This is a genomic window from Planctobacterium sp. R6, assembly GCF_055755215.1.
This window is the reverse complement of sequence record NZ_JBVTQY010000006.1, coordinates 1-115343: the sequence shown is the minus strand read 5'-3', so window position 1 is coordinate 115343 and position 115343 is coordinate 1. Positions and strand designations below refer to the sequence as shown.

The 115343-nt window shown below is 46.7% G+C and carries 92 protein-coding genes, 5 tRNA genes and 3 pseudogenes (1 of these 100 running past the window's edge); 38 read left to right on the top strand and 62 right to left on the bottom strand.

Features of this window, described 5'->3' with window-relative positions; all coding sequences use genetic code 11:
- Both AC0J20_RS06220 and AC0J20_RS06215 read left to right on the top strand, forming a co-directional pair.
- Positions 1–37, top strand: the 3' end of a protein-coding gene (locus AC0J20_RS06220) for an antibiotic biosynthesis monooxygenase family protein (protein ID WP_229530740.1). It extends 260 nt beyond the left edge of the window; 37 of the gene's 297 nt are visible here — the last part of the coding sequence; its start codon lies beyond the left edge, outside the window; it ends in the stop codon at positions 35–37.
- A 170-nt stretch (positions 38–207) separates the two neighbouring features.
- Positions 208–1305: a diguanylate cyclase domain-containing protein gene (locus AC0J20_RS06215; protein WP_473021027.1), complete on the top strand. Its 1098-nt coding sequence runs from the start codon at positions 208–210 to the stop codon at positions 1303–1305.
- A 54-nt stretch (positions 1306–1359) separates the two neighbouring features.
- Here AC0J20_RS06215 and AC0J20_RS06210 read toward each other — a convergent pair whose 3' ends face one another.
- The 9 genes from AC0J20_RS06210 to AC0J20_RS06170 form a co-directional block, all read right to left on the bottom strand.
- Complete coding sequence (locus AC0J20_RS06210; protein WP_473021026.1) at positions 1360–3540, bottom strand: xanthine dehydrogenase family protein molybdopterin-binding subunit; 2181 nt, start codon at positions 3538–3540, stop codon at positions 1360–1362.
- Positions 3540–4007 carry a (2Fe-2S)-binding protein gene (locus tag AC0J20_RS06205; protein ID WP_473021025.1) on the bottom strand — a complete coding sequence of 156 codons (468 nt, stop codon included), beginning with the start codon at positions 4005–4007 and terminating at the stop codon, positions 3540–3542. Before AC0J20_RS06205 ends, AC0J20_RS06210 begins: the two co-directional genes overlap by 1 nt.
- Positions 4008–4416: 409 nt before the next feature.
- Complete coding sequence (locus AC0J20_RS06200; protein ID WP_473021024.1) at positions 4417–5376, bottom strand: alpha-E domain-containing protein; 960 nt, start codon at positions 5374–5376, stop codon at positions 4417–4419.
- A gap of 3 nt (positions 5377–5379) precedes the next feature.
- Entirely contained in the window at positions 5380–6825 is a 1446-nt protein-coding gene (locus AC0J20_RS06195) for a circularly permuted type 2 ATP-grasp protein (RefSeq protein WP_229530735.1), read from the bottom strand.
- A gap of 87 nt (positions 6826–6912) precedes the next feature.
- A complete protein-coding gene (locus tag AC0J20_RS06190) occupies positions 6913–7788 on the bottom strand; it encodes a transglutaminase family protein (protein WP_473021023.1) in 876 nt (291 codons plus the stop codon).
- Positions 7785–10340, bottom strand: a complete 2556-nt coding sequence (locus tag AC0J20_RS06185) for a circularly permuted type 2 ATP-grasp protein (RefSeq protein ID WP_229530733.1) — start codon at positions 10338–10340, stop codon at positions 7785–7787. Before AC0J20_RS06185 ends, AC0J20_RS06190 begins: the two co-directional genes overlap by 4 nt.
- A gap of 29 nt (positions 10341–10369) precedes the next feature.
- Positions 10370–13708 (bottom strand): transglutaminase family protein, encoded by a 3339-nt coding sequence (locus tag AC0J20_RS06180; protein WP_473021022.1) that lies wholly within the window; start codon positions 13706–13708, stop codon positions 10370–10372.
- Between the two features lie 206 nt (positions 13709–13914).
- Positions 13915–16431: an ABC transporter permease gene (locus AC0J20_RS06175; RefSeq protein ID WP_473021021.1), complete on the bottom strand. Its 2517-nt coding sequence runs from the start codon at positions 16429–16431 to the stop codon at positions 13915–13917.
- 13 nt (positions 16432–16444) lie between these two features.
- The gene (locus AC0J20_RS06170) at positions 16445–17158 is read right to left on the bottom strand and encodes an ABC transporter ATP-binding protein (protein ID WP_473021065.1); all 714 of its coding nucleotides are present in this window, start codon (positions 17156–17158) and stop codon (positions 16445–16447) included.
- An 82-nt stretch (positions 17159–17240) separates the two neighbouring features.
- Here AC0J20_RS06170 and AC0J20_RS06165 point away from each other — a divergent pair, with 82 nt between their 5' ends.
- Positions 17241–17798, top strand: coding sequence for an arylesterase (locus AC0J20_RS06165; protein ID WP_229530730.1), 558 nt, complete (start codon positions 17241–17243; stop codon positions 17796–17798).
- 108 nt (positions 17799–17906) lie between these two features.
- The gene (locus AC0J20_RS06160) at positions 17907–18158 is read left to right on the top strand and encodes a hypothetical protein (protein WP_229530729.1); all 252 of its coding nucleotides are present in this window, start codon (positions 17907–17909) and stop codon (positions 18156–18158) included.
- A gap of 62 nt (positions 18159–18220) precedes the next feature.
- Here the strand turns inward: AC0J20_RS06160 and AC0J20_RS06155 are convergent, their stop codons facing one another.
- The 4 genes from AC0J20_RS06155 to AC0J20_RS06140 form a co-directional block, all read right to left on the bottom strand.
- Positions 18221–19510, bottom strand: a complete 1290-nt coding sequence (locus tag AC0J20_RS06155) for an amidohydrolase family protein (protein WP_473021020.1) — start codon at positions 19508–19510, stop codon at positions 18221–18223.
- Positions 19510–20949, bottom strand: coding sequence for an amidohydrolase (locus AC0J20_RS06150; protein WP_229530727.1), 1440 nt, complete (start codon positions 20947–20949; stop codon positions 19510–19512). Before AC0J20_RS06150 ends, AC0J20_RS06155 begins: the two co-directional genes overlap by 1 nt.
- Positions 20950–21157: 208 nt before the next feature.
- The gene (locus AC0J20_RS06145) at positions 21158–22123 is read right to left on the bottom strand and encodes a tRNA-dihydrouridine synthase (protein WP_473021064.1); all 966 of its coding nucleotides are present in this window, start codon (positions 22121–22123) and stop codon (positions 21158–21160) included.
- Between the two features lie 97 nt (positions 22124–22220).
- Positions 22221–22412 (bottom strand): DUF1289 domain-containing protein, encoded by a 192-nt coding sequence (locus tag AC0J20_RS06140; RefSeq protein WP_473021019.1) that lies wholly within the window; start codon positions 22410–22412, stop codon positions 22221–22223.
- 88 nt (positions 22413–22500) lie between these two features.
- Here AC0J20_RS06140 and AC0J20_RS06135 point away from each other — a divergent pair, with 88 nt between their 5' ends.
- The gene (locus tag AC0J20_RS06135) at positions 22501–22839 is read left to right on the top strand and encodes a hypothetical protein (RefSeq protein WP_229530725.1); all 339 of its coding nucleotides are present in this window, start codon (positions 22501–22503) and stop codon (positions 22837–22839) included.
- Positions 22840–22988: 149 nt separating this feature from the next.
- Here the strand turns inward: AC0J20_RS06135 and arfB are convergent, their stop codons facing one another.
- The 11 genes and pseudogenes from arfB to gltX all read right to left on the bottom strand — a co-directional run bounded on the left by arfB (position 22989) and on the right by gltX (position 29594).
- On the bottom strand, positions 22989–23426 hold the full coding sequence (gene arfB, locus AC0J20_RS06130) for an alternative ribosome rescue aminoacyl-tRNA hydrolase ArfB (protein WP_229530724.1): 438 nt from the start codon (positions 23424–23426) through the stop codon (positions 22989–22991).
- Between the two features lie 2 nt (positions 23427–23428).
- Positions 23429–24190: a hypothetical protein gene (locus tag AC0J20_RS06125; protein WP_473021018.1), complete on the bottom strand. Its 762-nt coding sequence runs from the start codon at positions 24188–24190 to the stop codon at positions 23429–23431.
- 147 nt (positions 24191–24337) lie between these two features.
- Entirely contained in the window at positions 24338–25189 is an 852-nt protein-coding gene (locus AC0J20_RS06120) for a pirin family protein (protein ID WP_473021017.1), read from the bottom strand.
- A gap of 132 nt (positions 25190–25321) precedes the next feature.
- A pseudogene (locus AC0J20_RS06115) lies at positions 25322–25597 on the bottom strand (pirin family protein); the annotation flags it as partial.
- Positions 25598–26003: 406 nt separating this feature from the next.
- Positions 26004–26495: a LabA-like NYN domain-containing protein gene (locus AC0J20_RS06110; RefSeq protein ID WP_229530721.1), complete on the bottom strand. Its 492-nt coding sequence runs from the start codon at positions 26493–26495 to the stop codon at positions 26004–26006.
- Positions 26496–26499: 4 nt separating this feature from the next.
- Positions 26500–26760: a DUF5062 family protein gene (locus AC0J20_RS06105; RefSeq protein ID WP_229530720.1), complete on the bottom strand. Its 261-nt coding sequence runs from the start codon at positions 26758–26760 to the stop codon at positions 26500–26502.
- Positions 26761–26884: 124 nt separating this feature from the next.
- Complete coding sequence (locus AC0J20_RS06100; RefSeq protein ID WP_473021016.1) at positions 26885–27301, bottom strand: hypothetical protein; 417 nt, start codon at positions 27299–27301, stop codon at positions 26885–26887.
- Between the two features lie 357 nt (positions 27302–27658).
- Positions 27659–27734: transfer RNA gene (locus tag AC0J20_RS06095), tRNA-Glu, on the bottom strand.
- A 141-nt stretch (positions 27735–27875) separates the two neighbouring features.
- Positions 27876–27951, bottom strand: a tRNA-Glu gene (locus AC0J20_RS06090).
- A gap of 33 nt (positions 27952–27984) precedes the next feature.
- Positions 27985–28060 (bottom strand) — tRNA-Ala (locus tag AC0J20_RS06085).
- A gap of 124 nt (positions 28061–28184) precedes the next feature.
- Positions 28185–29594 (bottom strand): glutamate--tRNA ligase, encoded by a 1410-nt coding sequence (gene gltX / locus AC0J20_RS06080; RefSeq protein ID WP_473021015.1) that lies wholly within the window; start codon positions 29592–29594, stop codon positions 28185–28187.
- Between the two features lie 168 nt (positions 29595–29762).
- On the opposite strand from gltX, the gene AC0J20_RS06075 reads away from it, so the two are divergent.
- The 5 genes from AC0J20_RS06075 to AC0J20_RS06055 all read left to right on the top strand — a co-directional run bounded on the left by AC0J20_RS06075 (position 29763) and on the right by AC0J20_RS06055 (position 32155).
- On the top strand, positions 29763–30602 hold the full coding sequence (locus AC0J20_RS06075) for an AraC family ligand binding domain-containing protein (RefSeq protein WP_473021014.1): 840 nt from the start codon (positions 29763–29765) through the stop codon (positions 30600–30602).
- 98 nt (positions 30603–30700) lie between these two features.
- Positions 30701–31462 carry an AzlC family ABC transporter permease gene (locus AC0J20_RS06070; protein ID WP_473021013.1) on the top strand — a complete coding sequence of 254 codons (762 nt, stop codon included), beginning with the start codon at positions 30701–30703 and terminating at the stop codon, positions 31460–31462.
- On the top strand, positions 31459–31776 hold the full coding sequence (locus AC0J20_RS06065; RefSeq protein ID WP_473021012.1) for an AzlD domain-containing protein: 318 nt from the start codon (positions 31459–31461) through the stop codon (positions 31774–31776). The genes AC0J20_RS06070 and AC0J20_RS06065 overlap by 4 nt, the downstream gene beginning before the upstream one ends.
- Positions 31777–31950: 174 nt before the next feature.
- A tRNA-Val gene (locus AC0J20_RS06060) sits at positions 31951–32026 on the top strand.
- A 53-nt stretch (positions 32027–32079) separates the two neighbouring features.
- A tRNA-Val gene (locus AC0J20_RS06055) sits at positions 32080–32155 on the top strand.
- Positions 32156–32179: 24 nt separating this feature from the next.
- Here AC0J20_RS06055 and AC0J20_RS06050 read toward each other — a convergent pair.
- Complete coding sequence (locus AC0J20_RS06050) at positions 32180–32866, bottom strand: hypothetical protein (protein ID WP_473021011.1); 687 nt, start codon at positions 32864–32866, stop codon at positions 32180–32182.
- A gap of 429 nt (positions 32867–33295) precedes the next feature.
- On the opposite strand from AC0J20_RS06050, the gene AC0J20_RS06045 reads away from it, so the two are divergent.
- Complete coding sequence (locus tag AC0J20_RS06045) at positions 33296–35479, top strand: TonB-dependent siderophore receptor (protein WP_473021010.1); 2184 nt, start codon at positions 33296–33298, stop codon at positions 35477–35479.
- Positions 35480–35532: 53 nt separating this feature from the next.
- On the opposite strand, the gene AC0J20_RS06040 is transcribed toward AC0J20_RS06045, so the two are convergent.
- From AC0J20_RS06040 to sdhC, 6 genes are all read right to left on the bottom strand, one after another.
- Positions 35533–36825 (bottom strand): PepSY-associated TM helix domain-containing protein, encoded by a 1293-nt coding sequence (locus tag AC0J20_RS06040; RefSeq protein WP_473021009.1) that lies wholly within the window; start codon positions 36823–36825, stop codon positions 35533–35535.
- A 417-nt stretch (positions 36826–37242) separates the two neighbouring features.
- Positions 37243–38388, bottom strand: a complete 1146-nt coding sequence (locus AC0J20_RS06035; protein ID WP_473021008.1) for an imelysin family protein — start codon at positions 38386–38388, stop codon at positions 37243–37245.
- Positions 38389–38394: 6 nt separating this feature from the next.
- Positions 38395–40032 carry a di-heme oxidoreductase family protein gene (locus tag AC0J20_RS06030; RefSeq protein ID WP_473021007.1) on the bottom strand — a complete coding sequence of 546 codons (1638 nt, stop codon included), beginning with the start codon at positions 40030–40032 and terminating at the stop codon, positions 38395–38397.
- Positions 40033–40051: 19 nt separating this feature from the next.
- Complete coding sequence (locus AC0J20_RS06025; RefSeq protein ID WP_473021006.1) at positions 40052–41416, bottom strand: imelysin family protein; 1365 nt, start codon at positions 41414–41416, stop codon at positions 40052–40054.
- A gap of 206 nt (positions 41417–41622) precedes the next feature.
- Entirely contained in the window at positions 41623–41964 is a 342-nt protein-coding gene (gene sdhD / locus AC0J20_RS06020; protein WP_473021005.1) for a succinate dehydrogenase, hydrophobic membrane anchor protein, read from the bottom strand.
- Entirely contained in the window at positions 41961–42350 is a 390-nt protein-coding gene (gene sdhC, locus AC0J20_RS06015) for a succinate dehydrogenase, cytochrome b556 subunit (RefSeq protein WP_473021004.1), read from the bottom strand. The genes sdhD and sdhC overlap by 4 nt, the downstream gene beginning before the upstream one ends.
- A gap of 141 nt (positions 42351–42491) precedes the next feature.
- Between sdhC and AC0J20_RS06010 the strand changes: the two genes are divergently transcribed.
- From AC0J20_RS06010 to AC0J20_RS05995, 4 genes are all read left to right on the top strand, one after another.
- The gene (locus tag AC0J20_RS06010; protein WP_229530699.1) at positions 42492–42800 is read left to right on the top strand and encodes a hypothetical protein; all 309 of its coding nucleotides are present in this window, start codon (positions 42492–42494) and stop codon (positions 42798–42800) included.
- A gap of 117 nt (positions 42801–42917) precedes the next feature.
- On the top strand, positions 42918–43289 hold the full coding sequence (locus tag AC0J20_RS06005) for a hypothetical protein (protein ID WP_229530698.1): 372 nt from the start codon (positions 42918–42920) through the stop codon (positions 43287–43289).
- Positions 43279–43539: a hypothetical protein gene (locus tag AC0J20_RS06000; protein ID WP_473021003.1), complete on the top strand. Its 261-nt coding sequence runs from the start codon at positions 43279–43281 to the stop codon at positions 43537–43539. Before AC0J20_RS06005 ends, AC0J20_RS06000 begins: the two co-directional genes overlap by 11 nt.
- Complete coding sequence (locus AC0J20_RS05995; protein WP_473021002.1) at positions 43536–45149, top strand: PepSY-associated TM helix domain-containing protein; 1614 nt, start codon at positions 43536–43538, stop codon at positions 45147–45149. The genes AC0J20_RS06000 and AC0J20_RS05995 overlap by 4 nt, the downstream gene beginning before the upstream one ends.
- Positions 45150–45362: 213 nt before the next feature.
- Here AC0J20_RS05995 and AC0J20_RS05990 read toward each other — a convergent pair whose 3' ends face one another.
- Positions 45363–46484 carry a putative manganese transporter gene (locus AC0J20_RS05990; protein ID WP_473021001.1) on the bottom strand — a complete coding sequence of 374 codons (1122 nt, stop codon included), beginning with the start codon at positions 46482–46484 and terminating at the stop codon, positions 45363–45365.
- Positions 46485–46920: 436 nt separating this feature from the next.
- Between AC0J20_RS05990 and AC0J20_RS05985 the strand changes: the two genes are divergently transcribed.
- Entirely contained in the window at positions 46921–51744 is a 4824-nt protein-coding gene (locus AC0J20_RS05985) for an FG-GAP-like repeat-containing protein (RefSeq protein WP_473021000.1), read from the top strand.
- Positions 51745–51831: 87 nt separating this feature from the next.
- Here AC0J20_RS05985 and AC0J20_RS05980 read toward each other — a convergent pair whose 3' ends face one another.
- Together AC0J20_RS05980 and AC0J20_RS05975 are read right to left on the bottom strand one after the other, a co-directional pair.
- Positions 51832–52866 (bottom strand): methionine synthase, encoded by a 1035-nt coding sequence (locus tag AC0J20_RS05980; RefSeq protein ID WP_473020999.1) that lies wholly within the window; start codon positions 52864–52866, stop codon positions 51832–51834.
- A gap of 28 nt (positions 52867–52894) precedes the next feature.
- Positions 52895–53872 carry a DUF1852 domain-containing protein gene (locus tag AC0J20_RS05975; RefSeq protein WP_473020998.1) on the bottom strand — a complete coding sequence of 326 codons (978 nt, stop codon included), beginning with the start codon at positions 53870–53872 and terminating at the stop codon, positions 52895–52897.
- A gap of 220 nt (positions 53873–54092) precedes the next feature.
- On the opposite strand from AC0J20_RS05975, the gene AC0J20_RS05970 reads away from it, so the two are divergent.
- The 7 genes from AC0J20_RS05970 (at position 54093) to AC0J20_RS05940 (ending at position 60427) form a co-directional block, all read left to right on the top strand.
- Positions 54093–55301, top strand: a complete 1209-nt coding sequence (locus AC0J20_RS05970; protein ID WP_473020997.1) for an acyltransferase family protein — start codon at positions 54093–54095, stop codon at positions 55299–55301.
- 40 nt (positions 55302–55341) lie between these two features.
- Positions 55342–56187: a DUF4392 domain-containing protein gene (locus tag AC0J20_RS05965; RefSeq protein ID WP_473020996.1), complete on the top strand. Its 846-nt coding sequence runs from the start codon at positions 55342–55344 to the stop codon at positions 56185–56187.
- Between the two features lie 115 nt (positions 56188–56302).
- On the top strand, positions 56303–57106 hold the full coding sequence (locus AC0J20_RS05960; RefSeq protein ID WP_473020995.1) for a putative hydro-lyase: 804 nt from the start codon (positions 56303–56305) through the stop codon (positions 57104–57106).
- Complete coding sequence (locus AC0J20_RS05955) at positions 57106–57837, top strand: 5-oxoprolinase subunit PxpA (RefSeq protein ID WP_473021063.1); 732 nt, start codon at positions 57106–57108, stop codon at positions 57835–57837. Before AC0J20_RS05960 ends, AC0J20_RS05955 begins: the two co-directional genes overlap by 1 nt.
- The gene (locus AC0J20_RS05950) at positions 57834–58547 is read left to right on the top strand and encodes a 5-oxoprolinase subunit B family protein (RefSeq protein WP_473020994.1); all 714 of its coding nucleotides are present in this window, start codon (positions 57834–57836) and stop codon (positions 58545–58547) included. Before AC0J20_RS05955 ends, AC0J20_RS05950 begins: the two co-directional genes overlap by 4 nt.
- Positions 58537–59493, top strand: a complete 957-nt coding sequence (locus AC0J20_RS05945) for a 5-oxoprolinase subunit C family protein (RefSeq protein WP_473020993.1) — start codon at positions 58537–58539, stop codon at positions 59491–59493. Before AC0J20_RS05950 ends, AC0J20_RS05945 begins: the two co-directional genes overlap by 11 nt.
- 76 nt (positions 59494–59569) lie before the next feature.
- Complete coding sequence (locus tag AC0J20_RS05940; protein ID WP_473020992.1) at positions 59570–60427, top strand: D-amino acid aminotransferase; 858 nt, start codon at positions 59570–59572, stop codon at positions 60425–60427.
- 86 nt (positions 60428–60513) lie between these two features.
- On the opposite strand, the gene argH is transcribed toward AC0J20_RS05940, so the two are convergent.
- The 7 genes from argH to AC0J20_RS05905 form a co-directional block, all read right to left on the bottom strand.
- On the bottom strand, positions 60514–61887 hold the full coding sequence (gene argH / locus AC0J20_RS05935; protein WP_473020991.1) for an argininosuccinate lyase: 1374 nt from the start codon (positions 61885–61887) through the stop codon (positions 60514–60516).
- 14 nt (positions 61888–61901) lie between these two features.
- Positions 61902–63119: an argininosuccinate synthase gene (locus tag AC0J20_RS05930; RefSeq protein WP_473020990.1), complete on the bottom strand. Its 1218-nt coding sequence runs from the start codon at positions 63117–63119 to the stop codon at positions 61902–61904.
- A 213-nt stretch (positions 63120–63332) separates the two neighbouring features.
- A complete protein-coding gene (locus AC0J20_RS05925) occupies positions 63333–64832 on the bottom strand; it encodes a M14 family zinc carboxypeptidase (protein WP_473020989.1) in 1500 nt (499 codons plus the stop codon).
- 103 nt (positions 64833–64935) lie between these two features.
- Positions 64936–66465, bottom strand: a complete 1530-nt coding sequence (nhaC, locus tag AC0J20_RS05920) for a Na+/H+ antiporter NhaC (RefSeq protein ID WP_473020988.1) — start codon at positions 66463–66465, stop codon at positions 64936–64938.
- Positions 66465–67646 (bottom strand): beta-aspartyl-peptidase, encoded by a 1182-nt coding sequence (gene iadA, locus AC0J20_RS05915; protein ID WP_473020987.1) that lies wholly within the window; start codon positions 67644–67646, stop codon positions 66465–66467. Before iadA ends, nhaC begins: the two co-directional genes overlap by 1 nt.
- A 10-nt stretch (positions 67647–67656) precedes the next feature.
- A complete protein-coding gene (locus AC0J20_RS05910; RefSeq protein WP_473020986.1) occupies positions 67657–68157 on the bottom strand; it encodes an Lrp/AsnC family transcriptional regulator in 501 nt (166 codons plus the stop codon).
- Positions 68158–68186: 29 nt separating this feature from the next.
- The gene (locus AC0J20_RS05905) at positions 68187–69161 is read right to left on the bottom strand and encodes an arginine deiminase-related protein (RefSeq protein ID WP_473020985.1); all 975 of its coding nucleotides are present in this window, start codon (positions 69159–69161) and stop codon (positions 68187–68189) included.
- Between the two features lie 392 nt (positions 69162–69553).
- On the opposite strand from AC0J20_RS05905, the gene AC0J20_RS05900 reads away from it, so the two are divergent.
- Entirely contained in the window at positions 69554–72406 is a 2853-nt protein-coding gene (locus AC0J20_RS05900; protein WP_473020984.1) for a TonB-dependent receptor, read from the top strand.
- Positions 72407–72629: 223 nt separating this feature from the next.
- Entirely contained in the window at positions 72630–73964 is a 1335-nt protein-coding gene (locus AC0J20_RS05895) for a cyanophycinase (RefSeq protein ID WP_473020983.1), read from the top strand.
- A 101-nt stretch (positions 73965–74065) separates the two neighbouring features.
- On the opposite strand, the gene AC0J20_RS05890 is transcribed toward AC0J20_RS05895, so the two are convergent.
- Complete coding sequence (locus AC0J20_RS05890) at positions 74066–74572, bottom strand: WbuC family cupin fold metalloprotein (protein ID WP_473020982.1); 507 nt, start codon at positions 74570–74572, stop codon at positions 74066–74068.
- 69 nt (positions 74573–74641) lie between these two features.
- Between AC0J20_RS05890 and AC0J20_RS05885 the strand changes: the two genes are divergently transcribed.
- A complete protein-coding gene (locus AC0J20_RS05885; RefSeq protein ID WP_473020981.1) occupies positions 74642–75739 on the top strand; it encodes a bile acid:sodium symporter family protein in 1098 nt (365 codons plus the stop codon).
- Between the two features lies 1 nt (position 75740).
- Here AC0J20_RS05885 and def read toward each other — a convergent pair whose 3' ends face one another.
- From def to metA, 4 genes are all read right to left on the bottom strand, one after another.
- The gene (def, locus tag AC0J20_RS05880; RefSeq protein ID WP_229530681.1) at positions 75741–76286 is read right to left on the bottom strand and encodes a peptide deformylase; all 546 of its coding nucleotides are present in this window, start codon (positions 76284–76286) and stop codon (positions 75741–75743) included.
- An 11-nt stretch (positions 76287–76297) separates the two neighbouring features.
- Complete coding sequence (gene metH, locus AC0J20_RS05875; protein WP_473020980.1) at positions 76298–78919, bottom strand: methionine synthase; 2622 nt, start codon at positions 78917–78919, stop codon at positions 76298–76300.
- A gap of 26 nt (positions 78920–78945) precedes the next feature.
- Positions 78946–79998 (bottom strand): homocysteine S-methyltransferase family protein, encoded by a 1053-nt coding sequence (locus AC0J20_RS05870; protein ID WP_473020979.1) that lies wholly within the window; start codon positions 79996–79998, stop codon positions 78946–78948.
- An 81-nt stretch (positions 79999–80079) separates the two neighbouring features.
- On the bottom strand, positions 80080–81009 hold the full coding sequence (gene metA / locus AC0J20_RS05865) for a homoserine O-succinyltransferase MetA (RefSeq protein WP_473020978.1): 930 nt from the start codon (positions 81007–81009) through the stop codon (positions 80080–80082).
- Between the two features lie 197 nt (positions 81010–81206).
- On the opposite strand from metA, the gene AC0J20_RS05860 reads away from it, so the two are divergent.
- Together AC0J20_RS05860 and AC0J20_RS05855 are read left to right on the top strand one after the other, a co-directional pair.
- Positions 81207–82172, top strand: a complete 966-nt coding sequence (locus AC0J20_RS05860; protein ID WP_473020977.1) for a GlxA family transcriptional regulator — start codon at positions 81207–81209, stop codon at positions 82170–82172.
- Between the two features lie 81 nt (positions 82173–82253).
- Positions 82254–83087, top strand: coding sequence for an MOSC domain-containing protein (locus AC0J20_RS05855; protein ID WP_473020976.1), 834 nt, complete (start codon positions 82254–82256; stop codon positions 83085–83087).
- Here the strand turns inward: AC0J20_RS05855 and AC0J20_RS05850 are convergent.
- A complete protein-coding gene (locus tag AC0J20_RS05850) occupies positions 83074–84087 on the bottom strand; it encodes a sulfotransferase (protein WP_473020975.1) in 1014 nt (337 codons plus the stop codon). The genes AC0J20_RS05855 and AC0J20_RS05850 overlap by 14 nt on opposite strands.
- Positions 84088–84220: 133 nt before the next feature.
- Between AC0J20_RS05850 and AC0J20_RS05845 the strand changes: the two genes are divergently transcribed.
- Complete coding sequence (locus AC0J20_RS05845; RefSeq protein WP_473020974.1) at positions 84221–84583, top strand: hypothetical protein; 363 nt, start codon at positions 84221–84223, stop codon at positions 84581–84583.
- Positions 84584–84630: 47 nt separating this feature from the next.
- Here AC0J20_RS05845 and AC0J20_RS05840 read toward each other — a convergent pair whose 3' ends face one another.
- Together AC0J20_RS05840 and AC0J20_RS05835 are read right to left on the bottom strand one after the other, a co-directional pair.
- Positions 84631–85941: a M20/M25/M40 family metallo-hydrolase gene (locus AC0J20_RS05840; RefSeq protein WP_473020973.1), complete on the bottom strand. Its 1311-nt coding sequence runs from the start codon at positions 85939–85941 to the stop codon at positions 84631–84633.
- A 78-nt stretch (positions 85942–86019) separates the two neighbouring features.
- Positions 86020–86865 (bottom strand): M23 family metallopeptidase, encoded by an 846-nt coding sequence (locus AC0J20_RS05835; protein ID WP_473020972.1) that lies wholly within the window; start codon positions 86863–86865, stop codon positions 86020–86022.
- 413 nt (positions 86866–87278) lie between these two features.
- Between AC0J20_RS05835 and AC0J20_RS05830 the strand changes: the two genes are divergently transcribed.
- From AC0J20_RS05830 to AC0J20_RS05820, 3 genes are all read left to right on the top strand, one after another.
- A complete protein-coding gene (locus AC0J20_RS05830) occupies positions 87279–88007 on the top strand; it encodes a hypothetical protein (protein WP_473020971.1) in 729 nt (242 codons plus the stop codon).
- 138 nt (positions 88008–88145) lie between these two features.
- Complete coding sequence (locus tag AC0J20_RS05825) at positions 88146–88640, top strand: Csu type fimbrial protein (RefSeq protein ID WP_473020970.1); 495 nt, start codon at positions 88146–88148, stop codon at positions 88638–88640.
- 238 nt (positions 88641–88878) lie between these two features.
- Positions 88879–89844, top strand: coding sequence for a hypothetical protein (locus AC0J20_RS05820; protein ID WP_473020969.1), 966 nt, complete (start codon positions 88879–88881; stop codon positions 89842–89844).
- Here the strand turns inward: AC0J20_RS05820 and AC0J20_RS05815 are convergent.
- The 5 genes from AC0J20_RS05815 to AC0J20_RS05795 all read right to left on the bottom strand — a co-directional run bounded on the left by AC0J20_RS05815 (position 89786) and on the right by AC0J20_RS05795 (position 93380).
- Positions 89786–89980: a helix-turn-helix transcriptional regulator gene (locus AC0J20_RS05815; protein ID WP_473020968.1), complete on the bottom strand. Its 195-nt coding sequence runs from the start codon at positions 89978–89980 to the stop codon at positions 89786–89788. The genes AC0J20_RS05820 and AC0J20_RS05815 overlap by 59 nt on opposite strands.
- Positions 89977–90399 carry a hypothetical protein gene (locus tag AC0J20_RS05810; RefSeq protein WP_473020967.1) on the bottom strand — a complete coding sequence of 141 codons (423 nt, stop codon included), beginning with the start codon at positions 90397–90399 and terminating at the stop codon, positions 89977–89979. Before AC0J20_RS05810 ends, AC0J20_RS05815 begins: the two co-directional genes overlap by 4 nt.
- Before the next feature lie 190 nt (positions 90400–90589).
- Positions 90590–90859 carry a hypothetical protein gene (locus AC0J20_RS05805; protein WP_229530666.1) on the bottom strand — a complete coding sequence of 90 codons (270 nt, stop codon included), beginning with the start codon at positions 90857–90859 and terminating at the stop codon, positions 90590–90592.
- A 282-nt stretch (positions 90860–91141) separates the two neighbouring features.
- On the bottom strand, positions 91142–92641 hold the full coding sequence (locus tag AC0J20_RS05800; protein WP_229530665.1) for a wax ester/triacylglycerol synthase domain-containing protein: 1500 nt from the start codon (positions 92639–92641) through the stop codon (positions 91142–91144).
- Positions 92642–92750: 109 nt separating this feature from the next.
- On the bottom strand, positions 92751–93380 hold the full coding sequence (locus AC0J20_RS05795; RefSeq protein WP_229530664.1) for a TetR/AcrR family transcriptional regulator: 630 nt from the start codon (positions 93378–93380) through the stop codon (positions 92751–92753).
- A gap of 203 nt (positions 93381–93583) precedes the next feature.
- Between AC0J20_RS05795 and AC0J20_RS05790 the strand changes: the two genes are divergently transcribed.
- Positions 93584–94351 carry a ParA family protein gene (locus AC0J20_RS05790; protein ID WP_473020966.1) on the top strand — a complete coding sequence of 256 codons (768 nt, stop codon included), beginning with the start codon at positions 93584–93586 and terminating at the stop codon, positions 94349–94351.
- A 198-nt stretch (positions 94352–94549) separates the two neighbouring features.
- Positions 94550–96598 (top strand): S9 family peptidase, encoded by a 2049-nt coding sequence (locus tag AC0J20_RS05785; RefSeq protein WP_473020965.1) that lies wholly within the window; start codon positions 94550–94552, stop codon positions 96596–96598.
- A gap of 72 nt (positions 96599–96670) precedes the next feature.
- Here the strand turns inward: AC0J20_RS05785 and AC0J20_RS05780 are convergent, their stop codons facing one another.
- The 6 genes and pseudogenes from AC0J20_RS05780 to AC0J20_RS05755 all read right to left on the bottom strand — a co-directional run bounded on the left by AC0J20_RS05780 (position 96671) and on the right by AC0J20_RS05755 (position 106282).
- Positions 96671–97798 (bottom strand): alpha/beta hydrolase-fold protein, encoded by a 1128-nt coding sequence (locus AC0J20_RS05780; protein ID WP_473020964.1) that lies wholly within the window; start codon positions 97796–97798, stop codon positions 96671–96673.
- 95 nt (positions 97799–97893) lie between these two features.
- Complete coding sequence (locus tag AC0J20_RS05775) at positions 97894–101280, bottom strand: FG-GAP repeat domain-containing protein (protein WP_473020963.1); 3387 nt, start codon at positions 101278–101280, stop codon at positions 97894–97896.
- A gap of 196 nt (positions 101281–101476) precedes the next feature.
- Positions 101477–103015, bottom strand: coding sequence for a methyl-accepting chemotaxis protein (locus AC0J20_RS05770; protein ID WP_473020962.1), 1539 nt, complete (start codon positions 103013–103015; stop codon positions 101477–101479).
- A gap of 122 nt (positions 103016–103137) precedes the next feature.
- A pseudogene (locus AC0J20_RS05765) lies at positions 103138–103288 on the bottom strand (DUF2256 domain-containing protein).
- 3 nt (positions 103289–103291) lie between these two features.
- The gene (locus AC0J20_RS05760) at positions 103292–104854 is read right to left on the bottom strand and encodes a cryptochrome/photolyase family protein (RefSeq protein ID WP_473020961.1); all 1563 of its coding nucleotides are present in this window, start codon (positions 104852–104854) and stop codon (positions 103292–103294) included.
- Positions 104855–104857: 3 nt separating this feature from the next.
- Positions 104858–106282: a cryptochrome/photolyase family protein gene (locus AC0J20_RS05755; RefSeq protein WP_473020960.1), complete on the bottom strand. Its 1425-nt coding sequence runs from the start codon at positions 106280–106282 to the stop codon at positions 104858–104860.
- Positions 106283–106469: 187 nt separating this feature from the next.
- On the opposite strand from AC0J20_RS05755, the pseudogene AC0J20_RS05750 reads away from it, so the two are divergent.
- A pseudogene (locus tag AC0J20_RS05750) lies at positions 106470–106601 on the top strand (hypothetical protein); the annotation flags it as partial.
- Between the two features lie 101 nt (positions 106602–106702).
- Here the strand turns inward: AC0J20_RS05750 and AC0J20_RS05745 are convergent.
- Complete coding sequence (locus tag AC0J20_RS05745) at positions 106703–107911, bottom strand: DUF445 domain-containing protein (RefSeq protein WP_473021062.1); 1209 nt, start codon at positions 107909–107911, stop codon at positions 106703–106705.
- Positions 107912–108180: 269 nt separating this feature from the next.
- Between AC0J20_RS05745 and AC0J20_RS05740 the strand changes: the two genes are divergently transcribed.
- Complete coding sequence (locus AC0J20_RS05740; protein WP_473020959.1) at positions 108181–109659, top strand: DUF3336 domain-containing protein; 1479 nt, start codon at positions 108181–108183, stop codon at positions 109657–109659.
- A gap of 23 nt (positions 109660–109682) precedes the next feature.
- On the opposite strand, the gene AC0J20_RS05735 is transcribed toward AC0J20_RS05740, so the two are convergent.
- The gene (locus AC0J20_RS05735; RefSeq protein WP_473020958.1) at positions 109683–110636 is read right to left on the bottom strand and encodes a LysR family transcriptional regulator; all 954 of its coding nucleotides are present in this window, start codon (positions 110634–110636) and stop codon (positions 109683–109685) included.
- Positions 110637–110762: 126 nt separating this feature from the next.
- Between AC0J20_RS05735 and AC0J20_RS05730 the strand changes: the two genes are divergently transcribed.
- Both AC0J20_RS05730 and AC0J20_RS05725 read left to right on the top strand, forming a co-directional pair.
- Positions 110763–112001 carry an efflux RND transporter periplasmic adaptor subunit gene (locus AC0J20_RS05730; RefSeq protein ID WP_473020957.1) on the top strand — a complete coding sequence of 413 codons (1239 nt, stop codon included), beginning with the start codon at positions 110763–110765 and terminating at the stop codon, positions 111999–112001.
- Position 112002: 1 nt separating this feature from the next.
- Positions 112003–115173, top strand: a complete 3171-nt coding sequence (locus tag AC0J20_RS05725; protein ID WP_229530648.1) for an efflux RND transporter permease subunit — start codon at positions 112003–112005, stop codon at positions 115171–115173.
- Positions 115174–115343: the final 170 nt, after the last annotated feature.

Here is a 115343-nt window from a genome sequence, read left to right as displayed (position 1 = left end):
TGAAATCAAGCGCCGGTATCAATTTGGTGACGCTTAACTCGTGTAATTGTTCAATTATCAGCCAAACGACTTGATTATCGGCGCTTTTTTATTACTCACACTGCACATTTTCACCACAATTAATTACACTTTGTTACATCTATGTAAATCTGGCCTCCCTTTTTGAAGCGCACCGACTTTTTGTTTAGAAGTAGCAAACATCACAATTTGCCCAAAGATGTTGAGTGGCAGCTTACTCAGGATTTTTTCCGCAAGGCCAGTACCAATACGCGTCCTTTAATGCTGGGCGCCATATTGTTTGCTTTAGCCGCCTATTTTCAACAGGCAACACCCTCTGGCATCTTGATTTGGTTAGCGGTGCAATTTCTATTGGGTATCGTGTTACACCTGCTGACGCGTCAATATCGTTCTCCTAAAATCAACAATCAGCAACTGCTTCGCTTCATCTTTGCTCGAATTATTATCGGTGTTTTAATTGCCGCCATGTTTGGCTGCTCATTGTTTTTGTTACCCGAGGAAGGCATGAGCAGTGGCGCTCCCATTTTAATTTTCATGTTAATGATGATCGCCATCATTACAGTGTTTCGTTATGCCATGCTGCCCATGTTTTCAAATGTATTTTTGATCAGCCTGGTATCGCCACAACTACTCTTTTTTGTACTCTACCCAAGCAGTTTACACCTGACCTTTTTGGTTTTAGTACCAACCAGCATTATTTTAGTGGTACATCTGGGCAACGTGCTCTCCCAGGCAAATCGCGAAACCATTTCCCTGAATGCCAAACTCAAACACGAAATTGAGGAACATGTAAAAACCAAAAAATCGCTGGAAGTCATTGCAATGCAAGACCCGTTGACTCACTTGGGAAATCGCCGGCAATTTGACAATGCATTGCAGGCGGAACTTCAGAGATTTAAACGCTACGAACGTAGTTTCAGCATTTTTTATGTGGATTTAGATAACTTTAAACCGGTTAATGATATGTATGGTCACGATGTGGGTGACCTATTGTTAACCGACCTGGCGCAACGCCTGAAAACCTCAATGCGGGTAACAGATACGGTGGCACGTATTGGAGGTGATGAATTCGCCATCATTGCGCCGGGTATCGCCGAACAAACTGACATAGACAACATGATCAAAAAACTGGAAAGCGCGATCACCGAACCATTTCAACTGGATACTGTTCACCTGGAAATCAACGCCAGTATTGGCTGGGCAAATTGCCCTCAAGATGGCTTAGATAAAGAAGCATTATTAAAGGTAGCTGACATCAGAATGTACAAGGTAAAAAACAATCGGTGACAGTGAGCATGACTGAGCATCACACACGCTGCCACCGATAGCCCGGATTGATTCTCAGACCAGTCTGTTTCCTATTGGCAGTTTGGTCACCGCTTTACCTGTCACACTGCGAATCGCATTGGCTACTGCCGGTCCAATTGGCGGCGTTCCTGGTTCACCCACTCCCGTAGGAGCAACATCAGATGGCATAATAAACACCTTGATATCCGGCATTTGATTAATGCGCAGCGGCGTATAGTCATAAAAATTGTTTTGTACTACTTTTCCACCATCCAGGGTAATTGCCTCACCCAGAATAGCGCTGAGCCCGTAGCCTATACCGCCTTCCATCTGTGCAACGATCACATCTGGCGTTACTGCTACACCACAATCCACTGCACACCACACCTTTTCGACCTGATACGACTTATCGTCATTCACTTTTACCTGCGCCACCTGAGCAACAAAGCTGGCAAAAGATTCGTGAACAGCAACCCCTAACCCCGTTCCCGCGGGAAGTGCGCTGCCCCAGTTGGACTCCGCCAGAACCTTATTTAACACCGCCAAATGCCTTGGATGCTCCTTGAGCAATTGCTGACGCAATGTCGCCGGATCCTGTCCTGCTGCATGTGCCACTTCATCGAAGAACACTTCAGTGGCATAGGCATTGTGACTGTGCCCTACTGAACGCCACCACAACACCGGCACGCCCGCTTTGGCTTCGTGCCCGTCAAATTTAAAATTGGGGATCTGGTAGGGTAAATTTGCCCCACCCTCGGCGATTGCAAAATCTAAGGGCCCGGTAATAAGCCCCTCAAACGGGGTACCCCGTAATATGGATTGCGACACAATCCGATGATGCCAACCACTTATCCCGTTTTGTTGGTCGATGGCAGCGCGAAACTTGTGGAAAGCCATAGGGCGATAACGGCCAGCTTTGATGTCATCTTCGCGTGACCACTGCATGCAGATTGGTGCAGCGCCATTGATGGCCTTGGCAATAACTACCGCGTCCATGACAAAATCAGAATCAGGAACCGCACGACGACCGAAACTGCCTCCGGCAAACTGGGTGTGTACAAAGACTTTTTCAACCGGTAGCCCTGTTACCTGCGATGCCACATATTGATCAATACCTGGGATCTGCGAACCGGTGTAAATGTGACAGGCGTCTTTTTGCAAATCCACCACACAGTTCATGGGTTCCATGGTGGCGTGAGACAGATAGGGAAATTCAAATTCCAGCTCTACTGTTTGCGCTGCCTCAGCAATCGCCTTTGCAAAATCTCCGTCATTCCTGGCAACCGCACCGTCAGTTTCGGCCAATGCTTTAAAATCAGACCACAATTGAGTAGAACTGCGGGTCTCCGCCTGACTGTCATCCCATTCAATCGTCAAAGCCTGCTTGCCCTGTCTTGCTGCCCAGTGGTTTTTCGCGATAACCGCGACACCCCGAGGTGTGGTGATCACTGACTCAACCCCCGCTACAGCCCTGGCTTTGTCACTGTTAACACTTTTAAGCGTTGCACCAAATTTGTCAGGACGTGCAATAGCGGCTACCAACATACCCGGCAAACGCACATCAATAGTATAGTTGGCCTTGCCCGTACTTTTCTCTTTGCTGTCAATGCGGGGCACCGACTTGCCTACCAGCGTAAATTCTTCCGGTGTCTTAAGTGTTGGTTTTTCCGGTGGCGCAATTAACGCAGCGGCTTCAGCCATATCACCGTAGGTGGCCTTCCTGCCAGCCGCCGTTAGCTGACCATTTTCAGCTACCACTTCAGACTCTGCTACAGCCCATTGTTTTGCTGCAGCAGCGATTAACATTGCCTTCGCAGCAGCGCCCGCCTGTCGTAGTTGCATCCATGAATTTGCAATAGAGGTTGAACCGCCTGTGCCCTGATAGGGTCCCCAAAACAAATTGTTATAACGCTGAGCGTCGGCCGGAGCGAACTCCCAACGCATTTGTGCCCAGTCCGCGTTCATTTCCTCGGCGACAATTGCCGTTAATCCCGTTGTAACGCCCTGGCCTTTATCGAGATGCTTAATTACAACGGTAATACTGTTGTCTTTCGCAATCTTGATAAAATGCCCCATTGCAGATGATTGCTGAGCTTCTGCGCTCGCCGCGTGACTAAAAGACAACCCAATACTAAATCCAACCCCTGAAATAGCAGAGACTTTAAGAAATTGGCGTCTGGATAATTCCGGTGTCGCAACAACACTGTTGTCATTTTGTGCTTGTGCCATTTTCATTATGAAACCTCCTTCGCCAGGGTATCTGAAGCTTCGTGGATAGCAGCCCGGATACGGTGATAAGTTGCACAGCGACAAATATTGCCTTGCATCGCCATATCAATATCTTGGTCATTGGGCTGTTTATTGTTTTCCAACAGCGCGGTCGCTGACATGACCTGGCCTGATTGGCAATAGCCACACTGCACTACGTCCAGTTTTTGCCATGCCTGCTGAATAGCTACAGCCGCTTCGGAGTTTAATCCCTCGATTGTGGTCACACTGGCACCGTTCGCCGCAGCCATTGGCGTTGAGCAAGACCGCACTGGCTGTCCATTGAGATGCATCGTACAAGCGCCGCACATACCTACACCACAACCAAACTTACTGCCGGTCAGGTTTAATTCATCTCGGACATACCACAACAGTGGCATATTGGGATCACCCTCATAGGTGACCTTGTCACCATTTAATTCAAATGAAATCATGATAGCTCCGGAGCACAAGGCTCAGTGTTTTAACAATGAAGTAGCAAGGAGTTTTAAAAAGTATTGCAAAGGTGAGTTTTTTAGCAAGTATTGCCCCCCTTAAAACGCTGTAAATTCCACCGTTTTGTAGGATTGTGCATCAGGCAGATTTAAAAAGGCATGCGCAGCAAAGGTCGGTTATGGTCAACAGACGGCGTCCACCATCAATACCCGCTTTACCCCGGCAAATTAACTGGCTTCTCAAAGACGGTTGCCCTCTGCACGACAATGTTTAAGCAAAGTGTCAACACACTGTAATTAGTGTTTACTTTAAACAGCAATGCGCTTTGCACACTTTTACGGCTAAATCTTCGGAAAAACACACCGGGCCAGCCATACCACAGGGCTTAACCCGGATTAATCGTGTCATTTAGGATTGAGACTGAGATTGCTGTGTAGCGATCATGCCGGATAAAAAGTAGTGTTCATTAACAGCATTGTGCACTTTGCTCAGCTCCAGTTGAATGTCATCAATAACGTCATGTAAAGCTTGCTGCCTTAAATTCTGCACTTCCTGTTCTGCGACACGTCGTTTTACCTTCATCAATTGCCTGAGCGGCATATCATTGCGGGGTAAATCCGCCAGTCGCTCACCAATGTCATTGATGCAAAACAGAATAGAGCGTGGGAACGTCTCGCTTTGCATCAGGAAACTCAGCACCTGTGCCCGCTTTACTTTCACGTTCATGTTTTGCCGGTACATCTGATAGGCATCCATCGACTTTAGTACACTCATCCACTGAATATTCTGAAAGGGTTCACTTTCTTCTTCATTCACCAGGTTCGCTGAGCGAACATCCACGATACGACTGGTCATTTCTGCCCGTTCCAAATCGCAGCCCATTCGGAAAAACAAATAGCTTTCATCGTGATTCAGAGAGCCTTCTATCAAGCCATAAAAAGACTGTATACGGAAAATCACTTCCTCGAGATAAGCGAAACGGCGTTTTTTGTTGACCCCTTCAGCGACATTTTCTTTGCCAAAATGGTACAGTGAATTCAGGCGCTCCCAGGCTTCTCTGGGCAATATATCTCTGACGGTGCGGGCATTTTCTCTGGCCGCCCACAGACAATAATTTAAGCTAACCTGACTGCTTTCATTGCGCTCCAGTAAAAACTTCATCACGGTGCGCTCATTAAAGTTACTGTGCACAGCACAATAGGCGTCGCGCTCACCAACGATATCGATCAGCGGCTCCCAACCTAAACTAACCCCTTTGGGCAAGTCCAGTAACAGGTTGTTGTTGACGTTAATCAGACGCGCCATATTCTCAGCACGCTCCACATAGCGCGCCATCCAGTAAATGGTTTCTACAACTCTTGCTAACATGGCTTACTCCTCCTCCACAATCCAGGTATCTTTACTTCCACCGCCTTGCGAGGAATTCACTATCAATGAACCTTTGCGCATTGCTACGCGGGTCAGGCCACCCATGGTCACTTTGACGTCATCACTGGAGAGAATAAAGGGTCGCATATCCACATGTCGCGGTTCCGCATTGGTACCCACTAATGAAGGCACCGTGGATAAATTCAGCGTGGGCTGTGCAATGTAATTGCGTGGATCGGCCTTAATCAAGGCCGCAAATTTATCCTGGTCTTTTTTGGTAGACATAGGTCCAATTAACATGCCATATCCACCGGACTCATTGGCCGGTTTCACCACCAGTTTGTCGAGGTTTTCCAGCACATATTTTTGCTCTGACTCATTCATACAACGATAGGTTGGCACGTTGGGGATGGCCGCTTCTTCACCCAGATAATACTTGATGATTTCCGGCACCCAGGCATACACCACTTTATCATCGGCCACACCGGCTCCGGGCGCATTGGCTAATGCCACATTGCCCTTTTTCCAGGCGCGCATAATTCCCGGCACCCCCAGCATGGAGTCAGGATTAAAAGCTTCGGGATCTAAAAACAAGTCGTCAATGCGACGATAAATGACATCCACCCGCTGCAATCCTTCAACGGTGCGCATATAAACGCAATCGTCATCATTAACCACCAGATCGCGACCTTCCACCAGTTCGCAGCCCATTTGTTGCGCCAGGTAGGCATGTTCAAAATAGGCCGAGTTATAAATGCCCGGCGTAAGTACCACTACTTCAGGATAATCCAACGGACGCGGTGAGATGGCCGCCAGCATATCAAACAGCTGTGAAGGGTAATCGTCCACCGGTAGGATAGACATTTGCTCAAACATATCCGGAAACACGCGCTTCATGACTTCGCGGTTTTCCAGCAGATAGGATACCCCTGAAGGCACACGCAAGTTATCTTCCAGCACGTACATGGTGCCGTCACTGTCTCGCACTAAATCAGAACCACAAATATGCGCCCAGATATTCAGCGGTGGCCGGATACCTACACACTGCTTGCGAAAATTCACAGATTTCGCCAGCAGTTCCGCCGGAAACACCTTGTCTTTGATGATTTTTTGCTCGTGATATATGTCATCAATAAACATATTCAGAGCTTTAACCCGCTGCTTGAGGCCGTATTCGATGTTTTGCCATTCTTTTTTGGGCATCACCCGCGGGATCACATCAAATGGCCAGGCGCGATCAATAGAGCCACCTTCGTGATAGACCGTAAAGGTGATACCCATTTCTTTGATGGCCAGATCCGTTGAATTTACCACCAGCGCCAACTCTTCGTCCGTTAATGACTCGAAATACTTAGTCACCTGTTTCGCACACTTTCGGGGCTTCCCCGCAGACTTCATGAGTTCATCATAGAAGTTCTGGGTGTCGTACTTATCCCAATTAATCGCCATCAAACCACCTATTTCATTAATGTTTTTCTGTCAGGTACAATTTAAGTATTGCAGTAATCTCTCGCTTTGCCCAAATAATCATCCCGGCTAAACCCTTGCCACATCTACGGATACCGTCAGGACATTGCTACCACCGCCAAATAGCACGCCTTTGAGCGGTGTAACGTCGAAATAATCCCGTCCCATCGCCAGGCGAATATGTTGACTTCCCGGTACAATGTCATTGGTGGGATCAAACTCCATCCAGCCACTTCCTGGTAAATACACCGCAAACCAGGCGTGAGAGGCATCGGCGCCTTCCAGCTTTTCCTGACCTTCGGGCGGCAAAGTTTCAATGTAGCCGCTGACATAACGCGCCGCTAAACCGATGCTGCGCAAGCAACCAATGGCCAGATGAGCAAAGTCCTGGCAAACCCCGCGTTTGTGCTCTATCACCGTTTGCAGCGGTGTACTCAGGGTTGTAAACGCCGGATCATACTGAAATTCAGTGAATATACGGTGCATCAAGTGTCGGGTGGCATCTAATAAGGGGCGATTGGGCTTAAAGCTCAATAAGGCATATTCTTTCAGCGAAGGCAGTAACTCAATAAACTTGGAAGCATAGGTAAACTCTTTGGCAAACAACATATCTGCCGTGAGTCCCCGGGCAATTTCATCCCTTACCTGCTCCCAGGCTGCATCAAAGCTAAACAATAAACTCTGCGGCTTTTCCAACACCAAAACTTCGCTGGTAACACTGACTTCCAGTACTTTGTGTTGCTCCGGAATATCAAAACGGGTCACCAGATTTCCGTAGTAATCTTTGTGCTCCCCCAGATAACTGGGGGCGGGTGATATCGTAAAACTACAGGATTGCCGGGTCTGATGTTCGTTGGTTAATGGTGTCAGGCGAGCCAAATTCTGGCACAAACTCACCGGTTCGGCGTATTCGTAGCGGGTAATGTGTTTGATGCGAAACTTCACGATTGCACCTGCCCTTGTAATAATTGTGCTGCGCCTTCAGTATGCGAGAAATAAATCTGACTGATGGCCTCAGCCAAATCATTGAGATCCGAACTAACATCATCCAGCAGTGCCTGCAGATTATTGCGCTCCCCCTTTTTGTTCGCTATCACCAGGTCGCTGAGTTCACAAAGTTGTATTCTGGTCAGTGCTGACAGGATCATTTTCTCGTGCCTTTCCAGACGAGAATCATTCTGCTCATTGGGCATTTCTGCCACCAGTTGTTTTAACCGTTTTAACTGATAGCACAGGGATCTGGGGTAATCGGCATTGAGCAATAACAACTCCACGACGGTTTCCATTCTTTGCTCTACCCGATAACGCCGGCGATGGGTAGCTAAACTTTCCTGCGAGTACAGCAAACTGTCCAGCACCAGCGACTCCATTTCGTTATCGACGGCGTTGCTCAACAGAATTTCCGATAAATTGATAATCTGATGTGCCCGCTCCAGACGCCGCCCCGCTTCCAGCATCAGCCAACCGCCATCGCGAGATAAACTCTCTGCCGCATGACCTAAAAAGGCACTCACCGAATCCAGCAATTCGTTGAGTAATTCCTGCATATCGCTGACACTGCGGGTAGGTTTACTGTATTTTATGCGTCGCGCCGCCTGATTAATCTCATCAATGATGCGCCAGGTATCACCAGACCAGTAATCTCTGACATTAAAGGCGCTGTTGAGAAAGAAGCCGAACGTGGCAGTCAATCCGCCGTTAAGGTCAGTACCAAACACAAATTGTCGCATCATCCACCAGTAAGCGCTGCGGCCTTTCTCCGCCATATCTTCCAGAGCATCTGCAATTTGCGGGTGATGTGGTAACAATCCGGTTATTAACTTCTCAATATGGGCCAGCGCATCTTCTTCGCGGTTAGGGGAATACTCGGTTAAACGCGACAATATCGCTCTGACCAACCGAACCTGACTTTCAGAGCGTTCGATGTTGCGACCGACCCAAAATAAGCTTTCAGCGGTGCGGCTGGTGATCTGTTCATGACCCCGGTAAGCCGCCTGCTCTCCCACCAACTGCCACAAACTACTGTAGTTTTCTTCGTTTTCTCCCAGTACCCAGGTGTCCTTTAGCAGGCCGGTAAAGGGGTTTTCCTGTTGCTGATAATACACCAGCCGGGTCAATGCGCCGGGCAACACCCGATAGCTGCCCTGTTCAGTCAGAGCAAAACTGCGAATTTTGATGGGCTTGGCCTGAAACTTAGCATTGTTCCAGGCCGGCGCTCTGGAAAACTCCAAAAATTGCTGCCCGACATATTTTGCCGGTTGCTGCGTTATTTTGTGGCGCAATTGTTCCAGCTTAGTGTCATCCATACTGGCGGGATATTGATTTTTGGCATGATAATCCGCTCGTTTTATCACCATGTTTTGCAGGTTATCTAAAACAAAGTGGCGGCGATTTTTATCACCACACCAAAAGGTATCAATCTGAGGTAACAACAGGGGTTCATCAAACAGGTGTTCGCAAACCGCTGGCAGATAAGACATTAGGCCCGGGCTTTCCAAAATACCGGCACCAATCGGATTAATTACGATGACATTACCTTGCCTGACAGCGTGCAGTAAGCCGGGCACGCCACAAACCGCATCTTCTTTTAATTCCAGTGAGTCACAGGCCTGATCATCCACCCAACGCAGAATCACATCCACCTGTTCCAGCCCATCCAGGGTTTTCAGCCAGACCTTGCCTTCGCGGACTGTTAAGTCCGCCCCCAACACCAGGTTGTAACCCAGATAGGCCGCCAGATAAGCGTGTTCAAAGTAGGTTTCATCTGAAGCACCAGCTGACAGCATAACAATATTGGGAGTGCGATTGTGCGGTACCATTGCAGTAAAAGTACCATGCCAGGCCTTAAAGAAGCCGGACAGTCGCGCAATCTCGGCACTACTGAATTCGCTACTCATGACCCGCGACATGGCCACACGATTTTCTAAACAGTAACCTACGCCGGTAGGCATCTGGGTTTTATCGCGGATCACCACCAGTTGCCCATCAGGGTTACGGGTAATATCCGCAGAATAAAACATCAGGGGGGTTTCGATATGATTGTAAAGCCCGTGTGCAGGACGAATGTACTGTTCAGAATTAAGCACCACTTCTGCCGGGATAATGCCCGATGTCAACAGTTCACGACGGCCGTAGAGATCTTTAAACACCGCATTGAGTACTTTCGCCCGTTGCTGCATTCCCGCGTTGAGTTGCTGCCAGGAGTGTTGATCCAGCACATAAGGAATAGCATCCAGCTCCCAGGCACGGCGAGATTTATCCTCTTTGCCAAAGCTGTAAGTAACACCAATTTCCTGCAACTGTCGGTGGATCAACTGCTGCCTGGCCCGGAAATCTGACTCCGGCAACTTCTCTAATTGCTGAACCAGATTTTGCCAGTGTGCTCTTGGCTGATTCGTCTCGGCATCCCAAAATTCATCATAACCTTTGGTATCGGCATGATAATCTTCCATGTGCCGGGATAACAAAGATTCCTCCGGGCGGGATTTACTGGTCATATCGCTTTCTCTTTATTCTGTTCCCGCCTTTATTTACCAGAGTTTTGCCCTATTGGTCTACGTAAATCCAGGGTAAATGGATATTCATCATTGGGGCTCTCTGCAACCGGTGCCTGCGCAGGTCGATTTTTATGATTTGCCGTAAACTGACCTTTCGAGTGCGTTGTTCCGCGCCAGTTTTGGCTGATCTGCGCCTGCGTTTGTGTATGACCTTCATCATCAAAACGCGCAATACGTCGCCCCTCGGCTTCAAAACTGTTCACCGGGAAGGCTTCAAAATTGCGCCCGCCAGGGTGCACAACATGATAGGTACAGCCACCTACAGAACAATTGTTCCAGGTATCGTAAATATCAAAAACCAACGGCGAATGTACGCCAATGGTGGGATGCAAAGCGGAAGGCGGCTGCCATGCCCGATAGCGCACGCCAGCCACATACTCGCCATGAGTGGGACAACGATGCAAGGGTAATCGGCGACCGTTGCAGGAAATTATATAGCGGTCAGACGTTAAGCCTTTGACATGTACCTGCAAGCGTTCCAGCGACGAATCCACAAAGCGGGACGTACCACCACTGCCCATTTCCTCACCCAGCACATGCCAGGGTTCAATCGCGGTACGCAGCTCCAGTGCAATATCATTGATGTTGACTTTGCCAATCACCGGAAATCGAAACTCGTGGAAGGCGTTCAGCCATTCTGCTTCAAACTGATAACCGTTTTGTTGCAAGGTGGCACAGACTTCCTGCATGTCACGGGCGACAAAATAGGGCAACAGGAATCGGTCGTGCAGCTCGGTACCCCAACGCACCAGTTTGTGGTGATAAGGATTTTGCCAGAAGTTCACCAGCAGGGTTCGAAGTAACAGGTTTTGAACCAGACTCATCTGATAATGCGGCGGCATTTCAAAACCGCGGAACTCTAATATTCCGAGACGTCCGGTTGCCGAATCAGGCGAATACATCTTATCAATACAGAACTCCGAGCGATGAGTGTTGCCGGAAATATCCACCAACAGATGTCTAAGCAATCTGTCCACCAACCAGGGTTGTTGCGTTTCGCCGTCCGGTAACTGAGAAAATGCAATTTCCAGTTCGTACAGATATTCATCCCGCCCTTCATCGACCCTTGGGGCCTGACTGGTGGGTCCGATAAACAAACCGGAAAACAAGTAGGACAATCCAGGGTGGTGTTGCCAGAAAGTCAGTAAACTGCGCAGCACACCTGGCTTGCGCAAAAACGGACTATCCAGCGGCGAACTGGCCCCCATGGTGACATGATTGCCGCCACCGGTACCGGTGTGACGACCATCCAGCATAAACTTTTCTGTACCCAGACGGCTTTCCCGCGCCAGTTGATATAAGGTCTCGGTGTTGGAAACCAGTTCATGCCACGAGTTTGCCGGGTGAATATTGACTTCAATGACTCCGGGGTCCGGCGTAACTGCAAACTTTTTCAGTCGCAAATCCGCCGGCGGTGAATAGCCTTCAAAGATAACCGGGACTTTTAACGACGCGGCCACCACTTCGATATGTTGTACTAACAAAAGATAGTGTTCTAAATACACCATTGGCGGCATAAAGACATATAAACGTCCGTCTCTGACCTCCACACACAGTGCCGTTTTTGCAAAACGCTCCGTAGCGGCTTTGTCCCGCAGATTAAAATGGCCAATTAGATCAGCTGGCAATTCGTCATAGGGTTGAAAATAACTATGGGGTTGGTACTCATCGCCCTGATTAACCGGTTGCCAGGGAATAGAGTTCAATGGCAAGCGCAATCCAAGCGGAGAATCACCGGGCACCAGCGTCAGACGCTGAGTGCGAAAAGTCCACTGGCAGCTATGCCAGCGATGATTGGCATAATCCCAGCCCATAGGTAAGACATAGCCACTGGGGGAATCAGGGTCACCGTTTAATACCGCCCGCAATTTGGCGCGCTCCGAGTATTCCTTAAGCTTGATTTTGTTCAAATCAACATTGTCGGGTAATTGTCCTTCCTGCCAGATGAGATACAACGCATCTTCATAAGCTGGCAATAAGTTTTTGGTGGCAATGCCCAGCTCCTGACTCAGCGCTTCGGCAAACTGTTTAGCGGCATCCGCCGACAGCTTTGTATCGCTAATAGGATCACCTGCCAGGCGATCATTTTTCCATACCGGATGACCATCTTCACGCCAGTAACTGGCGTATTGCCAGCGCGGCAGCGGCTCGCCGGGATACCATTTTCCCTGACCAAAATGCCGCAATGCCCCTGGTGAAAAGGTATGCTGCATCTTTTTAAACAATTCACAGGCCAGTTTGCGCTTCACCGGACTATCCGCTGTGGTATTCCACTCCGGCCCTTCCATATCGTCAATGGATACAAAGGTAGGTTCACCCCCCATGGTCAGGCGAATATCCTGGGTTTGCAGCTCTTCATCCACCTGCTCTCCCAGCGCCTGAATTGCCTGCCATTGAGATTCTGAATAGGGCTTAGTCACCCGCGGAGCTTCGTGGATGCGGGTGACGCTGTTACTGAACTCAAATTCTACTTCACACTTATCAGTCGCGCCGGTAATAGGGGCAGCACTGGCTGGCTCAGGACTCGCCGATAATGGAATATGACCTTCTCCGGCAAACAACCCTGAGGTAGCGTCCAGACCTATCCAACCCGCTCCCGGCACAAAGACTTCAGCCCAGGCATGCAAATCGGTAAAGTCTTGTTCGGGTCCACTGGGGCCATCCAGGCTCTTCTGGTCGGGTGCCAGTTGCACCAGATAACCTGACACAAAACGCGCGGCCAGCCCCAGATGTCTGAGCAACTGCACCAGTAACCAGGCGAAATCCCGACAAGATCCGGACCCTTTTTCTAAGGTTTCCTCACAGGTCTGAACCCCAGGCTCCATGCGCACCAGATAGTCCAGATGCTGATACACTTCCTGATTTAAACCCACCAGAAAATCCACGGTGGCTTTTTTGCTCAGGTCCAGAGTATCTATCCATTTCTTGAACAGCGGCCCGTTCTCCGTCACCTTAAGATAGGGAGAAAGTTCCTGTTGCAACTCTGCAGTGTAATCAAAAGGGGCTTTTTCTGCGTATTCTTCGATAAAGAAATCAAACGGATTGATCACCGTCATTTTGGCGATGACTTCTACTGTCACATCCAGATACTTGCTGCGCTCAGGAAACACCACTCTGGCCTGATAGTTACCAAACGGGTCCTGTTGCCAGTTGATAAAATGTTCTTCAGGATTAACTTTCAGCGAATAAGCCTGGATTGGCGTGCGACAATGCGGCGCCGGTTTTAATCTGAAGGTATGAGGTGCAATATTCACCAACCTGTCAAAGTTATAGCGGGTATGGTGCCTGATAGCTACAGTTATAGTCATGGATGCCTGGGTAAAATGGGTTGCAGTAGTTCTAGTGTATACCCTGACAAATTAACTACCAGTAAAGTCACACATTGTGCCTATAATTTTTTTGCAACGTACTGAAATTCAAGGACTATGTAGCTAAGTACATGAGGATAATGTGACATTCAGATACAAAAAAGCGGGGCTCGCCCCGCTTAATCAATGCAATTTACTTGTGCCACCTAAACCATATTGCGCAACAGCTGGCTGGTATTCAGTGACAACAGACGCCAGCAACTGATGGCACCCAGGATACCAACCACTGCAGCCCCCACCACCGGTGCAATAACCCAGTACTCGAAGTGTAAACTGCCTGGCATCTGGAATACCTGTGACTGTAATAAATACAGCGTGAGTTCATTGGCTAATGCGGCCATTATCCCAGCCACAACACCAATAATCACAAACTCGAACACCACACTGGCTCTGATCAACCAACCTTTAGCTCCCAGAGTTCTGAGTATGGCCAGTTCCTGCTGACGTTCATCCATACTGGCCTGAACCTGTGCAATTAATACCAGCGCTCCGGCGATCAGTACCAACACCAGAATAAATTCCACCGCCATCGACACCTGATCCACGATCTCCCGCAACTGGTTAATTCGCGCATCAACATCGAATAGGGTTACCGTAGAAAACGGTGCCATCAACCGGGCAATCTCATCTTTTCGTTCAGTGTCCAGATTAAAACTGGTGATATAGGTGGGTAAAAAGCCTTGCATAACCTCGGGTTGCAGTACAAAGAAGAAATTTGGCTGCATAGTTTGCCAGTTGACCTCCCTCAGACTGGTGATGGTGACGTCTACCACCTCACTACCAATATTGAAGGTTACAACGTCGCCCAGTTTAAGTGCTAATCGCTCTGCAGTTTTGGACTCTACCGACATGCCGTAGGGTTCGCCTTCCTGGTAATCTGAAAACCACTGCCCGGCAACAATCTTGTTTTCTCGTTGCAGACGGTAACTCCAGGTTAAATTGGCTTCTCGGCCAAAGGCATCACGGCGGTTGGACTGAACTTCGGTCTCTTCATCTTCTTTGGTGATTTCGGTATTCACCCGCTCCCCGTTAACCGCAACAAAACGGGCACGAACCACAGGGTAAAACTCTTCGACCTGTACCCCACTTTCAGCAAAGTGCTGCTCCATTTGAGGTTTCTGAGTTTCAGTAATATTCGCCATGAAATAATTGGGAGTGCCTTGAGGCAGTTGATCGCGCCATTGCTGGATCATGTCGTTGCGCATCACCAGCACCACCAGTAACAACATTATGGTCACCGCAAAACTGATCAGTTGCACACTGTTGTCCATAGAACGGCGCTGAATTCTGGCCCAGGCAAGTTGCCATGCCCCCATCCGCCCTTTTCCTAAGCGGCGTCCCAGCCAGATAAGACCATAGGTAACTGCCAGTAAGGCCAGTACCAAAACAATCCCGGAACTAAATAATATGGCTGAGATTTTAAGATTTTTGCTGTAGGTCCACATCAACAGGAAAATAGCACCACCGGCCGCCAGAAACTGAATGATTCGCGAGCTCATCTTGGCTCCGAGGTCTTTGCGCAGCACCCGAAGCGGTGGAACCGAAAACAGTTTTAACAGTGGATACAGGGAAAACAAAATTGCACAGATCACGCCGGTAAAAACGGCAATGAGTACCGGTCCCCAGTACCAAGATTGCAGTGAAACAGCAACCCGTTCCTGTATTGCCGACGCCACAGCAGCCTGAATGCCATAACCCAGTGCGCCACCAATTGCTATCCCCAAAATGGTGATAAAGATAATCTGCAACAAAAATACGCGTTGCACCATCTTGCGACTGGCTCCCAGGGTTTTCATAATTGCAACCGGATCATAATGACGTTGCGAATAGCGCTGCGCCGCTACGGCAATAGCCACCGATGCCAACACAATTGCCAGTAAACTGGCCAGCAGGAAATACTGTTCCGCTCTGCGTACAGAATTCCCCACCCAGGAGTCGTCATCCTCTACAGACATGATAAAGTGAACATCGCTGTCCATCTGAGGGCGCAACCAGTCGGTATACTCTTCAAGGTCTGCGTGTTCCCCTGTCAGGAATAAATAATGCCCGGCTCTGCTTCCCGGGCCAACAATGCCTGTTCCGGGTAAATCATCTTTGCGGATCAACACCTTGGGATTGGAGTTAAATATAGAAAAACCGGCATCGGGCACTTCGGACAAAACTCTTGTAATCACAAAGGGCTTGTCCCCCACTTCAATGGTATCTCCGACAGACAACCCAAGAGTCTGAAACATTTGAGATTCCACCCAGGTTTCCCCCGGCATCGGTATAGCGTCGATTGCCACACCGATGCCAAATGGCGTATCAGTAACCTTTATATCGCCCTTAAGCGGGTAATTCTCATTTACCGCCCTGATGTCCGCCAACATCATGGTATCGTTGGCAAACACCATTGAGCGCATATAAGTACTTTGTGCCGTATTGAAACCCGCTTCTTGTGCCTTTAACAGCCATTCTTCCGGCAACGGATTGCGACCACCTATCAATCGATCCGATGCCATAAACTGTGAGGTACGTTCTGTAAGAGCAGACTGCAGGCGTTCGCTGAATAGCGACAGTGATAGCACCGCCGCCACCGACAGCACAATGGCTGCCAAAATTATGGTGAGCTCACCACGTCGCATTTCGTGGCGAAACAATCGCCAGGCTAAATTAAACCACATCAGTCGGCTCCCTTCAGATTGCTTTTAACTGCGGTTCATCACCTTTTGCCTGAGGCGAATCCGATTGTTTTTCGGTTAGTTCTCCGGCATGCATCAACAGTTGTCTTTCACATTTATCCGCCAGCTCTGTATCGTGAGTGACTAATACCAACGTCGTGTGCGCTGACTCATTAAGTTCGAACAAAAGTTTTTCCACCTTCTCGCCATTTGCCGCATCCAGATTACCGGTGGGTTCATCGGCGAATAAAATTTTCGGCTGGGTAATAAAAGCACGGGCAATGGCCACACGCTGTTGCTCACCACCAGACAACTGATTGGGGAAATGGCTTGCACGATGGCTAAGACCGACCTTTTCCAACAATTCGTTGGCCAGGGCTTCAGGATTGTCCAGCCCGGCGATTTCTGCCGGCAACATGACATTTTCCAAAGCAGTCAGACTTTGCACTAACATAAACGACTGAAAGATAAAGCCCACTTTTTCACCCCGCAATCGGGCCCGCTGTTCTTCATCCATGGTGTGCAGTGCTGCACCATCCAGATGAATTTTACCTGAGCTGACTTCGTCCAGCCCGGCTAATAAACCCAGCAATGTGGACTTACCGGAACCCGATGCCCCCACGATTGCGATCGTTTCTCCCGCCTTGACATCAAAGCTAATTGGTTGAAGGATCTGCAAAGGTCCTTCAGAAGTTGTCACTTTTTTGGTGATACTGTCGGTAGAAATCATATATTCAGGAGCTGTATTCATCGTGCTATTTCGTCTCAAATTTCTTCTTTTGCTTATACCGTTATGGGTCTTTTCAGATCACTTGCAAGCCCGCGAGGTCAAGTTATTGGTATTAGGGGATAGCTTAAGCGCAGCCTATAACCTAAAACAAGAGGACGGCTGGGTTGCATTGTTACAAAAAAGCTGGACAGATAAAAACATCGAAATCGTTAATGCTGCTATCAGCGGCGAGACCTCAGACGGTGGTTTGCAACGGCTCAACCGGCTGTTGACACAACACCAACCCAGTCACCTTTACCTTGAGTTAGGGGCCAACGATGGGCTACGCGGCTACCCCATTAACAAAATGAAACAAAATTTAGCGAAAATAATTACTACCGCTCAGGAGCAGGACATTAAGGTTATTTTGCAGGAAATGCGTATTCCGACCAATTATGGCCCTCGCTATACCCGCATGTTCACTGAAAGCTACAGCGAACTGTCAGATGAATTTGAACTGCCACTAATCAGCTTTTTTCTGGAAGACATTGCCCTAAAGCCGGAATTGATGCAACGGGACGGACTGCACCCCAACAAGGATGCACAGCCCCAGCTGGCCGACTGGATGGCACAACGCCTGGGGCCTTTGCTGTTTCAATAATACAGAGCCAACTTACTGTATCGGCAAGCAAGTTACATTTTTTACGGGAAATTGTTCTTTTTTTAAGCTAAACTCGTAAGAGTAGGTAAAACGAAACGAGGTATTATTATGGGTGCAATTTCAGGTGGTTCGCCTGCAACCTTTCAGGCCAGTATTCAGCAAACTGAACTACAAAACCAGGCAGAAGTCGAGCAACGCCGCGAAGCGCAGGAAACATTGCGTGCAGAGCGTCAGGAGCAATCCCAGGAAAGTAATGAAGCTCAGGAGGCCAGTTCACGCTCTGCTGAGCAGGCTCAAAACGAAGCCCGGCAGGCAAACCCCAATCAGCGAGTGGGCGGTAATGTAGACGTCAGTGTCTGACCGCTAAGAATCACAAAAAAGGCGCTTCAATCATTGAAGCGCCTTTTTTAATTGCCATGTGTTTAAGGTTTTATATAGCGATAAGCCTTGTCGGATTGCATTTGCAGATAGCGGTCACGCAGTTTGGACTGTCTTGAAGTCATGGGGATTTGCTCACCATCAATCACAACCGTTTCCGCATAACTCATCACTTCCAGTGGATCGCCAGACCACACCACCACATCAGCACTCTTGCCTTTTTCCAGGCTACCGTGGCTGTCAGCAACGCCCAACACTTCTGCCGCAACAGAAGTAATAGACGCCAGGCCTTTTTCCCAGGGTAAGCCATTGGCCACAGCATTACCGGCATGTTGCATTACCAATCGCGCGTTGTGGGTGTCCATGCCAATGGCCACTTTGACCCCAGCCGCATCCAGCCTCGCGGCGTTACTCAGGGTAGCGCCCAATTCATCAAAATCGTAAGGCAGGTTGGATTCAGGTCTGAGAATAACTGCAATGTCATGGGCTGCTAACTCGTCTGCGACTCGCCACGCTTCCGTTGCGTGCACCAGCACAATTTTCAGGTCCTCAAATTTTTGCTTGATGTGGATAATATGACGAATATCCATTGTGCGGTTAACTGTAATCAGCAATGGCATATCACCTTTCATGACCGGCACCAGCGCATTGACTTCAGTTTTAGTCAGATCGCCATCCCAGTCGTCCTTCTTGCGCAGCGTTTTGCCTTTTAAACTGGCTGCTTCCTGCAACACCGACATGAGTTTTGGCCAGGCCACCGCTCGTGAGCCGGAACTACTGTCTATTTTCCCACCGGTCATATCCAGTAGCATAACCGCATTGCCTTTAACAATAGGATTAACCTTATCGCCAAGGCTGATAAATGCCCCCTGCCCCTGAAAAAAGGTATCGGTATCGGCCATGACACTGGCAGCGCTGGTGATACCTTCAATACGGGCAATATTTATCAGGCTGGAGTCGGGATTAACCGCATATTTAGTCTCTATCTGGGTACCCAGATACCCTGAATCCTCCAGTTTTGCGGAATAATCTGCGATGCCAGCGGAGTATTCCACGTCCACCAGTCCCAGTGACGTATAGGCACCAATAATACCCGGTGTTACCCATTTGCCCGCGGCATCAATGGTTTTATAACCCGAAGGCACTGAGCCGCCAGATTTTACGGATTTAATTACCTCATCTTCTATAAGAATGGTGGCATTTTCCACTTTGCCCTGTCCGGTCATGGTGAACGCCGTGCCCCCCACGATAGCAATATTTTCGGCAATTGACTGAGCAGAAAAAATGACAGCCGAAGCGGCAATGGCCAGCGCGGTTTTGTTGAAATGTTTCATTATAGTTCTCCCTCGCCTGGTTGATCTAACTCGAAGTCTGTAACCGGCCACAGAGCATCATTGCCTTTTTCGTAAACCTTTACCCCGTCAATAAATACCTGCTCAGCTTGCGTATAGGTGGAAAACGGGTCGCCACTCCACAACACTAAATCAGCATCTTTACCGGGTTCAACAGAACCAGTCTGATCAAATACGCCCAACGAACGAGCCGGATTGGCGGATAACCATTCCCAGGCCTGCGCTTTAGTAAATTCGATGCCCGCTTTTTTACCATTGGCCAGCGCTTTTGCGGCTTCCTGATTGAGTCGCTGAATCCCCAAATCGGAATCAGAGTGCACAATGGCACAGCCACCGGCGTTAGCTACCAAAGGAATATTTTCCAGAATGCCGTCATAGGCTTCCATTTTAAAGCCCCACCAGTCGGCCCACATGGAGGCACAAACATTGTTCTCAGCCAGTTTGTCAGCAATTTTGTACCCTTCGACTGCGTGGTGGAAGCTGGTAATTTGATAATCGAACTCTTTCATTACATCCATCATCACCGCCATCTCATCGGCGCGATAACAATGCATATGCACCAGAATTTCCCCTTCCAGCACGCCCATCAGGGTTTCCAGTTTTAAGTCGCGAGTGGGTGCGGCAGGATTCTTGCCTTCGGCATATTCTTTTTTGTATTTGTCCCATTTTTGTTTGTATTCTGTCGCGGCTATCCACTCCTTGCGATATCCGGCCACATTACCCATGCGAGTCATGGGACCACCTTTGCCGCCATAAACCCGTTTTGGATTTTCACCACAGGCCATCTTCATGCCATAAGGGGCATCGGGGAACTTCATATCCTGCACGGTGCGGTCGGGTACATTTTTGAGGGTTACTGCACGTCCCCCTACCAAATTTGCGGAACCTGGCAGTATCTGCAAAGTGGTGACTCCCCCCGCCAGAGCGGCAGAAAATCCTGGGTCCTGCGGCCACACTGAATGTTCTGACCAGACTTCAGCGGTAACCGGCGTTGTCATTTCGTTACCATCGGCATGACTATCTACATCTGGTGTAGGATAAACCCCCAGGTGGCTGTGGTTATCGATAATCCCGGGCGTTAACCATTTTCCGGTGCCATCAATCACGGTCGCCTCAACCGCGCTGATGTTGCTGCCCACTTGTTTGATGTCACCGTTTTCAATCAGTACAGAGGCATTATCTAAACGCCCGCCTATACCATCCAGCAAGGTGACATTGGTGATTAGCACAGTGCCACTGTCTGCCGGTTGATAGGTGCTGGGAAATGGATTGGGGTTAACTTCTACGTAAGGGTCTTGTTGCTCGGTTTTCTCTTCATGGTCATCAGCAATAGCGTTACTTGCTAAACCCACAGACAGTGCAAGCACAGAGAGATGTCTCAGCCCGCCCTTAACGAGCCGGTTATTGTTGGGTATTTTCATCGGTTGCTCTACGTTTATTTTCAGATTAAACCTCAGTGAGTACACCGTCACAGCAGCGTTACCATTAACCCGCAACGGCCTTGTAACAGCGGTTTACTGAGATACTCCATTTATAATTTTTACGACTAATGACTTTCTCTTACGAGCGCATTTAACTCATTAGCAGAACCTAAAGATATAACGGATAAACGAATTTTGACAAATCAGATCACAAATTTATGGGCAAATCGGATCTGTCTGGGATGGCATGATTAGCGGTAAAATCAGATTGCGCTTTGAGTAGAGCCACGATGTCTTTTGCCGTTTGCAGGCGGCGCACCACTTCAAATAATACGCGGGCTTCAGGAAACTGTATCTGCAGATAGCGCAACCATTGTTTGACGCGATTGGGATAATATTTACCCTTAGCACCATACAGTTCATAGCCACTGTATTGGATGAGTAATTGCAGCATGGCCTGCCAATGCATTTCAGGTTGGCCTTGCCTGATACTCAGAGCCAGACCTGGATGGGCCAAAGCGCCGCGACCCAGCATGAGATCCTGACAACCTGATTGCTGTGCACAACGTTTCGCATCTGCCGCGGTCCAGATCTCGCCATTCGCCACAACCGGAATATCAATCTTTTCTTTGATGCGGGCAATCCAGTCCCAATAGGCCGGCGGATTGTAACCTTCCCGTTTGGTGCGGGCATGGATCACTAACATATCCGCTCCGCCTTCCTGCAGGGCCAGCGCATTGTCGACAGCTAAAGACTTGTCATCAAAGCCCAGACGCATTTTTGCGCTGACGATCTGATGCGCCGGCACGGCCTGGCGCACCGCCTTTAATATCTGATATAAGGACTCAGTATCTTTCAGTAAAACCGCTCCGCCGCGGTGTTTATTGACGGTTTTAGCGGGACAACCGAAATTCAAATCGACACCGTGGGATCCCAGCTCTACGGCACGGCAGGCATTGGCCGCCAAGGCTTCGGGATTTTGTCCTAACAACTGCACCCGCACAGGTGTGCCGGCGGGTGTTAAACCTCCATTGTGCAGTTCCGGACAAAGTCGGGTAAAGACTTTGGCGGGTAGCAAAGCATCCACGACTCTGACAAATTCAGTGACACAAATATCATAGCCACCGATTCGGGTTAACATGTCGCGCATTAAATGATCCACAACGCCTTCCATCGGAGCGAGATAGATTTTACCAACATGAGATTCAGAATTCAGAGACAATGAGTTTGATACCTGGGAGGAATATTAAAAGTGCAGCATGATACCAGTTTCATCCCGGGTCGCTACCCTTTTCCTGTCGTCGCTGGCAACAGTTAGACAGTATTTCACGCTTTCTTTGTGGTGTTGCTGCAGACCATTCCATTATCTCCTGAATAGAGCGTTTACAACCGACACAGATGTCCTGCAAATCCAGACAACACTGTCTGTTACATGGGCTTTCTATGTCCTTTGGTTTACTCATAGTTTGGTCTGTTATTCTCTGCTGTGACAGGTTTCTTTCAACATATGGACTATATTTTTATGACACTAAGTACAAACACCAAGCCCACATGGAAAACCTGAGTAGCACAGTAACCAGCAATCAATTGGATGATCAAGCCTTTATCGAACTGGTAAAGGAGTGTATTGGTTCCACCGCCATTTTGCCTATTATGACACTGTTACACGAAGGTAAAAACACCCGGGAAAAACTCGATAGTGCCCTGTCTCATTTGCCAGCGGCGACATTACATGAATGCCTGGATAAAATGATAAAATTTGCCATTGTGCAACCACTCAACAAAAGCAGTGTTAGTGCGGGGCCTGCGTGGTTTCTGACACCAGTTGGCCAGGAGTTCAGATTAATATTGCAAGATATTGAACGTCTCAAACTGAAGTATCGCGAATAGGCCGGTTGTTACGACTTGTTACCCGCTGGCTTAGCTTGCTGAATCAACTGCACCGGCTCCAGACCATCAGTATTTGTTATTCACACGCCTGGAACCAGTGTTCCTGAAGCTGCGCTGAGAGGGAAAATATTTAATGCAGCGGGTATTTATCAGTAGTCCGTGACCTTTTTTCTCAGGATTTTGTTTTTACCCACTTGTTTTTTGGCATCCACCCGCCTTTTTTGTGAGGCTTTCGTGGGTTTAGTGGCTTTCCTGGTTTTGGGAATATGATTTGCCTTTTGGATCAGTTCCACCAGGCGTTCGATGGCATCCGCTTTGTTTTTTTCCTGGGTTCTGAATTGCTGCGCTTTAATCACCAGTACACCATCAGATGTGAGGCGGCTGTCGCTGCGTTGCAGTAAATTATCTTTGATACGTTGTGGTAAGGATGAGGCTAAAATATCAAACCTCAGATGGATAGCACTGGATACTTTGTTAACGTTTTGACCACCGCTACCCTGCGCGCGAATCGCGCTAATTTCTATCTCATCTAACACCAGATAAACGGTGTTGGATATTTTTATACTGTTGGTCGTATCTGTAATCAAAATCAGTAACCGTGCTCGCTTATCAGGTCGTGCATGATAGCCTGGAATTCGCCACTTTGCTTAAGTTGTGCAATTCCCTTATCCAGAAGAGATTTAACTTTTGCCCCTTGCGGACTGTTGCGCACCATAAAGCGAATGTCATAAAAGGCCCAGGTATTTAAGCGGTGATCCACGAAATCAAGCTCTCTGATAACCTGTTTCACTTTGTGCTCTTCAAACAAGTAGCCGGACAACTCTCCTCTTTGTACCTTGGCAATACTTTCCTTCATGCTGTGGCTTCCCACAAACCGATTGCTGAAAAAAGCCACGTGCGAAATGTCAGTTTCTATGCTGTGTTGCGCGTAGTTTGTAGGGGTTATTTCGATTTCTTCACGAGAAACAATCACAAATCTGGCTCTGTAAATGTTCTCATCGGTGTACGCTAGATCACTGAGCTTAACCCCCATTTGCATCATATAATCAGTTGCGCCCAGTGCATCCTGAGGATCATAGAGAATCGGCAATTGCGCATCGACATGATCCCGGGCCAATTCCACAATTGAGCGGGCAAATGGCATTTTGATAATTTCGAAGCGAATGTCAGGCAATTGTTCATCGAGAGCCTGTAGTAGATTAATATGCAACTCTTCTTTTGGATGTTTGTCTACATCCGGCAATTCGGCAACAGATATGCGCAAAACCTCTTCTGCAGACACCATCAATGAGCCAGAAGTGAACCAGATGACAATGCAGAGCTTAGTGAAGATTTTAAGACAATTTTGCATGAATGAGTTTAGCTTCTCCGCAGAATTCGGTAAGTAACTTAGCCACCTGATAATCAGCGATTTTCCTTTGCTCAGATAATAGCAAGCCTGACATTAAACGCCAGTTTAAGAAGCAACAAAACCAGGGTAAATTTGCCCTAACCTCGATCAGGGCAAAGGAATATACTCCACATCATCACCTGGAATTGTGGGAAACTTGCCTTCCTTCCAACGTTGTTCAGCCTGTTTAATCTTATCTTCTGAATAAGCCAAAAAATTCCAACGTAAAATAGGTTGTTTTGGCAGCTTTTTGCCCCCCAACAGAAAATAACGACTGTTAATCAGGGTTTCAATGGACTCTTCATTTTCTAACATGACAAATTGACCGGCTTCAAATGCTTCGTCGCCAATTTTGACTGTACCTGAAATGACGTAACAGGCGGTCTCTGACTCAGCACAAGGGCGTTCTACAACGGCGCCGACTTCGGTTATGGCATCCAGATAAAACATCGGAGAATAGGTTTTTACCGGCGAAGTATAGTTATAGGCTTCGCCTGCAATTAAACGCATCAATATATTTTCACGGTGAATATAGGGCAATGCAGAGCGATTGATATGTAAAAAGCTTGGCTCCATTTCTGTTTTATCTTCCGGTAAGGCTACCCAGCACTGTAATCCATTAAGTACGTGATCTTTACCCCGCGTTTCGATGGTTTCACGCTCGGAGTGTACTATGCCCTTCCCCGCCGTCATCCAGTTAACATCACCGGGATGAATCTCCTGAATGCTCCCCAGACTATCCCGGTGCAACATACTGCCCTCCATCAGATAACTGATGGTCGCCAGCCCGATATGAGGATGTGGCCGCACGTTAATGCCTTGTCCTGCTGGGAATTCTGCGGGCCCCATGTGATCCACAAACACAAATGGCCCCACCGAACGCTGATTAATATTGGGGATAATACGAGAAACCGAAAAGCCACCAAGGTCTTTACGGGCAGAATTAATGACAAATGCCATGGCTACTCTGATAGTCGTTTGGTTTGTTATAAAACCTAGCAGTATTTAGCTGATTTGCCAGCGATCAGTATTTCTTCTTCTGAATGAGCAATGTTTGATCAATTTCAATGTGGCTGTCTGCTGCCTGAATCACTGTAATCCATTAAGTACGTGATCTTTACCCCGCGTTTCGATGGTTTCACGCTCAGAGTGCACTATACCCTTCCCCGCCGTCATCCAGTTAACATCACCGGGATGAATTTCCTGAATGCTACCCAGACTATCCCGGTGCAACATACTGCCCTCCATCAGATAACTGATGGTCGCCAGCCCGATATGAGGATGTGGCCGCACATTAATGCCTTGTCCTGCTGGGAATTCTGCGGGCCCCATGTGATCCACAAACACAAATGGCCCCACCGAACGCTGAAGATACCCAAACTACCCCAAGATGCTCGATTTCAGCGTGAGAGAAAAAGCGTTTAAACAAGCAAAAATGACACAGGCATGGTTGTTCTCACGTCAAGGCATTTTAGCGCAGAATAAACGCTTTTTAGCCACGCCCTTCGGGAGCTTCACAGCACTTCCATTACTGCGTTGTATGTGTTTGAAAGGTGACCTACATTCCTTTACACATACGCCTTGTACTGAAAGTGCTGTGAGAGCTCTGAAACGGCATCTTGGGGTAGCTTGGGTATACTATATAGGGATAATACGAGAAACCGAAAAGCCACCAAGGTCTTTACGGGCAGAATTAATGACAAATGCCATGGCTACTCTGATAGTCGTTTGGTTTGTTATAAAACCTAGCAGTATTTAGCTGATTTGCCAGCGATCAGTATTTCTTCTTCTGAATGAGCAATGTTTGATCAATTTCAATGTGGCTGTCTGCTGCCTGAATCAGATTATTTGCGGTGAGTTTTGCAACGGAAATGACCGTGACCGGCACCTGATAGTCATCCTGCAGTTTGCGAACCAGTAATTCAAAATCACCATCGCCGGTAAGCAAAAAAACTCTGTCGCAGGAACGCGCATGTTCCATCACATCAATGGTCATACCCACATCCCAGTCGCCTTTTGCCGAACCGTCAGCCCGGGTGATAAAGGGTTTCAGTTTAACCATAAAACCGATACCGCGAAGGATATTGTGAAATTGTTTTTGTTTGTCCTGATGGCTGGCTATCGCATAGGCATTGGCGATGACCACTTGCTTATCTGTCGTGATCAGCCGCCATAACTCGTTGTAATCAAAATGCTGATGAAAGGTTTGTCTGGTGGTGTAATAGATGTTTTGCACATCGACAAATATGCCAATTTTTTCTGACATTTAATCAACCTAATAAGGGGTGATCTTTAGGTAACTGGTTAGCAATCCACATTACTAACCGGTGCTTCATGTTGACCCCATTTTCTTTGTCTTCCGACAGCGGAATGATCAACTTATCATTAACCAGCAGTCGATATATCGCTTCAATTTTGGCATCTGCTGATGTGGTGTTGGTGAAGGTGTTATAGCCTCTTTTTTTGGCATAGGTTTCACCAACGGCCACGGCTTTTTTTAGTAATTCTTTTTCGTTTTTGACTTTTTTCATAATGCTCAGCGCGCTTTTTTATTCACACTAAAATAATCCATCACATATTGCCAGTAAAATGACTCGCCATACACCTTCCAAAAGCAGACCTTGATAGCTAATCAGATACACCAAGAACTGCAGATCACTGAACGCGGGTGACTGAGGATTCGAATAACGTGGTCTGTAACTTTGGCTCCAGCAGAATCAACTTGTTTCTGGCTGTATTAAATTCGGGTAAAAAACGCTGAAACCGCTGCATCATGTCCCTTTCAGCGTCACTATCTACTCGCTGCGTTTTCGCCAGCCACCTTGTATAGAAGCCATCAAAGTCGGTTTGCTCAACTTCCTGCAGCTCTTCAGAGACACTCCAGACTTCTTTAACACCTTCGATATTAATATTCAGCGCCAACGACAGCCCGGACTGCAACAGGCTGATTAAGGTGCTTAACTCAACTAAAGAGGACAAGGTCAATGTCACCTGAATGTCTGAACGGGCCCGGGCGTCGTTCAGGGTCATCAGATCTGCGTCGCTGGCAGCAATAAATGAATAGTGATTCAAGATGTTGTTCTCTGTGCTGTTGAACTTGCCTGCACTATAACAACTAGCAGCATCGGGCTAAACCCTGAAGTGAACATTCGGAAGTAAAACGTTCGACGACATGAGTGAGTCCTGCACAAAGCACAAAGCAAAAAGCAAAAAAAAGCCCGGTTGCAAGCAGGAATATAGACTAATTTAAACTGAGAAAAACTGAGGCATCGGCGCAAGGGATTACGGAATACGTCCTGTATTCCGTCGCTTCGCGGCCGCGCTGAAGCGCGTTCCAGATTGCTCCCGGCAATCTGGTCGAACCCTTTGGGTTCTAATCCCAAACAGTGCAAGAAAAAGCCCGACCATAAATGGTCGGGCTTTCTTGTTTGGCGTCCCCTAGGGGATTCGAACCCCTGTTACCGCCGTGAAAGGGCGGTGTCCTAGGCCTCTAGACGAAGGGGACAGTAAACTGCCACAAATCTTATTACCAGTAATTGCCTAGGTACATACTGGTAAGCCAGTTTGAATGGATAGCGCCATTTTGAAAGTGGATGATGAGCGGCCTAGTGCTCTTCACTTTCAATGTCCGCACTTACAAAGTAAGTGGCGTCCCCTAGGGGATTCGAACCCCTGTTACCGCCGTGAAAGGGCGGTGTCCTAGGCCTCTAGACGAAGGGGACACTTAGGACAATTTTCAGTTCTCAAGGAGAACTTGGTGGAGCCAGGCGGGATCGAACCGCCGACCTCTTGCATGCCATGCAAGCGCTCTCCCAGCTGAGCTATGGCCCCATTTGTAACCTTCACTTTAAGTAAGGATTACGGTCATTCCTTTGTGCTGGTCTGTCATTCCGTGACAGCGGGGCGCATAATAGAGACGTGACGTTTTTATGTCAAACCTTTTTTTAAGGTTTTTTTAGTTATTTTCTCTGTCTGCTATAAATTTCAGCGCTTTGTCGATTCGTTGCGCAATTTGCTGTTTATTTAACAGGTTTAATGTCACATCCAATGATGGCGAATTGCCAGACCCGGTTACTGCAACACGCAAAGGCATACCCACTTTACCCATACCTACGCCCAATTCTTCAGCAGTATTATTGATTGCCGCCTGAATGTTATCCGGTTGCCAGTCTTCAACTGCTGCTAATTTAGTCGCGACCAACTCCAGAGCATCTTTTGCCACCGGACGTAAATGCTTTTTCGCAGCGCCCGCATCAAACTCGTCATATTCCTGGTAAAAGTACTGACTGATTTGCGCCAGCTCTTTCAGGGTTTTCACTCTCTCTGCCTGGATAGCGATAATGGCTTCCAGTGCCGGACCATTTTCAGTATTAACACCCAGTTGCTCAAAGTGCCATTTTAAATGTTCTGCCACCTCTGAAGCTGGCAAGGTTTTCATGTAATGTTGATTTAACCAGATCAACTTATCGGTATTAAAAGCAGAAGCCGAAGATGAGATCGCATCAAGGTTAAACAATTCGATCATTTCTTCTTTGCTGAAAATTTCCTGATCGCCATGAGACCAGCCCAGACGCACCAGATAATTCAATAATGCCTGTGGCAAATAACCATCATCGCGATATTGCATAACGCTGACAGCACCGTGACGCTTTGACAGCTTTTTACCATCGTCACCCAAAATCATGGAAACATGTGCATATTCAGGTACCGGAGCCCCCAGCGCTTGCAGGATATTAATTTGACGAGGCGTATTGTTAATGTGATCTTCACCACGCACTACGTGAGTAATACCCATATCCCAGTCATCAACCACCACACAAAAATTATAAGTGGGCGTACCGTCACTACGCTGAATAATCAAATCATCCAATTCACTATTCGCGATTTCTATTTTACCGCGAATGTGATCATTGATAACCACCTTGCCTTCCAGCGGGTTTTTGAAACGAATAGCATAAGGCTGCCCTTCCGGGTGATCAGTGCGCTCTCGCCAGGTGCCTGGATAACGGGGTTTTTCGCCTTTGGCCATTTGCTCTTCGCGAATCTTATCCAGTTCCGCAGCTGGCATAAAACACTTGTAGGCTTTACCTTCATCCAACAACTGTTGAATTAACTCTTTGTAGCGATCAAAACGCTTAGTTTGATAGTAAGGGCCGTCGTCCCAATCTAAACCAAGCCACTGCATTCCTTCTAAGATGGCATCTATCGCTTCCTGAGTGGAACGTTCGATATCGGTATCTTCGATTCTTAATACAAATTTTCCGCCTTTATTTTTGGTGTATAACCAGGAATATAATGCGGTTCTGGCACCACCAACGTGCAAATAACCGGTGGGACTGGGCGCAAAACGCGTCGCTACTGTCATGTTTATCCTAATGAAGAGTTTAAAAAAGTGCGCGCATTTTAACAGTGAATACGATCAAAAAGAATGGTATCCGGCCTCTCACTTCAGCAAAAATAGTCAATTTTGTACTATTCAGTCAGCCATTTTTCATGCACTCTGACTACCTGAAAAATCACAGAGCGCTAATTCGTGAGCCAGGCCCTGACTAAAGAGCAAGCTGAATACCGGTTTATTCCCGAACTGGACAACCTGCCCCTGCTCAACGCGCAATTTAAAAAGCAGTGTTTTTCCAGGCACGCTCACGAAGGTTATTGCATAGGCGTAATTGAGCAAGGTGCACAGCGCTTCTATCGCAGTGGTGGCAACCACATTGCCAGCGAAAACTGCATTATTCTGGTAAACGCCGACCAGATACACGATGGGCAAACCGCCACCGAACAAGGCTGGCGCTACCGGGCTATTTATCCGCTGGAAAGCATGTTCAATGAAGTCTTGTCGCAATTTGCCAACCAGACAGGTTCACCACTATTCAAAGATCCGGTTGTTTCTGACAGAGATTTAGCCCGGCAATTCAGAACGTTTTTCAGTCTGGCCAATTCTGAGACCAACAGCCTTGAAATCCAGTCTATTTATTATCAGGTGATGAGCCAGTTGGTATTGAGGCATGCCTCTGGCATTGTCTCACCGTTGAAAACCCAGAAAGATAAAAAGGCAGCCCGACAAATCTGTGATTACATCATGGCGAATTTGCACAATTCCATCACTACCGAAGAATTGTCGCAATTAACCGGTTTAAACCCTTTTTATTTAATTCGTGTTTTCCAAAAGACCATGGGTTTACCGCCACATGCCTGGCAAAATCAAAAGCGCCTGTTAAAAGCCACTGAATTATTAAAATCCGGTTTAAGTGCCACAGAATCAGGTATTGCTGTTGGGTTTAATGACCAAAGTCACTTTAATCGACATTTTGTTCGCATGTGGGGCACCACACCTGGCCGTTTTCAGAAAGCCTGGATGGCACAAAATTAAATAATCTATTTCAGGTCAATTATGTACAAGCGCAACGTTATCCAACATTTTATTATCTGAAACAGAAATTCATCGCTGATTGCAGGAGTCTATAATCAATGAGCGAACAATTAATAAATGCAGACAATAGCCCTTTACCCTCCCCCACACCGGGTCAGACGTTTGCACAAGGCGCGTTAATCAGTTTACCTTTGATTATAGCGGCAATCCCGTTTGCAATCGTTTATGGCGCATTGGGCGAAGCACTGCAATTGAGTTTTTGGATAGTTATTGCCCTTTCCATGTTCGTTTTCGCCGGGGCCTCACAATTTATCGCCCTTAACCTGATGGCCATCGGCGCGCAATTTCCCATAATCGTATTTACTGTGTTTTTGGTAAACCTGCGACATACCCTGTACGCCATGACATTGACCCCGTTTTTAAAAACACAGAGCGTCTGGCAAAAAGTGGCCATGGCCTTTTCGCTGACAGATGAAACCTTTGCGGTGGTGGTAAATCGCGCAACTCAAAGTAAACAACATCTGGGTTGGTTTTACGCTGGCTCCGCACTGTTGATGTATATTAACTGGATATTCTGGAGCGCAATGGGGTTTGCCGTGGGTGCCCAGTTCCCTCAATTGCAACATTTTGGCCTGGATGTGGCTATGGTTGTGGCCTTTACCGGCATTGTGGTGGCGTCATTAAAAACCAGCAGTCACTGGTATTGTATGATTGCAGCGGCTATTGCAGCAGTACTGACTTATCACTGGCCCTATCAGCTGGGATTATTGTTCTCCGCCTTTTTCGCCATCGCTGTAGGTGTGTTTTCAGAGCGCTTCAGCAAAAAAACAGATAGTCAGTTGCAAGAGGAACAGGTATGAATGAAATTCTTTTGATTGCAGCCATGGCCATAGTTACCTTTATTCCCAGGTACCTGCCCTTTGCATTGTCTGAGCGATTGCGTTTTCCAAAGCTGATTCAGGATGCTCTGCAATATGTACCTGTTGCAGTACTGACCGTCATCATAGTGCAATCCAGTTTCTTTCAGCAACGGGAGCTGCAACTGTCAGGAAGTAATCCTTATTTGTGGGCTGTGTTAAGTGCTTTTATTATCGCCCGGTTACAAAATAACATGTTGATCACTATTTTGACGGGCATGGCAGTGTTTGTTTTAGCCCGGTGGTGGCTGATGTAAATCAGCCATATTGTGCAAATTACAGGCACAGTGTTTTTAAAATGAACATTCAATTACAACAACGTAGAATTAATAGCCAGTTAACTAACTTTTTTTAGATTAGGTGTTGACAGTTTTCGGCGCATCCCTATAATGGCGCTCCACTTACCGGAGACGGTAAGCGAAGCAAGAAACGGGCGCTTAGCTCAGTTGGGAGAGCATCGCCCTTACAAGGCGAGGGTCACTGGTTCAAGTCCAGTAGCGCCCACCACTTTAACCTCTAAAGTGATTTCGTTTCAGGCTTCAACAATCCACATTTTATGTGGGCGCTTAGCTCAGTTGGGAGAGCATCGCCCTTACAAGGCGAGGGTCACTGGTTCAAGTCCAGTAGCGCCCACCAAATTTCTTAATTTGGTTATTATTTTTAATTCAATCTAACCGACTTTCCTTTGGATTTTAAATACTCTGTTAGTTTTTGATTTACTTCCGGTAATAGCGCTTTGTGTTTGATATTAAGCGAATGATGAATGGTGTCGCAGTACAACTCTTTAATCGCATAAACTGAATTAATCTCCTGCAAATAATCTCCAGCGACAGAAAATACGATTGCATCCACCAGGTTCTCATCTAATAAACGGAGCAACTGATCATTTTCACTAACCTGCATTATATCAGCCTCTGCATGTTGGAAATCATAATAAGGTGACGTCAGCATAGTTGATGCCAGCACCGCCTCATCGTTGTTAAACAGAGATTCATTGCATTGCGCTTGATCGTTACAAACAAGATAATCACACGCCCTTATCCAGGGCTGGGAAAGCACCATGATATTTGGGAAATCCAGTAGATAACGCTTATAACGTGCGACATCTCCGTCGGCTAATCCTACCTCTACTTCCTTTAATGAGCCTGCCCCTTCGGCTTTTACAAACTCGACCTGATAGCCCAATTCGCGATAAATTTTCCTGAGTACCGGAATGTGGTAATTTTCTGTTTCCTTGTGCTGGCGGTAAACCAGTACGATTGATTTGTCATTAGCCAGACTTATTCCCGGTTTAATAACCAGCAAACATCCCAGAATAAGACTCACCCATGTTAAACGGATTTTCATAATGGCTCCGATGCCAACCATCTCGCAGTAAAAGCAGCTATAAAATCGATTGAGCTATCACTTTTTGTGCAGTACACATTAAATTAAAGATTCAGGTTAGTAATTATGCAAGTACTTCAGACATCTTTATTAAATTGATTTGAATCCACCCTTATTTAGTTGAAAGTGTAATCATCATTTTTATCAGTTTACATAGAATCTAATCAGACCAGTAGATTGTGAAGCAAATACAACTTTTAGTCATATTTAAAAAATCGATGTCTTGCTTATACCTCATCTTTATATAAAAACAGTATAAACAATTTGCCACCATGAATGATAATCCTTATCATTCGCGACATTCTTATTCTTTATACACTCAAGCACACGCTATCAATTTGGAATTTTTCAAAAATGTTATCATCCAACTCACGTAATTCAGTACTCCCAATGCGACAATCACTGATCGCAGTGGGTATTTTAGGCGCACTACATATGCCGCTTCAGACATTGGCGCAACAAGTTGAATCTGACGTAACAACGCAGGCGGCTGAACAACAAGAACAAAAGTCACTGGAGAGAATTCAAGTCACCAGCCGGGCACTTAATCTGTATCGCAACGGCGAATCCGATTCCGGGAAGTTGAGTGTCGACCCACTCAATTCTACCCAAATGATCACGTCCATCAACGAAAACTTGATCAAAGACCAGGGAGCACGTGATGCCAAAGATCTCTATCGCAATATCGCCGGTGTCAGCTTATTCAGTTATGCCGGCGTAACGGCACGCGGTTTTCGTCAGGAAGAAATCTACTTTGATGGCTTGCGTGGAGATCCCTATGTCGGATTCAACGTTCCGCAACTGTTTAATGTCGAGCAGGTAGACTTTTTAAAAGGTCCGGCCGGTATGCTATATGGTGCAGGTGATCCGGGCGGTATATTCAACTATGTCACTAAAAAGCCCAAAACTGAAACACAGGCAAATGCCCGCCTGATCTTAGGCACTGACAAGCGTTTCGGTGGTTCGGTAGAAGCAACCGGAGAAACCTTTAACAACCAAAGTGGTCGCGTTGGCTTATTTTACGAAGAACAGGATGGATTTCGCGATAATACCGCCAGCGAAGTGACCATTGTCGACCTGGGCTATCGCTTTGAATTTGAAAATGCCCTACTCACCACCCAGTACACCCATTATGCACAGGATCTGGATGGCAACAGATTACGTGGTGTGCCCACCAATGATGAGGGTGAGTTCTACACCGATGTGAGCTGGAATCATAACGAAGCCAGCGACTTTTTAAACCTTCGCTCAGATGTTTTTCAGGTAAGCCTTGAAGGTGCTATCACCCGTAATCTTAGCTATGACGCGAAAGTACGGTTTATCGATAATGAACAAGATCAACAATATCACGAACCCAGAGTGTTGATTGACCTCGACATGGATGAGATCCCCGATTTAGTTCTTCGGGAATTTAGAGATCAAATCCGCGAAGAGCAATCTACGTCCGTGGGTATTAACTTTGAGTATCAGTCAACGGCATTCGGTGCACAACAACGTACCGCGTTTGGTATTGAGCATTTTGATGGCGATTTTGACGGCTACTTTGGTACCTATCGCCCTTACAGCGGTAATGATGATATCGCCGCGATAGTGGCCAGATACCTTTCGGGAACATCGCTGGCAACGGATATTGTTCCACTGAGACTCAATGATCCGGATTACGGATTAACTGACTCAGACAGTTATTTACCGAGTTACCGAGATTCGTCTTCCACGCAAAAACGCCAGGGCGCCTATCTACTCAATGAACTGGCGTGGCAACAATTCACCCTGGTAGCAGGCATCAGAACCGACAAGTTTGAAGATAGCTCAGCAGGCAGTGACTTTGATGATACAGAACAAACCTTCCGCCTGGGAGCAATATACAAACCATCAGAAAATGTCTCAATCTATACGCAGTGGGCAGACTCCTACCAACCGCAAAGCATCGGTAACCAGGCAACAGAAGTGGGCGGCTCTTTTGATCCGGTCACCGGAGAGATTATTGAATTAGGTATAAATGCCGAACTGTTTAATGAATCCACCCTGTTCCGCGCTGCAATTTACCAGATTAAACGTCAGAATATTCTGCAAAATACCGGTACAGATCCGGAGAATGATGGTCGTGACAACCTGGCTGCGTTGGGCGAAGTCACCAGTGACGGTCTGGAAATAGAAGTGTTGTCTGACTTAACCGAAAACTGGGTACTGAGTTTGGCCTATGCATACAATGACGCGGTTATCACAAAAGATAATGGCAGTGGTGGCTTTAGCAACAATGTCGGCGACCAATTTGCTAATGCCCCTCGCAATACCTTAGGTTTCTGGACCCGTTACCAGTTACCGGAATACAACCTGGCGTTGGCCTTTGGCGGTGACTATGTAGATGAGCGTCTTAGCCTGTCTGGCCAAACAGTTAAGTCCTATTTTATTGCTGATGCTTCAATCATTTACGAAGTTGACAACTACAGTGTGTTGCTGCGCATAGACAATCTGTTTGACAAAGAATACGCTGAATCCGGATTCCTGGACAGAACCGGTCATTTCCCCGGCGAAACCCGCAGTGCCTTTGTCGAGGTTAACTACAACTTCTAAGGCTATAAACCAGCCTATTTTAAAAACGCTCCAGATACGGAGCGTTTTTTTATTCAGGACAGGTCAAACAACCCTGAAAACATATAAAAAGTAAGTGCCAAACATACAGCAATAAACAACACAGAAAGCCACTTTCCCCAACTCATTGTAGTTGTTGCCGCTCGCCAGATAATCGCGTTGCTTCCCGCCTCCTCACGCTGAATCGATTGCCGCAATAGCCGGTCATTTTTAGCAATTCTGACTCCGTATATAAAGGTGCCGCTAATGGCAAGTACACATAAAACGATACCGAAGACAAAGTAAATAAGTTTAGAAGTCAGGCCTGCGAAAGTCCCAAAATGCAGAGGATCTGCAGCCTCTGAAATGCGAACATGCAGGCTCATGTCCTGCCCCCGCAGAATTTGCAACGTTTCTCCGCTGACCGGATCAAAACTCATCGCGTTAACACGTGGGCGCACCAATAGCGCTTCTGCTTGTCCCTGAAAAGTGACCGTCTGACCGGCTTTTTGTGGCAACAAGATTCGCTCTATTTTTAGCTCGGGATATTCCACGGCCACCTGATGTAACAATGCTTCAAAGCGCTCAGGTGAAGGCAATACCGCCTCGCTGACAGCCTGTTGAGTAACCGCTTTAGCCCGTTGTGGATACTGTGCGTTAGCTCCCCATCTTTCTGCCAGATACCATACTCCCGTTACTGAAATAATCAGCACAAACCACATACTCCAGACACCGGTAAGACGGTGCATATCAGCCCAAAATAGCTGCCTGTTACGGGTTCTGGGCAGACGACTAAAGCCTTTCCACCAACCTTTATATACAACAAAGCTGGTAAGCAACGACAGCAACATAAAAACCCCTAAAATCCCGACAACCGTTATACCAATGACGGTGGGAAGCATCAGGTGACGGTGGGACATTCTGAAAAATCGTTGCCAATTATACCAACGTCCATCCCCCTGATAGGCCCCGCTGTCAGGATGAAAATAATGCCGATGCAAGCCTTGTGGATATTGGTAGATGGCTTCTGTTGCAAACCAGGGATCGATGGGAGCGTTGATGTACATTAAACGCCCTTGCTCAGAATGTGCATACGCGGCGCGGTAAACCGAATCAAAGCGCAACCGATTGACCGAGTCAGGCGACACGCGCATCGCCTTGTTGGTGGCCCAATCTAACTCGTGAGATAGCACGGCGAGTGTGCCGGTAACTAAAATAAAAGACATCAAAATTGCCAGTTTAAAACCAACAAAACTGTGTATACGAAACCATAGGGCTCTGTTCATAGCAGACTGGATATCCGAATTGGTATTGTGCACATTGACTCCCAACACAAACTCCTGCTGCATAGCAGTTTGGTATCCTGTTGTTTGGTGGTTTTCAACTAAGAAGGCGTGTGTATCAGCAACCGTAGCAGGGGTTGCCACTCACCACACGTAAGAATAATGATTACACTTCTCATTTACAAGTATTAAACTTGTGCCCGCAAATTTCCAGTGCCCCCATAATCGTTAATGCCTGTTTAACCTACTTCTACCCTTTCCCGGGCCAGCAATTACCAGGGTATTAATAAACCAACTGAGCTTCCAGATGTTTTAAATAGTTATTTACAGCTTCTTCAATTTTCTGCTTGCAAAAGGGCTTCACAATAAAGCTGTTGGCTCCGGATTTAATTTCTACCTGACAATTTTATAACCCTCAATACCTTTAAACTTTGCACCGCTTAGGGGACACAAATGAACGGGAATGGCTCCCAAACGCGGTGACTAGTCACCGTCAAGTGCATTAAATCCGATAGTAAGTTGCAGACTTTTGGTCATATCTTCAGCCAGCAGTTGTTGCAAATTACTAATCTCTTCTTTGACCTTGAGTAGTTGCGCTCTTTCAGCGTCGTCGTCTAATAATTCCGTAAAAGATACAGGTAAGGACGCTGTAGCAGATGCAACAGAAAGCCATTGTTGCTTAATCTGCTGAGCTAATGCGGTTTTTCCGGCATTCTCCAGAATAGCAACAAGATTGTGTGCTTCGTTTTCATTGATCAATGCCTCGGAGGCTGCCAGATTTACCCGTAAATTTTGCATGCTGTGGTCAGCGAACGGTGACTCCGCCAGCTGCGGTATGCCCGGAGCACTTATGCCAAGTGGATAGGTCATTTTATTGTCTTTAAGCAGGATAAAATGTTCAAACCAGTTTGACAGCAGCTCTTCCATCGCATCTTTAGTACCGGAATACGGCTCTTGTCCTTGCATAAAAGCCGCAGCAAATCCATTTGGCTTTTGCCACTCTGCCACTACCTCTGTTGCCATTTGATTCAGGTTACTCACAATCGCCTGGACTACTTCACAGTACTTATCTGCCGGATTGGCCGAGTACACTGCGGGCTCAAATAACAACACTTCCAAAGCCGGAAGCCCCTGTGCACCGACATTCTGGTTAGCCAGCGAGTCAAGTACCGGGGTTTTGCTTAACAACAACTTTTCAACGCCTCGTTTAACTGCCTGGTTACCGTCCGGCCAATACTGGATTCGACTGTGACGACTCTCTGCCGCAACCGGCCCCATTTTAAACCAATTTACAGATTGCCAATGGTTCATGGCGGCTCGCCAATGGCCCTGCAACTGGGCCAATTCCTGAGTATTTAACGCCATATCGGCACAGCCCGATTGCACACTTGCAAGGGTATTGCTCAGCTCAGAATGGAAGTCTTGATAGCCGGGTAATAACTGTTTTTGTGCAACAAATTCCAGGAACTTGCTGTACGCCTGTTCATAATCTGGTGCACTTGCCTTTCCGTTTGCATTAGAGGCCTCAGTGTGTTGCTCAGCATGCTGATTTTCAGCTACCTTTTCTGCGTTACTGCAGGCAAAAACCAGATGCAGACTGATAGAACATACAATTAATTTCTTTAGCATAAGAGCCTACAAATTGTTGAGGAATGCCAGCACTTGCTGACGTTCTGTTTTAGAAAGTGATTTAAAGGCGGACAGCGAACCCGTCGCTTCACCACCATGCCAAAGGATCGCTTCTTCGATACTTCTGGCCCGCCCATCATGTAAAAAAGTCGCAGCGGGGTTAACCGTTTGCACCAGGCCAATCCCCCACAGTGGAGGCGTTTTCCACTCAGTACCACCAGCGTCACCTTGTTTCAAACCATCAGCAAGACCGTTACAGCGTTGCACGTAATAACAATCTGCACCGGCTTCACAACGCTCGCCGCTCTGCAACTCACGGGAAACAGCACAGCTGCCACCCATATCGTGTAACAACAGATCGGTGTAGGGATAAATCGTCTGCCCGGACAATACTTCAATAGGCTCAGCGGCGGCGCTTAACCCCAGTGGACCGGGAAACCCCAAAACACTGCCTTTGGCCAGTCCGGTGGTGTGCATCGGCGTATGACAATTTGCACAGCCAATCTCCTGAAAGTGCGTTCGCCCTGCCACAACAGAGCTGTCCCAGCGTTGAGTTTCCCTGTCGAAGCCCCGGTTTGCCGGTACCGCCAGGGTGCGATTATAAAACTCAACGAAAGCCAGCACGGTATCAGACAAATCAGGGGTTGGCGCAACATGGTTTTCTTGCTGTGCAATTTCAAGGCAGGAGGCTTGTTTCGGGGTGCATGGCTCTTCGGGGAAAACACGACTCGTTAAGCCACTGTCTCCTCTGAAAGCCGCAGCAACCTGCTGCAATACACTGGGGTTTTGTGCCTTATACGCAAATTTACCGATTTTGCGTTCACCATCAATAGCATCAACTACCCAGGACACCTTACCTGAAATACCATCACCATTAGTATCGTCAGGATCGGCAAGCGCAATAATATCCTGCTGGGGTATTGCGTCCAGTAATCCAGAACCAAAGATTTGCGGTGCCACCCGAACTGAAAATTGCACACCCTGAACAAAATCACCGAAAGACATCTCTTTAAATTTGTAAACGGGTTTACGCAATTCCCACGGCTCGCCATCGAGGTACTGACCAGCAATCGTTTCGTAAAAAACCAGCGTGTAGGCTTCACCCACAAGTTCATCAGCGAGGGAGCCATGATATTTAGGCATACCCGGAGTAAAGCCCGACTCAGCAAAACTGGCCACTGAAAAGGTCTGTATTTGATCGCCATAGACAGGATCCGGCGCACCAGATTCATCACCAATTTTCACCAGCATACTGGTAAAAGGCTGTTCATTATTGACAGGGACAACACCCCGACCATCGTTTAAATGGCAGCCCTGACAGGTATTGTTGTTTAGTATTGGCCCTACACCCTGCAATGGCGTGCGGAACAAATGATCACCGGAAGTGAATGCGCCATCCAGTTTAAAGTTATTGGCGACAGACGGGGGACGATGACTGAATGCATCTCTTGTGGACGCAAAAACCGTCGCCGCACCACCAGACATATACTCGTGCTTGTGCGGCGTTGTATTGTTTAGCTCAGCCTCATCCGGCTTTGGTGTATCAGTTTGTGTTGCCGGACTACAGCCGATAACCAGGGCGCAGATTGAAAATAACACCAGGCGAATTGCCTTCTCCCTAAGATTCGTGCTTTTCAGCCACATGCAACTCGCCCTTTTTTATTTATTGACTTAAATCTTCTTCGGTATCCTGACGTAACTCGCCCGTGGATAAGCTCAGTGCCTGAATCGCCTGCTCAATAATATCAGTCTGTGCCACTAATCCGGCTATAACTGCTTTGATATCAGGCTGATTAACACCTTCCTGGATCAACACATCAAAAGGAATACCTGCTTTCGCTTTTTCATCAACGACGGCAGCTGCCTGCATCGTTTTACTCAAGGCATCGGTTAATGACGTTGCAAGGTCATTTTTCTCGACTGCATTGAGTAAGTCCGCGAAGGAGGGCCCAGTGACTTGCTCTCCGGAAATGCGAGTATATTGATTTAAATAGCTATTCTGAACCCCTAAAGCATTTAAATATATGTCGCGATGGGTATTGTCACTAAAACAGGAATGTTCATCTTCCTGAGAATCGGTGGATAACGCAATGTTAATGCGCTCCCCAGCTAATTCACCAAAACTCAAACGTCCCATCGACTCCAGGATTTTAGAGAGCGAGCTATTCGTATTCGCTGTAAATGTCTGATAATGGCTACCCGTTTCCGGATGCCAGGCGTCAACTACCAGCGTTAAATCATCAATGAGTAATTGGGTTGCAGCTAAAAGGTAATCGCCTCTTCGCTGACAGACAACTTCAGACACGTTAACCTCACCGGAAGTACACTCACCGGCTTTAACCAAATAGTCACTGACCGGGCGTTGGCCTGGAGTATTGTCCCGGATGGCAGCGGCACTGCCATCTGCATTAAGATCCTGCCCCCACAATAAAAACTCAATGGCGTGATATCCGGTAGTAACATTGCGTTCATCTTCGCCGTGCTCAAAATACTGGCTGATGACCTCCTTATTAATCTCCGGATAGGCATCCACATTTGCAATTAAACTACCTTGCAGTTGTGTTGCTGGATTTTCAGGTCCGGCACTACCATCAATTTCTACGGCGACATAGTCGATAATGGCTTCACCCAGTGGCCAGGCGTTTAGCCTGCCTTCAGGTCCGTCGCCTTCCTCACCGTATGTGCCGTCGGAAGCTAACACGTCAATCGGCCCATTGCGGAAACGATACACTTCAGATTGCCCATAAGGCTCTCTGGATGCTAACCAGGCGGCCTTTGCTGCCTGCAAATTTGCTTCATCTGGTTGGGCGATAAACGCTTCAACTTTTTCCAGCAGAGCATTAGCACTTATCAACGCGTCTTCATACACAGCAAACGCGATATCGGCGTTTGTTTTGACGATTTGTTGTTGCAGTTGCGCAATTTCATTGCTGCCGGATTGTGCCGTGATATCGGATTCCACCGGCGCCTGAGAACAGGAAACAAGTAGCAATGAAACAGACAGGCCTAATAAATTTTGGTTCTTCAATTTGGGACTCCGTTCTGAATGTCGAATTAGTTGAAAATATTGAGAAATACCCGGGTACAAAACCCTGTCAGGTAGGAATATCATTTAAACATCATAGACTTAGCATATCTGATAATATCAATGTATTCAGAGCCTGCGATAACTGAAATACTGATCACAGGCTCCAGGTACAGAACTCTATTCCGGATACACAGGCATTAACGGGTTTACCTTGCCCACAGAATGCACAACCCTGCCACCAGAAAAATTAATGTCACTATGGTGTAAAAGCTATGAAAAATAACTGAAAAGCCTGGCACAGGTACCTTTTGGGTATAATCGGTGCCTATTTGCCACCCCGCTAAAATAGCATTGAGCATGACAATCACCAGCGTAGCCGTCGAGTACAGTTTGAACCAGGTGGCCGAGTGTAAGGCCACCCAGGCGTCCCAGGTCACTTCTCCCATGGAGAGTACATTAACGATGTAAAAAATCGCATAACAAAAGATCAGAACATTGCTGACTCGTTGGAAGATCCACTCGTTTACGCCATTACGTTTAAAGTTCACGCTATTACCCCCCAAACCCACAAGCCAGACAGAACACTCAAGACTAATCCTGCGGCAATAGCAACCTGCGAAATAATGCGGCCACCCGTTAACGACTCACAATAACCAAATTCCTGGATGATGTGTTTAAGACCCGCCACAACATAATAGCCAAGCGCGGTCAAAAAGCCCCAGGTGAGAAACTGTACGATGAAGTGATTGCTCAGCATGTCTTTAACCTGAGTCAGACCATCAGAGGAGCTCAATGAAAGGTGTAAACCCGCCAGGAAAAAAGCAAATGCGAACCACACAATGACCGCACTGATCCGATGTAAGATCGATGCCAGTCCCATGACCGGTAATTGAATGGTGGTAAGGTCCATGTTTTTTGGACGATTTTTTTTCATTTAACGTTCTCCCGACGTTGCAAAACTGATGAAAAATCTTCGTTGCGCCTGGCGCTAGTGTACCCCTTAACAATAGTTGATGACAAGCTCAATAATAATGATTACCATTTACAAAATAGTGTTGATTGACAGGTGCTTGTAATGAACAATCTATTTGCACGGAGTTGCCCTTGCTGTGGGAAAAGTATCAGTTTTTCTGAACGTTTGATCATACTCAATCGCGAAGTACTGGCCTGTAAATTTTGCGCCCGATGTTTAAAACCAAACTTCAAAATTATGCTGTTTAATATGTTTTGGTTCAGCATGAGTGTCTCCTGGTTCATTAAATCCCACACCAGTTTAGGGTATGTCTGGGCGCTATGTGCCGCTGTTTTCGCGGCCACAGTAGTGCTCCCCGCATTAGATTTACTGTTTTCGCTGGAAGAAGAAACTTTTGACGAACTGAACTGATTTTTACAGCCCCGAAAAAGTAAAAGCGAAGCATTACTATTTAGATCTGGAACTCCAGGGGCATACACTTATATACTGACCGCCTGATTTGAACCAATTCGAACAAGGAACGTGCTTTTGTTCAGCTCCATCCCAATATTGGCAGATGCCAGCCTTTTCCCAATCTTAAAAATTATTGCTTTTCAGTTGGGTATGATTGCCGCGCTTGGGGCTTATTTAAGCTCAAAACAACAGGTATTGTTGCCAAAAGCCATTTCGAAATCGCTGGCGTGGGGCCAGTTCAGTGTTAATTTTCTCTTATCGGCGCTGTTGTTATGCACTCAGTATCATCCATTGGCGGCAGCAATCGTCACTCTGGTCATTGTCATGCTAAGTTGGGTAGTACTTGCGATATGCGCACCTTATGCCCCTGACTGGCGAGTGATTGTCCCCGCTTACAGTGCGGTATTGCTGGCTACAGCATTAATGGGAGGTGCTCATGTGGGCTAAAACCATCGTCGGCATTATCCTTAGCCTCGTATTGAGCATGAGCCTGTTCTTAAATATTGCATACCTGGTGCCTCTACCCAGAGATGTGTATCTGTTCATCGGATTTGTAGGTGGTTTTTTGTTGTGGGGTGGCCTGTTTACTGTGTTTTATTGTTATTCATCAATTAAGCGCCCCCTGCTCTATTGCCTGATAACACTGGCCATTTCGGCCACTATTAATGGATTGTTCTACACAGGAGTTTGGGCATGAAGGCAGAAACCCTCAGAAACGCGGTTAACGCACACGGCTGGATCGGCCTGATTATATCAATTCCACTGTTCATCGTTTTTTGGGCCGGAGCAATCACACTCTTTCATGGCGAACTGCAACGCTGGGCGGTATTACCTCAAATGCCCGTTAATCACTATGCCGGCGAATTAGACCTGAATAGTGTGGTGGAGGAGCATTTTAGTCAGTATAACGCCGTAACCAGTCGTCGCTCTATTCTGAGGTTACCTTCTGATCACTCGCCTTACTTAGACTTGAGCTTTTCGGTCCCTGACGACGCCGTGATACAACAGCGTTCAGATTCCTCATCTGTTGAACAAGCAACAACCGAAGACAGTAGCGATAAAGCAACACCATTGCCCACTAAATTTAAGTCTCTGGTGATTGATCCTAATAGCGGTGAATTATTAGCAGATGAAAGGCAATTTGAACTGGCTGATTTTCTGTATGCTTTACACTACAACCTTAGCCTCCCACAAGGATTGTATATTGTTGGCTTCATTACCCTGTTTTTTCTGGTGTTAATCTTTACAGGCATTATTGTTCAACTTAAAAACCTGATTAAACATTTCTTTTTGTATCGCAAACACAAATCAACTCGCTATCAAATGCGGGATCTGCACAATGTCGTTGGAGTCATTACACTTCCTTATGGCCTGATGTTTGCTCTGACAGGTTTAATGTTAAACCTGAGTATTATCATGCAGATACCGACCGTACTGATACTGTATGGTGGTGATTTTAATGCTGTAGTAAAAGATGCCGGGTTTACCACTGTTACCAGTGAACCCGCGAACATTCCCCATGACATGCCTGATCTGAACCAGCTAATGCAGCGGGTCAAAACCGAATATCAGGTAGACGTCAATGATTTCAATTTTTATAACTACGGCGATGAAAATGCGGTGATCCGTTTGCGCGGTGAAATTAACGGGACATTTGCTGAACGCTTTGAAATTTATTACCAGGTTAAAACCGATGACTTCCCTGAAGCGCTAAATCCACCAGCCGGCAATGTTTTCGAAGACGGTACCCGGCTCCTATACAACATGCACTTTGCTAATTTTGCCGGTATGGATGTACGCTTCATTTACTTTTTACTGGCTATGGGCGTCTGCATGATGATTGTCGCCGGTAATGTCTTGTGGATCGCAAAACGCGTAAAACAGGGTAATCATCCCAAGGTCATAGCCACTATGCGCGGCCTCACCATCGGCGGCTGTACCGGTGTCATCGTAGCAACAGCCGTCGCACTACTACTAGAGCGTACGCTGGTCGCAGACCTTGCTGACAGAGGCACTGTGGTAGAAGCCAGCTTCGGCATTGTAATACTGCTTACCATGTTATTGGCGGCCTTTTTCAAAAACCTGTTACCCTTTTTAAGTTGCGCAGCATTGCTAACCGGAGTGACCCTCGCGCTGACTGTGATATACGAATGGTTGGTATTGGGTGAAATTATTCTAAATCTGCACCAACAGGGATTCAAAGATGTTTCGGGTATGAGCGTTGCATTGGCTATTTGTGCTGCCGGGTTTATCTGGTTAGGTATCAGGTTGAGAAAACAACAGCACACAACAGTGGCTGCGGATTAACGCTCTGTCAAAAAAGTGCAAAAGGAGCCATGTAAAAGGAGTCTGGTTCGCTGAAACGGTTCCCTGACAGGAGCTCTGTTTAAAGCCAACCTGCACCGGCAGATGTGGGCTAACACAAGAGCGGATTTGAGGTGGAATCTGCAATCACAGTGACATCAACCGCTTGCCTTGAAAAATGGCATAGTTGGCCTCGCCAATCTCTTGTGTTTCCGCTCATTCAAAAAGGATGAGAAATCCATAACCCACGACTAAAGCGGGTATTGCAGAGTACAGTGTCGCAATTAACGCCGCTTTCGGTGCCAGTGCAATAGCAGGAAACAAGGCATCGCCGTCATTACTAATAGCATTGGCTAACTGCGCAGAGAAGGGTATCGCCTGTTGCAAGTAAAGACCGGTCACAAGGATCTGCGGACCGCATCCGGGTAACAACCCCACCAGCACCGCCATTAAAACCACAGAAGGGCCTAAACTTTGAAATAAGGCGACCGGGTCAATATCAAACCAAAATACCGTCAGTTCAAACATCAAAAACGCCGCAACAACCCAACTGGTCACAAACTGCGTATCCTGCGCCACTTTTACCATCCAGTGCTGCGGCGCTTCAGCGCGGTCTTCACTGGTAACCGTTTCATAAGTGTCACCAATGGATGATAAAGACCACAATAAAACGGCGACAAACCCTAAAATTGCGCCCAGCTTTTCTACACTATTATCCGGTAATCCAAAAATAAGATTGGCGTCCAACTGAAACGCCGCAATAGCGCCCAATGCCAGCGCGGGCAACAACAAAACACGCCAAAACTGCAAGGACGCATTGGCAACAACCTTCTGTACAGGCGAATCTGTTTTACTTACGCAGGTTTTAATTTCTGCCTGACTCATTGCTGGTCGCATGAAATTTGGCGCATGAATCAAATTCACTAACCACCCGCTGACAATACCGGTCACTAATATGCTGCAAATGAGCAATAAACCATCCAATGGTTGTTGTGCTAACAATAAAAATGCAGCATCTCCCATGGTGGCAGTTAATACAGCCACTACTGCACCGAAGCTAATCTTACCTTGTGTGTACTGGGTAATCACAATGATGGCACCGCCACAACCGGGCAACGCGACAAGCAAAGCACATACACTTAATTCGAGAAAAGGATGTTTTTGCATCCATTGGGCTATGCGGTCCTGTCCGACTGAATGCAAAACGCCGTAATAAAGCGCCAGCGTGGCAGCAACAAATGCAGATACCTGAATAAAGGCATCAGCCAGCACGCCGGCAGTAACTTCACGTGTTGAAGGTTGAACAATCAGCAAAAGTATAAATCCAGGTAACAGCATACGGCGATACCTGAGCCGATAATGACGTGTTGCAGCCCTAAAATTTGAATATACGATCTCGAATGGGAACATGGGTTCTTGCCAAACAACCTAAACGATAATCATTATTATTTGCAAATAAGAAGAATTCAACATTTTTATTTATCTAACTTAACTGTTCGCCATATTTACTGTGCAATAAATAACAAAGCAATCTGTGAAAGGAGTACGTGCTTTTAGCGGTTTCGTACGAACTGAATAAGAACATACCTGAATAAATGTCAGTCAATCAGACGAGGCGGAGTCGCAATCTGTTTAAATAACGCAAGACAACCGGAGACAATTATTTACCATATTAAACAACAAGTTAGATAAATTTTGAATATTTTAAATTCACAATTGAGTCTATTAAATTCCACTGATAAGATGACTTTCGCACTTTTCATGGAGTAGTTAAATGAAAATCGGAGTTGTACTTTTCGCTGTTGTTCTGGCGCTCTTCACTTCCTGTAATTCACTGGCCCACAATCAACCATTTCAGATCCCGGATCTAAAGGCATTTGAGCATCGCCCTGAAATTGTTGTCACGGCTCTGGACAGTTTTATTGCAGTGCAACGCTATGACGATGGTCGGGGTGAAGTGGTATTTTATCGCTCAGTTAAATCCGGACAAACCGTTAAAGTCCATCGCAACCTGAAACAGGAACTGGACTTTCAGATTAACTTCAAAGGTCAAAATCGATTTTTTAGCTTAAGTGCAGATGGTGCTTTATCAGAAAAACACCTGCATACCGAACAGGATAACTTTAATGACCATGTCCTTTCTCCCGGTCACAACAAACCACTGAAACTCCCCCTGAAGCAAAAGTCTGTTGCCGGTTTGAAACAGACCCGGTCGGATATTATTGAAGACAATGTGGTATACACCAGTTTTGTGGTCACTCCTCAGTCTTTAAGTCAGGTACTGATCACGGCGCTGTCTAAAGACATGACTATTGAAGACGTATTCGCGCAGTTGATTGATTACAGCAATTTGATTCTGGTAAATTCTGAAGTTTACGATTTTCGCTTTGCCTTGGGAGATATCATTACTGTCTCTGATGAAAGTGAAATCAGCAATCTGGTCGCCCTTTCCAATAATCCTACCTACCCAATCAACAAAGCCATTTTGGAAGGAAAAGCAGAACGAATCGTTTATTTGTATCAGCCTGATATGCAGCCGGGCATTGGTGGTTTTGCGCAACTGTGGCCTTTCACCGACGATGATTACAACCAGGGTGGTCTGACATCAGAGGCGAGTCGACACGTGTTTCTTTCCGACATCCACGTTGATATTGATGACATGGTGCTTACCCATGAAATTGGTCACTCAATGGGCCTGCAGCACGAAAGAGCTAACTTGCTGGTAAGTCACGATTATGCCATTCCCTACGGGTTCAGCACGACTATCGACAACAAAAATGTCGGTTCTGTGATGCAATCAGGAGGCGTTTCTTTTGACAAATTCAGTAATCCGAATTTATCAATCAATGAGCAGGTCATCGGGGTTGCTGAAACCGAACTCAATGCAGCGGATGCCAGTGAATTCCTGAGAAAAACCTGGCCACTGTCTACCCGTTCAGCACCGTTGAGTGATTTAATCTTCAACCAGGATGGTAATGGCCTGACAGTAAGTTGGTTAAACAACGGGGATTACTCTCAAAAACAGTTACTGGAGTTAAACAGTGAGTATTGTTCAGACTTTTTTGTTCGCAATTTAGACGACACCCATAGTGTAGATACAAATCAAAGCAATCTGGCACTGGCTGACAATCCCACTCAAAAATGTCTGGTATTGATAGGCTATTATGAAAATAACGGTATATCACTACCCGATATAATTGCCTTACGTCAGACATCGGAATTTGAGTCCAGCATTGCTATCAGCAGCGAACAGCAAATCTATTTTGCATCTGAGAATGAGCCAGTCAGTATCACCCTAAGCCACCCTTCACTGCCGGCAGACAGTAATTTTTCAGTTACTGTGGAAGAAACAGTAAATGGCACCAGCCAGTTTACCGATATAGCCAGTTCAGGCTTCAATGATGCTTTGACCGTTTCACTGAATAGCCAGACAACAGAAACCACTTTAAGTGTGGCCTTTACTGACGATCCGGTAAAACTTGCCCGCCTGCTTTCCGGGCTGAGTATTCGAGACATCAGATCCCGCGGTATTCGTTTCAGAGTGCGCTTATGTGAAGGTGATAGTGCCTGCTTTGATAGTTCGCGTTTTCTGTCGGAAACCTATGTCACCGTCAACCTTGAAGCACTGCTGACTTCAATGCCGCAAATCGTCCTGGATGAGGTGGCTACCATATTTGATAGCGAAACCGACAGCCAGTTGATCACAGGGGCGATTCACAATGTTGCGAATACTGACGATATTGAGATTCAGGTCAGTAATCAGTCTCAGGAAGGGTGGCAATTGTCAGGCAGCGAACTCACTTATGATGCAAGCATCAACGGCTATCGATTTAGTGTTGAAGTGCCCCGCCCCGACAGTTGGTTGTTTGCCCATCATGCTGTCGAAATCTCAGTAAAAGATACCGGCCTGGTGCAACTGGCTCCGGTTTACTGGTCCGCAATACCCACAGCTGACATGGATACTGCCAATGAAATATCAGTCATTGATAACGAATATTTCACCATGGCGGGCACCATCAATAATGTGTGGAATGAAGTTTCAGATTTGTCCATTTCGTTCCCTGCCATTAGTCTCGAATATGCCGGTCAGGCCACGACGCCAAACAGTGTCTGGATAGAGAATGAAGATGGCAGCATCAGCTTCCGACAAACCGGACTGGCCACCAGAGAAGGCCGTATACTCTACAATCTGAACGCCTATATTGAACAGGTAAATCGCTTTATACCGCTGGCTAATATTGTGGTTAATGTATTAGCAGATAACGACAATGATGGCATGGCTGATGAGTGGGAACTGGCGTACGGCTTAGATCCCAGTGTCGACGACAGCCTGCTAGACGCAGATAACGATGGCGTCTCAAATCTGGTTGAATATCAAAACCGAACGTCACCACTTTTGGAAGACAGCGATAGCGATGGTATACCAGACAGCGAAGATGCCTACCCTAACGACGCGACACGCAGCGAGCCTGAGGCGGAACAGCCATCCAACGACATCGGTAAACTGGCGTGGAAAACTAACCTCAACACCAGCGTGACGGACAAACTGGTGGCAGGGTCTGATCAGTTATACCTGTTAACGGGCAGACAAGAACTGAGTGCTTATGATCGCTATGGCAACTGGTTGTGGAGCTATCGGACGATATCAAACTACCCACAGATTGCGGTTATTGATGATGTGGTTTACCTGTCAGGTGAGTACAGCTCTGTTGAAGCGATATCAGCCAACGGTGAGCAACTGTGGGAGCAGCGATTTGCCTCAAGTTGGCTGGAAAAAGGCCTGACGCCGGTGCGCTCCAATGGCGAAACCTTGCTGACGTCAGCCCATATTGATGGTAACTACTACCTGGTGGCGATGAACCTGCAGGGCGAACAGCTTTGGCAATTACAAACCGATGAGATTATCAGTTCCATAGGCAGCGTCAATCAGGTCTATTACGTGGTACTGGACAACGCCACAGTATTACAGGTAACCAATGACGGCGCGGTAAACTGGCAATACACGCCACAATCTCAATCGGCATACGCCGGAAATTACGGCACTATCGCCCTGGACAACAATGGTAACCTTTATTACGCCGTTTATGACAATGGATCCTATTTAATTGCCCTTGATGCCTCTGGTAACGAATTGTGGCGCAACAGTAGTTGTTGCACTCATGCCGGGATGGTCATCGACGCAGACGGCACCCTGTGGGCAGGTGAAGGTGGATTGCTGACCGCCATTGATACCGAAACCGGAGAGGACCAGCGTCAGGTGCGCTCTGCCGGTGATATCACAGGCTTTGTCAGTGATGAAGCTGGCGCCATTATCTCAGGTACCCGCAGTGGCTACGTCAGTGCGGTGTTACCTGAAGCGACGCGCTTAGGTGAGTTGCAATGGCAATACAATGTCAAACCTGAAAACGAACAACGCAATGTTTACAGCGACATCGGCCAGGTCACTTCGCCCTTGGTACTGGTAGATAAAAAAGTCATTTTCATAACCGCAGACGGTGAACTCGTCGCGTTAAACAACCCGGACAATCTGGCAGCGGATACCTGGGCAACAACCGGTGGTAACAACGGAAATGGCGGCAGTGTGAGTGTTGCGGTTGAGCTTACCCAGCCGGTTACTGCTTATGATTATGACGGAGATGGCAGGGCTGATATTGCGGTGAGAAGAGCTGACAGACAAATTCAGTACATTGCCAATTCCGGAAACGGTGAAACACAACGCCTGACATTCGGCACCCAGTCCGCAGACATTCCTGTCTCCGGTGACTTTGACGGAGATGGTATCACTGATATCGCAGTCAGACGCCCATCAACGCACTATTGGTATGTCCAAAACTCTTCGGGCGTGGACAGACTAACCGGATTTGCCGACGGTATTAGCCGATTGAGATTTGGCACGCAATCTGGCGACATTCCGGTACCTGCTGACTACGACGGCGATGGTATTACTGACATCGCTGTAAGACGCCCCGCAAACCAGATGTGGTACATCAAAAACTCCTCAGGCGTTGACAGCCTGACAGGTTTCAGCGATGGCATAACCCGACTGAACTTTGGTAAACAAAGTGAGGATATTCCGGTACCGGCTGATTACGATGGCGACGGTAAAGCCGATATTGCGGTGCGACGTCCTTCCAACCAGATGTGGTATATCTACAATAGTTCCGATCAGGCCATTCAACGCATTAATTTTGGCAAACAGTCCGGCGATGTTCCGGTGGCAGCTGATTACGATGGCGATGGCAAGGCCGACGTCGCGGTCAGACGCCCCGCCACTCAGATGTGGTACATACTGAACAGTTCTGATGGCGAGATTCAACGTATCCATTTTGGCAAACAGGCAGACGATATTCCGGTGGTGGCTGACTACGATGGTGACGGCAAAGCCGATGTCGCCGTCAGACGCCCGTCGAATCAGATGTGGTACATACTGAACAGTACTGATGGCGAAATTCAACGAGCCAATTTTGGTAAACAGGCAACGGATATTCCTTTGGCTGCGCCGGTTTCCACCAGAATGAACATGTTGCAGGGCAATACCGAATTACTGCGAAATCGCCCTGCAGACAAAAAAGCATCCTGGTTGTCCGGCTGGCTGTAAGCCAGGAGGGTGACAACAATCAACCGGTGGTGGAATTCAGTAGTATTGCCTGAAAACCACCACCGGTCAGGGGAAATGCGCGCAAGGCTACAAGGCGCCCTGTAGTTCTTGGCGTACAATAGCCGCTCCCTGACTCAGGGCCTGTAGCTTTCCTCTGGCTACCTGGCGCGACAACGGCGCCATACCGCAATTAGTACAGGGATAAAGCTTATCCGCATCGACATATTGCAAGGCTTTACGCAAGGTTTCGGCCACCTCCTCAGGTGTTTCAATCTTATTACTGGCCACATCAATAGCGCCCACCATTACCTTTTTACCCCGCACCAGTTCCAGTAATTCGATAGGCACATGAGAGTTGTGACACTCCAACGAAATAATATCGATACCTGACTGCTGTAGCTTTGGAAACGCTTCTTCGTATTGTCGCCATTCAGATCCCAGCGTTTGTTTCCAGTCAGTATTGGCCTTGATACCATAGCCGTAGCAAATGTGTACTACGGTCTCGCAGTTGAGACCTTCAATCGCTCTTTCCAGTGTGGCTACGCCCCAGCTATTGACGTCATCAAAAAAGACATTAAATGCCGGCTCGTCAAACTGGATAATATCAACACCGGCGGCTTCTAACTCTTTGGCTTCCTGATTGAGGATCTTTGCGAATTCCCAGGCCAGTTTTTCGCGACTTTTGTAATGGGCATCGTAAAGAGTATCTATCATTGTCATGGGACCTGGCAGTGCCCATTTGATGGGTTGCTTCGTTTGCTGGCGCAAAAATTTTGCGTCCTCGACAAACACCGGCTTATTGCGGCTCACCGGCCCAACGACTGTCGGCACACTGGCGTCATAACGATCGCGAATTTTTACAGTTTTGCGGTTTTCAAAATCCACACCACTGAGATGTTCAATAAAGGTGGTCACAAAATGCTGCCGGGTTTGCTCGCCGTCACTAACAATGTCAATGCCCGCCTGTTGTTGTTCCTGTAAGGACACCCGCAGTGCATCTTGTTTACCGTCGATAAGCTCTTCGTCCTGCAATTTCCAGGGTGACCAAAGCTGTTCAGGTTGTGCCAACCAGGAGGGTTTAGGCAAGCTGCCCGCCGTAGATGTAGGTAAAAGTGTTTTCATAATATCGCTGATTCTGTTTCTCTGTAAGTTAAAGGGCATAGTTGGCAGACCACTGCTCCAGCAGCGGTTGATACGGTTTAATGAAGTACTGTTCAGCAAATTTACCCTGTTGAATAGCCAGTTTGCTGCGCTCTTCCCGGTCGTAAACAATCTGAGTAAGCGAGTGGTCCAGATTCTTCAAATTAGGTTGATAGCACTTACCTGCTACCGCATTGGCATTGTAGATTTCCGGGCGGTAAATCTTTTGAAAGGTTTCCATAGTGCTGATAGTACTGATCAGTTCCAGGTTACTGTAATCACTGAGCAAGTCGCCAAAGAAATAAAAAGCCAGCGGGGCCACACTGTCAGGCGGCATAAAATAACGCACCTGTAATCCCATTTTTTTGAAATATTGCTCGGTCAGTGAGGATTCGTTTGGCTGGTACTCAACCCCCAACACCGGATGCTGATTTTCAGTACGCTGATAAACTTTATTGTCGGACACACTGAGACAGATAACCGGTGGTTTTTCAAAGTGTTGTTGGTAAGCCGCTGAATTCACAAAGTGCTTAAACAGTTTTCCGTGCAGTTCACCAAAGCCGTCCGGAATACTAAATTTAGCCTGTCCTTTGTTGTGCTCTAACAGCACCACACTGAAATCATAATCCCGCACGTAAGACGAAAAATTATTGCCTACAATACCTTCTGTGCGCTTGTTGGTGTGCCGATCAAATATACTGGTTTTCAGAATCTCGATACTGGGGAATGCGTCGCTGCAGCCCTGAATTGCCATATCCACTGACACAATTTGCAGTTCAAGCGCATAGCGATCTGCGTTGGGGTTATCCCAATGGGCCAACGCATTAAAGCGGTTGTCTATCATTTTCAAAGCATTGTGCAGATTCTCCCGACGACATTCGCCCCTGGCAAGGTTAGCAAAATTAGTGGTAATTCGGGTGTTATTCGCAGGATGATAATGTTCATCAAAACGCTGAGTTTTAATTGTAAAGGTAAAGTCGTTACTCATGATGCTGTGGGGTCCGGTTTTCCGACGCGTCAAACACTGCGGGGCAATGCCTTTATGCTGCGTACGTTGTTAGTGCATGGGGATATTTATACCTATTCACATACATGAATAAAAATGACTTTATTTCATCAAAACATGAAATATTTTCATGAGTTTCTTTGGGTCAGGACAGCTACATTGTTGCCCTGCCCAGCTGACACTCACAATACGGAAATGTGTTATGGTATTTTTTAGCCGCTATGCGGAGTCGATTCTCAGTAAGATACCCTCGAACCGGATGTTATCTCTGGATGTGTTCCGGGGGCTGACAATCACGGCCATGATTCTGGTGAATAATCCAGGTAGTTGGTCTTACGTCTATGCCCCGCTTAGCCACGCACAATGGCATGGCTGGACACCTACAGACCTGATTTTCCCGTTTTTTATTTTCATCGTTGGGGTATCCATCAGCCTGTCTGTCACTGTGATGCAAGCTAAGGGATTGAGCCAATCAGCCATCGTGCATTCATCAGCCATCCGCGCCGCTAAATTATTCGCTCTGGGACTGTTTCTGGCGCTGTTTTATTTTAATTTTATTGCTGACAATTACGACTGGTTAGAACAACGTCTTTATTCCATCCGGCTATTAGGTGTGCTGCAACGCATTGCTGTTGTTTATTTGTTTTGTGTGTTGAGCTACCTGTATCTGCCTAAGAAGTACTTCTACGCAATGGCCCCGCTATTGCTTGTTTTATATGCCGTTTTGATGCTTTGTGTGCCCTACAGCGATACCCAGGGTAATGTCTATCAAGGCTTACTCATCAAAGGCAATAACCTGGCCGCCTGGTTAGATCATCTGCTTCTGACAACAAACCATGTATACGATAGTAGCACCCATCCCTTCAGCTTTGATCCGGAAGGGTTGTTAAGCACTCTACCGGCTGTGGCATCTTGTATTTCCGGTGTGGCAGTCGGTGATTATCTGCAACGGGCCACTCAAAACAGAACCCCGCGGTTACCTCAGGTAAAAATGCTGTTATTTTGGGGTTTGGTTTTAACCACAGCTGGCTGGCTTCTGGACCCGGTCTTTCCGATAAACAAACAACTGTGGTCGCCTTCCTTTGTCTTATTGTCTTCAGGCATAGCAATCCTGACTCTGACATTGTGTATTTATGTTATTGATCACCGGGGTATCAAAGGCTGGTCCGCACCCTTTATCGTTTTTGGCGCGAACTCCATTGCTTTTTACCTGTTTGCCGGCATTGCAGAGCGGATCCTAATCATGGTACCCGTACAGGGAATTTCGCTGAAAGCCTTTTTGTTTTCCCATGTTTATCAACCACTGTTGGGGAATTATAATGGCTCACTGGCCTGGTCATTGAGCTTCCTGGTTGTGTCTTATGTGATATTTCACTACATGTACAAAAAGCGCATTATCTGGAAAGTGTAATGCACATTAACTGTTGGAAAACGAGAAACGCTATTCGTCTATGATGAACCTCATTAATATCAGTCAGCAAATTGAAGATTGTCTGGTGGCACGCAACCTCAGAGGCATGAAAACGATGCAGTCGGCATTGCGTCCAGGTTACTTTTTACGCGCCGCAAAAACACTATTCCACTGCCAGGGGAATGTACTGATTGGCACCGGATTTCCTGTAGATCATACATTTGAGACTGACGGTCCGGTAGGCGCCATATTACTCTATAATCTGTTGCAAACGCTGGGTAAAACACCCCACCTGGTTTGTGGTGATCCACTTTATGCGCAACTCAAAGATGACTATCGGGTTATCCCCATCGCGGTTAATGATGTTCAGGGTGCCCCTCTGTACGCGCAGCAAATCGCAGCTCAATACCAACCGGCGGCCATTATTTCCATCGAACGGCCGGGCCTCAATAGCGAAGGCCAGTATTGCAATATGCGGGGGGAAGATATCTCTGCCCGCTGCGCCAGTTTTGATTTTTTTATGAGCCAGGCAAACTGCCCTACTATCGCCATTGGCGATGGCGGCAACGAAATTGGCATGGGCAATATTGCACCAGAGCTGGCATCACTCAATATAATTCCTTCGGTGACCGAATGTGATGAGTTATTAGTGGCCGATGTCTCAAACTGGGGCGCGTACGGATTGATCGGTATCATGAGCCTCTGGCATCCCGCGGATTTACTGGAAAATCTCGATGTGGAAAGTCTCTTAAAATACCTGTCTGCCAAAGGCAGTGTCGATGGTGTTACCCGCAGAAACGAACTCACCGAAGACAGCCTGTGCTTTAGTGCAGGCTATGAAGTCCTCAACCAAATCCGGGTCATCATTGGCAATGCTAAAAATTAGCGCAATCGGAAAAACATAGCTTTGACGTCATGACTCAGTTTTTTTAGTTCAGTCTATTCCCTGGTATTCCCATTTGCGGTTAAATCACCACTATTAAAGAAGAATCACAATCACTATGTTAACAGCACAATCGACACCACAAGAGATACGCCAGGCCATCCGAAAAGGTGATTACCGCGCCCATACGTCCGGTTTGGCGAAGGGCTATGTTCAATGTAACCTGGTGATTTTACCTAACCAGCTGGCGGATGAATTTAGGCAATTCTGCCAACTAAATCCCAGACCCTGCCCCATCATTGCTACCAGTCAGTTTCCCGGCGACTTTCGGGTAGAGCAGGCTGGCAATAATATTGATATTCGCACTGACTTCCCTGCCTATCAGATATTTAAAAATGGTAAATTCAGTGAGCAGGTGCCGGATATTAGCAGTATCTGGCAAGAGGATTTTGTGGCTTTTCTGTTAGGTTGTTCGTTTTCCTTTGAAGAAGCTTTGCTCAGCGAAGGGATTGAAGTGCGAAACATCTCAGAACAGAAAAATGTCCCCATGTATAAAACCAACATCCCCTGCAAGTCCGCCGGGCGATTTAGCGGCAATATGGTGGTCAGCATGAGGCCTATGAAAGCAGCTGACGCTATCCGGGCCATCCAGATATGCAGCCGTTATCCGTCAGTACATGGTGCGCCGGTACACTTTGGCGATCCATCTTTAATTGGCATTAAAGATTTGAGCCAACCAGACTTTGGCGACGCGGTTACAATTCACGACGATGAAGTCCCCTTATTCTGGGCCTGTGGTGTAACACCTCAACTGGCCATCATGAATGCTAAACCTGAACTTTGCATTACCCATAGTCCAGGTTGTATGTTAGTAACTGACCTGAAAAATAGTGACTTTGCAATAGGCTTAAAATTCCCATGATTAAACTTAACTGCGACTTAGGCGAAAGCTTTGGCGCCTGGCAAATGGGCATGGATCACGCGGTGATCCCTCATATTGATATGGCCAATATTGCCTGTGGTTTTCACGCTGGTGATGCCAACGTAATGGCGGCCACATTAAAACACACAGGTGAATGCAAAACCGAAATTGGCGCTCATCCAGGCTATCCTGATTTAGCGGGATTTGGCCGCAGAACCATGCATATCGCTGCAAACGAATTGATTAATTTACTGCATTACCAGATTGCCGCACTGGAAGGCATGGCCAGAGCACAACAGCAACAGCTCAGTTATGTTAAACCCCATGGCGCCTTGTATAACCAAATGATGGCGGAACCACAAATACTCACCACCGTTATGGAGGCCGTGGCCAGATATCCAACGCCATTAAAGCTGATGCTGCTGGCGACTCAGCAAGCCGGACTACATTCAGCGCAAGCAAAGACACTGGGCATCGAACTGCTTTTCGAAGCCTTTGCCGACCGTCGTTATGACAATAACGGACACTTGCTAAGCCGCAGTCAGCCCGGTGCCGTGCTCAATGAACAACAAATCATCGAACAGGTTGAACAGCTGGTGCAAGAAGGCACAGTCACAACAAATACCGGTGACAATCTGGCAATTCAGGCCGATACGCTTTGCGTGCATGGGGATAACCCGGAATCGATAAACCTGATAAAACGCCTCAAACAGCTATGCAGTCAAAAATGACCAACCAGACTGACTACCCCAAAATTGTTGCAGCATCAGAAAACGCGCTGATAGTGTATTTTGCGTCAACACCCGATAAAGCGGTTTCCGCTCAGATCACTGCCGTACAACACATCATTAGCAAAGAGCTTGGGTGTGATATCCTGGACCTTGTACCATCTTTTAATTCCCTATTGGTCATTTACAACGCCCTGAACACCGATCATTTTCTTGTTGCCGGGGTAATTGAAAACGCCTGTTGCACTGCGCGGCAAACACAGTTTCAACAGACTCAGGGTAAACTGGTGACCCTGCCGGTGTATTATGCAGAAGAATCAGGGCCGGAACTGCTTACGATTGCCAACGACAAAAATATCTCAGTGGATGAAGTGATTAAACGCCACAGTGCTAAAGAATACCAGGTGTACTCCATAGGTTTTGCGCCGGGTTTTGCTTACCTGGGTGAAGTGGACCCAATGATTGCTGCACCACGGTTACAAACCCCACGCAAAAAGGTACCGAAAGGTGCGGTAGCCATCGCCGATCAACAAACCGCAGTATATCCGTCACAAAGCCCTGGCGGCTGGAATATCATAGGTCTTTGCCCTACCCCTTTGTTTGATTTATCGCAGACCCCAGCCATGCCATTTAATGTCGGAGATAGGGTATGTTTTAAGCCGATAGACAAAGCCGAGTATTTAGCACAGGGAGGCGAACTGCATGACATCTGAAGCTCTTCAGGCTTTTAAAATTCTCGATGCCGGGATGCTGAGCTTAATTCAGGATGCAGGTCGTTTTGGGCAGGCAAAACTGGGCCTGAGCACAGGCGGCCCCGCCGATGAACACGCCTTTTTGTGGGCGAATAAATTACTGGGCAATCCTGCCAATAGTGCCACCCTTGAAATAACCATGGGCGGATTACATCTGGAATCGTTGCAAGATTGCCAGATAAGTATTACCGGTGCTCACTGCAACGTGAGTTTAAATAATGCAGAAATTTCCCAGTGGCGCAGTCACAATGTGGCCAGGGGCGATAAACTTAGCATCGACTTTGCCTCAGCCGGTTGTCGACTCTACCTGGCGGTGGGAGGCGGATTCAGTGTGACACCACAACTTAACAGCGCCGCCACGGTCGTACGCGAAGGTATTGGAGGCATTGACGGAAAACCGTTAAAAGCAAACCAGATATTGAACAGGTTTGCCACCCAAAATCAGCCACTGTTGGGACTTTACCGTGAAGATATCCCGGATTACTCAAAAAATTTGCAATTGCGATTAATAAAGGGCTATCAATACGACCGTTTTGACAGGCTGCAAAAGGCACGTTTTTTCGTTAATCGCTACACCGTAAGCCAACTGGCCGACAGAATGGGCTATCGATTGACAGGCCCGGCAATTGAGTTTCCTACCCGCACCATGTTATCGGAAGGTATCGCCCTGGGCGCGGTACAGATACCAGCCGACGGACAGCCCATAGTTCTGGGCAAAGATCGACAAACAATTGGGGGTTACCCCAAAATAGGCAGTGTATTATCATTAGACTTAAGCAAACTAATGCAAACCACGGCAGGTGCTACGGTTGAATTTACCCCCATCACAATCGAAGAAGCGCACAATCAGCTTCATTTTGCCCGGGCCAAATTCAACAACACGACGATGCAACGCTACACTGAATGACCCACTACAAAGACTGGCAATCAGTAGCGCAATAGAATCGAATTAACTTAATTTTCTTTTCCGGAAACAGAAAACCATGAATCAGGTGTACTTAAATGGGGAATTCCTACCTGCTGAGCAAGCAAAAATCTCCCCTATGGATCGCGGCTTTTTATTTGGCGATGGGGTATACGAAGTTATCCCATCCTACAATGGGAAAATGGTAGGGTTTGAACCTCATATCAATCGTCTCAATAACGGCCTGAAAGAGCTGAAGATTCTGTTGTCCACCCAACTCCAGGATTGGCGTACATTGTGCGAAAAGCTGTTGTCCTTAAATAGCTCAGGTAACCTGGGAATTTATATTCAGGTAAGTCGGGGAGCCGACACCAAACGCAGTCACGCTTATCCCCAGGGAATAAGCCCCACGGTGTTTGCCTTTACTTTTGAAATCCCCGCTGCGCCAGTGGCTGATATCAACAATGCCAGAACGGCGAAGGTTATCACCACCACGGACAGACGCTGGCAACGCTGTCATATTAAGTCAACGTCTCTACTGGGCAATGTAATGCATTATCAGCAGGGTGTTGAACACAGTGCCAATGAAACTCTGCTGTTTGACCAGTCTGACTATTTGACCGAAGCCAGTTCATCCAACGTATTTATTGTAAAAAATCGTCATATCGTCACTCCACCACTGAGCACGGCCCTGTTGCCCGGTATTACCCGGCAGCTGATTTTAGACATTTTAAGAATGCGCAGCGAATATCGCGTCTCAGAGGCACAAATCAGTAAAACGGATGTATTAAATGCCGATGAAGTATGGCTTACCAGTTCTTCGAAAGAACTTATGCCGGTAATTCAGGTGGATGATACGTTGATTAACAGCGGCATTCCCGGAGAAATCTGGCAGCAGGCTCAGGCGTTATATTCGATACATAAGTTCGATTATTAAAAGTGAAGTAAATTTAATAGCCTTATATAAATTTATATAAGGCTAAAAAGCTAGACTATTGAATTAAAAAACTTGTAGTTGTTACATTATGGCCAGGTTGAAACTGATAAATCCAATGCCTGCTCCACCTGCTCGCGAGAAGTTCCTCCCAATACCTGACGTTTATCAAGGCAAGACTCAATGGTCAGATACTGATAAACATCTTGGCCAATTTCCGAAGAATAGGCCTGCAATTCAGACAGAGTAAAATCTTCCAGCGCCTTACCCCCGGAGATGGCGTTTAACACCACTTCACCCACAATGTGGTGTGCTTCCCGGAAGGGAATTTCTTTACTGACCAAATAATCAGCCAGTTCGGTAGCATTGGCATACCCTTGCTTTGCTGCCGCAAGCGTTGCCGCGCTGTTAACTTTAATCCCTTCGGCCACCAGCACGCCCATTTGCAAACAGATTTGCCAGGTGTCCATGGCGTCAAACAAGCCTTCCTTATCTTCCTGCATGTCCTTGTTGTAGGCTAAAGGCAGGGCTTTCATGGTGGTGAGCATAGCGGTAAGCGAGCCACAGACCCGGCCTGTTTTCCCCCGAATTAACTCCAGCGCGTCCGGGTTTTTCTTTTGCGGCATCAGCGAGGAGCCTGACGTGACCTGATCACTCAGTTCCACAAATCCGGCTTCACCGCTGTTATAAAAAATCAAATCTTCAGCAAAGCGCGACAGGTGCATCATGCTGATGCTGGCACAGGACATTAGCTCGATGACGTGATCTCTGTCGGATACCGCATCCAGGCTGTTTAATGTCGGCCTGCGAAAGCCCAAATCAGACGCTAATGCATGACGATCAATCGGATAGGCTGTGCCTGCCAGAGCGCCGGACCCTAGGGGTGAGGTATCGGCGCGATACAGGGCGTCGTTAAGACGGCCAATATCCCGGTCAAACATTTCCACATAAGCCAGGCACCAGTGCCCAAAAGTAACCGGCTGCGCACGTTGCAAATGGGTGTAACCAGGCAAGACTGTGGCTTTTTCCCGTCGTGCCAGGTCAATCAGAGCCTGCTGAAAACTCACCAGTGCCAGAGACAATTCTTCGCCTTTGGCCTTACACCAGAGTTTCAGATCCGTAGCCACCTGATCGTTTCGGCTACGGCCGGTATGCAGCTTTTTGCCCAAATCACCGACAGCGGCAATGAGCTTTTGCTCAACCCAGCTATGGATGTCCTCGGCATCAGATTGCAAAATTTGCTGCGGATCTTGCTGTACTTCAACAGCCAGTTCCTGCAAGGCATTCTGCAATTGTTGCTGCTCGATATCCGTCAATACGCTTACCTGCTGCAACGCTTTTGACCAACTGATGGAACCCTGAATATCTTGCTCTACAAGACGATAGTCCACGGGTAAAGAATCATTGAACTTCTTGAACAATTCACTAGGTTGTTGTTTAAACCTTCCGCCCCATAACGCCATAATTTGCCTCTCAATTAACCTTTTTGCTTGTCTTGCATGGCTTTAATTCTGCTCGCCAGGCTATACAACCGAATAAAGCCTTCGGCGTGTTTTTGATCGTAAACATCATCCGCACCAAAGGTCGCAAAATCCTCAGAATATAAGCTATTCACCGAGGCTTTTTGGATCACTGTGGCATTGCCCTTGTATAATTTAATTACGGCTTCACCACTGATTTGCTCTGCAAACACTTTTGCCCCTGCTAACAGCGACTGACACAGTGGTGTAAACCAACGACCATCATACAAAACATGAGAAAACTCTAGTCCCAGGCTTTCTCTGTGTTTTAAAGAATGCTTGTCCAAAACCAGGCTTTCGATGGCCTTGTAAGCTTTGTAAATCAAAGTACCTCCAGGGGTTTCGTAACATCCTCTGGACTTCATGCCCACCAACCGGTTTTCAACGATATCTATGCGCCCTACACCATGGGCGGCACCAATCTGGTTGAGTTTAACCAGGGCATCATGAGGTGATAAGGGTTCGTTGTTAACCTTGGTCAGCATACCCTGCTCAAAGCTCAGTTGCACTGTTTCAGGCGCATCCGGTGCATCTTCCGGGTCCACAGTCATGGTCCAAACCTGTTTGCTGGGTTCGTTCCAGGGATCTTCTAATTCACCGCCCTCGTGAGAAATATGCCAGGCATTGGCGTCACGACTGTAAATCTTGGTAGCAGAAGCAGTAGTCGGGATATTGCGGGTGGCCAGATAGTCCAGTAAGTCTTCTCTGGAAACCATATCCCACTCCCGCCAGGGGGCAATCACTTTCAGGTCCGGTGCTAGTGCTGAAAACGCGCCTTCAAACCGCACCTGGTCATTGCCTTTCCCGGTACAGCCATGACACAAGGCATCTGCACCCACTTTTCTGGCAATTTCCACCTGAGCTTTGGCAATCACAGGTCTGGCCATGGAAGTTCCTAACAAATATTCACCTTCGTACACCGCACCGGTTTGCAAAGTGGGAAAGATATAGTCTTTAACAAACTCTTCTTTTAAATCCACGATATAGCATTCGCTGGCACCGGAAGCGATGGCCTTTTCATGCAGGCCTACTAGTTCTTCATCACCCTGCCCCACATCAGCGGCAAAGGCTACAACTTCGCAATCGTAGTTTTCTTTTAACCAGGGAATAATGGCCGATGTATCCAGTCCACCTGAATAGGCCAATACCACTTTTTTGACATTCTGCTCTGACATATTAAATCTCCTCAAAATTTAGTTTTTTGCTAAAAGCCACAACAAAATGGCATTTTGTGCATGCATACGATTTTCAGCCTGCAAAAGCAGCAAGGACTGTTCGCTATGAACGATTTCACTCTTTGCTGGCAAAACCAAGGGGACCCATTTCTCGGAACCCCAGGAAAATGGTTAGTCGCAAGCTTTTTTTGATAACGAGTAATTCGTTATGGCTTAATCCATTACTCGATAGATATTGATAGAGCTGTCATCATCCAGCAGCGGTTGATATTGAGGATATCGCAATAACCCATACAGCATTTGAGGTTCCAATAAAGCAATGACTTGATTTCCTCTATTATGCTGAGTACTAATCAGTAAGCTCCCCTTCGGTAAAACTGTTTCAGTGGAGCGCTCACAGTTTACAATTTGACGACCTCCATACCGTTGATATACAGAATCGGTTTCATTTTCAATTCGCTCAAGTCGACATTTCTCAGCGTCAAAGACCATTTCCCGAGCCAAAATCTCGTAATCAAGACCATGCTTATCAAGTAGTGGCACCATTAATGACACTTTAGAAGTAGGAATAGCATAAGCTTCGGCAGTCGCTACATATTTTTTCACTGTTCGACGTGTCATAAAGTTTGGAGCAACAAACTCTACTGTTTTTCCAGTTTCAATTTCTACCGCCTTAGATGTTTTGGTTATTCCCGGCTCTGTTGCCCAGAAATAGTTAGTCGGAGTAAAGTTCTTCGGTTTCCCGCTCCTCGCCGCTTCAATTGCTCTTAAATCGCTTTCGCGATGTCTAGCATCATGAATGAATTGCTCGTATATGCGATAATAAGCCAGTGTTCGCTCTGCAATGTCAGCAAAAGGATTCTCTGTTGTTCGATAAACACCGGATTCAATAATAAAAGACAAGGCATGATAAAAAACACCGAAGCTATTTCGAGCATCATCTGATTCCATAGTGCTATAGCGAAGTTCGCCATTTGGCGGGTAATAAGCCAGAAAATACCGTTCATAATTGTGCTCATTGACCGCCATCGTAACACCGACATCTTCAATCCATCGCACACCGATATTATAAAGTTCATCGCTGTATAGAGGACTATTAGCGGTCCCCATCATAATCACAGGCCATTCACGCCACCCATTTGCCGTATAATCCCCTGTATCTCTCTTAAATTCATGCCCATCAACTACTATATGCGGCATTATACGACGCCCCAGTTGATGCAAAAATTGCGTTTCGGGTTGAGTTAACAAAAGATGATCTCGATTAAGATCTGAGTGATTTGCATTGCGCCTTGAATAATCTGATGCGCCATCAGGATTTACTAAAGGTAAGATGTACAAGTCCACATCTTTAGGAAGCTTTTCAGGGTGCTGTGCATAATCCCGTATCAAATAAGCAAGTGCATCTTTTCCCGAAGTCTCGTTGCCATGCTGTTGTGCAAAAAAGAATACTCGCCAGCGTGGAGAATCCGAGTGATGCATTCGTATCAAAAGTAGTGGATTATTTTTTACTGAATAACCTTCTGTTGTAACGGTAACATGTTCGTTATCTTTTACCGATTCGATTAGTTCATACAGTGCTTCATTGCTTACCGGTTTTTTCAGTTCAGCCAGATTTTCTGGCATTGCATGTAAGCTAAACGCAAAGCAATACATTAACATGTGAAAAGGAATTATCTTCTTGGCCATATAAGCCGCGGTGTTTTTATTCATTATTCTGTACCTTCTTTTATTTGCTATCATTGCCGCTTGGGCTACCTGCCATAAACGTTACTTTCAAAAAATGTGTTCTATTCAACTTGTCCTTGCTAACAGCTTAACTTCCGGGAACTGTCTCATCCTCTTGCCGCAAAGGCGCGATACAAAAACCAGTAAATCCATAGAACCAAGCGACCAAAATGCTGCCATAACACAGAATTGCCCATGGCGCGTAGTCGAGTACTGACACCCCCAAAATCCCTGACATATAGACTCCAGCAATGCTCCATGGCACTAGTGGAACCAGCACCGTCCCACTATCCTCGGTAGTTCGAGATAGATTTTTTGCTGCTAACCCATTCTGTTTAAAAGTTTTTGCGAAAAGCTGCCCTGTGAGTAAAATTGAGAGGTAAGAATTTCCGGTGCAAACGGCAATTGTTGCCGTAGCGAGGCTACTGGAAAAAATCAACTTTCCGGTAGTAGTTGCGAATTTAAGTAACAGTTCCAACAATCTTTCCAATAGATTGGCTTTCTGAACGATTCCAGCGAACGCAAAGGCACAAAGTGCAATTAGCATAGTATCCATCGTGGATTGCATACCGCCCCGGTTCAACAGGCTGTCTAAAGCAGGTAACCCAGTATCAACCTGGAAGCCAAAGACCATGGCCTGAAGGGGGTAAATAATAGGCCACAACAATTGCTGTAATTGATATCGCCAGTTATTTTCATTCAGTAAGCTGTGAGTATATTCATAGGGTGGATTTTGCAACCAAGCAGCGAGAAAAACTGCAACGACACAGGAGAGCAACATGGCTGGAATTACAGGATACTTTAGCAATGCTCCTCCCAATGTTATCACTGCAGGTAACAGTAAAAACACCGCTGACCAACCTGCAATCTCAAAGTTGGCCTTTATAGCCTCTCCCAATCGTTCAAACCCCTGCGGATCAGAAACTTCAGCTAATTGCAAACCCAACATCAAATAAATGACCAATGCCGCTAAATAAGCGGGTATTGTAGTCCACAGCATATGACCGATGTGATCGTATAAATTTGCTTTTGTGGCGGCCGGTGCAAGATTAGTTGTATCAGAAAACGGAGAAAGCTTGTCACCAAAATAAGCACCCGAAATTATGGCACCAGCAGTAATTGCAAGATCAGCGTTGATCCCGCTTGCAATTCCCATCAATGCCACCCCCATTGTGCCTGCCGCGCCCCAAGAAGTTCCGGTAACTAATGCAACGAGACTGCAAATCAAACAGCTGGATATATAAAATAGTGATGGTGATATAAACTGCATTCCATAATACACCAGCATTGGAATGGTGCCGCTAGCTATCCAACTGGCCACCATCGCCCCTACAATGACGACAATCAACAATGCCGTCATTGATTGATATAAGCCGTTATTAATACCCTCTTGCATTTCCTGATAATTTAAACCGACCCGTCGTGCGACCCCTCCAGCCCAGGCCGATGCCAGTAGCAACAAAATCTCAATACGGATCCCTAATATCCCATACCCAACGATGAGTAACGCAATAACGATAATAAATGGAGATATTGACTGAAAAAGCGTTGCTTCACGCAATTTTATACAATTGTCGACAGGCACCGAACCTGCTATTTCAGACTTGGAATTAAGCATTATTGCACCTCACGAAATGGCATGTTCACTATGACTTTTTGAGCGGCCAACATCTGTCTGCCGCCACTGAACATATCAGTCAAAGTCAAGGTGTCTGGCTCAAGCACAATCAGGTCAGCATCATTACCCAACTCAATAGATCCTTTGCCTTGGAGTTTATAAAGGGACGCCGGGTTACTTGTTGCAACAGATAACGCCAACTCAAGTGAGATTTTATATTCCAATACGGACGATTGAATTTCAGATAACAATGTTCTTGGTGTTGCCCATGTTAGGCCTAATAAGCGGCCGTCTTCGTCAAATGCAGGCAAACTTCCCTGACCATCAGATGAAAATGTGATTTGTGAAACAGGCACCTCATCACGCAAACAAATGGCCAGCGCTTCGCTAGCCATAATTGATCCTTGTTTCTGATACATTGGCGTAGAACTAGTGGTAAAATCAAGAAAACCACCACTTGACGCAAACTGCTTACCTTGTGCGAATAATTTGGAATTTCGGTTCATGTGAGTCGGAAGGTAGTGTTCCGGTGGAAGGGGGGTGTCCTTTAGAATACTCTGCAACATTTCGATACCTTCTGGTGCGTCGCCTAAATGAAACTTGACGGCACCCGCTTTGCCACTCAGCATCCCAGCGACCCGGCATTCTGCGATCATGCTTGCAACTTCTGATTGGGATGGCAGTGAAGAACGGTGATCTGAAATAGCAATTTCACCCACTCCTATCACTTCTTGAATGAACATTATGTCTTCACTAACGCTCTGAGTTAGGGTTCTCACCGGCATTTGATAAGACCCGGTTAACATCCAACAAGAAATACCAAACTCATTGATAGCTTTTACCTTGGCCAACATATTGCTTAGATCTCGGGCCATACCATCGGTGCCTCGAACCCCAATCATGCTGGTCACACCACCTTGTATCGCGTCTTCGAGATCCAATTCGGGAGTCCGAGATAAGTAACCGCTTTCACCACCACCACCTTGTACTATAACGTGATTATCGACCAGTCCGGGACAAACTATTTTTCCAGCGACATCAATCACTTCGATATCACCAATGGACGAAGAGATGGTGCAGTCATTTGCAACAGCCGCTATCTTGTTATGACAAAGTAATAGGTCTTTTTTCCCTTCAGGATGAGGACTAAACAATTGTGCATTCTTTATAACCTTTAACATTAATTGCCCCTCACTGCGTCCGAAGATAAGTTTCTGAAATATTTGGTCCAGTGCTCTTCTTCACCTCTTCAATTACTACCTGACTCTTCGTTTGAATAATGCCCGGTAAATTTGGCAGCTTTGTACGCATGAAATGTTGATATGCTTCCATGTCTTTAACACGGACTTTCATCATGACGTCAAAATCACCAGTCATTAAGAAACACTCTTCAATTTCATCAAAATCTTTGACCGTTTGACCAAATTCTGAAAACACAGCCATACTTGATTGATCAAGGCGTATCATTATCCAAACACAAATAGTCAATCCCAGACGCGCGGGATCCAACACTACGGAAAAATGATCAATAATCCCCTCTTGCTCAAGACGCTTAACACGTTCGTTGCAAGGAGTCGGTGTCAAATTAATTTCCCTCGCCAGATCAGTAATGTTAATGCGTCCCTCTTTCTTCAAAATGTTTATAATTCGAATATCAATCCGATCGAGTTTCTTTTTTTGTTCATGATGCATAACAGTTCCCTTCAGTTGATAGAATCAAGTTAAAGCGCTTTGCCGGGCAGAAACACTTCAGCCAACATACAACGACAACTGCCTCCACCGACAGATTCAATAGTAGGAATTTCACATACCAGCGGTATACCATCCGATTGAAATAACTGCCGTTGTTGAGGCTTAAAATTATCCCACGCAGTCTGAGACATAACCCACAATCGCTCTCCTCGCAGATTTTTCAGTTGCAAGGTATTACCGCAAAATTTGTTCATTTGTTCTTTATTTATATCGATTACGGTGTGATGCTCGGAGAGTTTCGCCAAAACCTCTTCTCGTTGCTCAGAGTCAGGAATGCACTCACTGCAGATAACAGCAATGCATTCTCCGATACTCATAACTACATTGGTGTGATATATAGGTTTGCCATCCATTCCCAAAGTATCAAAGGTGATGACTTCTGAAAAACCGGCAATATTGGCAAAATCCTGCAGCATATCGGGATTGCACCTCTCAGAAAGAGCGGCATAAATACGAGAGTTTGCTCTATCAAGCACCATAGCCCCAGTACCCTCAAGTACCCTATTTTTATCAATACCATTGCCAATGGTGGAAACCTGTCGAATGCTTTTTTGAGCGTGAGAAAGCACGACCGAAAGTGCATCAAATTGAATTTCTCGTTGACGATTTTCTGTCAACATCGGGAAAATAAATAAATCACCGTGGTTATTGGTCATAAACCAATTGTTTGGGAAGACGGCGTCTGGCGTCAGCAACCCATTCGCAGGTGGATTAAGCTTTATGACATACGCCCCAGCCTGCCGAATTTTCCCAATCATTTTTTCAAATTCAACTAACGCGCGCTTGCTGATCCGTTCTTTGGAAATAGTTAACGGTTTCTGAAAGGCATTATCTCGACCGGTTTGTTCGTTATACCCGAAGTTAATGGGCGGCACCATGACCACGCACTGTGCAGCTTGGGCATTGGCGAAAGGAGCAGTTATATTCACTATGGTAATACTCATTTTAACAGTTAAATGCTTAAATCCATTCTAACTGTAATCCAGCAGAGAAATTAACTATTCCTCTAGGCATTCAACGCTTTTACATTTTTTTTAACTACTCAATTCAGTTTAAATAGATATTAACACTACAAGCAATTACTACATACGCTTCGCAGGGTATATTTCAATACACTTAAAAGCTCACAATTTTCAGGTACATTAAATTACCTAAAGTGCATTTTGCTACATTTTCCATAATGAACAGCATTAATCACTACGAATATTTTGACATTGGTTCATTTCAGGGAATAACACTGTCCTGTTCAGGTTAGGCTTGTTAAAGGTTGAAAGTTGACCTGACAATTAATTGCAGGACACCTGACTTAAATCCGGAACATACACAGGAAGACATCATGAACTATAAATATTTTAACAAGTCTCTGTTAGCCGCATCCGTAAGCTTTGCATTTATAACTACATCGGTTTTGGCTCAAGAAATAGAAGATGAGGAAACAGAAACGGAAATTGTCACCGTCACAGGCTCAAAAATTAAAGGTGTTGATTTAGAAGGTGCACAACCTCTGATTTCAATATCAGCGGAAGATATCGCAAAATCGGGAGCATCCAGTATCTATGATTTACTCAGAGATCTGGGGCAAACTCGGGGCGGTGACGGCTCCTTCTCTACAACAGAAAGCGGCGCACTTTCCACAGATTCACCGGCAGGTTCTGCCGCCATTTCGTTACGTGGCTTGGGCGCCTCTTCAACACTCACATTAATCAATGGCAGACGCGTGGCTGCTGCATCTTTTGCAAAAGGCACGCAGAACTTTGTGGATATTAATGCCATTCCTCCGTCAGCAATTGAAAGAGTGGATGTGCTTGCAACAGGTGCTTCAGCAACCTACGGTGCAGATGCCGTGGCCGGCGTCGTTAACTACATTCTGAAAAAAGATTATGATGGTGCCGAAATTAATCTCAGCTATGGGGATTCTGAAGCCAGTACAGATGAAAGCAAAATAAATTTAAATGCCTTTTGGGGTCAACCAGTTGGAGAAGGCCACCTGTCTCTATTTATGGACTACTACAAACGTGACGATTTTGCTTATCCTGACCGTGAGCAAACGGCAGGCACCTTTGCCACGTCAACCTACTCTCCTTTCCCACGTGTGAGATTCAGAAGCAGTGAGTCAGGTTTTGGGTTTGCACTCCCAGGTTGCCCAGAAGAAAACATAATTGTAGATCAATACGGTGATCAGTTGTGTGAATATAATCCAAATGATGCCAAGCTGGTTTATCCTGAACGTGAGAGTTTGTCAGCGGGTCTTATGTATAACCACGAGTTTGGTAACACACGCTTTTTCTCGGATTTTTTCTTTAGCCGTAATGAAGCCACAGCACAGACCGCAGCAACACGTTGGCGTGATATGCAAAATGGTTCCAGTTGGATGAATTTTGATGCAGAGAATCCCGCATTTGACCCAATTCGAGACCAATTATCCACAGGTAGTGGGACGAGTTTATCCGGCCGAGACATTGAATTTATTTATGTGAGAGGCCGCTTTGCATCCCCCAGAATTATTGAGAATGAAACTACCAGCTTTCGAGGTGTTGCAGGACTGGAAGGCGAGTTTGATAATGGTTGGCACTGGGAATCTGGACTTCTCTACTCCAGAAGTGAATCCAATCAAGTTGCCGTCGACGGCATATATAACCGTGAGCGGTTTAATGCCTCACTTTACGGCGAACTTTGCCCTGATGGTAGCGTAACCTGTACTCCAGAGACGGGCGGATTATTTTATAACCCGATGAATGGCCAGTCCGACAATGAAGAAATCATTGCACTATTGTCAATCGACAAGCCCACCCGAGATGGTAAATCTACAACAATCAGCCTTGACTTTAATACCAGTGGTGAACTTTGGGAGCTGAAATCTGGAACAGTGAGTGCAGCGTTCGGTGCAGAAATCAGAAGAGAAGAAATCATTGACGCTCCTTCTGATTCAGCTAAAGCGCAGTTTGACAATAACTACCTTGTAGATGTTATCGGATTTGGTTCTAGTGCATCGGCAGCTGATCGCACTCAGTGGGCGGCTTATGCAGAATTCAACGTCCCCGTAACTGAAAGCCTGAATATGCAGCTAGCGGGGAGATACGATCATTATAGTGATTTTGGTGGAGACTTTAACCCAAAAGTAGGTTTGCGTTATCAAGCTACTGAGGACTTAATCGTGCGGGCATCCTGGGCGACTTCTTTTAGAGCTCCATCTCTGACTCAAGCAGGTGTAGAACTGCGGACTACAACCAGTAATGCCAGATGTCTCGAACAGTTTGCCAGCATATTTTGCGACGGCGATACCGGTGGAGAAATAAATCCTTTTACACTAGAACTAGGCAATGAAAACCTGAAGCCAGAAGAAGCAGAAAACTTCAATCTTGGCTTAGCTTACAGTCCCACTAAGAATGTCACCCTGACGTTGGATTATTGGCAATTCGAACACGAAAACATTATTGATACTGATTTAGAAAGTATGTTGATCAGATCGCTAAGTGACCCATCCATTCGGTTTTGTGGCTTGGTCCCGCCCGATCAATTGGGGCTGTCATTTGATTCAGATTTCTGTGATGGTCTGGGCTTACAAAGCGGTTTTACACAAGATCTAGCTGATTTACTTCCACAATGGCAGGAAATTGACACGCGTGCAGACTCAATTCCTCTGTTTACTAATCACATCCTACAATTGGAAAATGTCGGCACACAAGAAACCAAAGGTATGGACTTTGCCTATCGCCATCGATTCGAAACAGAAGCCGGCGACTTTAGTATGAAATTTTCTGCAACTCGCTTAATTTCTCACACCCGCAATAAGTCGCTATATGCTGAAGAGGAACAATTGGCGGGCACATTCCGTTTTCCTCAATGGACTGGCAAATTATCTCTAAATTGGAGTAAAGAAGATTGGTATGCTGGAGTTGCGCTTGATTATACCAGTGATTATCTAGATGAAGTGGCCTTACTCGATTCCGCCTCTATCGCCATGCTGGAGGACCAAGGAGTAGGGCTTGAAAGGAGAGTTCCCTCATGGACACGTACCGATGCACACATAGGCTATAATTTGGATGAAAATCTAAGAATATCCCTGAACATCGATAATTTGTTTGATCGCGAACCACCATTTGTTTATGGACGGTATAAAAACGTTGATTTAATCAATCACACCCTGGAAGGCAGATATTACAAATTGCGTTTACGTTATCGCTTTTAATTGAGCTAACCAGCATTTAAAGGGTCATTTATTGACCCTTTTCTTTATGGCCGCCTTTAAAATATTGATCCATCTATGATGCCTAGCGAATCTCGCCATGGTCTGATTAAAAACCCAATCAATTTAGCTCCATTCACTGGCTCCTTTCTCATATTCTTTGAATCGTACTAAAAACAAGCAGGCACACTGCTGAAGTCAAAAACAACAAAATGTAGGAAAACTTATGCGATTACTCAACCCCTTAATATCCTGTTCTGTCTTGCTAATGCTGTCCCTAAACGCACATGCAACAAAGGGAAAGTACTTTATTCACGGTGGCGGTTCAGTTAAAGAAATAATGTATGACCACTGGGTAGAACTTGCCGGGGGTGCCAACAGCAAGATTTGTATTTTTGGTACCAATAGCAGTGACCCTGCTGGTGCAATAGCGTTTTATGAAGAAAAATTTGGTAGCCGCGGTGCTATAACTGAAGCCATAGATATTCGGGCAAGCAACTCGGCTTGGAATACAACTCCGATAGAAGACGATGATTACTCTTTTTCTGAGGTCAGAACCACCGAGCAGCGTTTATCAGAGTCAGCGGATATCGTGGCGAAAGTTGAATCCTGTGACGCGTTTTGGTTTGGTGGTGGAAATCAAAGTAGAACGCTAGTTTCTCTGCAGAATGAAGATGGAACTGATACACCTGTCGCAGTAGCAATCAAACAACGACTAGAACAAGGTGTCGCTATCGGCGGTACTAGTGCCGGAGCAGCCATTCAAGGTTCACCCGTTATTGTCTCGGGAACAAGTGCTGATAGTCTAAGCTTGCCATTAGGTGAAGATCAAGCAATTGTTAGAAATGGATTACAATTCATGCCGCCTGGATTCATGACAGACCAGCACTTCCTCGCCAGAGGACGTATCGGGAGGTTAGCAGCAGCAATGCGAGACAACGGTGGATTCTGGGGTATCGGTGTTGATGAAGACACTGCCATAAGTGTTGATTTAACCAGCGGCTTCATGAATGTGTTGGGTGACAACCAAGTCATTTTGATGAATGCCAATGAAGCAGATGAGGCGTTAAGTTTTGACGTTCACCTTTTAGGTCACAACGATCAATTTGATATACTGAACAAACAGGTGAACGCATTTTCCGACCTCACGGACATCACCGACCGTCCCTATTATTATCCACGAGTTGTTCAAACAAATGACGTATTCGGCGATTACGAAGTCCCAACACTTATGACAAAATTAATGGATACCCAAGAGCTTTATTTAGCAACGGGATTACACATAGCTAGTGTTGCTGAAGAATCTTGGGCAGCGTTTGGAATTCAACTTCTGGTCGAACGTGACGAGAACAGCAAAGCTTGGTATTGTCTCAGCTCTTGCCGCAGAGACAACTCAGAGCGCAGTGTAAACAATTCACGTTATACACTGAGCAACCTGAAACTAACTTTTCGCCCCGCCGCGATGATCGTTGCTGGTATTGAGGGTAATATTGAGAATAAAAAAGTAAAGCGTAAAACACGAAAGGCCATTCGCAGCCTTTCAAGAAAACTTTTAAAATAACCATGTTATCAAAGGCTGATTATTTTGGTAGTCAGCCTCATTCAATCAACTCAACTTTCCCAGCCCCTAAAAAACAACCAATTTTGCTTCCCGGGTAAACTTTAGTTTTGAGTTTGCACCTGCCGAACAGATTGGCCCGGCTCTATATTTTTCAATCGCGCTAAAAACGCCGGCACTTCGTTTGCGCCTTCTTCTGGCGCCCAGCTGGCAAAGCCCTTGTCATCCAGTGGGATATAAGGCCCCTGTTTTACCTCGAAAAAGGTGGCGGGTTGCTGTAAAGGCACCAGGGTATGCCAGACACCTGGCGGGATTTCTAAGCCTTTGACATCACCATTGGCTGATAAATGATAACGCTCCTTGCATACCCCCTGCTCATCAAACAGTAAAAAAGCCACTTCGCCCGTTATCATTAAAAAGAACTCCCATTTATCCGACTGAAGGTGTTTATGAGGTCTAACGTAGGAATCGGGGTACAGGGTGATAAACAGCCGCTGGACAGCCGCATCTGGCCCCTGGTGAATATTGCTGTTACTGCGCTTGCGGGGGCTGCTGGCAGCTTTTTTATCGAGTTCAGCAAATAACTGATTATCAAATAGTTTAATGGTCATATTTAAGTTTTTATACCCTGCCTCTTTTTGCTAGATTAATATCTGTAATTTATAAATTCAAAGTGAATGATGGCAATCCCTCAAACATCCAGAAATTTCACCCTTGCGGCGATAGCCAGTTTTATGATGGCAGCCATCTTCTATTTTCAGCTGGATGCTAAAAGCTCTACTTTCTCGGCTATGATGGCGGGGTTTACGCTTTTGTCTTTAGCCCTTTATCAGATACAGCAAACCCGTCACCTGATTTTCACCCTGTGGATATTCGCGGCGTTTGGTTTTGGACTGCTCTTTCCGGACGCTATTTTGCAGATAAAGAATTTCGATACCAAACAACTCATTATTCCACTTTTAATGCTGATCATGTTTGGCATGGGCTGTACCATCAGTTTTGCTGACTTCGTCCGGGTTTTGTCCATGCCCCAGAGTGTTATCGTCGGCTTGTTGTGCCAGTTCACGCTGATGCCATTAATCGGTTTTGCACTGGCAACGTTGTCGCAATTACCGCCGGAAATCGCTGCTGGCATAATTTTAGTGGGTTGCTCACCCAGCGGCCTGGCCTCTAATGTGATGAGCTACATTGCTAACGCTAATGTCGCTTTATCATTAACGTTAACGGCTATCGCAACTCTGCTTTCGCCTTTTATTACACCGTTTTTAATGCAGTTACTGGCCGGTGAGCTGATTGCGATTAACAGCACAGCCATGTTTTTTAATATGCTCAAAATTGTGATTTTGCCGGTGCTGGCAGGCTTACTGGTGAACCATTACTTCCGGCATAAAGTCGCGCTGTTACAAAAAGTACTGCCCCTGATTTCTATGTCGGGTATCGTGATCATTCTGGCGATTATTGGGGCGGCGGGCAGAGAGGCCATCCTGAGCATTGGACTATTGTTAATTGCTATTGTGCTGGTGCACAACTTGCTGGGATTTGGCCTGGGTTATAGCCTGGCAAAACTGTTGAAACTGGAAGAGCAGGACGCCCGCACAGTTGCATTTGAGGTGGGTATGCAGAACTCCGGATTAGCGTCCGGCATCGCCTTATCCATGCAGAAACTGGCCACCATGGGTCTGGCGCCAGCTTTTTTCAGTCCGGCAATGAACATTACCGGTTCGCTGTTAGCTACCTGGTGGCGCAACAGCGCCAGTCAGGATAAAAATCAGCGCTGAATCAGGCGGCAGCCACCTGATTCAGATACACATCTTCACTGATAATGTCGCGATTATTTTGTACTGAATCAAGCCAGGCACGACCAATCAGATGATCATACTCATGCAAAAATATGCGGGCTAAAAAGCCGTCAAAACGTCTGCGCTGCATGGTACCCTGAGTATCCTGAAAAAACACCTCGACCCAATCGGCTCTTGGCACCTGGCCACGTATACCAGGAATACTCAGACAGCCTTCCCAATCCGTCACTGTGTCTTTAGATTGCGCAATGATACGCGGATTAATGACCACTAATGGTTCCATTTGAGGTGCATCCGGGTATCGCTTGTTGGGCTTGCTGGCCATGATTAAAATCTGTCTTGCGCAAAATACCTGGGGTGCAGCAATGCCCACACCACCCGCTTCGGTCATTTTGTCCTGTAATCGCGCGACAAACTTTTCTAAATCCTGAGTAAATTCGGTCACGGGAGCGGCCGCCTGACGCAAAACCGGTTCACCCAGTTTTGCGATTTGCAACACATCAGGATAATTTTCAAATTCATTCATAATGACCTCCATCAGGATAAATTTGGCGCTAACCAGCGCTCAGCTTCTTCGATACTCATTGCTTTGCGCTGTGCATAATCTTGCAGTTGATCCTGCTGGATTTGTGCAACCGCGAAATAGCGGGAATCAGGGTGTGAGAAATACCAGCCGGATACCGATGCACCGGGCCACATGGCATAGCTTTCCGTCAGCTTCATACCGGTGTGCTTCTCAGCCTCCAGCAGGTCCCAGATCACCTGTTTTTCGGTGTGTTCAGGACAAGCGGCATAACCTGGTGCCGGACGAATGCCCTGGTATTTTTCACGAATAAGGGCGTCGTTATCCAGCGCTTCATCTGGCGCATAACCCCAGTAAACCTTTCTGACCTGTTGATGCAGATACTCTGCAAAGGCCTCAGCCAGTCTGTCGGCCACCGCCTGAATCATAATGGCGTTGTAATCATCGCCTGCAGCTTTGTAGGCGTTGGCCAGTTCGTCTTCACCAATACCTGCGGTTACTGCAAAAGCCCCAACGTAATCGGCTTTGCCTGACTCTTTGGGTGCCACAAAGTCAGTTAAACAATAATTGGGGTTCTGGCCTTTATCCGTTTGCTGTCTGAGGTGACAACTGGTGGCCAGCAACTGTGAGCGACTCTCATCCGTGAATATCTGAACATCATCGGTTACCGCATTCGCAGGAAACAGGCCATAGACGCCTTTTGCCTGCAACTGACCTGACGACTGCAACTCATCTAACAGCGAATTTGCATCGGCAAATAACTTTTTAGCTTCCTCTCCCACCACTTCATCGTCAAAAATACGCGGATACTTTCCGGCCAATGACCAGGTCATGAAAAACGGGGTCCAGTCGATGTAGTGACGCAAGGTAGCAATATCAGCCTCAACCGCTTCCACTCCCAGCTTAAGCGGCACCGGTGGTTGGTAGGTGTCCCAATCGATAGCAACCGGATTACTGCGGGCTTGTTCCAGGGGTACGGGTTTGGAACGCGGCTTTTTACGGGCGTGTTGCTCTCTTACTGTGTCATATTCTTTTTGCAGCTGTGCCACAAAATCAGGCTTGTGAGTGGCTGACAGCAGCTTCTGACAAACCCCCACTGCACGAGACGCGTTCGACACATAAGCGACAGGGTGACTGTAGTTTTGCTCAATTTTTACTGCGGTATGCGCCTTGGATGTGGTAGCACCGCCGATTAGCAGCGGGAGGTCAAAACCCAGACGCTCCATTTCTTTGGCCACAAACACCATTTCATCCAGTGATGGCGTGATCAGGCCAGACAGGCCGATGATATCCACATTGTGCTTTTTCGCTTCCTGCAAAATGGTGGCACAAGGCACCATGACACCCAGATCGATAATCTCATAGTTGTTGCATTGCAGTACAACGCCAACAATATTCTTACCAATGTCATGCACATCGCCCTTTACGGTAGCCAACAAGATTTTGCCATTGGTGCTGCCTGCTTCTTTTTCCGCTTCAATAAAGGGTTCCAGGTGAGCAACGGCTTTTTTCATAACTCGTGCTGATTTAACCACCTGCGGCAGAAACATTTTACCCTCGCCAAACAGATCACCCACTACGTTCATGCCATCCATTAACGGACCTTCAATCACGTGCAGCGGCCGCTCTGCATTTAGCCGGGCTTCTTCGGTGTCTTCGACAATGTAGTCAGTGATACCTTTTACCAGTGCATGTTCCAGACGCTTGTTAACCGGTTGTTCGCGCCAGCTCAGATCTTCTTTAACCGCTTCTTTACCATCGCCGTTGTATTTAGGCGCCAGGTTTACCAGCACTTCGGTGGCATCCGGATGACGATTCAAAATCACATCTTCTACAGCTTTGCGCAGCTCATCCGGAATTTCGTCGTACACTTCCAACTGGCCGGCATTAACAATGGCCATGTCCATACCCGCCTTTATAGCGTGATATAAAAATACCGAGTGCATGGCTTCCCGCACCGGGTTATTACCGCGAAACGAGAAGGAGATATTCGACAGGCCACCAGAGACATGCGCGTGTGGCAGGTTCTGTTTTATGCGACGGGTAGCTTCGATAAAATCAACCGCATAATTGTTGTGTTCTTCAATGCCGGTGGCAACAGCAAAAATGTTGGGATCAAAGATGATATCTTCGGGTGGAAACCCAATTTTCTCAGTGAGCAGTCGGTACGAACGTTCACAGATCTCAAACTTGCGCGCCTCGGTATCCGCCTGCCCCACTTCATCAAATGCCATTACAACAGTCGCCGCGCCATAACGCTTGATTTTTTTGGCCTGAGCTAAAAAGGGTTCTTCCCCTTCTTTCAGGCTGATGGAGTTAACTATGGCTTTACCCTGAACACATTTCAATCCGGCCTCGATGACTGTCCATTTCGAGGAGTCAATCATGATAGGAACCCTTGCAATATCGGGTTCGGAGGCAATCAGATTCAGGAACCGGGTCATAGCCGCTTCTGAATCCAACATGGCTTCATCCATGTTGATATCAATCACCTGTGCGCCGCTTTCAACCTGTTGACGGGCAACATCCAACGCAGTTTCGTAATCACCTTCCAGTATCAGTCGTTTGAAACGCGCAGAGCCGGTAACATTGGTACGCTCACCTATATTGACAAATGTCGATGATGCTTGATTCATAATCTCTGTCTCTCTTCGTGGGCGTATTAATGAATAAATGGCTCTAAGCCAGATAATCGCATTCTGACCTCAGGCGTAGGTAATTTGCGCGGTGCAATAGAGGATACTGCCGTTGCAATGGAGCTGATATGTTCCGGTGAAGAACCACAGCAACCACCAACAATATTCACCAAACCAGACTCAGCCCATTCTTTAATGTGCGCCGCCATTTCCGGCCCTTCCATGTCATATTCACCGAATTCATTAGGTAGTCCGGCATTGGGGTGCGCGGAAATATGACACTCAGCCACATCAGAGATCTCTTTCACGTATTGTCTTAATAGATCCGGACCCAGCGCGCAGTTAAGGCCGAAGGAGATGGGTTTAATATGACGCAAAGAATAATAGAAAGCTTCTGCGGTCTGACCTGACAAGGTGCGCCCTGAGGCATCGGTAATAGTACCTGAAATCATCACAGGTAACTGACAGCCTAATTCGTCAAACACCTCATCCACTGCAAACGCAGCCGCTTTGGCGTTCAGGGTATCGAAAATGGTCTCGATCAAAATCAAATCAGAGCCACCCTGAATCAGTGCATGGGTTGCCTCTTTATAGGCTTCTACCAGTTGCTCAAAGCTTATATTGCGAAAACCGGGATCATTTACATCCGGTGAAATAGAGGCGGTTCTGTTAGTAGGCCCAAGAACCCCGGCGACAAAGCGGGGTTTGTCGGGATTTTTCGCGGTGTATTCGTCAGCGGCCTGACGCGCTAGCCTGGCAGCTTCAATATTAATCTCCGTCACCAGTGATTCCATATTGTAGTCCGCCATGGAAACACTGGTGGCGTTAAAGGTATTGGTTTCTAATATATCCGCGCCAGCTTCAAGATACTGGCCATGAATTTCGCGAATAATGTCTGGCTGGGTTAATACCAGAAGATCATTATTGCCTTTAAGATCTGATGGCCAGTCAGCGAAACGCTCGCCGCGATAATCTTGCTCTTCCAACTTATGGCGTTGGATCATAGTTCCCATTGCGCCGTCCAAGATTAATATCCTGTCAGCCAGCAAGGCTAATAGTTGTTGGGTTTTGTTACTCATATGAAACTCATTCACTCGATTTCGCTCATCAGCAAGCTGTGTGTTGTTCACTGCGGCTGACATTCAGAAAACAGACAATGTCTATGTGCGGCTACTCAATTCGTTCAGGTCGTATGGCGTCACCTGATACACACAATAATTCAACCAGTTGGTATACAACAAGGTACCATGACTGCGCCAACTCATGACAGGCGCCGATTGCGGATTTTCTGGCTCCGCGAAGTAATTTAACGGGATTGCGGTGTCTAATCCAGCGCTGATATCGCGGGTGTATTCATCATTCAGGGTATGTAACTCATACTCCGGATGGCCAGTTAAAAACACCTGACGTTTGTCTTTTGAAGCCACGATATAGGCCCCGGCGTCATCCGAGCTGGCCAGCACATCTAATTCGGGAACAGATTCATACTGTTCAATCAGAATATTACCATAGCGGGAATGAGGTGCATAAAAACGACCGTCAAACCCCCGCACCAATTCATCCAGCGGCTGATTAACCTTGTGTTCAAACACCCCAAATAACTTGTCCTCACGGATATGGCGATTAATACCATAAAAATGGTACATGGCAGCATGTGCGGCCCAACACAAATAGAGGGTAGATTGCACATGCCGGCGTGCCCAATCCATCACCGTGGTGATCTTATCCCAGTAGGATATTTCTTCGTAGTCCACCAACGCCACGGGGGCTCCGGTGATAATCAGGCCGTCATAGCGCTTTTCAGCAATATCATCAAAGTTCTGATAGAAAGAGTCCATGTGCTCTGCCGGTGTGTGCTTTGAGACGTGGTTATCAATGCGGATTAAATCCACGTTGATTTGTAGCGGCGTGTTGGACAATAACCGACAAAGTTGTGTTTCGGTTTGAATTTTATTGGGCATCAGGTTGAGAATCCCCACTTCCAGCGGTCGAATATCCTGCATAGCCGCGCGCTCACTATCCATAACAAAGATATTCTCTTTGTCTAAAATAGCTTGTGCAGGTAATTCAGCAGGTACTCGAATGGGCATGGTATTTGTCTCAACCTCTTAGTAAATCGACTTAGATTCCGGCATTGTGCCTTAATAGCTCACATTGTCAACATCTTTACGTCTAAACATCTGGACGTCCAAAACCGAAAAATGTCTGAAAATGTCGCACATTAGACACTTGAGACATATTTAAACCTGCTATAGTCTTGGCACCGTCAGATATAAATCCTCGCTAAATGACAACTCCCTGCCCACATCGCATCGGCTTTTTGGCTTACGACGATATACAGCTGTTAGACCTCGTCGGGCCACTGGAATGCTTTGACCTCATCAAAGCTGACGCTGAACCACTTTATGAATCCTGTATTATTGCGCCCCGGAAAAAGATTAGAAGTGAAACCGGCATTCAGATTGAAGCCGACTATACTTTTGCCGACGCGCCCAGCATTGATACTCTGGTGATTCCCGGTGGAACAGGTGCAAGACAACAGGCCACAAAGGCATTAATTCAGCCTTATCTGCAGGAGCAATGTAACCTGGGGAAACGCATAGTGTGTATTTGTACCGGCGTGTTTTTAGCGGCAGATCTGCCCCGGTTACGAGGGTTAACCGTGACTACCCATTGGCACTTTGCCGAAGAGTTAAAACACCGTTATCCCCACTTAATCGTGGATGCCGACCGGTTGTTTATTCAACACGACAGGTTTTATTCATCCGCAGGCGTATTAAGTGGTATTGATTTGGCTTTACATATTATCGAACAAGACCACGGGGTACGTGTGGCCACATCGGCAGCTAAATATTTGGTCACTTACTTTAAACGCGCCGGGCACCAAAGTCAGTTTTCAGAATCATTAAAATTTCAAAGCATTGACAACGATCGCTTGCAAAAAGTGTACATGTGGTTGCAGGACAACCTGCATAAACCTGTCAGCGTCACTGATCTGGCGGCACAATGCGCCATGAGTGACAGGCACTTCAATCGCCTGGTACAACAACATTATCAAATGACGGCCAGAGCCTGGCTGGAACACATCAAACTGGAGCAGGCAAAAATTTTCCTGAGTGATGCTTCTAAGAGTATAAAAAGTGTCGCGTTTCAGGTAGGTTACCAGTCCAGTGATAGTTTCGGGCGCGCTTTTAAACGCAAATACGGTATAGAGCCGGACCTTTGGAGACAGTATTTTAGTCAGAGCCTGTAGCGCTGTTTTGCAATGTAAAACCCCTTTATTTTTTTTATAACAATCATGCACTCATGGCCAAAAGGCCCTAAGGATATTTCAATGAACGCGAGCATTTCAGCCCTCTACATCTATCCGGTAAAATCCCTGGCCGGTATTAGCCTGTCTCAGGTTAATGTACTTCCGACCGGGCTGGAAGGCGACCGGCAATGGATGATTGCGGACAATTCAGGTAAGTTTGTTACACAGCGACAAATCCCGGCTATGGCCACGATAAAAACCCACTTCGTACATGGCCAGTTGAGTCTTAGTCATGAGTACCATGGCACGATTGAAGTAACACAAGACCCCAAAACTCCCACGGCGCTTTGGCAAATATGGAAAGATACCGTGGAAGGTATAGAAGAATCGCAGGCAGTAAGTGACTGGTTAACTCAGGTGTTAGGCGAATTTCGCGGTGGAAAGTTGCGACTGGTGAGATTTAATAATAACGCAGAGCGCCTGGTCGCCACTAGATATCTGGAGAATCAGGAATCAACGTTAAAACTGGCGGATGCCTGTCCATTCTTAATCACCTGCGAAGCGTCTTTGTCTGATCTAAACCAACATCTTCCTCAACCCATGCCCATGGACCGCTTTCGCGCCAATATAATCCTTGCAGATACACAGCCCTGGCAGGAATATCAGTGGCAGAACCTGCGCGCCGACTCATTAGATTTTGCGATGATCGGCCCGTGCCAACGCTGCCCTATGACCTCGGTAGACCAGCAAAGAGGCGTAGTAGCCACGCCCGGACAACCACTGCAAACATTGATGGAACGCTTTAAGGTAGGTGATAAAAAGCTGCCCTACTTCGGGCAACATGCCCATTTGCCCAACAAAGACACTGGTACCCTGGTTGTCGGTCAATCGTTGCAGATACTCACCGGTAATTAAAGCGCCGCAATATCACATCAAGTTCCGTATCAAGGACAGTTAGCGTATTGCTGTCCAGTTGCAATTTTGCTAATTCAGGGTTGTGATAAATCCCGTTTCGATCAATACCTCGGGAAGAACGTCCGGTGCAGGCTACGCCATTTTGCGAGGGCTGTAGCATAGTCGATTGGAATTCGATGTTCAGGAAGTTGGCAATTTTATTCGCGGTATTTAGGCTGTTATTAATTAAATCTTCGTAACGCAGAATAAATACATTTTCAGCGTGTGAAGGTAGCAGATCATAACGCCCTTTTAGCCACTGACAAAACAGCGCTACCGGCAAAGGCTTTTGTCCGTATTTTGCAGCCGTCTTTAGCAAACTCAGATACTGCTCAAAAGGGTTTCGAATACACCACAAAAACCGCACACGAGATTGCAACATTCGTTGCCAGCTGAACATGTACAGCTCATTATTGAGCGAGTTTGAAACCAGTACTGGCTTGTTTGTCATCAGCAGTTGTTGCTGCTGCCTGGCCCACGCCAATGCCAAAAAACAGGCAAAGTAACGCTGCTCAGCAGTATTTGCTTTGCCAAAATAGCTGACTATGGCGTCACTGAACAATTCAAAATTAAAACGAACATCTTCGCGCAACCAGGATCTGGAACCTCGATGTTCAGGGAAATCATCCAGGCTTGCCAAACAACTTAGAGGTTGCCGGATATGATAACTTTGCAGTAACTTCACCAGGGCATCGACATTGCGCATGTTTTGGCAACCCGCGTCCATAAAACGTAACTCGTCGGGAAATACACTTAACTGGTTGTGATTATCCAGTAAATTCAGAAGTAAAGATGAGCCACATTTTGGTAAGCCACAGATAATCAGGTGCTGAAACGAATCACATTGTGCCAAATCTTGTTGCACATCTGCCAGATTTAGAAAGCGGTTGTGCTCCGCGTTGCTTGTGTTTACTTGCCAGGCCGACTCATTCACCCGAAAATCCTGTTGTCTTAAACGCATAACAAACCTGACACAGAATTGCGCAGACATTGTGCATTTAGCCAACAATTAAGAAGTTTTCATTTTTCTTCATTTTTAACCGACCTGGTGTCAAAAAAACGCTAAACTTAATCTATTCAAACTGGAGTATTTAATGATGCCCGGTAAAACAAAATCTGCTCCATCAAAAGCCCTTCCTACCTGGCACAAGGAAGCCATTCTGGACGGGATCAATTATATCGTTCTGATTTATGAAAAGGCTGAGGGGTTTGCATTTTGCCCCATCAGCCTGGAGTTCCCTTTCCGGGTAGGAGGTGACTATGGCGGCAACTTACCGGTTTCCGCAAGCGGCGCACTCGAGCATTATCACAGATATCTCAACGAACACTTTAAAGACAGAATCAAATGGTTTTTCCCTTATCTGGAAATGGTCCACAACAAAAAAGACTTTTCGCTACAGGCACTGGATATCTCAGGGCGCGGACTCAATGTAATTCGTGGCGAGTGGCCCTGGTAATCACCAGGGCATATTAAGGCACTTTTCAACGCTTAAATTGCGCCAAATCAATCCACAAAGCCAGGCGTATTCGCAACGCGATACATCAACAGCGCTGCACGCTTCATGTTTTGTTCAAAGGTGCGCATATCCGCAACTTCATTGAAGGTGTGACCACCGTCGCCCATCAGCCCCAGGCCATCAATTGCCATTTTTACGTGGCCAGAGGTAAAGGAAATATCAGCCGCACCGGCATTTCGGGGATTTACCGCCACCACTTCACCGTAGTCCAGTTCCTGACTAATTTGATTAAACAGACTTAACAGCTTTTTATTGCCCTGTGTGGGAGCCAATGGCGGATACCCGTCTTCGAATATCAGGTTTGCACTGGTCTCGGGGAGGTTTTGCTGCACAATAGCCAGCATGGTATTTTTAGCCATATCCACTTGCTCCGGACTTAATGCCCGCAAATCGCCTTTTGCCTGCACAGTTTGTGCAATGACATTACCCTTGCCAAATGCAGTAGCGTTAGCATCTTCGCCAATGTGACTTTTGGTGCCACCGACGATAATGCCTGGATTAAAGGTCAGATTAGGCATCACGGACAACCTTTCCCTAAAAGTGTTCAGGATTCTGGCGGCTTCATAAATCGCTCCATCGCCGTAACCTTCTCTGAATATTTGGGAAGAATGTGCCGGACGCCCCTTCACGTCCAGTGTCCAGCTTATCGCACCACGGCGCGAAATCACGGCGGTTGTTGGGTCACTGTCGCCGTCTTCAAACCCGATTGCCACATCAGCCCATTTGGCCGCAGCAATCAATTCTGCTCTGGCCGCGCTGAGCGGCTCTCCGCTTTTCTCTTCATCACCGGTCAGCACAACCCTGACCTGCATATTACTGAGTGCCCCACTGGCTTGTAACGCCTTTACGATTTGCAGCATGATAATGTTGCCACCCTTCATATCGGTGATACCGGGCCCTTTGTGATGATGTTCATCAATCACCTCATAGTGCTGAAACCCACTATTTTTCGCAAAAACAGTATCCAGGTGGCCAATGAGTAGGAACTTCACCCCCTGCGTTCCCATTTGCGCAGTCAGGTGTCCGGCCCGCCCAAAACCACTGCCATCTATCCAGCGGGTTTCGAAACCGGCTTCCGCATAGGCGGTTTGCAGGTGTTTGGCTACCTCCCGCACGCCTTCAAAATTCATAGTACCACTATTGATTAGCACCGATTCTTTCAATAGTTTTCGGGCTTCAGGTTGGTAAGATTCGATGAGTTGCAATATCGATTGTTCCGTGCTTTCTTCTGTGGCAAAGGCAAGGCTACAACAGGAACAGGCCAGCAAGAATAGACTTAAAAATGAGGTTCGGATCATGGCAGTCAGTGTTTTTTTATTGTGCCATTAAGCCTATCAGCTGTCTGCCAAATAACAAGTTTAAGCCTCAGCCCTTCACTAGTCAGACAAACCCAGTCCTCTTCGTTTCCAGGTGTTTAAAGGGCGGTTAAACTGGATGGGCAACGACTGATACTGACCGTGGCTGCGTGCCTTGTAGACAGCAAAATGTAAATGTGGCAAAGAGGAGAATCCGGTATTGCCCGAATAACCAAGCAGTTGTCCCACTGACACCGATTCGCCAAGGGATACCGCTACACCATGTTGCTTCAGATGATAGTATTCACCGGTGGTGCCATCATCGTGCAATAGCACAATATAATTGGCATATTTAGCGAATCGCCGAGACGCTCCGCCCTGCCAGTTTCCAGACTCCAGGTCGATGACCAAACCCGCACGCGCGGCATGAATCGGCGATCCTATTGGCATAGCAAAATCCAGTGCGTAGCGGGAGGCACCACGGTGGCTGTAATTACCGTTAAAGCCCTGCACGACTCTGTAATCCCGGTTTGGCGCAAAAGGCAAGGTATAACGATACTGCTCGTCATGTTGAGCATTCTTGTCACCGGGTATCCAGTCGAATTCGAACCGATCACGTGTCAGCTTGTCGTCCTGCACTTTGCGCAACTGCAAAACCTGCAGTCGTTCCTGCCCCGCAATCACTCTGGTTATTTCCCACTTTCTTTTCACTTCACCAGTGATGGACTTGAGATTGGAGGTTCTGACCGTCAGGGTCATTGTGATGGGATACGGCTTCTGGTTTTCCATCCAATAGTTTATTTCACCTGAGGCATTCTTTTCCGCGCCTGCGCAGGCCCAATCATCACTGCAAAATGATTTATAAGCCGCCGTAACCGGACAACTGCAGATAAGCAATAAACAGACTAAACTAACAAGGTTCTTCATTTTAACTATTCGACCAGGCACCTGATCAGAGTACCTGACACCCTGAATTATTGTTTCATTCAAAGTGTAACAAATATTTTTGCCGCAAACGAAAAAAGACCGCTTCACGAGAAGCGGCCCAGGGAACACACCTAATAGGAACACACATACAACGGTAAACTACCGTTACTTAAAGTATCGGCAACAAACTGCATATTTATTAGTCGATTTGTGTGAACCAGCTCTCATTACTGATATTCACAAAAGACATTGCAGTTACAATCTTCAGTTGCAATCATACCTTTTACTGTTAATTTCAAACTATAATGGCTGAATCAGGACGCCCGGCGTTTAATCGCTTTAGTAAAAGCCCCTGATATTGCAATTGTTCGCGCCCGATAAAAGATAGAAAGTTTAATTACCTACGCATAGACATGGCACTGAAGATAGATAAAACCAAATTACATCAATGGCTTGCCAGATGGATGATCAAATTGCGTCGAATCAAATCGGTCACCATGGAAGCCGACGAACTCAATCACCTCTTAAGTCAAAACCTGCCGGAAACCTTTGCTTTTCCGGTACCAGGGGCAAAAGGTGAGTTGCTTATTCAGCGAGCCAAAGTGGCCATGCCACAACTGGCCGATCACTTCATTATCAACCTGTTTTGTGCCCTGCATGTAGATTCAATGGCCAATCCGATTTATCGGGCTCATGTCGATATTGAAGGTGTAGCCTGGCCCGCCTATGACAAAGACAAAAAGCTCATATTCCTGAAAGATATTCAGGTGAACAAAATCACTCTGGTTCAGGATGAATACTCAGTACTCAAAGACACCCGGCAATTGATAGCGGCATTGGTCCCCCACCCGATTCGTTCGGTTTTTGGGGCTACCATGAAAACCACTCTGAATATACTGAGTAGTGGTACCTACACCGATGCCAGGGAATATTTGTCGTTGTATATGCTGGGAAACAAGCAAAAAATACTGGATTTCCACAAGCCAGAACTGGAAAAAGTGGTGGCCCGCCTGAATGACGATTCAGAGCTGCAATACCAGTTAAACGAACAGGATTTTGAAGAACGCCTTTTTGCTGAAATGGGCCAGGATGTTCAGATAAAGCGCGGCCAGTTGCATTTCATTTTCCATCGCGAGGCCTGATTCTCCTCCTGACTTTTCCCGGTACTTGTAATATTGGCCTTATCCTTGCTTTAGTCCCCAAAATTTAAATTGTGCAAGAATTAACGTCATTTTCATGACGTGTTTGACCTGATTACACCCGGAATGATGAATAGTAGAATGTTGCCCAAGACTCTGATGCCGTTGCTGGTACTAATCTCAGTACTGCATCTCCCTGTGGCAATGGCAGCAAATCAACATGAAAACAGCACCAGGATTGAAATGGGTGGCACCATTGAACCCACCTGCAAAGTCCGAAACAATGTTAAACAACGTGCCGTGAATCTTGATCTGAGTTCATCCCGGGCTCAAAGAACCAACAATGTATTCATCTGGTGTAACACCGGACAAAGCAATGCCCAGGCAACTTACAATTCGCTGAACGGGGGATACTTGCGCAGTGAAAACGGGGACAGCATTCCCTACCTTTTTACAGTTGCGAATACCGCCGCCAATCTTTCCCTCACCAGCCCCCAAACCGTAACCCAAAGAACAGGATCAGGTACTGCCGGTAAGGATAAAGGTCGTGTTATCAAAGTCACCCCTCAAATCAACGGTTTTGAGTATGCCGGTGTCTATCGCGATACCATAGAAGTCACCGTATCATTTAATTAAATCACATAAGCGCGCTGATCTTTGCTGTACAAAATTTGTTCTACAGGCCTGATGGTTCTCGATAACTGCATCTGGATTATTCTATTCACCTACCCGATTGTAGGGATAAGTGTAAGGACTGTGACAACGAGTAAAGCGCTTATATGACGAACCCTTCAGGCAGCGCCTGTTTGCAAAATTGTATCGCAAGGATCATCATGCTTTATTCAAAGACAAAAAGCAGGCTATACTCTGCGTCATGCATTACCTCATCGCCTGTTTTTTGTTGTTATCTTGCAGTTTAGTTTGGGCAAATTCGCCTGACGCAAGTGAAATACGGATCCCCGGTCCCCGTTCGTCTCTGGATATTTCTCACGACTATCACACCAAATTGCTGCGTCTGGCGTTGGCAGAAAGTAGCCAAGCTGACCATTATACGCTGACAGAAATCCCCTTCAGCAGCGAAAAGCGCGTACTGGCGGAAATGAGTAAACACAATCTAATTGATGTCTACTGGTTTGGCGCTGACAAATCCTTGTCCCGACATGTGCTCCCTGTAACAGTACCCACCAGCAGAGGATTGATTGGGTTTCGCAAGTTCATTATCCACCAAAAAAATCGTTCGGTATTTGATGCCATAGAAAACCTGACACAATTGAGATCATTGACCGCCTGTCAGGGAACCTATTGGCCAGACACTAAAATCTTACAAAATGCCCGTCTCAAAGTTACGACGTCTACTGTTTACGAGGATCTGTTTAAAATGTTGGATGCCGAGCGTTGTGACTATTTTCCACGTGGCTACCACGATTACACGAAAGAAGTGCAAATGCGTTCCGCCCAATATCCTGATTTTCAAAGCTATGATCCACTACTACTGCACTATCCATTTGCCGTGTTTTTCTACGTGGCTAAATCCTCCTCTGAATTGGCAGAAAAGCTACAACAGGGCATGAAAAAGCTGGCGCAAAAAGGTGCCATCACTGCCCACATGCAGCAACACGAACTCACTCGTCACGTATTCCCGTTGCAACACACTGACAATGTGCGCCTGTTGGAGATAGCAAACCCCTATTTACCGGATGGACTGGAAACCAAAGATGAAACACTCTGGCTCCAGCCCGTCAACTTCACACGGAATACGGTATTACAGCAACAGATAAGCACTAAGTCTCTTCCTGAAATATCGACTCAATCGGCATTTGAAACAGTCTTGCAACCTTAAACGCCAGAGGCAAACTGGGATCAAACTTGCCTTTTTCTATGGCGTTAATGGTTTGCCTGGAGACATCCAATGCCTGCGCCAGATCAGCCTGAGTCCAGTCGCGCTCAGCCCTTAGAACTTTCAGTCGATTCTTCATGAATACTTCCTGTTATTCAGCACGACTGACACCAAATAACTAATCCCCATCACAAACAATATATTGCCGGGATTTGGCGTGTGATCCAGCAGACCGGCAGGCTCTAACAAGCCATACAACGAACCAAATATCATGGTCAGCCCCAAAGACACGGCCATGGCATTCATATGAATCTTGCGCTGTAACTCGTCCATTTGTGCCAGATGTTGTTTGTTAACCCACAACATGCGTACTCCGGCAATGATGTTAAGTGCGACAACACTCAGCGTAATGGGGATATTAAAATTCCAGATCAGCTTGGGCCCAAAAGCTAACAGTGCGGTACAAATTAACCACGCCAACGTCCAGAAAAAAATGGTTTTAGAACCCTGTTTTAAACGCTCATCCAGGCGTGAGCTCGCCGTTTTGCTTTGCTTCATAAGTCTACTCTCTTTGATAATATGTAAAACAAACTTTACCTCAAAAAGCATAAACCTTAGGAAACCACCATGTCAAGCTTATTTTACTTTTAGACAAGCGTAGCTAACAAATTTGCGATTTTGTGTGGTGTAAACAGGCAATGACTGCAACATCATTGCCTGAGATCCTTACCCGGTAGGTAACAACACGTCATTCAGCTGAAGAATAAGCAACCTCTACGCCGTTGCTTACCTCTTCTGCAACCAGCAATATTGGCTCTGACACCAATACCGTTTCAGAAGATTGGTTAATTTGCTGTGCAACATGGTTGTCTATTTCAAACTCTGTTTCAATTAGGGTGCCATACAAATAATAGTCTGTGACATTATCCAGGGTAACAGTAGCACTTGCGCTTAAGGACGCTGCGACCAAAAAACACCCGGTGAAAACTGACAAAACGCTTTTTAAACCCTTTTTCATAACTTTTCTCCAACTGAGGACAAAACAAATTTGTGGTGAAACACACAGGCAACATATCGACAGAATGCCTGTTTCAGATGCTTAAATATTATCCAGAAAAAGAAGGGAAATCGCGGTAAATGCTACCAGTTAAAGGGTATCCTCGATGAATCGATAAACAGCACAAAATGCAGGATAATTGAACGTTTGTATTCGCTGATTCATCGCGCTGTTGATTTTCGACCGTTAACTGTATTCAAAAAAGCCACCCTTAGGTGGCTCTCTGTTGTCTGTAATCGGTTATCAGGCTGATTTTTCCAATTGAGGCCGGGTTTCATGATGCTCATCATCATCATCGTGCTTGTAAGGGTCATCGTCCACCAGAGTCCTGGGCATATCAACGATACGTTCACCGATGTCTTCAATTGTCAGGGTTGGATCATCAATGGCTTTCTCCAGCAGTTCAAACGCATCATTGAAGTACAGCGCCATGCTTTCCAGACTCTTGATATTGGTATCGCAGCAAACAATTCCCACATTGGCTATGTTGTTGTAGGTCAATAAGGTGATGTTCACACCGCCGCCGGGAACAATCGTAGAAATGGGGTAGACAGCCAACAATTTTGCATCACCAAAATAACGGGTTTCTGCCGGACCCGGGACGTTGGATATCAGAATATTGGCAATGGGCTTCACCAGTGACGACATGCGCAATACTTCAAACAGCAAGGCAAAGGTTTGAATCAGCACAGTGTAATAACTGAATGCTCCTGAATGGGCACGCTTTGCAGCCAGCTTTACGACCCGATGGTTTTCAATAATTTGGCGCAGCCGCAATATCGGATCGGATTTTCCATGGGCCAGCTTCACCGGCACTATGGCTATCTTATTGCCACCGGTTTGTTCCCCGGGTTTGCGCAGGTTTATCGGCATATTCGTGTAAAGTGCTTTTTCAAATGTGTGGCCATGATCGGTTAAAAACTGATGCACACCAATATCAAAACAACACAACAAGACTTCATTTACTGTTGCTCTGAGACGTTTACCCACCGACTGAACACGGGCAAAGTCCATGTCGACCGTAGCCACCGTGCGCCCCCGTTTCACCTGCCCTGTTAACATGGTCTTGGTGCCGGAAAAAGGGATCGGCATATAAGTGGGATTGACCCGCAGTATCTTCATCAGTAACCGCAGCAGGATGATGAGAATATCTTTAAAGGCAATGATAAATTCCCATAATCCTTTAAAAAATCCTACAACTGGATTGATTTTAGGTCTGGGCCGACGTTTGCGTTCAACCGCCCAGACCGGGGTAAACTCATCTAATTGTGGGTCAGGTAAATAACCCGCCTGAAACCATTTGACCATAGTGGCACCATCGCCATACATATGATGAATTTTGGCATACATAGCAAACTGCTTACCGGACTTTCCTTTGATCACCGTGTATTGCCACAGTGGCCTGTTGCGCTCCAGGCGCGGCTCGTGTAACCGTGCCACCAGCTTATGTAATTCCTGCTTATCAGCGACGTCTTCCACCTCTTTGACCTGAACATGGTACTCCATGTCCAGCTCTTCCATCGGTGCAAATTTGATAGGATATGGGCCGATGGATTTAACCCGATAGTTAAAGGGGGCTACGGCCTTATTATAACTCCGTAGTTTTGCCACCAGCTGCTCGATGTAATCATCAGGAGCACCTTCGGGCATTTCCAACAGTTGTAAACTGGCGACGTGTTTTGGATTGTCTTCGGATTCGGTTATCCAAAAAGTTTTATCCAGAAATGGAATGCTTGTGCTCATTTTGTAATCCCTGCTCACCTGGCCTGCGAGCGATAGCTTTCATGTGTGTTGTGCAAGTACGCTAGATAATTTTTAGAATTGTGCCTACCTGTACCATTGTAATCATAAGTCAAAATTCTTCACGTTCTATCATGGCATATAATGAGGTAATTTCTGCTTCATCAATATTCATGTAAGGCGTTAGTGCAAACAGGACATCTCCCAAACACTCATAAATATAGTGTTCACTCTCGATGTCTTCCCCTTTAAGCAAATAATAATTGGTGGCCTGAGTGAAAACCATCGAAATCAGCCGTACCAAATGATGTTGTTGACTGGCATTTAGCATCATATTGCCCTGCGTAACATAGCGCGACAACAACATATTAAAGCTCTTTTCCCGGCTCTGTATTAATCGTTTAAACCCTTTGCCAATAGACGGGTACTTAGCCATTAAATCTGCCGGGTTGTGGTACAGGAAGCGAAACATATGGCTGCTTTGCAATACCATCACCAGGAAGTAAAAAAATTCTTCAATCTTTAAATCGACATTCTGGGGTGAATTTAAGATTTTATCCATACGCTCTTTGTACATTTCAAACAGCGCTATCACCATCACTTCCTTACCTTTATAATGGTAATAAAGGTTACCCGGACTGATATCTAATTCAAGTGCAATTTCCACGCAACTTACATTGTTTTCGCCACTGTCGTTAAAAAGTTCCAGAGCAGTTAGTAAAATTCGTTCAGCTGTCTTCATGATTATCCTTCGCGCTGTGCCGTATTAGTATCAGGAATCCATTGCGATTTTGTTTAAGGTTCCGTAAATTACGTAGACTTGATAGTAGCCTGCTAAAAACACAATCAGCAACTATTTCATGACTATGCTGATTATCATCATTATCAATGAGCTTAATTCTAGACAAGCGTCACAATGACCGAAAGTGAGTAACAGGAAATAACATGATAAGAGTCTTGTTTAATAAAAAAGGTGGCGTAGGAAAATCCAGTTTAACGGTAAATCTGGCTGCAATAGCCGCCAGTAAAGGGCTAAAAACCCTGGTACTGGATTTAGACACTCAGTGCAATGCCAGCCGCTATCTGCAACAGGAAAATGCCAGTAAAGAAGACAGCATTTTTGAATTATTCGACCAGACAATCACCTTCCATATCCGCAAAAAACCAGCCATTGAATATTGTCAGCCGACGCAGTACGACAATTTGTTTATTATCCCAGGTTCACCTAACCTGGCAGACATTGAGAGCGAACTGGATAGTCGCCATAAAATTTATAAACTGCGTGAAGCGCTGCAGAAACTCAGCAAAGAATTTGATCGCATTTTTATTGATACACCTCCCGCTCTGAATTTTTACAGCTTATCGGCGTTAATTGGCGCAGATACCGTGCTAATACCTATAGATTGTGACGATTTTGCGATTCAGGGGCTGCTCAGTTTGCACCACCAAATCGCGGAGATCACCGAAGATCACAATGAAGATTTAACTATCGAGGGGATCATAGCCAATCAATATATGACTAATGCGAAACTGCCCGGCAAAATCATTGATGATTTGCTGGAGCAAGGTTACCCGGTGATCCCCCAATACATCGCGCAGTCAGTGAAAATGCGGGAATCCCATCAGGTACAAAAACCCTTAGTCCACTACGCACCAAAACACAAACTGACCCAGTCTGTGGTGGCCGTTTTTGATGCCATAGAAGCTCAGTAACCTGGCCTGTTATCTGTTTCGTCCTGTCATTCAACATTCGCCATTGCCGGTGACAAGATATTTTTTAATGTCGAAAAACAAATTTAAAACAAAAGACAACATCTCTGACACTGCAGAGATTTTATCATCAAGAGGTTTAATTGCATGAAGTATACACCTAAGATTTTGTTTTCTTTAAGAAAGTGCCATCTCGCACTCATGAGCACCGTTCTGCTAAGCGGGTCTGTTATTGCGCAATCCGACGAAGCCAGCGCAGCGATGCCCACGACCATCGAATACCAGGATCTGTTTCACCTGGAATATGCAGCTAATCCGGTTGTAATGCCGGGTGGCAAGCAGGTCCTGTATGAACGCCGAAGCATGGATATCATGAATGATACCCTGCGCAGAAATCTATGGACGGTGGCATTAGATGGTAGCCAACATTTACCACTATTATCTGACAGTAAGAATCACTTTGGTGCTGTTGTATCACCAGATAAATCGAAACTTGCCTACCTTTCCAGTAAGGAGGGTAAAATCCAGATTTACCTGCGGGATCTGGCCACGGGCAACACTGCAAGAGTCACCGATGTACAAATGAGTCCAGGTGGATTGCGCTTTTCACCGGATGGCAAAATGCTGGCATTTTCAATGTTTACACCGGACAAACCTAAGTCCGTATTTAATATTGGTTTCAAGCCAGAAGGTGCCAACTGGGCTGATGAAGCGCAATACATAGATCAAACCCTGTTTCAACGCGATGGTGCAGGAATGAACCGACCTGGCAATACCCACCTTTACGTTGTACCCGCATTGGGCGGTACACCGCGTCAGATCACCTTTGGTCAACATGATTACGCCGGTACACTCACCTGGACTCACGACAGCACACACATCATCGTATCAGCCAACACCCGGGAAGATGCCGATTTTGATATTTTCAACAGTGACCTTATCGCCGTAGAAATCCGTTCCGGAAAAACCACTAAACTCACCGATAGCACCGGACCGGAAAGTAATCCGGCCATCAGCCCTGATGGTAAAAAACTGGCGTTTACCGGATTTGAAGACAATGGCAAATCCAGTCAAATCAGCGAACTGTATGTAATGAATCCCCAAGGTGGCGATATCAGGCAACTCACTCCAAAGCTGGACAGGTCTGTGTCTGATGTAAAATGGGCACAGGATAGTAAAGGGCTCTATTTCAGCTATGACAATAAGGGTAAAAAACACGTAGCCTATGTGGCGCTGGATGGCAAGATCACTGTAAAAACTGACGCGCTGGGAGGGCAAAGTATTGGCCGCCCCTATACCTCGGGCGACTATGCGGTAACCGACAATGGAGATGTAATTTATACCCAGTCTACCGGTGACCGGCCGGCCGATCTGGTGGCGATGACTCGAAAAGGCGCACTGACTACCCTAACCGATTTGAACGGTGACCTGTTCGATCACAAAACCTTAAACAAGCCGGAAGCATTAACCCTTAAGAGCAGTGTTGACGAGCGGGAATTACAAGCCTGGATAGTCACACCACCGGATTTTGACGCCAGCAAAAAATACCCCCTGATACTGGAAATTCACGGTGGACCACACACAGCTTATGGCCCGGAATTTTCTACCGAAGCTCAGATGTTCGCGGCTGCAGGCTATGTGGTGCTGTATGGCAACCCCAGAGGCTCCACATCACAAGGCAGTGAATTTGCTAACCTGATTGATAAAAACTATCCATCAGAAGATTACAATGATTTGATGGACATGGTGGATGCCACCATCGCCAAAGGCTATATAGATGAAGATAAGCTCTTTGTTACTGGTGGTTCCGGTGGTGGTGTATTGACCGCCTGGATTATCGGCAATACAAATCGATTTAAAGCGGCGGTGGTAGCAAAGCCGGTGATCAACTGGACCAGTATGATAGGTACCTCCGACATCTACACCTTTATGACCCGCTATTGGTTTACCGATCGTCCCTGGAATGACTACCAGCAATATTGGAACCGTTCACCATTGTCACTGGTGGGCAATGTTACCACTCCCACGATGGTATTAACCGGTGAACTGGACGTGCGCACACCAATGAGTGAAAGCGAGCAATATTACGGTGCGCTGCGGCTGGAAGGTGTAGAAAGTTCCCTGGTGCGTATTCAGGGGGCCTATCACGGAATTGCGGTTAAACCCTCTAACCTGGCACGAAAAATTGGCTATATTCTGGCCTGGTTTGACAAGTATAAAGACGGTGACGAGAAACAAGAAACCCCGTAACGGAAACCTGGTTGAACCAATCTTTGGGCGGCAACCCATACTTCGGTTGCCGCTTTACCTGCAATAAGGGTATCACTCCTGCAAACTTTGCAATAACCGTTTGGCCAACGAGTAATCTGGCGCTATCTGCAGTGCTTTTTCAAACATCTCCCTGGCATTTGCAATTTCGCCTTTCTCCCGGAGCAACCAGCCCATACCCACATAAGCCTTCTTATTTGTGGGGTAGAGTTGTAAAGCGTGCTGAAACAACTTTTCGGCTTCACTTAAATTTTCACTCCTCCCCAGCTCAACCCCCGCATCGAATAGCATAGCCAGCGGTGGAAGCATCTTATAACCATATCGGGTAGAGAGTTTAGCGAAGTGATGTTGGATTTGTGTCAGATTATCCAGATTTTCAGCTGGATTGTAATCCGGATACAAGTGCAGTAAAAAAGTGGTAAAGTCTGTCGCAGGTACGTGCCCCTGATTTGCCATGACGTCCGCCTTCCAGTTCAGTTGCGCCGGTTTCTGGCGGATTAACTTTTCGGTGAATTCAGGCACATACTGAGTCACATTGTCAAAATCGTCATCGCTGTACACAATGTGCAACCAACGCGTTTCAGAAAAAGCCTTAAGCGGTCCGTCATTTAACCGTTGCGTGAGTAGCTCAGGGGCGGCCCCAACACTGGGGCTGCTGGCAAAAAAACTGTTAAATAATGCCGGTTTTTGCAGCAAGGTATACAGGCTAAAAAAGCCACTATTTGAGGCACCAAATAGTGTGCGAAACGGTGCGCTACGGAAGCTTTGATTGATATAAGGCAGCAACTCACTTTCCATAAAAGCAATATAGCTGTCCGGAATCGTGGTGTCGGCTTTATCTCCTTTGGGCAGTAACACGCGATTACCTTCAGGTAAATCAATACCCACAAGTATCATGGCAGGGATCTGGGTATCAGCCATGTAATCCAGGGTCGCTGCAAGCATTGCAAACCGCGTCCGATAATCAGACCCCATCATCACCAGCACCGGATAAGACTGTTGCGCACTGTGATAGTTTTCAGGTAAATGCACGGATAAAGGGATCTTCTTGTTGAGCAAGGCAGAATCAATCGAATGTGGCTCTCCAAGGGTGACCACAGGGTCAGCATAACTTCGGCTCGAAGTCAGCACAATCCCCCAAAAAAGACCACATAAAAAGGCAGCCTGAACATACTTAACCATCACAAATCCTCAGCTATTAAAGTGAGAACAAGCTACCCTATCCACGTCACATAAAACTGACCTTCTTCTGATTTTTTGCTGATTTTCTGGGAACGTTACTCATTGCCCAACCATTTACTGCGCCCGCCAATAACATTGGGGGCTGTACCATCCCAAAAATCAGGTATGTCATTGATACGTCCTGACCAGGCACCAAAAGGCGGCAACTGGTGGGCTTTGTAAGAAACCTGCTCTTTGTCACTCACCGCATCAATCGCATAGGAGTGATAGTGATAACCATAGTCACCATGCTCGTGACCACCAAAATCATCCAGTGGTACATCAACCCCGTCGCTGCTGGTGTCGCCTTCCAGATAAATACCATAGCCCGCGATACCGTCAAACCCTAATGAAATAATAGGCGGATGGCGACGTCCATCGTAGTCTTCGATGTTGTACATGTTTAGCCCTTTGGCATAGGCACTAAACGCATCGGCATGGTAATGAGCGCCCAGTCCCCGCCCAGAGTGCATACCGTGAGCAGATAACTCAGCCTCATTTTGGGAAACATGCAGGCTGTTGTTGTAAGAGGGATAGATCAACACGCCATCAATGGCAACACCGGTTGATGACACAGAGGCATAAGTGTGATGATTTAGCAGCGCTGAACCTACATCACTGGCCAGATCATTTTCCATATTGTTTTCGGTGAGACTGTCCACTTCACCGTAATCGCGAATTGGTACCTTGATTAAAAACAGTTCTTTGTGAATGCTGCGAGTCACCTGCTGCTCTTCGTAGGTAGCACCATCCCCTCCCCCTGGCGGTTTTGGTACATCCCATAATAAGGTCAGGCTATCCGGTAACCCGTAGCTGGCAATCACCATAAAGGGATGATGGTTACCATCGTCATCCATTTCGTTAGTAAAATACACGTAAGGAATCGTATTTTGTCCCAACTGGCCGTCCGTTGAATCTGATGATTCATAAAGGCGGCTTAACATGCCTGTCCTGGTAGTCAGGTAGAACTCAGCGGCATATCGCATATTGGCGCCTTCAGACTCCAGTGTCGCCTGAATACTATTTAACATCGTCTCTGCAGCGGCCGCGGTTTCATCATCAACACCTGCCGTTGCCACCTGAGCCGCGTATTCCGCACTGATTTGTCGTTCCAAATCACTGAGATCACCGTCTTTGGTGATTGGCGTCAACTCGTCATTACTCACGCGGGCGATTTGCTCCGGATTAAAATCAAAGGGAATTGCAAAATCCAGTGGCGGTTCATAGAAATAAAACTCACTGCCGGTGTCAGCACTCAACTGCAAACTCGCATTTTGATAATCCAGATATTGTTCCGTCCAATCAGCATCAGACACAAATCCCGCGGATTCACTGTCATAGTAATAACGGGCAACTGCCTGTATCGTCAGAGGCGATGTGCCTGTCACACTAAAAGCCAGATAACCCGCCGTAGCATCGTCCCGACTACCACTGCGATAATCTCGTAATATCACAGCATCGGAATCATCCGCTTTGTCCAAAACAAAGTTGCTGTGTTTAGTAGACACAATGCGAAACGCATCGTTGTCCTCAGCAATCAACTTAAACATTGCTCTGAGCAACAGGTCATCAGTGCTACTGCTATTGGATGCCAACGAAGAAGTTACACTGAGCGCAGAACTGACTGTATTGTTGTCATCGCTGACAACGAGAACATCATCGCTGCTCGCCGGTCCAAAGGTAAAACGCATTAGATCTGAAGCTTCCTCACTGATAGCCACCCACTCTACCGCGCGATCATTGTCCAGAATGTCTACAATAGGGGCAGGTGTGTAAAAGTCTGGGCCAGTGTCGGTAACGGCACCCTCCGCGGTAATGGTAACGCTGTCCTGACTACTGCCATTATTACCATCACTAACCATCAAAACGACCTGGTATTCGCCTTCGATATCAGCGATAAACGTCGGCGAAAGACTGCCTGCATCTGACAAGCTGGCCTGACTGTTTTCCGGAATTGAGGTTATTGACCATAGGTAACTAACGCTATCGCCATCGGCATCAACTGTTCCGGAGCCATCCAATTGTACCGTATCCCCAACGGTAACAGTTTGATCTGAGCCCGCATTAGCGACAGGCGGTGTATTAATCGCAGTCGCAATAACAGTAACAGAATCGCTACTACTGCTGAGGGCGCCATCATGGACAGTCAGTGTAAAAACGTACTCACCGGCAACATCAGGGGAAAACATCGGCGTCGCGGCCGCACTGTCAGATAGCGATGCCACACTGCCATCAGGTGCTGTAGCCACAGCCCAGCTGTAAGTCAGGCTATCATTGTCCGCATCGGAGCTGGCGGTGCCATTTAACTGCACAGTATCGCCTACCGTCACAGTTTGATCAGCGCCGGCATTCGCAACTGGAGCGGTGTTGCTGTCAGTACCGGTATCGTTAATCCTGTTTAACTTATCAGTGATCTCCGTAACCGGTGCATTAGTGGGTATGTCGTCCGATTGTTTACCAAAATTGATGCGTTGGATTTCACCGTCCGAACTGTTGCGAATGTAGAAGTACTGATTTGCGTCTCGCCTTACCGCAATATCAGCCTTGCCGTCACCGTCGTAATCCGCAGGTACCGGTATATCATCTTCATTTTTACCAAAGACAATACGTTGAATTTCACCATTTGAAGATTGCAGAATATACCAGGTGAATGTCGCTGGCCGTCTGACTGCAATATCAGTGATGCCATCACCGTCATAATCAGCCGGCACAGGAATGTCATTGCTGTCTTTGCCAAACACCACCCGCTGAATTCCATCACCAACATCCGAATTGTAATTGCTGCCATCAGAATTGCGGATGTACCAGGTATAATTTGATGCGCGGCGTACTGCTATATCGTCAACACCATCGCCATTAAAATCCCCTTTGACCGGAATATCGTCTTCATGTTTGCCAAAAACAATACGCTGGATACCATCCTGGTTGTCTGAATTAAAATTGCTGCCGCTGGAATTAAGAATATACCAGGTGTAGGTTGAGGCACGACGCACGGCAAAATCAGCTATGTTGTCACCATCATAATCGGCAGGCACCGGAATATCCGTGGCCTGTTTGCCAAACACCACCCGCTGAATACCATCCTCAAGCGAGGAGTTATAATTGCCGCCAGAGGAGTTTTTGACATACCAGGTAAAGGTTGAAGGTCGTCTTACCGCAATATCGGTAATGCCATCTCCGTCATAATCAGCGGCAACCGGAATGTCTGTCGCCTGTTTGCCAAACTGAATGCGTTGAATGCCATCCTGAGCATCAGAATTAAAGTTGTTATCACCACTATTTTGGATATACCAGTAGTAGTTTGAGGCTCTTCTGACAGAGATATCAGCCAGCCCGTCGCCATCATAATCATAGTAAGTCGAGGCATAGACCGCACTGCAACTTAACAAAGCGCCAAATAACAGGGTGAATGAGTAGCGAGGTAGTTTAATTTTCGCAGCCATGGGCGGTTCCAAAATCGTCAGGCAAATGTTATTGCCTAAACTTTGGCACCTGCACCGTTGATTAACAAGTAGCGATTTAGCTGTACGACAAAATTTGCGCTATTCACCCGAAAATTAGCTTAACTTCCGGGAAAAGTGCAAAGCAGATTGCGCATTCTACTGTAATTCCATGCTCCAAACTCAGCACGACGCTCATCTACTCGCCAAAAGACAATCCGAGACTGGCCAGCTTTTTGGCCCGCTCATCCAGCGCACGCGACTCCACTTCCACCAGCTCAGCCTGTTCCAGGTTTTGCATTGATGCCTCGTTGATATTCACGATATTGCGACTGATTTCCTGCGAAACGCTGCTTTGCTGCTCTGCCGCGGTGGAAATTTGTATCGCCAGATCGGAAATCGCGGTAATAGCATCATAAACTTTAAAGACGATTTCCTGAGTTTGCCTGGTTTCGGCCACACAAGAGTCGGCCGCCTGTTTACCCGTTTCCATGGTCGTAGCCCAGTTCAACAGTGTATTTTGAATTTCAGAAATTGATGTCTGGATCTGTTCGGTTGCGCTGTGGGTTCGGCTGGAAAGGGCCCGAACTTCATCAGCAACCACCGAAAACCCCCGGCCATGCTCTCCGGCTCTGGCGGCTTCTATCGCGGCATTCAGTGCCAGTAAATTGGTTTGATCAGCAATGCCCTGAATTTCCTTCATCACACCCCCTATTTTTTCTGCTTCCTGCGCCAGCTCTCCTGCAGAGCTGGCCGATTTCGCCACCTCATCTGCAAGCGAAGAAACTTCTTTCATGGTGTGATTCATGGCATCTGTGGCCTGCTGGCAAAAGTCATGCGCCGATTCCACCCGGGTTCGGGTTTCAACGGTATTTTGTGCAACTTCACTGATGGTTGCCACCATTTCTTCTACCGCCGTAGACACCTGATGTAGTTCATGCGTCTCTTTTTCAACGCCTTCTTTAGCAGCGTGAGCGGCAGTCATCAACGTTTTTGCGCCATCATCCAGAGAATGTGTACTGTCAATCACGCGTCCTAAAATCGTTCTGACTTTTGCTTTGAGAAAACCGATATGAAACAGGGCCTCGCTATTTTGCCCGGCATCGGTATAAACCAGCCTGGATACACTGTCATATTCCTGCGCTAACCCTTTGTTGAATTGCCCCTGAGCAATCATTTCAGGATAAAACAAAGACAACGCAAAAACAGGAATTAACAATGTTACCCAAAAGTAGGAGCTGCCCAACCACAACAGCAGTATAGAAAGCACAATAAACCCCGGCAGCCTGAGTGCCGCGAGCTTTTGCAACAGGTTAGGCCCGGAACTTCCGGTATTGACCTTTTTATAGAGCTGCTCTGCACGGTGACGATATTCTGGATTTAGTTTTCTGCGAACGGACTGATAACCCACTTTTTGTCCGTTTTCAAAGATTGGGGTAACAAAGGCGTCTACCCAATAATAGCGGCCATCTTTGCAGCGATTTTTCACCGCGCCACGCCACGCCTCTCCGTCTTTTAGTTTGCCCCACAGATCAGCAAATGCCATTTTCGGCATATCCGGATGGCGCACAACATTGTGATTTTTCCCCACCAACTCGGCCTGCTCATATCCCGCAACACGGCAAAACACCTCATTGGCATAGGTGATAACCCCACGCAAATCGGTAGTAGACACTAGTTCTTCACTGGCAGAGAATGACACTTCACTATCCACAATTTGCTGATTTCTACGACTCATGGCAATTCCTTTTATTACTACGTGTGATATTAGGATCTGTTAAGAACAAAGCGTGAACTGCAAAGCTCAACAGACCCCGGTGGGAATACTAGCATTATTATTCAAAACGAACATGTCAGCGTTTACCGCTTTAGCGAGTGTCGCTCTCCTGAACACCGTTTTGAACAATATCTGACATCATCCCAACATGCTTGCCATTTTTTTTCACCAGACAAAAGGCCTCTCGCAAATCGGACATATTTTAGCGGGTAAATGCGCTTTCTTTTTTGACATAGATCAAGTTTTTGCCAATAAGTTGATCTCATTGAAAAATGTTGTTGATTGCTGCTGAATTGCCTGCTTATCATCGCGACTTTTCTTTTCCAGGGTACTGTAGATCATAGACATGCGAGGGTTCCGGGAAAAATGTTCGGCATTCTCAATCAGAAAATTCCAGTACAGATAATTGAATGGGCAGGCAGATGGTCCCAGCTTTTGCTTAACATCGTAGTGGCAGTGTTTGCAATAATCCGACATTTTGTTGATGTAACTGCCGCTCGCGGCATAAGGTTTACTGGCCAGAATGCCACCATCGGCAAACAATATCATACCGGTCACGTTAGGTAGCTCTACCCATTCAAATGCGTCAGCATAAACCAGCAAATACCATTGATTGACCTCATCGGGATCTATCCCTGCCAGCAAAGCAAAATTTCCCAATACCATTAACCGCTGAATATGATGCGCATAGGCATTCTGGCGAGTATTGCGGACACACTCTGAGACACAATTGAGCCGGGTTTTCGCGCCCAAAAAAAAATCAGGTAGTGGCCGGTTTGCCGACAGGTAGTTGCGCGCTTTATAGTCCGGCATCAGGTGCCAGTACAATCCCCTGACATATTCACGCCAACCTAAAATCTGACGAATAAAACCTTCTACTGCGTTGAGTGGAGCTGCATTGATATACCAGGCTTGCTCTGCGGCTTTGATTACTTCCCTGGGGGTTAACAACCCGACATTGAGGTAAAAACTCAGGTGACTGTGAAACAACCAATCCTGATCTTGTTTCATGGCATCCTGATAGGTGCCGAAATTCGGGAGTCGTTGCTCGATGAAGGCGTTTAAAACAACTAACGCCTGCTGCCGGTTAACCGCAAAAGAGAAGGGTTTTAAATCCCCAAAATGTGACCCGAATTGCTCGTCTACCAGCGCCAGTACTTCTTCGGTAATATCATCAGGCGCAAACTTCTCGGGCTCGGGTACCTGCACCTCATCCGGCAATTTATTGCGGTTTTGTGTGTCATAATTCCATTTACCGCCCTCAGGCTGCTCCGCGTCCATTAAAATCCGGTGCTTTTTACGCATTTCCCGGTAAAAATACTCCATGCGCAACTGTTTTTTGCCTTTCGCCCACTGAGTAAAAAACGCCTTATCAGCCAGAAAACGGGTATCTTCTTTGATCGTCACTCTGGTTTTAAGTTTTGCCTGCCATTGCTGCATATCGGCATACAGGCGATATTCTCCGGGAAAAGTCAGAATAACTTCGGCAAAATCCCTGGTTTTTAGCAAATGCGCCACCTCAGCAAAAAGACTGCCTTTGTTATTGGCATCATCATATTTGCGATATAAAACACTGAAACCATTGCCGCTTAATTCGTAAGCGAAGTGACGCATTGCCGAAAAGATAAAGGCTATTTTCTTTTTGTGGTGTTTTACGTAGGTGGCTTCCTCTCTGACCTCGGCCATCAAAATGACATCAACACTTTTGTCCAGACCTTGTATAGCGGGCAAGTCGTGCGCAAGTTGGTCACCCAGCACTAAACACAGTTTAGCCCTGCGTCTGGGCCCCTGCTGAGTCATGCTTTATTGTGCCTCTTTCATATCTGCAAATGCATCCAGCGCCCGCTGCCGTGACGCTTTCAGATCGACGATTGGATTAGGGTAATTTTGCCCTAGTTTTACCCCACAGGCGCTCAACAGATTAGCATCCGCTTCCCAGATTTTATGCACCAGTTTGGGCGGTACTTTGCCTAACTCCGGGCACCAGGTTTTGACATAGTCTCCGTCGGGATCAAACTTTTCGCCCTGTGTCACCGGGTTAAAAATCCTGAAATAAGGTGCTGCATCAGCACCAGATCCTGCAACCCATTGCCAACTGGCAATGTTGCTGGCCAAATCGGCATCCACCAGACAGTCCCAAAACCAGGCTTCCCCCTGACGCCAGTCGAGCAACAGGTTTTTCACCAGAAACGACCCTACAATCATTCGCACCCGATTGTGCATATAACCTGTAGCCCATAGCTCACGCATTCCCGCGTCAACAATGGGAAAGCCAGTTTGCCCTTTTTGCCAGGCTTGCAGATGCTGTGATGCTGCTCGCCAGGGAAATTTGTCGAATTTTTCGTTGAAGTTTTGCGTCACCATCTGCGGAAAATGAAACAGCAGATAAGCAGAAAACTCACGCCAGCCCAATTCCGACAGATAACAATCCACATCAGGGCTATCCAGTGCCACACCCTCGATGTTGCATTTATCCACTATCGCATACCACACCTGATTAGGTGACAATTCACCAAAGTGCAAATGCGGTGACAATCGCGAAGTTGCCCTCACGGCCGGCAAGTTGCGCTCATTCTTGTAGTTAAACAATGGACCGGCCAGAAAATCAGACAGTAACTCTTTGGCTCCGGCTTCCCCAGGGTGCCAGTAAGACATCATTTTTTCATCCCAATTAACGGCTGGCAGCAGGTTTAATTCGCTGACAGATAGTCCGCCATCGACTTGCAGCAGCTTTAACACCTCAGGTTTTGCCAGAGGAAAGCGAGGTTGCCCTGCAACCAGGCAACCTTTGCGATAATAGGGGGTAAAGACTTTGTAAGGGGTGCCATCTTTTTTAGCAATTTCGGTGGGTTGCCACAGATGATTTGCGTTAAAACTTCTGACCTGTACGCCTTGCTCAAGCAGTTGCTTTTTGATGTCACTGTCCCGGGCCACGGTTTCAGGCTCGTACAGGCGATTCCACACTACATTCTCGATGTCGTACTGATGTACAACATCCGGAATAAGAGTCTGGGGATCACCGGCAAGTATTAATAGTTTTCCCTGTAAATCTTTGTTTATACTCTCCAGCGAGTCATGTAGCCATCTCAGCGACGCCGCCCCCATTTGCCGGGATAAACGCGTGTCCAGAATATAGACCGGGAGGACAGTGCCTTGCTCAGCAGCGTAGCTTAACGCCGGGTTATCCGACAGCCGCAGGTCATTACGTAGCCAATACAGTGTGGTCATCAAAAAACATCAGGTTATTGCAATTAACTCAATGGTACGCGATTCAGCCTGATCAGATCAGCCTGTATGGTTTGAATGTTGAAACATTAAGCAGTTGTATTATTGGGTGATCTGTAATTGCCTGACAAAGGTATCAATATTCATAAGATCTTCATCCACTACCGGACTGTTTTGATTTCGCCATGACCAACGCCTGTCCGACAATCTGGCCCTGTTTCGCACTTGTACAAAAGCAGATTATTTATTGCCAGTGTTTATCGGCGCACCTGTATGCTTCCAGGATACCCGGTTTCAGGAAAAACACTGGTCTTTTCGCTAACGCGATGATGCAAAGTAGGGAGTCAAACGCATACTGGCTCAGCACACTCTACCCGTTACAAGCAGCAAATACAGAAGCGGTTAAGCCGATTTGAATAGTAACTAGTTAAAAATAAAGTAGATTTGGAAGAATCCGGCCGCCATACCCAGTACCGCACCGGTCACAATTAGTTTCCATTCATCAGCCTGATAGGCAGGCCGCAATACGCCTTCAAACTCCTCTGGCGACAGCGCCTGCATTTTTTCACATAAATCATCGCCAATACGCAAAGCACCATGCGCATATTCATAGGCGTACAACATGTATTTGCCGGTATTATCGAACAGCCTGCGGGCCGCAAGTTGTTTCATCCGGTAATAGTTTGCGGAGCCCACGCCTAACGCAAAGTATGGTTGCGTAATAGAGACATAACGTTCAATTGCGTCGTTAACGTGTAATTCGATGAGTTCCAGAAGATTATCTGAACCCGAGCCATGTAATACGATGTCGGTGATGTTTTCCGAATTCATCACTTTTTTATCGACAATCTCAGCATACACTCTGGCAACTTCTTCCTGGCGTTTTAAAAACATACCCTGAAGTGTAAACGGACCTATTTTGATGGGATTTTTAGGTTCAAATATGATTTTGATAGCGATCCAGTTAGTAGCATATCCCACAACCAGGCCTCCCAAGGGCAGGATCCACCACAAGGGATAGAAATGCCAAAAAATCATCGTTGGTATGCCAAATAAAAAGCCAAAGTAAAATCCCGACTTTTCAATAAATGGAAATTCTTTTTCTCCGGCACTGAGAAAAATTTCATTGATGAGTTTGGGGTTATTTACCAACTGCGTCACCACCAACTCTTTAATATCCAAAATCTCTGTGACATTGTGCTTAAAGTCGCTGATGATTTTGCGCACCACATTGGGAATGTCCATCTCTATGCGGGCATACACCAGGTTTTTACCTTGCGCCGGCAATCCCGCCCAGGCCGTGGGTGCAGCTTCCTGCATCACATCATTCACGATTTTTCGGATAACCTGCTTGAGACGTCGGTGAATGTTTTTACTGATTTCGTCGGGATCCAGACGATCGGCAATCTCCTGAACACTGAGCAACTTACCCAGCACCAGTTCCACCTCAATTTCCGCCATTTCACGGCGCTTCATAGGAATAAGCCCTTGCCAGCCAAATATAGGTTTAATGCCGATGAACTCTATCGGATAAAACATCATTTTTACCGCAAGAAAGTTTGTAAACCATCCAACAACTGCGCTGATAAGGGGGATCAGCAGAAGCATAAAGTGTTCCTGGACGAATTCCATCATGGGTATATGACTGTTTAATATTGTTTTTATTGAGCTTGAGCGACAGGCTAACGATTGGGATTAGAATGGTCAATCTAAAAACCATTTTTTGCCGTACAGAATGTAAAATAGACCTTATACAGCATTTAACGGGTAGCATTTTTACCGGATTTTAGCGGCATTTTGTGGCTTGTTAACCGATTTTTAACGAAATTTACGGATTTGGTAGCCTTTTCTAAAATTATTAGTTTATATTGGTGCAATATCGAAGTAGTAGATCGAGATTTATGCAAAGACCACTGACGCTGGGTAAAATTGAAGAAGCCATTGAGCATGCATCTTCTTATCAGGAGTACAAAGAGGCCTGCCTGGCGCATGACGCGCTTTCGGGGGCTGATGAATGGAAAGCCAAAGACCGAGATCGCGGCTATGATTATCGCCTGATACGCAAACGCGTTGAACGACTTAAGTTCGCCCGCCAGCAAGGCGATCCCGCCGGCCTGATGTCTATTTTACACGAAGGTATCCATGGCAATTTGGGGAATATCGCCAATCCCGAGTTAAATAATTACTGCAAGATCGGTACTAAAAACCTCATTCAGGAATTTCTCGATGAGGTCTGTGAAGCCCTGAGCATGATTTATCATGCCGATGAAAACGATATCGACTTCTACGAAAAACTGTCTTTCTTCGAAGAAACTTATTATGCCTTTGGTAAATCCTGCCTAATGCTGAGCGGCGGTGCCGGACTCGGCTTTTTTCACTGCGGTGTAGTAAAAGCGCTGGTGGAAGAAGACTTAATGCCCAACATTATTAGTGGTGCCAGTGCCGGATCGATTATCACCGGGCTGGTAGGCACCCGTACCGATGACGAATTAAAAGACGTTCTTACTGCACAATCAATTTTTGAAAGGTTTCGCAGCTGGTCTGTGTGGCAAGGGCTTGGTAAGGACGGATTGCTGGACAGTACCAATCTGGAAAATGCGCTGATAGAACTGTTTGGTGATATGACCTTTGAAGAAGCTTTCAAAAAGACCGGACGCAAGATCACTATTACCGTGTCACCCGCTGATCTGCACCAATATTCTCGACTGCTGAATCAAAAAACATCACCAAATGCCATTATCACGATGGCGGTCAGAGCTTCAACCGCTATACCGATGGTGTATTCCCCGGTGCAACTGCGGGCTAAAACAGCCAGTGGTCAAATTGTGCCTTACATTCCAAACCGCAAGTTTTGCGATGGCTCTATCATGGCCGATATGCCATTTCAGCGTCTGGCAAGACTTTATGGTGTAAACCACAGTATTGTTAGTCAAACAAATCCGATCGCCGTGCCCTTTTTATCCCGCAACAAAAAACATTCTCACGATTGGTACTCCATAACCAAGCGTCACCTGTTTAATCTGGCGAAAGTGAACAGCATTTACGCCTTTGATATGGTTGAAAACGCCATAGATAACCGGGCCTTAAAACTGGGAATTCACAAGGTAAGATCAATCATAGAACAACAATACGTGGGTGATATCAACATCTTGCCGCAACGCAGTGTTCGCAATATCGCCAAGATTTTCTCCAATCCAACGGTTGGCGCAATTCAGGATCTCATAGACAGCGCGGAACGCGCAACCTGGCCACAAATGGACAACATCAGACGCAACACTCAGATAAGCAAAACCTTCAGAAAATACAACAAACTACTGAAAAAGCGCGAGCAGCAACTACTGTCTGGTCAATCCGGGTTGCGGCTGGTAAAAGCGGGATAATCGCGCTGTTCTGCGCGACAGATTTACGCCGCTTTTGCCCCGCAAAAGCGCTTTTTAAGCTCTTCAAAATGCCGTTCAGCGTGTGACTTTATCATGTGACTAACATGATGCCTTAACCAACATAAGCCACCGTCTTTTTCCTGACGTTTATGCCAATGGTTACAAAGTTGAGCCCCCTGAATTTCCACCGGCGTTTTTGTAACGGCCAGCTTACCGCTAAAAATAGCCTTTTCTAAAGCTGTTGGTGGCACCACCGAAATTAAATCGCTCTCGGCAATCAAATCGGCCACCGCTGAAAAGTGATTCACCGTCATAGCAATACGACGTTTCAGGCCATGCTGTGCTAATACCTGATCGGTATATCCGGTTACGTCACCGGATAAAGACACCAACAAATGCTCTGCAGCCGCAAATTCTTCAACGGTCAGGTTTGCCTTAGCCAGTGGATGTCCGGGGCGCATGATGCATACGTATTTAGGCGTATACAGATATTCGGTTCTGATAATGGAGGGGTCGCCACTGGTAATAGTGCCAATCACTAAGTCCACTTCAGCATCAACCAACACCTGTTCCCCGTTAACGATAGTATATGGAATAGCATGAATATTGATACCTGGCGCTTCGGTTTCAATAATTTTTCTCAGTGGTTTCCAGACTATATCCACCATGGCGTCAGCTACTGCCAGTCGGAATGTTCGATTCGAGGTGGCGGGATTAAAATTTTCCGGGGCAACGGCGTTACCCAAAACCTGCAGGGGCTCGCGAATTTGCGACCAAAGATTGCGGGCGTACAAGGTCGGATTGATAGATCGTCCTTCCTTGATAAACAATTCGTCTTTCCACACCACCCGCATTCTGGATACCGCATTTGATACCGCAGGCTGGGTCATCGACAAGCGTTCAGCTGCACGGGTTATCGAGCCTTCTGTCATAATGGCATCGAAAACCATCAATAAATTCAGTTCCTGATTTCGCATCACTGTTCTCCCGGCAATCGCCAAAAGCATCACAAAAATAAATGTATTGCATACAATCTTATAATTATTTTTATTTTAAGTATAGACCCATAATGCGCCGGTCAGAATTTGTTGAGGAGCATTATCATGACTGTTAGCAACTGGATAAAAGTCACTGTCGCGTTAACCACCGCTGCTGTTGTCAGCGCCTGCGGCACTCACGCACAAGAAAACACCGCACCACCGGCACCCTCCGTTTCGGTGGCCGAGGTGATTGAACATCGTCTTACCGAGTGGGATGAATTTACCGGGCGACTGGAAGCACCGCAAAACGTAGAATTGCGACCTCGTGTTTCTGGTTATATTGACATTGTAGCCTTTGAAGAAGGCGATATTGTTACCGCCGGAGAGCCGTTGTTTTTTATCGAAAACAAACCCTTTAAAGCTGAAGTTCGCCGATTGGAAGCGGAGCTGATGAACGCTCATGCGCAAAAAGAGTTGGCGATTTCAGAAGCCAAACGCGCTGAAAATCTGTTGGCTAAAAACGCCATTTCTGAGGAAATTGCAGATTCACGCCGCGCGCAATTGAAACAAGCCACAGCGCGAGTCAGTTCAGTGGACGCCGCGCTGGAATTGGCGCGCCTGAATTTGAGCTATACACGCGTTGAAGCGCCAATTTCTGGGCGGGTTTCCCGCGCCACCTTTACCAAAGGAAACTACGTAACAGCTGGTCAGTCTGTCCTGACTAACCTGGCGTCGACTGACAAAGTTTACGCCTACTTTGACGCCGATGAACAAACCTATTTGCATTATGTCAAATTGGCCAGAGAAGGTAGCAGACCCAGCTCCAGAGAGCATGAAAATCTGGTGTTAATGGGGCTGGCCTCCGACAAGGATTACCCTTACCAGGGGCACATCGACTTTCTGGACAACAGAGTGAATCCCAGCAGTGGAACAATTCGTGGCAGAGCCGTGTTCGACAATGATGGACAGTTTATTCCTGGACTATTTGCCAGACTCAAGCTGGTAGGAAGCGCCAGCTATAACGGTATTTTAATTGATGACAAAGCCATTGGAACCGACCTGAGCAACAAGTTTGTTTTGGTGTTAGACAATGACAATAAAGTCCAATACCGTGCCGTGACTCTGGGTGAGAAAGTCAATGGTTTGCGGATAATCAAATCGGGCCTGCAAGCGGGTGAACATATTGTCGTTAATGGCCTGCAGCGAGTTCGCCCTGGTTCAGCGGTGACGCCTGAAGAAGTGCCAATGGCCGAACAAGCCAAACTGCAATCTTTGCAAGTTATGCAACAAATTATTGATGAAAACCGACAGCACCCAACTCTGGCGCAACAGCAACAAGACACTGTTGTGATTGGGGGTTAACATGAATTTGTCACAATTTTTTATTCATCGGCCCATCTTCAGTGGCGTATTGTCACTGCTGATTTTTATCGCCGGTGCACTATCGGTGTGGCAGTTACCCATTACCGAATACCCTGACGTGGTGCCGCCAACCGTGGTGGTAACTGCCAATTACCCCGGCGCCAACCCGAAAGTTATTGCGGAAACGGTCGCCTCGCCGCTGGAACAGGAGATTAACGGCGTAGAAGATATGCTCTACATGTCTTCTCAGGCGACTGCCGATGGCAGAATGACGCTTACTGTTACCTTTGCCATTGGCACAGACCCCGACAGAGCGACGACCCTGGTGCAAAACCGAGTTGACCGCGCCCTCCCCCGGCTGCCTCAGGAAGTACAACGTCTGGGTGTAGTTACGGAAAAATCGTCGCCCGACCTGACGATGGTGGTGCACTTAACCTCACCTGATGATCGCTATGACATGCTGTATTTGAGCAACTATGCACGGTTAAAAGTCAAAGACGAATTAGCCCGAATTGAAGGTGTGGGCAGTGTTCGCTTGTTTGGCGCAGGCGAATACAGTATGAGAGTGTGGCTGGACCCGGATAAAGTTGCAGCGCTGAACCTCAATCCAGGTGATATTGTGGCGGCAATTCGCGAACAAAACCAGCAAGCCGCCGCCGGAACATTAGGCTCACAGCCTACCGGAGAAAATGAGTTCCAGTTGTTGATCAACTTAAAAGGCCGTCTGGCAAATGAGCAGGAATTCGAAGAGATTATTATCAAAACCAGTGAAACCGGGGCTATTACGCGTCTCAGCGACGTAGCACGTATTGAGTTGGGTGCCAATAGTTACTCATTGCGTTCACTGCTGAACAATAAACCAGCTGTGGCGTTACCTGTCTTTCAGGCTCCCGGCTCAAACGCTATTCAAATTTCTGATGACGTGCGTGCCCGTATGGCCGAGCTGAAGCAAAGCTTCCCTGACGGCGTGGATTACAGCATTGTTTATGATCCAACCGTTTTCGTCAGAGGCTCCATCAAAGCAGTAGTAAACACACTACTGGAAGCCGTGCTGCTGGTCGTATTAGTGGTTGTACTGTTTTTGCAAACCTGGCGCGCGTCGATTATTCCTCTTGCTGCCGTGCCTGTGTCTTTGGTAGGTACTTTTGCCATGATGCAGATGCTCGGGTTTTCGTTAAATGCGCTCTCACTGTTTGGTTTGGTACTGGCGATAGGGATTGTAGTGGATGACGCCATCGTGGTGGTGGAAAATGTCGAACGAAATATTGAAGAAGGATTATCTCCTGTCGATGCCACCAAACAGGCCATGAAAGAGGTGACCGGTCCCATTGTAGCGACGACACTGGTTTTAATGGCGGTATTTATTCCGACAGCGTTTATGTCCGGTTTAACCGGCCAATTTTACAAACAGTTTGCCCTGACTATTACCATATCAACCATCATATCAGCGATTAATTCACTGACACTAAGCCCTGCCCTGTCGGCTTTATTGTTAAAGCCGCACAATGCCCCGAAAGACTGGTTAACCAGAGCGATGGATAAGTTATTGCAACGATTTGTGTTTGTACCTTTCAATCGTGTATTTGACCGTGGTTCAGCGGCATATACCAATGGTATTGGCAAACTGATCCGCTTGAGTAGCATCATTTTACTGTTGTACGGCGGCTTATTAGCACTGACCTGGCAACAATTCAATGACACTCCTACGGGTTATGTACCGGGTCAGGATAAGATGTATCTGGTGTCTTTTGCACAACTGCCCGATGCCGCATCCCTGGAGCGTACAGAAGCGGTTATTAAGGAGATGTCTGACATCGCTTTACAACACCCTGGTGTGGTTTCTGCGGTGGCCTTTCCAGGCCTCAACATTAACGGTTTTACCAATAGTTCCAGTAGCGGTATCGTTTTTGTTACCCTGGATGAGTTTGAAAACCGCCAAAGTGCAGAACTATCTGCGAATGCTATTGCAGGTTCACTCAACCAGAAGTTTGCGTCTATTCAGGAAGCGTTTATAGCGATTTTCCCACCGCCCCCTGTTCAGGGACTGGGCACCATTGGTGGCTTTAAACTGCAGATCGAAGACAGAGCAAACCTGGGTTACGAAGAGCTGTATCAGGTTACCCAACAGGTAATGCAAAAAGCCTGGGCGGCCCCTGAACTCACCGGTGTATTCAGTAGTTACCAGGTCAACGTACCGCAACTCGATGTAGACCTTGATCGCACCAAAGCTAAAAGCCAGGGTGTGAATATCGATGAAGTGTTTACTACGATGCAGGCTTACCTGGGCTCGCTTTATGTCAACGACTTTAATCAGTTTGGCCGAACCTATCAGGTAAATGTTCAGGCAGATGAAAACTTCCGCCAGGAACCGGAACAAATCAGACAAATAAAAGTGCGCAATGCTTTAGGCGAGATGATTCCATTGGGTTCTTTCATTGATGTCCAGCAAAGTGCCGGTCCTGACAGAGTCATGCGATACAACGGATTCACCAGTGCAGAAATTAATGGTGCACCTGCACCGGGTTACAGCTCAGGTCAGGCACAGGCAAAAATTGAACAAATTCTGGCTGACACATTACCCCTGGGAATGGACTATGAGTGGACCGATCTCACCTACCAGCAAATACTGGCCGGTGATACCGCAATGCTGGTTTTCCCGCTAGTTGTACTGTTGGTGTTTCTGGTACTGGCTGCACAATATGAAAGCTTCAGTTTACCTATGGCGATCATACTAATTGTGCCCATGACACTGCTTTCAGCTATGACCGGTGTGATCATCTCCGGCGGTGACAATAATATTTTCACACAAATTGGCTTTATCGTACTGGTAGGTTTGGCGACGAAAAACGCCATTCTGATAGTGGAATTTGCCAAAGAATTAGAAGATCGCGGCATGACCACACTTCAGGCCATCAAAGAAGCCGGCAGATTGCGTCTGCGCCCAATCCTGATGACTTCCATCGCCTTTATTATGGGTGTCTTGCCAATGGTACTGTCTACCGGAGCGGGGGCAGAAATGCGTCAGGCGATGGGCGTAGCAGTATTCTCAGGCATGATCGGAGTGACCGTTTTTGGGCTGATTCTTACACCGGTATTTTACAAACTGGTGCAACGGAAAAAGGCCGAATCAAACCCGGTAGCAGAACCAACAGAGCAGGTAAACCCCGCTTAACTCCTCACTTTTCGGAACCCCTGCTGTTCGCACCCCTATCTCCTCAACGGAGCAGCGGGTGGTTCCACCTCTAATCAATTAACGTAATTAATGGGACAGCCATCATAAATTGTCCTGACAGCCACCATAAATTGTCCTGACAGCCATCAAACCTTCAGGCATCAAAACTG

Excerpts from the sequence above, each read along its gene's own strand:
- AC0J20_RS06210 (WP_473021026.1), bottom strand. The coding sequence starts at position 3,540 with ATGAAAATGGCACAAGCACAAAATGACAACAGTGTTGTTGCGACACCG.
- AC0J20_RS06205 (WP_473021025.1), bottom strand. The coding sequence starts at position 4,007 with ATGATTTCATTTGAATTAAATGGTGACAAGGTCACCTATGAGGGTGAT.
- AC0J20_RS06200 (WP_473021024.1), bottom strand. The coding sequence starts at position 5,376 with ATGTTAGCAAGAGTTGTAGAAACCATTTACTGGATGGCGCGCTATGTG.
- AC0J20_RS06195 (WP_229530735.1), bottom strand. The coding sequence starts at position 6,825 with ATGGCGATTAATTGGGATAAGTACGACACCCAGAACTTCTATGATGAA.
- AC0J20_RS06185 (WP_229530733.1), bottom strand. The coding sequence starts at position 10,340 with ATGACCAGTAAATCCCGCCCGGAGGAATCTTTGTTATCCCGGCACATG.
- AC0J20_RS06180 (WP_473021022.1), bottom strand. The coding sequence starts at position 13,708 with ATGACTATAACTGTAGCTATCAGGCACCATACCCGCTATAACTTTGAC.
- AC0J20_RS06175 (WP_473021021.1), bottom strand. The coding sequence starts at position 16,431 with ATGTGGTTTAATTTAGCCTGGCGATTGTTTCGCCACGAAATGCGACGT.
- AC0J20_RS06170 (WP_473021065.1), bottom strand. The coding sequence starts at position 17,158 with ATGATTTCTACCGACAGTATCACCAAAAAAGTGACAACTTCTGAAGGA.
- AC0J20_RS06160 (WP_229530729.1), top strand. The coding sequence starts at position 17,907 with ATGGGTGCAATTTCAGGTGGTTCGCCTGCAACCTTTCAGGCCAGTATT.
- AC0J20_RS06155 (WP_473021020.1), bottom strand. The coding sequence starts at position 19,510 with ATGAAACATTTCAACAAAACCGCGCTGGCCATTGCCGCTTCGGCTGTC.
- AC0J20_RS06150 (WP_229530727.1), bottom strand. The coding sequence starts at position 20,949 with ATGAAAATACCCAACAATAACCGGCTCGTTAAGGGCGGGCTGAGACAT.
- AC0J20_RS06145 (WP_473021064.1), bottom strand. The coding sequence starts at position 22,123 with ATGGAAGGCGTTGTGGATCATTTAATGCGCGACATGTTAACCCGAATC.
- AC0J20_RS06140 (WP_473021019.1), bottom strand. The coding sequence starts at position 22,412 with ATGAGTAAACCAAAGGACATAGAAAGCCCATGTAACAGACAGTGTTGT.
- AC0J20_RS06135 (WP_229530725.1), top strand. The coding sequence starts at position 22,501 with ATGGAAAACCTGAGTAGCACAGTAACCAGCAATCAATTGGATGATCAA.
- AC0J20_RS06125 (WP_473021018.1), bottom strand. The coding sequence starts at position 24,190 with ATGCAAAATTGTCTTAAAATCTTCACTAAGCTCTGCATTGTCATCTGG.
- AC0J20_RS06120 (WP_473021017.1), bottom strand. The coding sequence starts at position 25,189 with ATGGCATTTGTCATTAATTCTGCCCGTAAAGACCTTGGTGGCTTTTCG.
- AC0J20_RS06110 (WP_229530721.1), bottom strand. The coding sequence starts at position 26,495 with ATGTCAGAAAAAATTGGCATATTTGTCGATGTGCAAAACATCTATTAC.
- AC0J20_RS06105 (WP_229530720.1), bottom strand. The coding sequence starts at position 26,760 with ATGAAAAAAGTCAAAAACGAAAAAGAATTACTAAAAAAAGCCGTGGCC.
- gltX (WP_473021015.1), bottom strand. The coding sequence starts at position 29,594 with ATGACAGTAGCGACGCGTTTTGCGCCCAGTCCCACCGGTTATTTGCAC.
- AC0J20_RS06070 (WP_473021013.1), top strand. The coding sequence starts at position 30,701 with ATGAGCGAACAATTAATAAATGCAGACAATAGCCCTTTACCCTCCCCC.
- AC0J20_RS06065 (WP_473021012.1), top strand. The coding sequence starts at position 31,459 with ATGAATGAAATTCTTTTGATTGCAGCCATGGCCATAGTTACCTTTATT.
- AC0J20_RS06050 (WP_473021011.1), bottom strand. The coding sequence starts at position 32,866 with ATGAAAATCCGTTTAACATGGGTGAGTCTTATTCTGGGATGTTTGCTG.
- AC0J20_RS06045 (WP_473021010.1), top strand. The coding sequence starts at position 33,296 with ATGCGACAATCACTGATCGCAGTGGGTATTTTAGGCGCACTACATATG.
- AC0J20_RS06040 (WP_473021009.1), bottom strand. The coding sequence starts at position 36,825 with ATGCAGCAGGAGTTTGTGTTGGGAGTCAATGTGCACAATACCAATTCG.
- AC0J20_RS06035 (WP_473021008.1), bottom strand. The coding sequence starts at position 38,388 with ATGCTAAAGAAATTAATTGTATGTTCTATCAGTCTGCATCTGGTTTTT.
- AC0J20_RS06030 (WP_473021007.1), bottom strand. The coding sequence starts at position 40,032 with ATGTGGCTGAAAAGCACGAATCTTAGGGAGAAGGCAATTCGCCTGGTG.
- sdhC (WP_473021004.1), bottom strand. The coding sequence starts at position 42,350 with ATGAAAAAAAATCGTCCAAAAAACATGGACCTTACCACCATTCAATTA.
- AC0J20_RS06010 (WP_229530699.1), top strand. The coding sequence starts at position 42,492 with ATGAACAATCTATTTGCACGGAGTTGCCCTTGCTGTGGGAAAAGTATC.
- AC0J20_RS06000 (WP_473021003.1), top strand. The coding sequence starts at position 43,279 with ATGTGGGCTAAAACCATCGTCGGCATTATCCTTAGCCTCGTATTGAGC.
- AC0J20_RS05995 (WP_473021002.1), top strand. The coding sequence starts at position 43,536 with ATGAAGGCAGAAACCCTCAGAAACGCGGTTAACGCACACGGCTGGATC.
- AC0J20_RS05990 (WP_473021001.1), bottom strand. The coding sequence starts at position 46,484 with ATGCTGTTACCTGGATTTATACTTTTGCTGATTGTTCAACCTTCAACA.
- AC0J20_RS05985 (WP_473021000.1), top strand. The coding sequence starts at position 46,921 with ATGAAAATCGGAGTTGTACTTTTCGCTGTTGTTCTGGCGCTCTTCACT.
- AC0J20_RS05980 (WP_473020999.1), bottom strand. The coding sequence starts at position 52,866 with ATGAAAACACTTTTACCTACATCTACGGCGGGCAGCTTGCCTAAACCC.
- AC0J20_RS05975 (WP_473020998.1), bottom strand. The coding sequence starts at position 53,872 with ATGAGTAACGACTTTACCTTTACAATTAAAACTCAGCGTTTTGATGAA.
- AC0J20_RS05970 (WP_473020997.1), top strand. The coding sequence starts at position 54,093 with ATGGTATTTTTTAGCCGCTATGCGGAGTCGATTCTCAGTAAGATACCC.
- AC0J20_RS05965 (WP_473020996.1), top strand. The coding sequence starts at position 55,342 with ATGATGAACCTCATTAATATCAGTCAGCAAATTGAAGATTGTCTGGTG.
- AC0J20_RS05960 (WP_473020995.1), top strand. The coding sequence starts at position 56,303 with ATGTTAACAGCACAATCGACACCACAAGAGATACGCCAGGCCATCCGA.
- AC0J20_RS05950 (WP_473020994.1), top strand. The coding sequence starts at position 57,834 with ATGACCAACCAGACTGACTACCCCAAAATTGTTGCAGCATCAGAAAAC.
- AC0J20_RS05945 (WP_473020993.1), top strand. The coding sequence starts at position 58,537 with ATGACATCTGAAGCTCTTCAGGCTTTTAAAATTCTCGATGCCGGGATG.
- AC0J20_RS05940 (WP_473020992.1), top strand. The coding sequence starts at position 59,570 with ATGAATCAGGTGTACTTAAATGGGGAATTCCTACCTGCTGAGCAAGCA.
- argH (WP_473020991.1), bottom strand. The coding sequence starts at position 61,887 with ATGGCGTTATGGGGCGGAAGGTTTAAACAACAACCTAGTGAATTGTTC.
- AC0J20_RS05930 (WP_473020990.1), bottom strand. The coding sequence starts at position 63,119 with ATGTCAGAGCAGAATGTCAAAAAAGTGGTATTGGCCTATTCAGGTGGA.
- AC0J20_RS05925 (WP_473020989.1), bottom strand. The coding sequence starts at position 64,832 with ATGAATAAAAACACCGCGGCTTATATGGCCAAGAAGATAATTCCTTTT.
- nhaC (WP_473020988.1), bottom strand. The coding sequence starts at position 66,465 with ATGCTTAATTCCAAGTCTGAAATAGCAGGTTCGGTGCCTGTCGACAAT.
- iadA (WP_473020987.1), bottom strand. The coding sequence starts at position 67,646 with ATGTTAAAGGTTATAAAGAATGCACAATTGTTTAGTCCTCATCCTGAA.
- AC0J20_RS05910 (WP_473020986.1), bottom strand. The coding sequence starts at position 68,157 with ATGCATCATGAACAAAAAAAGAAACTCGATCGGATTGATATTCGAATT.
- AC0J20_RS05905 (WP_473020985.1), bottom strand. The coding sequence starts at position 69,161 with ATGAGTATTACCATAGTGAATATAACTGCTCCTTTCGCCAATGCCCAA.
- AC0J20_RS05900 (WP_473020984.1), top strand. The coding sequence starts at position 69,554 with ATGAACTATAAATATTTTAACAAGTCTCTGTTAGCCGCATCCGTAAGC.
- AC0J20_RS05895 (WP_473020983.1), top strand. The coding sequence starts at position 72,630 with ATGCGATTACTCAACCCCTTAATATCCTGTTCTGTCTTGCTAATGCTG.
- AC0J20_RS05890 (WP_473020982.1), bottom strand. The coding sequence starts at position 74,572 with ATGACCATTAAACTATTTGATAATCAGTTATTTGCTGAACTCGATAAA.
- AC0J20_RS05885 (WP_473020981.1), top strand. The coding sequence starts at position 74,642 with ATGGCAATCCCTCAAACATCCAGAAATTTCACCCTTGCGGCGATAGCC.
- def (WP_229530681.1), bottom strand. The coding sequence starts at position 76,286 with ATGAATGAATTTGAAAATTATCCTGATGTGTTGCAAATCGCAAAACTG.
- metH (WP_473020980.1), bottom strand. The coding sequence starts at position 78,919 with ATGAATCAAGCATCATCGACATTTGTCAATATAGGTGAGCGTACCAAT.
- AC0J20_RS05870 (WP_473020979.1), bottom strand. The coding sequence starts at position 79,998 with ATGAGTAACAAAACCCAACAACTATTAGCCTTGCTGGCTGACAGGATA.
- metA (WP_473020978.1), bottom strand. The coding sequence starts at position 81,009 with ATGCCCATTCGAGTACCTGCTGAATTACCTGCACAAGCTATTTTAGAC.
- AC0J20_RS05860 (WP_473020977.1), top strand. The coding sequence starts at position 81,207 with ATGACAACTCCCTGCCCACATCGCATCGGCTTTTTGGCTTACGACGAT.
- AC0J20_RS05855 (WP_473020976.1), top strand. The coding sequence starts at position 82,254 with ATGAACGCGAGCATTTCAGCCCTCTACATCTATCCGGTAAAATCCCTG.
- AC0J20_RS05850 (WP_473020975.1), bottom strand. The coding sequence starts at position 84,087 with ATGCGTTTAAGACAACAGGATTTTCGGGTGAATGAGTCGGCCTGGCAA.
- AC0J20_RS05845 (WP_473020974.1), top strand. The coding sequence starts at position 84,221 with ATGATGCCCGGTAAAACAAAATCTGCTCCATCAAAAGCCCTTCCTACC.
- AC0J20_RS05840 (WP_473020973.1), bottom strand. The coding sequence starts at position 85,941 with ATGATCCGAACCTCATTTTTAAGTCTATTCTTGCTGGCCTGTTCCTGT.
- AC0J20_RS05835 (WP_473020972.1), bottom strand. The coding sequence starts at position 86,865 with ATGAAGAACCTTGTTAGTTTAGTCTGTTTATTGCTTATCTGCAGTTGT.
- AC0J20_RS05830 (WP_473020971.1), top strand. The coding sequence starts at position 87,279 with ATGGCACTGAAGATAGATAAAACCAAATTACATCAATGGCTTGCCAGA.
- AC0J20_RS05825 (WP_473020970.1), top strand. The coding sequence starts at position 88,146 with ATGTTGCCCAAGACTCTGATGCCGTTGCTGGTACTAATCTCAGTACTG.
- AC0J20_RS05820 (WP_473020969.1), top strand. The coding sequence starts at position 88,879 with ATGCATTACCTCATCGCCTGTTTTTTGTTGTTATCTTGCAGTTTAGTT.
- AC0J20_RS05815 (WP_473020968.1), bottom strand. The coding sequence starts at position 89,980 with ATGAAGAATCGACTGAAAGTTCTAAGGGCTGAGCGCGACTGGACTCAG.
- AC0J20_RS05810 (WP_473020967.1), bottom strand. The coding sequence starts at position 90,399 with ATGAAGCAAAGCAAAACGGCGAGCTCACGCCTGGATGAGCGTTTAAAA.
- AC0J20_RS05805 (WP_229530666.1), bottom strand. The coding sequence starts at position 90,859 with ATGAAAAAGGGTTTAAAAAGCGTTTTGTCAGTTTTCACCGGGTGTTTT.
- AC0J20_RS05800 (WP_229530665.1), bottom strand. The coding sequence starts at position 92,641 with ATGAGCACAAGCATTCCATTTCTGGATAAAACTTTTTGGATAACCGAA.
- AC0J20_RS05795 (WP_229530664.1), bottom strand. The coding sequence starts at position 93,380 with ATGAAGACAGCTGAACGAATTTTACTAACTGCTCTGGAACTTTTTAAC.
- AC0J20_RS05790 (WP_473020966.1), top strand. The coding sequence starts at position 93,584 with ATGATAAGAGTCTTGTTTAATAAAAAAGGTGGCGTAGGAAAATCCAGT.
- AC0J20_RS05785 (WP_473020965.1), top strand. The coding sequence starts at position 94,550 with ATGAGCACCGTTCTGCTAAGCGGGTCTGTTATTGCGCAATCCGACGAA.
- AC0J20_RS05780 (WP_473020964.1), bottom strand. The coding sequence starts at position 97,798 with ATGGTTAAGTATGTTCAGGCTGCCTTTTTATGTGGTCTTTTTTGGGGG.
- AC0J20_RS05775 (WP_473020963.1), bottom strand. The coding sequence starts at position 101,280 with ATGGCTGCGAAAATTAAACTACCTCGCTACTCATTCACCCTGTTATTT.
- AC0J20_RS05770 (WP_473020962.1), bottom strand. The coding sequence starts at position 103,015 with ATGAGTCGTAGAAATCAGCAAATTGTGGATAGTGAAGTGTCATTCTCT.
- AC0J20_RS05760 (WP_473020961.1), bottom strand. The coding sequence starts at position 104,854 with ATGACTCAGCAGGGGCCCAGACGCAGGGCTAAACTGTGTTTAGTGCTG.
- AC0J20_RS05755 (WP_473020960.1), bottom strand. The coding sequence starts at position 106,282 with ATGACCACACTGTATTGGCTACGTAATGACCTGCGGCTGTCGGATAAC.
- AC0J20_RS05745 (WP_473021062.1), bottom strand. The coding sequence starts at position 107,911 with ATGGAATTCGTCCAGGAACACTTTATGCTTCTGCTGATCCCCCTTATC.
- AC0J20_RS05740 (WP_473020959.1), top strand. The coding sequence starts at position 108,181 with ATGCAAAGACCACTGACGCTGGGTAAAATTGAAGAAGCCATTGAGCAT.
- AC0J20_RS05735 (WP_473020958.1), bottom strand. The coding sequence starts at position 110,636 with ATGCGAAATCAGGAACTGAATTTATTGATGGTTTTCGATGCCATTATG.
- AC0J20_RS05730 (WP_473020957.1), top strand. The coding sequence starts at position 110,763 with ATGACTGTTAGCAACTGGATAAAAGTCACTGTCGCGTTAACCACCGCT.
- AC0J20_RS05725 (WP_229530648.1), top strand. The coding sequence starts at position 112,003 with ATGAATTTGTCACAATTTTTTATTCATCGGCCCATCTTCAGTGGCGTA.